This window comes from Streptomyces adelaidensis (assembly GCF_016598475.1).
GTDB classification, from domain to species: domain Bacteria; phylum Actinomycetota; class Actinomycetes; order Streptomycetales; family Streptomycetaceae; genus Streptomyces; species Streptomyces adelaidensis.
In genome coordinates this window covers 56,424-171,286 of the sequence record NZ_JAEMUX010000001.1, presented here as the reverse complement: position 1 = coordinate 171,286, position 114,863 = coordinate 56,424, and the positions used below count along the sequence as shown (strand labels likewise).

Sequence of the window (114,863 nt, the reverse complement as noted above, 5' to 3'; positions counted from 1 at the left end):
TGCTGGGCCCACTCGAACACAGCCCTGACACTCCATCCCGGCCGGGGCCCGCCGGGTCGCATCTGCCGCTGCCAGCGGTCGAAGGAGCCGGCTTCCTGGGCGCCGCGCACGCGCGTGGCGATCGCTTCCCGGGGATCCTCGGCCCACAACCGCCAGGGCCGGGGCTCGAAGGCGTCCCGGACGACGGCGGCCAGCTCGGCCTCGCCCTGCGGATCGGTGGTGAAGCGGGCCAGCACAGGGTCGGCGAGGGCGCGCAGCCCCTCGTCGTCGTCCCTGAGGGCCAGCTCGTCCAGGGCCCAGGCCCAGCTGGTGCCCACGGCGGCGTACCCGCGCAGCAGTTCGAGCGCGTCCCGCCTGCCGTAGGAGGCGAGGTGCCCGAGGACCGCGAGGGCCAGGCCGGTGCGTGACTCGTCGGTATCCAGCACGTCCTCGGCGTCGAAGAGGTGCCGTTCGATCTCGTCGAGCTCGCCGCCCAGGTCGAGGTGGAGGCGGGCGTAGTACAGGGAGCGGTTCTCCACCTGCCAGTCGTGGCGGGGGTCGCTCAGTACACAGTGGTTCAGTGCCGCGAGCGCCTCAGCCCGCGGGGCGGTGAGCGCGTGCAGGGTGCCGTCGCCGCGGCCCCTCTGCAGCAGGCCGAGCAGCGTACCGCTGGGCGCTATGACCGGTTCGAACATGGGAAACAGCCTCACATCAAGCGTCGACGCAACCGGGGATCCTGCACTACCTGGCCGCGTGACAACACGTCGGGGCGCCCGCCGTCTCTTGCTCGCTGTAGACCATCTTCCTCTGCCTCTCGTCGGTGGGCCCATGTGGACCGCGTCACGGCCCACGCGGTGCGGCAACACCTGCCCAGCCATCATGTCCGTGAATCACGACGTCATGATGACCCGGCGGTTCTTCCTGCCGCGACCGAAATATCCGGCGGCCCCGCTCCGCCTCCCCCGTCTTTTGTGTTTTACCTGGTCAGAACCTGTGGTTCAGCGCGCGGCGAACAGTTCGAGCAGCTCGTTCCTGCCGAACATGCGAGCCGTGTCGACCGCGTTGGGAGTGCCGGCGAGCGGGTCGGCCCCGCCCTCCAGCAGGACCCGGACGACCCCCTCCTCGCCCTTGAAAACCGCCCCGGCGAGGGGAGTCTGCCCCCTGTCGTTGACGCGGTCGGCCTCGCCGCCACGGGCCAGCAGGGCCCGTACCGCGTCGGCGTGACCGTGATAGGCGGCGAGCATCACCAGCGAGTCGCCGCGGTCGTTGGTGAGGTCGGCCGGAACACCCGCGTCGACGTACGCCACGAGCTCCTCGGTCTCGCCCCGCCGGGCCAGATCGAAGATCTTGGTCGCCAGCTCCACGACCTGCGGGTCGGGGGCTTCGCTCATCGCCGGGACCACCTCTCACTTGCGCGCTTCGAGCTATGAGCAGTTGTGCATCAGGAGCGTACGACGGCGAAGGGTGCCGCCGTACGAGTGAATCGCCAGGGTACTGGCTCCTCGCGCACATGAGCGGACACAGCCGAGGCAAAGATCACACCGAGTCCCACGCGGCGCAACAGCCCAGCCCGGACGGCCCAACAGCGAATCGGCCACTCAGGTGAAATCAGAAGAATTTCACCCTTTTGCACCTTTTATCGTATGGATACATGCTGTGACCTTGGAAGAACTCATGGTGACTGTCCCCATCTACCAGGAGAGCCCAAATGATCCTGAACATCTCAGGCGTCGTCCTGCTCGGCGTCATCGTCTTCCTCTTCTTCCGCAAGGACGGCCTCAAGGCCTCGCACGCCATCGTCGTCACACTGTTCGGCTTCTACCTCGCGAGCACGGGCATCGCCCCGAGCATCACAGCCGGCGGCGAGAGCCTCGCGAGCCTCCTCGGGGGGATCAAGTTCTGACCCCGTCCCCATCCGCACGCACCCCCAGGAGACAGCCGTGGCCCGGGTCCCCCTCCCTCGCATTCTGAGCAGCGGCAGCGCGCAACTCGCCAGGAGCCGGGAGCTGGCCCGCACGGCGGCCGACGGCGCCACCGACGTCCTCCACCCGTTGATCACGATCACGCGTGGACTGCGCCGGCTGGTCGCCGCCGGGCGGCGCAGATGGGCCGAGACCCCGAAGGACCGGCGCGGTTCGCTGCTCTTTCTGGCGGCCTCGGTCGTCCTGGTCGTGACCCTGGTGCCGTACGGCCCGCTGCTCGCCGTCATCGTGGTGATGGCGGCGGCAGCCTGGGCGGGCCGCGACGGCGGCGCCCGGGAGTCCGCCCGCCCCGACGAGTCCCAGAGCCTGCGTCTGCGGTCCCTGTACGAAGCCCTGGTCCCCTACTTCTCGGCCGCCGAGGACCCGGAGCCGCTCTATTCCCACGGCGGCGCCTGGGACAAGGCCTTCCCCACCTACGCGTTCGACGCCACCGGCCGGGTCTGCCATCTGCTGGTCCGCTACCCGGCGTACTTCACGGACGGCGAGCCCGACGCCCGCGCGCGCATCGAGCAGTTGCTGCACACCAAGGCCGGCCGCGGACGCGAGTACCGCTTCGGCTGGGACGAGGAGGGCAACGAACTCACCGTCACCGTCCTGTCCCCGCTCGCCACCGACATCGCCGCCCAGCGGTTCGTGACGGCGCCGGGCGAGACGGTCCTCGGCTTCACCGACGCCACCCACGTCCAGCGCACGCTCCCCCTCGCCTCCGGAGAGGAGCGACGCGATGTCCCGCCGGTCGTCTGGCGCACCGGCGTCCGTTCCACCGAACCCCATCTGCTGGCCGTGGGCGAACCCGGCAGCGGCACGACCACCCTCCTGCGCTCGATCGCCCTCCAGGCCCTCCAGCACGGCGACGTCGTCATCATCGAGGGCGGTGGCAGCGGGGAGTACGCCTGCCTGAGCGGCCGCGACGGCGTCCTGGCCGTGGAGTGCGGCCTCTCCGGGGCCCTCGCGAGTCTCGAGTGGGCGTCCCAGGAGACGGAACGCCGGCTGATCGCCACGAACCGCGCCCGCCAGGCCGGCCATCCCCCGCCGGACGACATCACCCGCCCCCTCTGGCTCCTCCTCGACCGCCCGAGCGTGCTGACCCACCTCGCCACGACCGACGGCCTGCGCGACCCGCAGTCCCTCCTCCAGGTCCCCCTCCGCCACGGCCGCGCGGCCAATGTCACCGTGGTGGTCACCGAACAGTTCGACCACCTCGACACCCTCACCGACGCCGTACGCCAGCACACCCGCGCCCGCGTGGTCCTGGGCCCCGCCTCCCCCCGGCAAGCGGAATCGGTCCTGGGCGCCCCACCCCCCACCATCCCCACCCCGGACGCCCCGCCGGGCCGCGGCTACGCCCGCCTCGGCCCCGCCGCCGTCCTCCGCCTCCAGGTCCCCGCCACCCCGGACCCCTACGACGACGACACCCCGAACGACCCCCACCGCCAGGCGGTCCTGGCCCTCCTCCCACCCCGCACGACCCCGGCGGACGCGATCACGACGAAGGCGGCGGTGGCCGAAAGCTAGACCGGGCCGCGCCCCGGCCGGACTCGTCAGTGAGAGCGCGCCGGCAAGGGGCACCGGACATCTCGCCACCGCCCGCGACTCCGGCCGCTCCCCGCCGAGGCCCCGCACTCAGCCGAGCCGCCGGGCGCCCGGCAAGCCCCACCGAGCCCTCACGCCACGAACGTCCGCGGCCCCTCGCTCCCGCCCGACGCCCCGCTGCGCACGAGTCGAGCCGCCGCGGCCAACCGGGCGGCCGCCTCGTCGGCGACCGCTCCGCCCACGGTGAACGGCAGCCGCACATACCCCTCGAAAGCGCCGTCGACACCGAACCGCGGGCCCGAGGGCACCCGGACCCCCACCCGCTCTCCCACCTCCGCGAGCCGCGACCCCGACAGCCCCCCGGTCCTGACCCACAGGGTCAGCCCACCCCGGGGCGCCGAGAACTCCCAGTCGGGCAGCTCGCGGCGCACCGCGGCGACGAGCGCGTCGCGGTTCTCGCGGGCCTGGTCGCGCCGGATATCGACGGCGTGCTCCCAACCCCCCGTACTCATCAGCCAGTTCACGGCCAGCTGCTCCAGCACCGGCGTCCCCAGATCGGCGTACGCCCGCGCCGCGACGAGGCTCCGGATCACCTCGGGCGCGGCCCGCACCCACCCGATCCGCATGCCCGCCCAGAACGCCTTGCTCGCCGAACCGACCGTGATCACCGTGGACCCGGCCGGATCGAACGCGCAGACGGGCCGGGGCATCTCCACATCGGCGTCGAGGTGCAGCTCGCTCATGGTCTCGTCGGCGACAAGCACCGTCCCGGCGGCCCGAGCCGCGTCGACGAGCCCCCGCCGCTGGTCGTCGCCGGCGAGCGCGCCGGTCGGATTGTGGAAGTCGGCGACGACGTACGCGAGCCGCGGAGCCGCGTCCCGCAGGACCTGCCGCCAGCGGTCCATGTCCCACCCGGCGAGCCCGTCGGCCATGGCGACCGGCACCAGCCGGGCCCCCGCCTCCCGCATCAGCTGAAGGATGTTGGCGTACGACGGCGACTCCACCGCGATCCGCTCGCCGCGCCCCGCGAAGAGGTGACAGATGGCGTCCATGGCCCCCATCGCCCCCGTCGTCACCATGATCTGCTCGGGCATGGTCGGGATGCCGCGCGCGGTGTAGCGGTCGGCGAGCATGGCGCGGAGCGCGGGCAGCCCGGCCGGATAGTCGCCGTGCGTGTGGGCGTACGGCGGCAGCTCCTCGAGCGCGCCCTGCACGGCCCGGGTGAGCCAGGGCTCGGGCGCCGGCAGGGCCGCGCAGCCCAGGTCGATCATCGAGCCGAGCGCCTCGGGCGGCAGCGGTTCCAGTCCGCGCGCGGGCAGCGGCTTCCCGGCCGGTACGGCGGTCCAGCTGCCCGCACCCCGCCGGGACTCAAGGAAGCCCTCCGTGCGCAGCGCCTCGTACGCCGCCGCGACGGTCGTACGGCTGACGGACAGGGACAGCGCCAATTCGCGCTCGGCGGGCAGCCGGGCGGCCACGGGCACACGGCCCTCCAGGACCAGCAACCGGATCCCGTCGGCGAGCGCGCGGTAGGCGGGCGGGCGGCGGGTGCCGGGCCCGGCGGGGCGCTCCTGCTGCGAGGTGAGCAGCCGCGCGAGCTGCGCCGCGCCGACCGCCGAAGTCCACTGCGCCATGATTCCAGTCCACCTTCTCCGAATTGGCCATGGATGGCTTCACTTCCCAAGCCACAGAGTGTCATGCGTCAGGCCACCAACACCACCGGGGGACCCCGTGCGCACAGAGCGCGAGCCGCATGAGGCACACAAGCCACAGGAGCCGCACAAGACTCGGAAGTCTCATGAGTCACAGCAGCACCAGCCACAGCGCCATCTGAGCCGCCGCCTGATCCAGCTCTACACCGGCCTCGCGCTCTACGGCGCCAGCTGCGCGCTCCTCGTGCAGGCGGGCCTCGGTCTGGAGCCCTGGAACGTGCTGCACCAGGGGCTGGCGGAGCTGACCGGGCTGACCATCGGCATGGTGTCGATCGTCGTGGGCGCCCTCGTGCTGCTCCTGTGGATCCCGCTCCGCCAGCGCCCGGGTCTCGGCACGGTCTCCAACGTCTTCGTGGTCGGCATCGCGATGGACGCCACCCTGGCGGTGGTGCCGCAGGCGCACACCCTGGCCGTACGGATTCCGCTGCTCGTCGCGGGGATCGTGCTCAACGGCGCGGCGACGGGCCTCTACATCGCGGCCCGGTTCGGTCCCGGCCCGCGCGACGGCCTGATGACGGGACTGCACCGGCGTACCGGCCGCTCGGTCCGGCTGATGCGGACGGCCGTGGAGGTGGCGGTGCTGGCGACCGGCTTCGCCCTCGGCGGCACGGTCGGCGTGGGCACCCTGCTCTACGCCGTTTCCATCGGCCCGCTCGCCCAGTTCTTCCTGCGAAGGTTCGCCGCCCCCACGGCATCCGACGGCAGCACGGTCGTTGCCACCGGTCCACCGGAGCGCGTCATACTGCCCGGGTGACCGCGCCCATACGCCACCCGTACCTCGACCATCCGGGCCCGATCGCCTTCGCCCACCGGGGCGGCGCGGCGGACGGCATGGAGAACACCATGGCCCAGTTCCGGCGGGCCGTGGAGTCGGGGTACCGCTACATCGAGACCGATGTGCACGCCACGCTCGACGGCAAGCTCGTCGCCTTCCACGACGCGACCCTGGACCGGATGACCGACGGGGCGGGCCGGATAGCGGACCTGCCGTGGAAGGACGTACGGCACGCGCGCGTGGCGGGTGTCGAACCGGTCCCCCTCTTCGAGGAACTCCTCGAAACCTTCCCCGAGGTCCGCTGGAACATCGACATCAAGGCGGAGCCCGCACTCCACCCCCTCCTCAATCTGATCGCCCGCACCGACTCCTGGGACCGCGTCTGTGTCGGCTCCTTCTCCGAGCCCCGGGTCGCCCGTGCCCAGCGCCTCGCCGGCCCCCGCCTGGCCACCTCGTACGGCACGAGCGGCGTCCTGGGGCTGCGGCTGCGGTCGTGGGCGTCCCGGCGAGGCTGCGTCGTTCGGCGATCGCCGCGCAGGTGCCGGAGTCGCAGTCCGGAGTGCCGGTGGCAGACCATCAGTTCGTGCGCGCCGCCCACGCGCACGGGCTCCATGTCCATGTGTGGACCGTGAACGAACCGCAACGTATGCACCGGCTCCTGGACCTGGGCGTCGATGGCATCATGACCGATCACATCGACACGCTGCGCAAGGTGCTTGAGGACCGGGGGACCTGGGTCTGACGCCTCGTGCGGCCCGTTTCACGGGGAAGCGAGGGGCACGGGTGGGCACCGACACCGTGCGGACGGACGCGGCCGACGAGGCCGCGGACAGGCGCCGCGAACAGCGCGGCTGGTACTTCTACGACTGGGCGTGTTCCGTCTACTCGACCAGCGTTCTGACCGTGTTCCTCGGCCCTTATCTGACCGAGGTCGCCAAGTCCGCCGCCGACCCGGACGGTTACGTACATCCCCTCGGGATCCCGGTCCGCGCCGGCTCGTTCTTCGCGTACTCGGTGTCCCTGTCGGTGATCCTCGCCGTCGTGATCATGCCCCTGGTGGGCGCGGCCGCCGACCGTACGGGCCGCAAGAAGCCCCTCCTCGCCGCGGCCGCCTATGTGGGGGCCGGCGCGACCGCCGGCATGTTCTTCCTGGACGGCGACCGCTATCTGCTCGGCGGCCTGCTCCTGATCGTCGCCAACGCGGCGCAGTCCGTGGCGATGATGCTCTACAACTCCTACCTGCCCCAGATCGCACCCCCCGAGGAACGTGACGCGGTCTCCTCCCGGGGCTGGGCCTTCGGTTACGCGGCGGGCTCCCTGGTCCTCGTCGCCAACCTGATCCTCTTCACCGCCCACGACTCCTTCGGCATGTCCGAAGGCATGGCCGTCCGTATCTGCCTGGCCTCGGCCGGCCTGTGGTGGGGCGCCTTCACCCTCATCCCGCTGCGCCGGCTCCGCGACCGCCGGGCCCCCGTGGGAGAGACCAAGGAGGCGACGACCTCCCCCGGCCTGCGCCAGCTCGCGGCGACCGTCCGCGACATGCGCCGCCACCCGCTCACCCTCGGCTTCCTCCTCGCCTACCTCGTCTACAACGACGGCATCCAGACCGTGATCTCCCAGGCCTCCGTGTACGGCTCCGAAGAACTCGACCTGGAGCAGTCGACGCTGATCGTGGCGGTACTGCTGGTGCAGATCCTGGCGGTGGGCGGCGCCCTCGGCATGGGCCGGCTGTCCCGCCGCTACGGCGCCAAGCGGACGATCCTCGGCTCCCTGGTCGCCTGGACCGTGATCCTCGCCGCCGGCTACTTCCTCCCGGCGGGCGCCCCGCTCTGGTTCTTCGTCCTGGCCTCCGGGATCGGCCTGGTCCTCGGCGGCAGCCAGGCCCTCTCCCGCTCCCTCTTCTCCCACCTCGTACCGCCCGGCAAGGAGGCCGAGTACTTCGCCGCGTACGAGCTGAGCGACCGCGGAATGAGCTGGCTGGGCCCCCTGCTGTTCGGACTGACGTACCAGCTGACCGGAAGTTACCGGGACGCGATCATCTCTCTGGTCGCCTTCTTCATCCTGGGGTTCGCCCTGCTCGCAAGGGTTCCGGTGCGCCGGGCGATCAGCGACGCGGGCAATCCCGTACCGGACAGGATTTAGCGTCCGGAGCGAAAGGGCTGTAGTGTACGCGTTTGGCCTGCCAGGCGTACCGTTACTGCGCGTCAAAGATGCCGAAACGCTGGGTGACATCTGATATTAGATGTGACAAACCGGGCGCGGGTGGGTAAAACAAGGGCGGCTACGACGGCGACGCATGACCCCGGAACGGGACACGCAACGGGAATCTTTACCGCCGACCGGACGTTGACCGGATGACGACGACAGCGACACCTGTCCTGTGGGCGACAAGCCCGGGAGGCACGATTCATGAGTGAGCGAGCTCTTCGCGGCACGCGCCTCGTGGTGACCAGCTACGAGACGGACCGCGGCATCGACTTGGCTCCGCGCCAGGCCGTGGAGTACGCATGCGAGAAGGGGCATCGCTTCGAGATGCCCTTCTCGGTCGAGGCGGAGATTCCGCCGGAGTGGGAGTGCAAGGTCTGCGGGGCCCAAGCACTCCTCGTGGACGGCGACGGCCCTGAGGAAAAGAAGGCCAAGCCCGCGCGTACACATTGGGACATGCTGATGGAGCGGCGCACCCGTGAGGAACTCGAAGAGGTCCTCGAAGAGCGCCTTGCGGTTCTCCGCTCCGGCGCGATGAACATCGCGGTACATCCGCGAGACAGCCGCAAGTCCGCGTAGCCCCTCCGGGGGTGGGCGGAACACCACCAGCTCAACTGATGACCGTGGGCGCCGTACGTTCCTGTACGGCGCCCGCGGTCTTTCGCGTGCCTGAGCCGTGTGGGACGGATGCGGGTCGAGCGTGGCCGGCCGCGCATCTCCTCGCGCCCCCGGCTTTCAAAGGGCGCGGGAGATGCGCGATCAGCCCCCACCGGCCCGCACCCTCCCCACGACCCGCATCACCCGAGCCGCGGCGGGTCCTCACCGGAACCGGCACCGGACCCGGCCCCTGAACCCGCATCGTCCCGGATCACCTCGCCCGGAACGACCTTGCCGTCAGGCCGGTGAATACGCGCCTGCTGAAACGCGTCCCCGAACGCCCCGGCGTCGGCCCCACGGATCTTCCGCTCGAAGGTCCGCTCGGTATAGCGCCCGAGCCCCTTCTGAACCGGCGGAATCAACAGCACCAGCCCCACCACATCCGAGACAAGTCCCGGCAGCATCAGCAGCAGCCCGCCCAGCATCAGGAAGCCGTTGCCCTCGCTCTTGCCTGCGCCACCGGCGGCAGCCACCCCGCTCTGCTGAGCCTGCAGCGTTTCCGTCAGTGCCCGGAAAGCTCGGCGCCCGGCCCGCTTGACCACCGCGGAGCCGAGGAGGAAGCCGGCGAGGAGGAGCAGGAAGACCGTGAAGCCGCCGGCCGCGCTCGCGACCACTGTGAGCAGCCAGATCTCCAGCACCAGCCACGCGGCGACACCCAGCGGCAGAAACGTGCGCAGCCGGGAGCGCCGGGGCCGGGCGGGATACGTCGGGGTCGGAGCGCCAGTCGTCATGCTCCCAGTGTGCCTGGACCCGGCTCAGCACGGGATAAGGGGATGATCAGGCCACCAGGTTGCTCAGCCCTGCTTGTCGCGCCCCAGCACCTTGCCGACCCGCTCCCCCACGCCCCACGCCGTGACCCGCCACAGCGCCTCGACGAGGATGTCGCGGCTCATCTTGGAGTCGCCCAGCTCGCGCTCGACGAAGGTGATGGGCACCTCGACGACGTGGTAGCCCGCCTTGATCGAGCGGCGGGCGAGGTCGACCTGGAAGCAGTAGCCCTGGGAGGCGACCTCGTCGAGGCCGAGGCCTTCGAGGGTCTCGCGGCGGAAGGCGCGGTAGCCACCGGTGACGTCGCGGACCGGGACGTCGAGCAGGACGCGGGAGTAGAGGCTGCCGCCCCGGGAGATGAGCTCACGGGACTTGGGCCAGTTCACCACGCGACCGCCCGGCACCCAGCGGGAACCGAGCACGAGGTCGGCGCCCTTGAGGGCGGTCAGCAGCCGGGGCAGTTCCTCGGGCTGGTGGGAACCGTCGGCGTCCATCTCGATCAGTACGCCGTAGCCGTTCTCCATGCCCCAGCGGAAGCCCGCGAGGTAGGCGGCGCCGAGCCCTTCCTTGCCCTTGCGGTGCAGCACCTGGACCTGGTCGTCGCCGACGGCCAGTTCGTCGGCGAGCTTGCCGGTGCCGTCGGGGCTGTTGTCGTCGGCGACCAGGACGTGCGCTTCGGGAACCGCCTTCCGTACCCGGCCGACGATCGCCTTGACGTTCTCCGCCTCGTTGTAGGTCGGAATGATCACCAAGGCCGTGCCGAGCGGGCCGAACCGCCTCTCCTGGCCTTCCGCCGCGAGGGTCCCGTCGCCGTCGTTCACTGCTGCCCCTTCAAGTCCGTACGCAGGGGACCACCATAGTGGCCACGGCCTGCGATGGAGTGTCGGCTCATGTCCAGAGGAGTGTCGATTCAATCAGGGGTGTGCGGGAGCGCGCTCCGAGTGGCCTGTGCGCTGCCACGGAACGAATACCGCGCGAACGGCGAGAGCGCTGGAATCCGGGCCATCCAGATGTCGCCCGCGCTGCGGATGGGGGCCCGACGCCCTTCGGGCCGACCTGGGACCCGCCGGCTGCGGGTCGACCGAAAGCCGTTGTCTACTGAGCGTCCGGGCCCCACCCGGGTCACACCTACCCGACCGAGCCGGAACGTTCCCTCGCCGTAGCGCGAACGCTGGGCCTGGCTCCCAGTGGCAGCGCGCCGGTGCGGCGCACCACCCCTGACCCAGCGGCGCTTCGACGACCGCGCGGAGGTTCCTCGGTCGGACGTCCGGTGGTGGACCCGGCCGAACCTACCCGTCTCCCGCGGCCACCTGTCAACTGCCCTCTGACCTGCGGAGATTGCCTCAAATGCCTGGTCGGCGGGGAGGACCCGCAGGTCGCGCGGCGCGCCGGCGGGCCCTGACCGGCCCCGGGCCGCCCCAGGAGATCACTCGCCCGGCCGCACGAAAACCGTTCGGCCGCCGACCACCGTCCGCAGGCAGACGGGCAGGTCGGCGCCGGGGCTCAGGTCGGGCAGGCCGGGGGTGCCGGAACGGGGGTCGGTGGACCAGCGGGCGACCCGGTCGTCGGGGGCCTGGACGACGAGTTCCCCGGCGCGCCACACCGCGTAGTCCGCGGGCGCGCCCGGCACGAGGACGCCCGCGTCGTCCCGCCCGATCGCCCGCCAGCCGCCCCGCGTGTGCGCCGTGAACGCGGCGCGCACGGACACCTGGTGCTCCGGCGTGCGATGGAAGGCCGCCGCGCGGACGGTGCCCCACGGGTCGAGCGGTGTGACCGGGCTGTCGGAGCCGAAGGCCAGCGGTACGCCGGCCCGCAGCAGGGCCGCGAACGGGTTGAGGGTGCGGGCGCGGTCGGCGCCCAGCCGCTGGGCGTACATGCCGTCCTCGCCGCCCCACAGCGCGTCGAACGCGGGCTGGACGGAAGCGGTGAGGCCCAACTCGGCGAAGGCGGCGATGGTCTCGGGGGTGAGCATCTCGGCGTGTTCGACTCGATGCCGGGCGGCCCGCACACGGGCCGGGCCGACCTTCTCGGCGGCCACGCGCACCCCCTCGACCACCGAGGCCACCGCGGCGTCCCCGATGGCGTGGAAGCCCGCCTGGAGGCCCGCCTCGGTGCACGCGACCACATGGGCGGCGACGGCCGCCGTGTCCAGGTACGCCGTACCGGTGTGCCCGGCGTCGGCGTACGGGTCGTGGAGGCAGGCCGTGTGCGAGCCGAGGGCGCCGTCGACGAAGAGGTCGCCCGCGGCGCCGACGGCCCCGAGGGCGCGCGCCTTCTCGACGTCGCGCTCGGCCCAGTAGCCGACGACGCGTGGGCCGGGCTCGTCCGCGGCCAGCCGCAGCAGCTCGGTGAAGTCGTCCTCGGAGGAGATCTCCGGGCCCGCGCACTCGTGGACCGAGCCGATGCCGAGCGAGGCGGCGTGGGCGAGGGCGGCCCGCTGGGCCTCGGCGCGCTGGGCGGGAGTGACGGCGCCGAGCGCGGTGGCGCGTACCGCGTGGTGGGCGTCACGGGTGAGGGGGCCGTCCTCGAAGGCGTCGGCACCGGGCACCAGGTCGAGCAGGGCCGTGGTGACGACCGCCGAGTGGACGTCGATACGGCTGAGATAGAGCGGGCGGCCGCCGGTGGCCGCGTCGAGTTCGGATCGGGTCGGCGGGCGGCCGTCGGGCCAGCGGGCGGCGTCCCAGCCATGGCCCAGGAGGACCCGGTCGGCCGGGCGGGCGGCCGCGAATTCCCGTACGCGAACGAGGGCCTCCGTCAAGGACGGGACCGCGGAGAGGTCGAGGCCGGTGAGTGCGAGGCCGGTGGCGGTGGTGTGCACGTGGGCGTCGGTGAACGCGGGGGTGACCAGGGCCCCTTCGAGGTCGATCACTTCGTTGACGCCGCCCGCGAAGGCGTCGGCGGCGCCCTCGGAGCCGACCCAGGCGACCTGGCCGTGTTCCACGACCATCGCGGTGGCGAAGGGGTCGGCGGGGCTGTGGACTTCTCCACCGCGCAGCAGCACGGTGTCCGACGAGGCGGTGCGATCACTCATGGGGACAGTTTCGCGTGTGCCGCCCGCCGCGCCGCACCAGGGCCGCGCTTTCGAGGCACCCGGCACAGCGGCGGTCGGCGGTCGGCGGCCCTCAGATCTTCGGCGGCCGTGCCTCGTACGGCGTGGAGAGCACCACCGTCGTACGCGTCGACACGCCCGCCAGGGAGCGCAGCCGCGCCAGTAGCTCCTCCAGCTCGTGGGGGGTGGCCACGCGGACCTTGAGGATGTAGTTCTCGTCACCGGCGACGCTGTGGCAGGCCTCGATCTCCGGGACGCCGGCGAGGCGTTCGGCGATGTCGTCCGGGGCGCTGGGATCGAAGGGTTTCACCGAGATGAACGCGGTCATCGGCAGCCCGACGGCCTCCGGGTCGACGACCGCGGCATAGCCCCGGATGACACCGCGCTGCTCAAGTCGGCGTACTCGCTGATGCACTGCCGACGTGGACAGGCCCGTGGCCTTGCCCAGGTCGGTGTAGCTCATCCGCCCGTCCGCGACGAGCAGCTGCACGATCTGTCGGTCCAGCTCCTCCATGAGGCAAGAACCTACAGGGCGGTTGATCTCCTCCGATACCTGAGCGGCGCAGGTCATGCCCGGTTCGTGATGTGGCTGAGAGCCGTCTGTGAGCCGTCCGGGTGACAGCCCGGCCGTGTCGCGCATCTGCGAGCGGCATGTGACGAAGACCACAGTGTCCGAACAGGCTTGGTGATGATCTCGTGATTACCGCCGAGACGGGGCGGGAAATGCTTGCTGTGGTCGAGGCCGCAGTGCCTTACGGCCCAGCCCGAGGGGGAGAATCCCATGCAGAGTCTTAAGCGCCCTGGTCGTACCGAACCCAAGCGTCTCCAGGCGGTCATCGAGCCCGAGCCGGAGGGCGTCGAACCCGACGACGAGTTCGACGCGTACGACACCTTCGAGATGTACCGGGTGATCTGCCCGGACTGCGCACAGCCCATCGCCCTGCTGTCCGACGAGGACACCCTGCCCGAGCACGCGCTGGTCGTGTCGCCGTGGAACCCGTTCGGGCTCACGGTCTGCGCCGGTACGGGCCGTTCGGCCGGCGACGCCCGGTCCGCGGACGAGTCCGTCGAGCCGCAGGAGCAGGACACCGCCCTTCTGTTGACGCTCCCTCAGGGCCTCGACTGGCGGACGCAGCCTTTCTCGCACGTCGGCGGCCCGGCCTCGCGCCCGATGCGCCTGCCCGTGATGCGGCGTCAGGCTGCCTGATTCCACGGCCTGTTCGACCCATCGCGTCCGCGGCGTGGCTGGCTGATGGCTCCGTTCCTGGGGACTCGCCTGAGGACTCGTCTCCCGTAGAGGCCTGTTTCCCGTAGTCGCCCCGCACCATGGCGTCGTGTCGGCTGCCATGGTGCGGGTTCGGTGTGTCCGCCGACCGGCGGACACGGACGGCGGGGCCCGTGACGCCCCCGTTCGGGCCCGTCGCGAACTCAGGCGCGATTCACCGGAGCGGTGACCGCTTCACCGGCCCTCACGTTGACTCGGCATGACTCCTACGTACTCGGTGACCGGGCGTCAGCGCCACCTCTTCGCGTCCCGGTCGGCAGAATCGGTTCCGCATCAGGACCCGCCGATCTACCGTGCCCTGATGCGCACTTGGGCCGATCGGGGCCGCACGCTGCCGGGGCGTCCCGACCCGGAGTGGGTCCGGCTGGCCACACCGCCGAGCGGCCTCGCCCAATTCGGCTCCGGCGGCAGCCCCTTCGAGGGCTTCAGCGCGACTCGGGGCCCGCGAGGTGACGGGCGATGACCATGCGCTGGATCTGATTGGTGCCCTCGACGATCTGGAGGACCTTGGCCTCGCGCATGTACCGCTCGGCGGGGAAGTCCGCCGTGTAGCCGTAACCGCCGAGGATCTGGACGGCGTCCGTGGTGACCTTCATCGCGTTGTCGGTGCACAGCAGTTTCGCCATGGCCGCCTGCTTGGCGAACGGCCTGCCCGCGTCGCGCAGCCGGGCGGCGGAGAGGTAGAGCGCCCGGCCCGCCTCTATCCGGGTCGCCATGTCGGCGAGCATGAAGCGCAGCCCCTGGAAGTCGGCGATCGGCCGCCCGAACTGCCGCCGTCCGGTGGCGTATTCCACCGCCTCGTCCAGTGCCGCCTGGGCCACGCCGATGGCGCAGGCCGCGATGCCGAGCCGACCGGAGTCCAGCGCGGACAGGGCGATCGCGAAGCCCTGGCCCTCCTCGCCGATGCGCCGGCCGCCGGAGACCCGCACCCCGTCGAAGTGGAGCTGCGCGGTGGGCGAGCCCTTCATGCCCATCTTCCTCTCGGGTGCCGCGGCACTCAGACCCTCGGCGTCACCGGGCACCAGGAAGGCCGTGATGCCCCGGGAGCCCTCGCCTCCCGTACGGGCCATGACCGTGTAGAAGTCGGCGATCCCCCCGTGGGTGATCCAGGCCTTGGTGCCGGTGATCACCCAGTCGTCGCCGTCCCGCACGGCCCTCGTGCTCAGGGACGCGGCGTCCGAGCCGGATGAGGGCTCGGAGAGGCAGTACGCGCCGAGCAGGCCGCCGCCGAGCATCGCGGGAAGGTGCTCGGCCCGCTGTTCCTTGGTGCCGTAGTGGGCGAGCGCGTGGCAGGCGAGGGTGTGAACGCTCACGCCGAGGCCGACGGTGAGGCGGGCCATGGCGAGCTCTTCCAGGGCCTGCAGATAGACCTCGTAGGGCTGATCGCCGCCGCCGTGTTCCGAGTCGTAGGGCAGGCTGAGCAGTCCCGCCTCCGAGAGCAGGCCGAAGAGTTCGCGCGGGAACCGGCCCGCGTCCTCCTCCTCGGCCGCGTGCGGGGCGATCTCCCGCTGCGCGATCTCACGGACGAGCGAGATCAGATCCCGGGCCTCTTCCGTGGGCAGTTGACGGTCCACCGGCTGCGGGGCGCGGTCGGGCATGGCGACGCTCTCCTCCCTGTCGGGCGCTGCGGCGGACCCGCACCGGGGATGAAGTGCTGCCGCCGGGTATCGCACGCCACTGCCGATGATCCTCCTCCGGATCACGGAAGCCGCTGATCAGCGGCGGTGGCGCTTGGAGTATGCCCGTTCCGGGGCAGCGCCTCACCGGTTAACGGCCGTTCATCAGGACCTGTTCGGCCGACCCGGTGCACCCGGGCGCGAATTGGTCCGAACCATTGACCCCAGTGGTCTAGTCCTCTACGGTCTCCCCCTAACAACGCCTCACCGCGTTCATGCCAATCGGCACAGCAGGTCCCGGCAGCACCCTCCCCGTCACGCTCCCCTCCCCCGGAGTCACGATGCTCAGACCGCACAGCCCCCGCGTCCCCGTCCGGACGCTTGTCGCCACCACCTGTTGCGCCGCCCTCGGCGCCGGGCTCCTCGCTGCGGCGGGCACCGCGACCGCCACCCCCGCGAAGCCCGCCCCCCAGCACCACACGGCCGGCTCCGACAAGGTCGTGGGCTACTTCATCGACTGGGGCATCTACGGCCGCCAGTACTACGTCAAGAACATCGAGACGTCCGGCTCGGCGAAGAAGCTCACGCACATCAACTACGCCTTCGGCAATGTCGTCGACGGCAAGTGCGCGCTCGGCGACGCCTGGGCGGACACCGACAAGCCCTTCACGGCCGAGGAGTCCGTGGACGGCGTCGCCGACACCGCGGACCAGCCGCTGAGCGGCAGCTTCAACCAGCTGCTCAAGCTCAAGAAGCTGCACCCGAAGCTCAAGATCATCTGGTCGTTCGGCGGCTGGACCTGGTCGGGCGGCTTCGGCGAGGCGGCGAAGGATCCGGAGGCCTTCGCGAACTCCTGCTACGACCTCGTCGAGAACTCCAGGTGGAAGGATGTCTTCGACGGCATCGACATCGACTGGGAGTATCCCAACGCCTGCGGCCTCACCTGCGACACCAGCGGCAGCGAAGCCTTCGAAGACGTGATGGCGGCACTGCGCAAACGATTCGGCAAGAAGGAACTGATCACCGCCGCGATCACGGCCGACGCCAAGAGCGGCGGCAAGATCGACGCCGCGGACTACGCGGGCGCCGCGAAGTACGTGGACTGGTACAACCCGATGACGTACGACTACTTCGGCTCATGGGACGCGACCACCGCCCCGCACTCGCCGCTGTTCCCCTACCCCGGCATCGCCGACAAGGCGTTCAACACCGCCGCCACCATCAAGAAGCTGAAGAGCCTCGGCGTCCCGTCGTCGAAGCTGCTGCTCGGCATCGGCTTCTACGGGCGCGGCTGGACCGGTGTCACGCAGTCGGCGCCGGGCGGCACGGCGACCGGCCCGGCGGCCGGGACGTACGAAGCGGGCTACGAGGACTACAAGGTGCTCAAGGCGACGTGCCCCGCCAACGGGATCGTCGGCGGCACCGCGTACGCCAAGTGCGGTGACGACTGGTGGAGTTACGACACCCCGCAGACCATCAAGGGGAAGATGGCCTACAAGGACGCGCAGGGTCTCGGCGGCACCTTCTTCTGGGAGCTGAGCGGCGACACCCCGAACGGTGAGCTGATCAAGGCGATCAAGTAACCACGGGCGTACGGCGCTCGGGGTGGGAGTCGGTCGGCGGACCCCCACCCCGAGCGCGCCGCCCGGATGCCGGCGGGCCGCAGGTGCTCAGCCGTCCCGGCGGGCGGGCGCCGGCGCGAGGTAGGCCGGGGCGAGTTCCTCGATGGCGCGCATCGATCCGCCCAGCATCTTGACCAGCAGTTCGCGCATGGTGTCGCGGGACAGCTCCGGGCGGTCGATCCAGTCGAGGGTGGCGCCCTCGACCGCGCACACCCAGCCGAACAGGCCCATACGGGCCACCGGTTCGATGTCGCTCCTGCCGTACGCGCCCTCGGCGATGGTGGCGACGATCGCGCCGCGGACGCCGTCCCGGATGGCGTGCACCTGGGCGTCGAAGCCGACGCCGCCGCTGACGATCGTGCGGTAGGCGGCCTGGTTGTCCTCCGCGTAGCGCAGATAGCAGTCCATGGTGCGCTGCACCCGCTCCACGGGCGGCAGCTGGAGGCCGCTCGCCGCGAAGGTGATCAGATCGGCCACCGAGTCCTCGACGATGGCGAGGTAGTAGCCGCGCTTGGACTTGAAGTAGTAGTAGATCAGTCCCTTGGCCACGTGCGCCTGCCGCGCGATGTCGTCCATGGACAACGCGTCGTACGACGTGTCGGCGAACAACTTCCGCCCGATGGAGATGAGTTCGGCGCGGCGCGCTGACGAGCGGTCGGTGCCGCGGGCACGCGGCTGTTCGACACCACGCTGTTGACTACTATTCAATTTCGGTCCTGGTCTCCGACTGCCAGCGGGACAACCGCAGTATTGCAGACCCTCACCATCAGCTTGTTCGACTCTGATCGACAGAATCGACCGAGGATCAGGTCACAGCAGACCCAGCTGAGCCACCAGCATCGCGACGACCACGACCAGGGTCCAGCCCATCACGTGTTCGACGATCTTCGGGCCGTCGTCCTTGGGGCCGCCCGTGCGGGTACGTACGCGGGTGGCGGTGGCGGAGGTCGCGGTCATGGCAGCTCGCTGGGTGGTCGGTGCGCGGCGGGTCGCCCCGCCTTTTCCGTCCACCTTGCCACCGCATGAGCGGTTCGCGGCCGAGAGCTTGGTCACACGACAGCGCGGCCCCCGGGCTCCCGGGGGCCGCGTCCGGTCAGCGCACGCCGACCGCCGCGAGCGCCGCGCGCTGGCGGGCCGTGGGCCGTGCCGGGAAGTACAGATAGCAGACGCCGCCGGTGCCGGAGACGACCTTGCCGGCCGCGTTGTACCGCTTGGTACGCAGCCAGATGTTCTCCCACTCACGCCGCCGGTAGACCCGGCGTACCGCCTCGTTGGTCGGCGAGTTCGGGTCGTTGGCGATGACGTCGCCGTCGGCGGTGAAGCCGATCACCGTCATCAGATGGCCGGCCGTGCCGTAGCCGGCCCCCGTCAGCTCCTCGGCGAGGAACGACTGGGAGGTGATCGCCGGGATGCCCGCCGCGATCAGCGTCTCCAGGTCGGTGAGCGAGCCCAGCCGGGTCACCACGCCCTGGAAATCCTTGTACGTGGAGGCGTACGCGGCGTTGAAGGGCCAGTTGCCGCAGCCCTCGTACTGGTAGTCGAAGGTGAACCGGGCCGCGTGGCAGACCTGCGGGTCCGCGTACTCCGGGTTGACCCAGGCCAGGTCCTCGGCGCTGGGCTTCCGGCCCCAGAACTCTATGATCATCTGCGAGGAGGTGGGGCTGCACCAGGCCTCGCCGCCGTTGTCGTACTCCGGGTACTGGCCCTTGTGGGTCTCCTGCGAGTAGCGCGGGACGTCCAGTTCCCTCGCGAGCCCGGGGGTGGACGCCGGGACGGTGAAGCGGTCGGGGACGTCGGAGCCCATCGCGCCGAGCCGCCACACCGTGGGCGTGAGCCGGGTGCCGGGGGTGCGGTGGAGGGTCAGGCGCAGCCGGTAGGAGACGAGGCGCAGACCCGTGGCCGGGTCGTCGACGGCGAAGGTGTCCGTCCAGACGCTGCTCCTGCCGTCCTTCTGGCCGTCGAGGGAGGTGCGCCTGATGTCCTGGTCACCGGCCGCCCACCGGCCCAGCACGTACCAGGGGGTGTCCGTGCCGTCGGAGTACGTGCCCAACAGTTCGATCTGGACCCAGGTGCCGCCGGGGGTGTGCGCGTTCCAGGACGCGATGACCTCCGTGGCGGGGACGGCGAGCCGGTGGACCGGCGAGGTCCAGGTCGCGTACTCCCAGGCGGCCGTCCGCCCGGTGTGCGGGTCGGTGTAGTCGGTGGTGCCGGCCGGCGCGGCGATCACCAGCCCCGGCCGCTTCCCCGCCTTCGCCCGGGTGCCCCGCGCGCTGCCGGCGCGCCAGTCGGTGTACGAGGTCCAGGCGTGGTGGTCCACGAGGCGTTCCGGTGCTTGCGCGGGGCCGGCGGGGGCTCCGCCCCGGCCGTTGGTGGTGTCGGCGGCCGCCTGACTCGCGGAACCTCCGGCCGCCGCGGCGGCGGTGGCGACGGCTGCCGCCAGGACGGTCCGGCGGGACGGCTCGGAAAGTCTCGTCATCTGCGGTTGACCTCCAGGGGTCCGGAAGGAACGGTTCGGACGCGCGGCTGTCCGCCAACTATGGACGCCGGGCAAGGATTTCTGCCAGCACCTCGCGCCTCGCCACGCCCGCCAATATTGGTCGACACCACTGGCACGCTCCGGCACCGTCCGGCACGGTGTTCAATCCAGGTATGCACGCCTCTCCCGCCCCCGCGGACCCCGCCGTGGACGCCCTCGCCGCCCGGCTGCGGCTGCTGCCGCCCTCCTGCGGACCGGTCCGGCTGATCGGGATCGACGGACACGCGGGCTCCGGGAAGAGCACGTTCGCCGGGCGGCTGGCCGACGCCCTCGGAGGCGCGCCGGTGCTGCACCTCGACGACATCGCCACCCACGAGGAACTGTTCGCGTGGACGGGACGGCTGCTGAACCAGGTGATCGAACCACTGGGGCGCGAGGAGAGCGCGCACTACGCCCCGTACGACTGGCGCGGGCGCGGCTTCGGTCCCGCGCGCGTTCTGCCGCCCTCGCCCGTGATCCTCGTCGAGGGGGTGGGCGCGGGCCGGCGCGCGCTGCGTCCTCATCTGGCGCGACTGGTGTGGATGGAGCTGCCGGACGAGGAGGCCTGGGCGCGCGGGCGGTCGCGGGACGGGGCGGAGCAGAGCGAGTTCTGGGCCGGCTGGGTCCGGGCGGAACGGCTCCACTTCGCCGAGGACCCCTCTCGGCCGTTCGCGGATCTCCTGATTCGGCCGGGACATACGGGGTACGAGGTGCACACGGGACCTGCGAGGACCCCCGGATCGGGGCCGCACCTCACTCAGAGTGACGGACCATCCGCAATGTGCTGAACTTGTGAAGGGCGCCCTCCGGGAAGTTCCTTGACTGCCTCAACTCGGCTTGACCGGGGGGCCGTACAGGACTTACGTTCTCAATGTGCGGCCGTTCGATGCCGCCCAGAGACGCGAAGCCCCCGGTTGTTCCCCCGTGATCGGGGGCTTCGTTCTGCCTTCTGCCGCTTTCCCGGCACTCCTGAGGCACGATTCCTTCACCCTCGGTCACCGTCCGCAATGCGCCCCGTCTGCTCCCACCTCGTAAGACGAGGGCTGCGGCACCCTTCGAAGGGCGACCGACCCGCAGGTACGATGCCCAAGGTGCGACCTTCGGACGGCTGCGGCAACGCACCGGTGCAACTCCCGTCCGCGGCACGGCGGTTCGACGAAGGCTGCCGACGGGCACCGGCCCGTTCGGTTTCCAACGGGGGCACGGTTTGTGGGGGACGTGATGGACTTCGGCTCGCGGGGCCCCGAGGCCCCGGCCGACCTCGCCTGGCTACGAGGCGTGGACGCCTACACGATGGGCGCGTATCCGCAGGCGGAGGAGGAGTTCCGCATCGCGGTACGGATGGATCCCGGCATGGCCGACGGCTGGCTCGGGCTGCACGCACTGCGGGTGGACACGACGACCGCGCTGCTACGGATGTTCCGGCACCGGGAGCGCTTCGGGGAGCAGCGCTCGCGACACCGGCGCACCCTCAACTCCTGGTACTGGCTGGGCTGGTGGGTGCAGCCTGTGCTGGAGAGCCCGCGTGATCTGCTCCTCGCGCACGCCTCGCACTGGCTGGACGGGCGCCATGTGCCCGAGCTGGACCGGGCGCTCGCGGGGCTGCCACCGGTCGACGCGGACCACCAGGTGCGCTTTCTGCACGCCTGTCGCGCCTACCTCGTCAAGGACTGGGAGCAGCTGGTCCGGCACACCGATCCGCTGCTCGACGATCCGCTGCTGGGGATCGAGGCGGGCCTGTTCGGTGGCATGGCCAGGGTCCGGCTGGAGACGTACGGGCAGGCCGAGCCGCTGCTCTCCGCCGCGCTGATGCGCTGTCGCAGCGAGCAGCCGCAGCGCAAGGAACTGCGGTACTGGCTGGCCCGGGCCCACGAGGGCACGGGCCGCAGCGCCGCCGCGCTGCCGCTGTACCGGGCCGTGCACCGGGTCGACTCCGCCTTCATGGACACCTCGGCGCGGCTCGCGGCGATCGCCGAGGGGGACGGGTACGACGACGACGCGGCCGACTTCGCGGCGATGGCGCTAGGCGGGATCGGGCAGGACGTGCTCGACGGGGACGGGCTGGAACCGTTCTTCGACTCCGAGGGGCGGGATGTGAAGCTCTCCGATCCCGGGCTGCCGCCGCCGGGCGGCCTGCCGCCCGAGGCCGGCGACACCTTCGTACGGGAGAAGTCCGTGGTGCCGGTGGAGCCGCTGCCGCTGCCCGCCGGGCCGACGGATCCGGAGCTGCTGGAGGAGGCGCTCGCGGAGCTGGAGCGGATGGTGGGCCTTGAGCCGGTGAAGCGGCAGGTCAAGGCGTTGTCCGCGCAGCTGAACATGGCGCGGTTGCGGACGGGGCAGGGGTTGCCGGTCCAGCCGCCCAAGCGGCACTTCGTCTTCTCCGGCCCGTCAGGGACCGGCAAGACGACCGTGGCGCGAATACTGGGCCGGGTCTTCTACGCGCTCGGTCTGCTCGGCGGCGATCACCTCGTGGAGGCGCAGCGGGCGGATCTGGTGGGCGAGTACCTCGGGCAGACCGCTGTGAAGGCCAACGAGCTGATCGACTCGGCGATCGGCGGTGTCCTCTTCGTGGACGAGGCGTACTCGTTGTCCAACTCCGGTTACGGGAAGGGCGACGCGTACGGCGACGAGGCGCTGCAGGTGCTGCTGAAGCGGGCCGAGGACAACCGGGATCATCTGGTGGTGATCCTCGCGGGGTACCCGGAGGGTATGGACCGGCTGCTGGCGGCGAACCCCGGGCTGTCCTCCCGTTTCACGACGCGCGTGGACTTTCCGTCCTACCGGCCTCTTGAGCTGACCTCCATCGGCGAGGTGCTCGCGGCGGACAACGGGGATGTGTGGGACGAGGAGGCCCTTGACGAGCTGCGGTCCATCGCGGGGCATGTCGTCGATCAGGGGTGGATCGACGAACTCGGCAACGGGCGGTTTCTGCGGACGCTGTATGAGAAGAGCTGTGCGTATCGGGATCTGCGGCTGTCGGGGTATCCGTCGATTCCGACGCGGGATGATCTGTCCACCTTGCGGCTGCCGGATCTGATGCAGGCGTATGGGGAGGTGCTTTCGGGGCGGGGGCCGCAGGATCCTTCCGGGATGTGAGTCGCCCCCGCCGCCCCTACCCGTCCCTCCCCCATCCAGGGGCGGTGCCCCTTCGACCCCCGTCAAAGACTCGGGGCTCTGCCCCGGACCCCGTTCGCCCAGCCGCCCCCGCGCCCCTGAAGGGGCGCGGGGGCGGCTGGGCGGAATCAGCCGGCCAAAGCCTCCTCCGGGGTCGTGCTGGCTCGTGGCTCCGTCACACGGGCGGTCGGTGGTTCTCGGTGGGCCGGGTCTCGGACCTCGCCCACCAGGAGTTCCAGGACGTCCTCCAGGGCGGCAAGGCCGAGGACCTTGCCGGAGGCGTCGGCGACCTGGGCGAGGTGGGTGGCGGCGCGGCGCATGACCGTGAGCGCGTCGTCCAGGGGGAGTTCCGCGCGGAGGGTGGTCATGGGGCGCCAGATCTGTTGCGGGACGGCTCGGTCGGAGTCCTCCAGGTCCAGGACGTCCTTGACATGGAGGTAGCGGCCCATGAAGGCACCGTTCTCCGCGACGACGGGGAAGCGGGAGTAGCCCGTGCGGGCGGTGAGGGCCACCACCTGGGCGGGCGTCACCGAGGGCCCCACCGTGACCAGGGAGTCGCGCTTCAGCAGGACGTCCGTCACCGGGCGGGAACCCAGCTCCAGCGCGTCCTCCAGGCGCTCCTGTTCCTCGGGGCCGAGCAGTCCGGCCAGGCCGGAGTCCTCGACCAGCCGGCCCAGCTGGACGCTGGTGAAGACCGCCTCGACCTCGTCCTTGGGCTCGACGCGGAAGAGTTTCAGGACGAGGCGGGCGCAGGCGTCGAGGCCGATGGTGACCGGCTTGCAGAGCCGGGCGAAGGCGACGAGCGCGGGGCTCAGCCACAGCGCGGTCTTCTCGGGCGCGGCCATCGCCAGGTTCTTCGGCAACATCTCGCCCACGACGAGATGCAGGAAGATCACCACGGCCAGCGCGATGACATACCCGAGGGGGTGGATCATGCCGTGCGGCAGATGGATCGCCTCGAAGACCGGCTCCAGCAGCTTCGCCACCGTCGGCTCGGCGACCGCGCCGAGCGTCAGCGAGCAGACGGTGATGCCGAACTGGGCCGCCGCCATCATCTGCGGCAGGTTCTCCAGGCCGTAGAGGACCTGTCGGGCCCTCACGGTGCCCAGGGGTTCGATCTGGCTGCGGCGGACGGAGATCAGGGCGAACTCGGCGCCGACGAAGAAGCCGTTGGCAAGCACGAGGAGCAGGGCGAACAGGAGTTGGAGCACGCTCATCGGGCCGCCTCCACCACGGTGAGGGAGTCCGTGGCGGGAGCGGTGCGTACGAGGCGTACGCGCTCTGCCCGGTAGTGCCCGACCTGGCGTACCGCCAGCCGCCAGCCGGGCAGCTCGGCGCGGTCGCCGGGGGCGGGGATACGGCCGAGCAGGTCGGCGACGAGGCCGGCGACCGTCTCGTACGGCCCCTCCGGGACGTCGAGGCCGATGCGCTGGAGCACGTCGACGCGGCAGCTGCCGTCGACGTCCCAGGCGGGGCGGCCGTCCTCGGGCGGGGCGGCGGCGAGTTCGGGCAGGTCGTGTCCGTCGTGCTCGTCGCGCACCTCGCCGACCAGTTCCTCGACGATGTCCTCCAGGGTCACGACGCCCGCCGTACCGCCGTACTCGTCGACGACCACGGCGATGGGCTGCTCGCTGCGCAGCCGGGCCAGGAGCGGCTGCACGGGCAGTGTCTCCGGGACGAGCAGCGGGGCCTTCGCGATGCGGCCCACCGGGGTGTGCAGCCGGTCGCGGGCCGGGATCGCGAGGGCGTCCTTGAGATGGACCATGCCGACGATCTCGTCGATCCGCTCCCGGTAGACGGGGAAGCGGGACAGACCGGTGGCCCGGGTCAGGTTGACGACGTCCTCGGCGGTGGCCGACGACTGGAGGGCGCTGACCTTCACGCGCGGTGTCATCACGTTCTCCGCGGTGAGCTCGCCCAGGGAGAGGGTCCGGACGAAGAGGTCGGCCGTGTCCTGTTCCAGGGCGCCGGCCTGGGCCGAGTGGCGGGCCAGGGAGACCAGTTCGCCGGGGGTGCGGGCGGAGGCCAGTTCGTCGGTGGGCTCGACGCCGAAGGCGCGGACCAGCCGGTTGGCGACCGCGTTGAGGGCGGCGATCACCGGGCGGAAGAGTCGGGAGAAGACATGCTGGGGTCCCGCGACGAAGCGGGCGACCTGCATGGGCTTCGAGACCGCCCAGTTCTTGGGCACCAGTTCGCCGATCACCATCTGCACGGCGGAGGCCAGCAGCATGCCGACGACCACGGCGACTCCGGACACCGCGCCTTCGGGTATGCCGAGGGCGGTGAAGGGGCCGTGGAGCAGCTCCGCGAGCGCCGGTTCGGCGAGCATGCCGACGACGAGGGAGGTGATGGTGATGCCGAGTTGGGTGCCGGAGAGCTGGAAGGACAGCTCCTTGAGCGCGCTCACCACTTTGTGGGCCCGGCGGTCGCCCTCGGCGGCGGCCTTCTCGGCCTCCGGCCGTTCGACCGTGACGAGGCCGAACTCGGCCGCCACGAAGAAGCCGTTGGCGAGGATCAGCAGGAACGCGGCTCCGAGGAGCAGCAAGGGGATGGTCATGCCGCCGCCTCGATATGCCGGGAGGGGGCGGCGCAGGTACTACAGGACGATCCGTCCATCGCTGGAGGGAGTCACTCCTCGAATAGCAGGGAGCCTCCGCCTTTCCGGGGGTGGAACAGCGGAGGCGGAGGCGCAACGAAAACGCCTCCGCCAACAGATTAATCAAGACATGGGCCGGTGCGGCAGGGGCGGCGGCCCTGAGTCGGCCCTGATCTTGTTCGGGGTCAGCCCTGACGCTGTTCGGGCTCGGCGACCGAGCGGGCCTCCACCAACGCCCGGAGGGCCCGGGCGTCCGCGATGGCGTGCTGCTTGGCGATGCCCGGCTGGATGCCGAGCGCGGGCAGGCTGGTGCCGTCGGTGAGGTCGAGGAAGACCCACGGGTCGCCGACCCGCAGGTTCACCTGGACGATCTCCGGCCAGCCGAGATGCCGCTTCGCGGTGATGTTCACCACGGTCACCCCCGTCTCGTCGGCGATGACCTTGGGCCGGGACAGCAGGCACAGCACCCCGGCGAGCAGGGCGGCCGTGAAGACGAAGCTGAGCCGCTCCGCCGGGCCGAGCGTCGGCAGCAGCAGCGCGACCGCCGTGATGACCACGAAGATCGCGGCCGCCGCGGTCAGCAGCACGGCCCGGGTGCGGCCCGGCCGAAAAGTGACGGGCAGGGAAGGAAGACCATTCGACATGGCGTACGACTCCCGGGCGCTCAGAGGCGGCAGGCGTGGATGGCCGTGGTCAGGATGGCCCGCGCGCCGATGTCGTACAGGTCGTCCATGATCCGCTGGGCCTCCTTGGCCGGGACCATGGCGCGCACGGCGACCCAGCCCTCGTTGTGCAGCGGCGAGACGGTCGGCGACTCCAGGCCCGGCGTGAGCGCGACGGCGTTCTCCAACTGCTCGACGCGGCAGTCGTAGTCCATCATCACGTATGTCCGGGCCACGAGGACGCCCTGGAGGCGGCGCAGGAACTGCTGCACCTTGGGCTCGCTGTCCGCGGACGTGTCGGCGCCGACGCGGCGGATGACGACGGCCTCGGACTTCATGATCGGGTCGCCGAAGACCTCGAGGCCCGCGTTGCGCAGCGAGGTGCCGGTCTCGACGACGTCGGCGATGACCTCGGCCACGCCCAGTTCGATGGCGGTCTCGACGGCGCCGTCGAGGTGGACGACGGAGGCGTCGATGCCCTGGTCGGCGAGGTGCTTGGCCACGATGCCCTCGTACGAGGTGGCGACGGTCTTGCCCTGGAGGTCCTCGACGCCGTCCGCCTCGCCCGGCTTGCAGGCGAAGCGGAACGTGGAGCGGGCGAAGCCGAGCGGCAGGATCTCCTCGGCGCTGGCGCCGGAGTCGATCAGCAGGTCGCGGCCGGTGATGCCGATGTCGAGGCGGCCGGAGGAGACGTAGATCGCGATGTCGCGGGGGCGGAGGTAGAAGAACTCGACCTCGTTGACCGGGTCGACGATCCGCAGCTCCTTGGACTCCCGGCGCTGCTGGTAGCCCGCCTCATGCAGCATCTCCCCCGCAGGTCCGGACAGGGAACCCTTGTTGGGGACGGCGATGCGCAGCATGAGGCAAGCTTCCTTCGTTCGTATGTACGGGATTGGGTGCGGGCACGGCTCAGAGGTGGGCGTACACGTCGTCCAGGGAGATGCCGCGGGCGACCATCATCACCTGGACGTGGTAGAGCAGCTGCGAGATCTCCTCGGCGGCCGCTTCCTTGCCCTCGTACTCCGCGGCCATCCAGACCTCGGCGGCCTCTTCGACGACCTTCTTGCCGATGGCATGGACGCCCTTCCCGACCAGCTCCGCGGTACGGGAAGTGGCGGGGTCGCCGTTGGCGGCCTTCTGCTGGAGCTCGGTGAAGAGCTCCTCGAACGTCTTATTCGACATGATGTGCTCAGCCTAGGCCAAATACTGGATTCGTCAGCGCCAGGGTTCGGATACTGAGCGGAGGGTGGCCGCGGTCGCCACCGCCGCCGTCACCGCCTCGTGCCCCTTGTCCTCGTTGGAGCCCTCGATACCCGCGCGGGCCAGGGCCTGTTCCTCGGTGTCGCAGGTCAGTACGCCGAAGCCGATGGGGACGCCGGTGTCGACGGAGACCTGGGTGAGGCCCTGGGTGACGCCCTGGCACACGTACTCGAAGTGGGGGGTGCCGCCGCGGACGACTACGCCGAGGGCGACGATCGCGTCGTAGCCGCGGCCCGCGAGGACCTTGGCGACGACCGGGAGCTCCCAGCTGCCGGGGACCCTCAGGAGGGTCGGTTCGTCGATGCCCAGGTCGCGCAGGGCGCGCAGGGAACCTTCGACGAGGCCGTCCATCACCTTCTCGTGCCACTGGGCCGCGATGACCGCGACGCGCAGGTCGCCGCAGTTGCGTACGGACAGTTCGGGTGCGCCCTTGCCGCTCACGTTCGTTGCTCCTCGGTTCCTGAGACTCGTTCTCGCTGGATCTTGCCGCTGGTGTTACTGGTTGCCGCAGGTGGACGTGGGTGGAGCGTCCAGCCAGGGCAGGTCGTGGCCCATCCGGTCCCGCTTGGTGCGCAGGTAGCGGAGGTTGTGCTCGCCCGCGCGGACGGGCATCGGCTCGCGGTCGGTGACGTCGAGGCCGTGCCGGACGAGGGCGCCGGTCTTCTCGGGGTTGTTGGTCATCAGCCGGACACTGCGGACGCCGAGGTCCAGCAGGATCTGCGCGCCGGCGCCGTAGTCACGGGAGTCGGCGGGCAGGCCCAGTTCCAGGTTGGCGTCGAGGGTGTCGCGGCCGCGCTCCTGGAGTTCGTACGCGCGCAGCTTGGACAGCAGGCCGATGCCGCGTCCCTCGTGGCCACGCAGGTAGACGACGACGCCCCGGCCCTCGGTCGCGATGCGTTCGAGGGAGGTCTGGAGCTGGGGGCCGCAGTCGCAGCGCAGGGAGTGGAAGATGTCGCCGGTGAGGCATTCGGAGTGGATCCGGACGAGGACGTCCTCGCCGTCGCCGATCTCGCCGTGGACGAGGGCGACGTGCTCGACGCCGTCGACGGTGGAGCGGTAGCCGTATGCCGTGAAGTCGCCGAAGGCGGTGGGTAGTTGGGTCTTGGCCTCGCGCTTGACGGTGGGCTCGCAGGAGCGGCGGTAGGCGATCAGGTCCTCGATGGAGATGATCGTCAGACCGTGCTTGCGGGCGAACGGGATCAGTTCGGGCAGGCGCAGCATGCGGCCGTCCTCGCCGGCGATCTCGACGATCGCGCCGGCCGGGCGCAGGCCCGCGAGGCGGGCGAGGTCGACGGCGGCCTCGGTGTGGCCGTCGCGCACGAGCACCCCGCCGGTCCTCGCGCGCAGCGGGAAGATGTGGCCGGGGCGGACGAAGTCGCCCGGCTCGGCCGTGCCGCCCGCGAGGAGCTGAAGCGTGGTGGCGCGGTCGGAGGCGGAGATGCCGGTGGTGACGCCGTGCCGGGGGGCGGCGTCGACCGTGACGGTGAACGCGGTGCGCATCGACTCCGTGTTCTGCTGCACCATCTGCGGCAGTTGGAGCCGGTCCAGCTCGTCGCCCTCCATCGGGGCGCAGATCATGCCCCGGCATTCGCTCATCATGAAGGCGACGATCTCGGGGGTGGCCTTCTCGGCGGCGATGACGAGGTCGCCCTCGTTCTCACGGTCCTCGTCGTCGACGACCACGACGGGGCGGCCCGCCGCGATGTCGGCGATGGCCTGCTCGATGGGGTCGAGTCCGAAGTTCTCGATGCCGTCGGTGCTGTACAGGATCGGCGCCGTGGTCATGCCGGGGCTCCTTCCAGGGCGGGCTTGCGGGAGCGCAGCCACCAGTCGCGCATGCCCCACAGGACGAGCGCGCCGTAGATGATGTAGACGAAACCGGAGAACGCGTAGCCGTTGGCGAAGTTGAGCGGGACGCCCACGAGGTCGACCAGCAGCCAGGCGAACCAGAACTCGACCATGCCGCGCGCCTGGGCGTACATGGCGACGACGGTGCCGGTGAAGATGTACGCGTCCGGCCAGGGGTCCCACGACAGGGTCGGGAAGGCGGTGAAGAGGCCGCCGACCGCGAGGGTGCCGAGCACGGCGCCGGCGATGAGATAGCCGCGTTCGCGCCAGGTGGCGAATCGCGGGGCGATGGCGCCGTCCGCCGACCGCGCCTTGCTGCGGTTCCACTGCCACCAGCCGTACGCGGCGACGGCCATGACGATGACCTGCTTGCCGGCGCTGCCGGTCAGGTGGCCGGCGAAGGCGCCGAAGAGGATGAGGCCGGAGAGGAACTGGACGGGCCAGTTCCACAGGGAGCGGACCGCGCCGAGGGCGAGGGCGATCAGGCCGAGGATGTTGCCGATCATGTCCGACCAGAGGATCTGCTGGCCGAAGGCCGTGAAGGCGACCGTGTTCAGCGAGTTCACTTCGCCGCCCCCGGAGTGCTTGCTCCCGGCGTGCTTGCTCCCGGCGTGCTCGCATCCGGAGTGCTCGCTCCCGCGGTGCCCGCCGCTGCCTGGGTGCCCAGCAGTCGCTCGACGTACTTGGCGATGACGTCGACCTCGAGGTTGACCGGGTCGCCGGGCTGCTTGCGGCCGAGCGTGGTCAGATCGAGGGTGGTCGGGATGAGGCTGACGGTGAAGTAGTCGGGGCCCGCGTCGACGACGGTGAGGCTGATGCCGTCGACGGTGATGGAGCCCTTCTCGACCACGTACCGGGTGAGGTCGGCCGGGAGCGAGATCTTCACGATCTCCCAGTTCTCGGACGGCTTGCGCTCGACGACCCGGCCCGTGCCGTCGACGTGGCCCTGCACGATGTGTCCGCCGAGGCGCTCGCCGACGGCCATGGGGCGTTCGAGGTTGACTCGGGAGCCGGTGGTGAGGGCGCCGAGGCTGGAGCGTTCGAGGGTCTCCGCCATGACGTCGGCGGTGAACCAGTCGTCCTCGTGCTCCACGACGGTGAGACAGACGCCGTTGACGGCGATGGAGTCGCCGTGGCGCGCGCCCTGCGTGACGACGGGGCCACGCAGACGGAAGCGGGAGGAGTCGCCGAGACTCTCGACGGCGGTGACCTCACCCAGCTCTTCGACGATTCCGGTGAACACTTCCCGGGTCCTCCCTGCCTCGTATGGCACGGACTCCGGGGCTGTCGAAGGCGACAGATATGAGCGGACTACGGCACAGGGGGCGACGCCGCGTCAGAGCCACCCCTGTCGGGGTTGGCCGAAAACAGACGGCGGCGCGCACGAATGCCCGCCCGCCGCGCACTGCCTCCCATCCGGACTTTAACCGTCGGTCCAGGAATTTCACCTGGTCAACCGGCCGCTGGAAGCGACCGGGTCGCGGACTGTAACCGCCGGTTCGGACTTTCACCGACCCCGGAGTGCGCTGCTTCTGGTACATGGCCAGTGTGCCACGCCCGATCGACACCCATGCGGGTGATGACTGTGGGGTGGCTCACAGGCCGCGTCGCTGTACTTCTACCGCGGACGCCGGGGAGTTTCGGCTATCACTGACCATGGGTCAACTTCCGCCGCAGCGGCCCCACTCGGACCGACCCGAGCCATTGACCGGCTTGGTCTAGTCCTTTCAAAGTCTGCGGTCGCGGTACCCGCCTCGAACGGCCCGGCGGCGGTGACGACGGCCCTTGCCCCGTCGCCGGGTCCCACCCCTGTGTGTTCCCGGGCGGCGGCGGCGCCTCCGGCGAATCGTTCCCGCCGGTTGTCACACTTCGAGGAGGCTCCCCGTCGTGACCGCCGTAGGCGTTCCACCGGGGAGCGTCCGGCTTACGAAGGGGACGTACTGCGATGACCACGATCCTGGTGACCGGCGGCACCGGTGTTCTCGGCCGGCTCGTCACCGAGCGGCTGCGGGCGGAGGGACACGAGGTACGGGTGCTGAGCCGCCACGCACAGCCGTACGCCGTCGATCTCGTCGCGGGCGGAGGCGGGCTGGACGCGGCCGTGGCGGGGGTGGACGCGATCGTGCACTGCGCGACCACGCCGCGCGGGGGTGACGAGCGGGCGGCGGCGCATCTGATCGCGGCGGCGCGGCGGGCCGGTGTGGGCCACCTGGTCTACATCTCGATCGTCGGCGTGGACCGGGTGCCGCTCGGCTACTACCGGACCAAGCTGGCCGTCGAGCGGCTGGTCGAGGAGTCGGGACTGGGCTGGACGATCCTGCGCGCGACCCAGTTCCACGACCTCCTGGTACTGCTCTTCCAGGGCCTCGCCAAGCCACCGGTCATGCTGTTGCCCGCCGGGGTGCGCGACCAGCCCGTCGCCGCCACCGAGGTCGCCGACCGTCTGGCGGAGCTGGCCGTGGGCGCCCCCGCCGGTCGCGTCGACGACATGGGCGGCCCCGAGATCCTGACCTTCCCCGAGCTGGCCCACGCCTATCTGGCCGCCACCGGTCGCCGACGACGGCTGCTGAGCGTGCCCCTGTTCGGCAAGGCGTACCGGGGCTTTCGGGCCGGGGGGCACCTCACACCGGGGCGGGCCGTGGGGAAGGGGACGTTCGAGGAGTATCTGGCGGAGCGGTTCGGGAGGCGGAAGGGGCGCTGAGCGTCGGCGGGGGGCGTGAGACGTGCCGGTCACCGTGTGTGGCGGAGCGAACAGCTCGTCCTGGGCCGACTCCCGGGCCATGAGGAGCGCGCCCCGCAGGACAAGCGTGCGGTTCGGGGCCGAAGTCGCGCTGAGAGGCACCGCGTCGGTGGCGGCGCGGGCCTGCCGGTCACCGCACCGACGGCCGAGTGGGCGCCCTGCCGGTCACCGTGCCGGCGGTCGAGTGGGCGCCCTCCCGGTCACCGCGCCGGCGGAGCGAACAGCTCGTCCTGGGCCGACTCCCGGGCCATGAGGAGCGCGCCCCGCAGGACAAGCGTGCGGTTCGGGGCCGAAGTCGCGCTGAGAGGCACCGCGTCGGTGGCGGCGCGGGCCTGCCGGTCACCGCACCGACGGCCGAGTGGGCGCCCTCCCGGTCACCGTGCCGGCGGTCGAGTGGGCGCCCTCCCGGTCACCGCGCCGGCAGAGCGAACAGCTCGTCCTGGGCCGACTCCCGGGCCATGAGGAGCGCGCCCCGCAGTACGGCGGCTCCGCCCAGGCGGCTGGGGCGGACCTCTGTCGGCAGGGGCGACATCGCCGTCAGCCGGGCTTCCACCCGTGCGGCCAGGGCTTCCCCGCCGGCCTGCCCGACCTCACCGCCGAGCACGACGCAGCCGGGGTCCAGGACGGCGACGACGGAGGCGGCGCCCAGGGTGAGGCGGTCGGCGAGGGCGTCGAGGAAGCGGGTGGCGGGCCCGGCTGCCGGAGGGCGGGGGCCGCCGGTCTCCACGTGGGTGGCAGCCTCGGCCAAGGAGGCGGGCGCCGCCGAAGGACTCACGGCCGACACCGACCGGTCGGCCGCATCCGCATCCGCCGCGCGGCCCGTCGCACTCGTCGAGGGGCTCGTCACGCTCGCCGAGCCGCCCGGCCTGTCCGCCGGGGCGCTCGCGCTGTCCGCCGCGAGGCCCGCCACCGCCGCCCGCACCAGGGTCGCCGCATGTGGCTCGTGCCCCGTCGTCTCGGCCTCGATGCCGTGTTCGGCGGCCAGGGCCGCGACCGCCGCCGCGCCGCCCAGGGAGTGGAAGCCGCCCTCGCAGTCGGTGGCCGAGGGGATCGTGGTCGTGCCCGGGACGGGGAGGAAGCCGATCTCGCCGGTGCCGCCGGAGGCACCCCGGCGGAGTCGGCCGTCGAGGACGACGGCGGCGCCGGTGCCGAGGCCGAGCCAGAGGAGGACGAAGGTGTCGCGGTCGCGGGCGGCGCCGTCGCGCTGTTCGGCGACGGCGGCGAGGTTGGTCTCGTTCTCGACGAGGATGCGGGCAGGGAGCCGTTCGCCCAGGGCGGCGACCAGGCGGCGGTGCCATTCGGGGAGGCCGATGGAGTCGCGGAGTTCGCCCGTGGCCGGGTCGATCAGGCCGGGGGCGCCGATCCCCACCGTGTGCAGCCGGTCGGCGCCCGCCTCCTTCGCGGCGCGCTCCACCAAGGTGACCGCCTGCTCCACCGCCGGTCCGGTGCCCGCGTCGTCGGTGATCGGGACGGACGCCCGCGCCAGCTCCGTACCCAGCAGGTCGGCGACGACGACCGTGACGCCCTCGGTGCGTACGTCGAGGGCGGCGAGATGCGCCCGGTCGGCGACGATGCCGTAGAGGCGGGCGTTGGGCCCGCGCCGCTGTACCCCCGACTCCCCCACGACCGCGATCAGCCCGGTGGCGGTGAGGCGCTCGACGAGGTCGGCGACCGTGGGCCGGGACAGACCGGTGAGCTGCTTCAACTGCCCTGCCGTCAGCGGCCCCTCCTGTTGCAGCAGCCGCAGGGCGAGCCGGTCGTTGATGGCTCGGGCGGTGCTGGGTGATGCGGGCATGCCGGGATCCTTCCAGATCGGCGGCTCCGTACGGCTGGTGCCCCTCGGGCCGATATTCCCTATCTATCAGGCAGGGTTCCTGATAGTTTACGCGGCGCGAATGTAGGCAACCTGCGAAGCGGACGGATTCAGGGAGGGCGGACAATGAGCACGGTGGTCTACGAGCAGCGCGAGGTGAGGCGGGCGCGGTACGCCGTGGCGGCCGTGTTCGCGGTGCACGGTGCCGTCACCGGCTCGTTCGCGACCCGCGTGCCGTGGATCCAGGACCATGCGGGGGTCAGCGCGGGCCAGTTGGGGCTCGCGCTCGCCTTCCCGGCGATCGGCGCGTCCCTGGCGATGCCGCTCGCGGGCCGGATCAGCCACCGCTTCGGCGCCCGTACGGCGTTGCGCGGGCTGATCTCACTGTGGACGATCGCGTTGATCCTGCCGGCCCTCGCGCCGAGCCTGTGGACGCTGTGTCTGGCGCTGTTCGTGTACGGCGCGTCGGCGGGCATGGCGGACGTCGCGATGAACGCGCTCGGCGTGGAGATCGAGAACCGCCTCGGCAAGTCGATCATGTCCGGCCTGCACGGCATGTGGAGCGTGGGTGCCCTGGTCGGTTCGGCGGCCGGTACTCTCGCCGCCCATCTGGGCTCGGACGCCCGGCTGCATCACGCGCTGGCAGCGGTCGTGCTCACCGTCCTCGGCCTGGTCGCCTGCCAGGGGGTGCTGGACCTGAGGCCCGCGGAGGACGAGGAGCCGCCGCCCAGGTTCGCGCTGCCGCCGAAGTCGGCGCTGCTGATCGGCGCGGTCGGGTTCTGCGCGGTGTTCGCGGAGGGGGCCGCCCTGGACTGGTCGGCGGTCTATCTGCGGGACCGCTTGGCGGCCTCGGCGGGGCTCGCGGCGGCGTGCACCACCGGGTTCATGCTGACCATGGCGCTGGCCCGGATCGCGGGCGACGCCGTGGTCAACCGATTCGGCTCGGTCCGTACCGTACGGGCGGGCGGTGTCCTCGCCGCGCTCGGCGGACTGATGATCGTCGTCGCGGATCACCCGGCGGTCGCGATGGCCGGCTTCGCGCTGATGGGGCTCGGCATCGCCGTCGTCGTACCGCTCTGTTTCGCCGCCGCCGGCCGCAGCGGGCCGAACCCCAGCCAGGCCATCGCGGGCGTCGCGACCATCACGTACACGTCGGGGCTGGTCGCGCCGAGTGCGATCGGCGGGCTGGCACAGTTGACCAGCCTGGTCGTGTCGTTCGGCCTGGTGACCGTGCTGGCGTGCGGGCTGGTCGTCCTCGCGGGCGTGCTGCGCGCCGCGGACCGGGACCGACCGAAGGTCAGTCGGCCGGACACGGCGGTTCCCGACCGCCCGCTGTCCTGAGGCAGCCGGTCCACTCGGCCAGTCACGAGGTCGGCTGCGGGGTGCCCGCGCGGACCGGTGGCTTCACCGGTGTCGCGCGGCTGCGCCCCGTCGAGCCGGCAGCGGACGCACGGCCGGTTCCGCGGCGGACCGCCGGCCCGGCTCAGCCCCGCGCCAACTCGTACGCGTATCCCGGCGAGAACGCCCCCGCACTCCCCCGGCAGCCGTCGGACTCGCCGGGCAGTTTCACCCACAGGTAGGCGTCGATGCGGGGTTCGCCGGTGGTGAGGGACGGCGGCCGGCCGAGGCCCCGGCCGGCCGGGTCGCACCACTCGCCGTCGGCCGGGGCGCCGTTGCCGTTGCGGCTGGTGTCGATGACGGCGCCGAGGTCCGCGGGGCCGCGGAGGGCGTCGAGGACCTGGCGGGTGTAGGCGACCTCGGACTCGGTGGGGTTGAAGTTCGACACGTTGCTGAAGACGCCGTCGGAGCCGTCGGCCGAGGCGGCGCCCGCCTCGCGGAGCAGTGCGGCCTGTTTGCCGGGCGGGTTCCATTCCGAGTGCCCGGCGTCGTAGTAGACGCGGGCGTCGGGGGTGGCGGCCTTCAGGACGCGGCCGGCGCGGGCGAGAGAGGCGAAGCGGTCGGCGCGGCCACCGGTGGACAGGCAGTCGGACTGGGCGATCGCGTCGGGCTCCAGGACCACGATGACCTCGTCCGAGCCGAGCCCGGCGGCGAAGGCGTCGATCCAGGCGTCGTACGCCTCCAGGGTGGACGCCCCGCCCTGCGAGGCCCCGCCGCAGTCGCGGTCCGGGATCGCGTAGGCCACGAGGACCGGCACCCGGTCCTGCTCGGCGCCGGCGGAGGCGACCGCCGCGACCTGGGAGGTGGTGGTGGCCGGGGTGGGGTCGGTGAACCAGACGGCGGCCGGCCGGTCGGCTATGCCGGACTCGATGACGGCGCTGCGCGGGTCGTCCGGGTTGTCGTGGACCCAGTCGAGGACCTGGGAGTCGGGATGGCGGTAGAGCTCGCCCGGGTCGGACACGGGTTCCGTGCGCGGTTCGGTCCGGTCCGCCGAGGGCCGCACGCCGGCCTTCTTCGACGGGTCGGTCGACTTGGGGGGCGACGGCGTGGGTGAGGCCGGCGAGGGGGAGGGCGAGCCCGGGGTGGGCACGGGCGGATCGGACACGACGCCCGGCGAGCGGTTCATCAGCGGCCGGGCCTCGTCGGAGCCTCTGTCACCGTTCAGCGCGGTCACCATGCCGGTGACGGTGCCGACGACGGCCACGACCGATGCCGCGGCCACCATGGCGCCGCGCCTCGCCGCCCGCCTGCGCTCGGCTCGGCGTGCGGCCAGCCGCTGGGCGCGTAAGCCTGACACGTGGTGCTCCCCCCTGCTCCCCCGGACCCGCTCCCGGACCGCGCTCCGTCGCTTGCCGGTGCTTTCCGCACTTTCCGCCGGGCCCGCGTTACCCCGTTCCGGGGAAGTGCCGGGCACGGCGGCACCGGTGTCACCCTAGGCCTGGGACCCTGCCCCCTATGGCGCAGTTGGAACATTTCACCAATTCCATGGACTCAGTAGACACAGTCGTCTCCCGCATGCGCGCCCTCGACCGGGCCCTGCCCGAGCGGGACGGGCTCGCGGTCTTCAACCGCGTCTATCTCACCGTCACCGAGGCCATCGACCGGCGCCTGGACGCCGGCCACTTCCCGGACGCCGAGGCCGCGATCACCCTCGACGTGCTCTTCGCCGAGCGGTATCTACGGGTCGCCGAGGGAGGCCGTACGCCCGCGTGCTGGCGGCCGTTGCTGCAGTTCCGGCGCCATCCCGGCGTACGACCGCTGCAGTTCGCCCTCTCCGGCATCAATGCGCACATCGGGCACGATCTCGCGCTCGCCCTCGTGGACACCTGTCGTACGCTCGGCTGTGAACCCGCCGATCTGGAGGACGAGTTCGAGCACGTGGGCGACGTCCTCGTGTCGCTGGAGGAGCGCATCCGCGAGGAGTTGATGCCCGGCCCCGACCTCCTCCAGATCGCCGATCCCCTCACCCATCTGCTCGGCTCGTGGAGCCTGGAGCGGGCCCGCGAGGCCACCTGGTCGGCCGCCCGCGCGCTGTGGGCACTGCGCGGACTCCCCGATCTCGCCGAGGAGTTCGGCCATCGCCTCGACGCGGCGGTGGGCCTCCCGGGACGGATGCTGCTTACGCCGCTGCCGGAGTGCGGCTGAGCGGCTGAGCCAGCGGCATTCGGCTACCGGGCCGGCGTTCCGGGCGGGCGTGCGCCCTCGCTGGAATCGGTGACCTCGGGGCTGCCGGGAACGGCGTCGTACGCGGCCTCGGTGGGCCCCCAGCCGCGCTCCGGGGATAGTTCGCGACCCCCTCGTCGGCCACCTCCGGACAGACGCTCACCCGCCCGCCCCACACCCTCGACAAACTGCCTCTGACCTGGTGTTTTCCAGAGATCCGCCTAAGCTGGGGAGCTCTGCTGGGCCAACGGAGGGGGACTTCGTGAGTGACGAGGCCATCGGGTACGACGCTGCCCACATCGAGGTGTTGGAGGGGCTGGAAGCCATTCGGAAGCGGCCGGGGATGTACGTCGGCTCGACCGGCGAACGCGGCCTGCACGAGCTGGTGTTCGGGGTCGTCGGCCGGGCCGTGAACGAGATCCTGGCCGGCTCTGCCGACCCCGCCGGCTCCGTCGATGTCACCCTCGCGTCCGACGGCGGCATGCGTGTCGCCGACGACGGTCCCGGTGTCCCCGTCGAGGCCGACGGGGACGCCCACGGTCCCGGCCTCCAAGCCCTGATGACCAGGACGGGCGCCTGGGCGGAGCCCGGCGACCGCCGCGCCGTCTCCTTCAGCCTCTTCGGCCTCGGACCCTGCGTCGCCAACGCGCTGTCGAGCCGTCTGACGGCCGAGGTGCGGCGCGAAGGGGTCCGCTGGGTCCAGGAGTACGCCCACGGAGTCGCGGTCACCACGCTCACCGACGCGGGACCGGCGACCGGAAGCGGGACCGCCTTCGCCTTCCGGCCCGACGCCGAGATCTTCGGGACGGCGGAGTGCTCATTCACCGTACTGGCGGAGAGCTTCAGGGAACTGGCCTTCCTGAACCGGGGCCTGGGCATCTCGCTGACCGACGAGCGCCACCCGGGCGAATCCCCGTCGATGCGACCGACGTCGATGCGATCCGCGTCGATGCGATTCCGATTCCCGAACGGCGCACGGGACTTCGTCGCCTTCCTGGAGGCACAGGCAGGGGCGCCGCCGCCCGTTCACCCGGACGTCATCGGCTTCGAGCAGGAGAACCCGCGGCTGGCGGGCACGCTGGAGGTCGCCCTCCGCTGGTGCCACGCCCGCGAGGAGCGGGTCCTGAGCTTCGCCAACAGCCGGCCCACCCCCGACGGCGGCACCCACGCGACGGGCTTCCGGGACGGCGTGACAGCCGCGGTGAACACGTACGCACGGAGTCGGCGACTGCTGACGGCGGCCGACCCCGATCTCACCGCCGACCGGATCGGCGAGGGCCTGACAGCGGTCGTGTCGGTGAAGCTGGACCGTCCCGAGTTCCTCGGCGCCACGCGCGGCGTCCTGGGCGGCACCGCGGTGCACGCCTGCGTCGAGGAGGCCGTCCGGGAACACCTCGGCACATGGCTGGCGGGGCACCCGGAGCAGGCCGCCACCGTCGTCGACCGGATCGTCCGGGGCGCTCGGCGGGACTGAGCGCCGGCGCGTTCGGTGCCCCTGCCGGAAGCAGACCCACCCGCGTCCCGTCCGCTCCATGTGAACGTAATACGTTCGACTGGAGAAGAACCCTCCAGAAGATCCCTCACAGAGGAGCACACGGCATGGCGTTACGGCTCGGGCTCGCCCTTCCCCAGATGCGGCAGTACGACATCGGAAAGGACGTGCCCGACGTGGCGCGTATTGCCGAGGACATCGGCTACGACAGCCTGTGGGTCTTCGAACGGGCCCTGTTCCCGGAACCCCCCACGCAGGGCCTCTACGGCCTGGAGGGCCTGCCCTGGCCGGACCACTACCGGCATGTGGCCGAGCCCCTGGTCACACTCACCCTGGCCGCGGCGGCCACCGAGCGGGTCCGGCTGGGCACCAGCCTGATCGCCCCGCTGCACGTGCCGTTCCAGCTCGCCAAGTCGCTCGCCTCGCTGGACGCGGCGAGCGGTGGCCGGGTGGTCGCGGGGCTCGGCACGGGCTGGTCCCTCGACGAGTACGCCGCGGCGGCCGTCCGGCCCTTCGAGGAGCGCGGCCAGGTCCTGGAGGAGCTGATCGGGGTCTGCCGGGCGGTCTGGGGGCCGGACCCGGTGTCGTACGACGGACGGCTCACGAAGATCGCCTCCGCCGTGGTCGGGCCCAAGCCGCGCCGGCCGATACCCATCCTGCTCGCAGCGAGCGACGCCCCGGCCCGGCGCAGACTCGTCGACCACGCCGACGGCTGGCTGCCGGTCGGTCTGGGCGTCGAGGAACTGGCCGCTCAGTGGCGCGAGTTGCGGAACCTGGCCGCCGAGCGCCGCCGCATCAGACCGCTCCGGTCGGTGCTGCGCATCAATGTGCAGTACCAGACCAAGACCTACGACGGCGCCGACCGCCACCCCTTCCAGGGCAACGCCGACCAGCTCGCCGAGGACCTGGCCGCCCACGCCGCGATCGGCCTCGACGAGATCTTCCTCGACCTCCAGTACGGCCTGCGGGACGCCGAGGAGCTGAAGGACGTGGCCGCGGAGGTGTACGCCTCGGCACGGGCGGCCGGGGTCTAGAGACCGCCTCCAGCCCCTGGCCCCGTAGCCCTCTGGTCCTCTGGTCCTCTAGTCCTCCGGGAGTTCCACGGGCGCGATCTCGTCGTAGACGTCCCCGGGCCCGGGGTTGGTCGTGTCGGTCGCTCCGCCGAAGTGGTGCATGACGCCCCAGACCGCGTTCAGGGCGGTCTGGATCGCGCCCTCGGCCCAGCCGGCCGTCCAGGAGATGTCGTCGCCGGCGAGGAAGATGCCCCGCTTGTCCTCGGGCAGCCGGTCCTGCATGAAGTGGGTGAACAGGCGCCGCTGGTAGCGGTAGTGGCCGGGCAGGTTGGCCTTGAACGCGCCCATGAAGTACGGCTCGTTCTCCCAGGAGACCGTCACCGGGTTGCCGATGACGTGCTTGCGGATGTCGACCTTCGGATAGATCTCGCCGAGCGACTTCAGCATGACCTCCATCCGCTCGCTCGCGGACAGCGGCAGCCACTTCAGGCTGTCGTCGCACCAGGTGTAGGAGAGGCAGATGACGGCGGGCTTGTCCGGGCCGTCGTCGAGGAGGTAGGTCCCGCGCGTCATACGGTCGGTGAGGGTCATCGACATGACGTCCCGGCCGGTCGGATTCCCCGTGTCGTCGACGGCCTCGTCCAGCCAGAACGGCCGGTCGACGGGGACGAACAGCTTGCTCGACTCCATGTAGTGCGTCCGCTCGATCGCCGTCCAGTGGTCGATCGGGAAGAGCGAGTCGTCGCAGGCGATCTTCGACAGCAGCATCCAGGACTGGGCGGTGAAGATCGCCGCCCGGTAGGTGCGGATGTCGCCGTTCGCGTCCGTCACGGTGATCCGGTCGCCGGCCGTGCGATGCAGCCGGGTCACGGCGGGGCGGGGCTCGCCGTTCGGGTGCAGGCTTGCGAGGGACGTCCCGTACGGCCAGTGCACGATCTTCTCCGGTTCGCGCTCCCACAGGCGCAGCGGGAGCTGCCGGCTGCCGCCGACGATGCCGCGGTGGTGGTCGTCGGCCTCGGTGTAGACGACCCGCAGGATCTCCAGGATGGAGTTCGGGAAGTCGGTGTCCCAGCCGCCCGTGCCGAAGCCGACCTGGCCGAAGATCTCGCGGTGCCGGAAGGACCTGAAGGCCTCGGAGTCGCAGAGGAAGCCGTAGAAGGTCTGGTTGTCGAGCTTCTCGACGAGCTTCGCCCAGATCTCGCGGATGCGCGGCACGTCCCGCTCGCGCATGGCCTGGTTCATGTCGGAGAAGTCGGCGCCCTCTTCGAGGCACTTGTTCCAGGCGGCGGCGACATCGCGGTAGATCTGCGGGAGGTCCTCGACCGTCTCGGCGTAGTGCGACTCGCCCTTGAGGTCGACGACGGTCGAAGGCGTCACCTCCGCGAGGGGGTTGGGGAAGGGCCGGGTCTCCAGCGCCACCAGGTCGATGTAGTGCTGGAGCGCCGTGGAGGAAGGCGGGAAGCGCATCGCGCCCATCTCGGCGGTGAGGGAGGGGTCGCAGCCCTCGAACCCCACCGTCCGCAGCCGCCCGCCGATCCGGTCGGCCTCGTACACGACCGGCTTCAGGCCCATCTTCATCAGCTCGTACGCCGCCACGACACCGGACAGCCCGCCGCCGATGACCGCGACCTCGGTGCCGTGCTCGGTCGCCGGTATCTGACCCAGGCCCGCCGGGTGGGCCAGGAAGTCGTCGTACGCGTACGGGAAGTCGGGCCCGAACATGGTGATCGGCGGCTGCCGCCGCTCGTCTGCGTGCTCGACGGCGTTGGGCACGGTGGACGTCATGGGGTACGGACTCCTTGCGCGAAAGCTGGTGGGTGGGGCCGGTGGGACGGTCAGATCAGGGACCCGTAGAGACCGGGACGGCGGTCGTTCAGATACGGGTTCGCCTCGCGTGAGGCCGCGAGGCGGGCGGGGTCGACGTCGGCGAGGAGGAGTTCCTCGTCGCGTCCGGCGCGAGCGCGCGCGACCCCGTCGGGCCCGGCCAGCGTGGAGAGCCCGACGAACTCGAACTCGCCTTCCCTGCCGACCCGGTTGACGTAGGCGACGTAGAGCTGGTTCTCGAAGGCCCGCACGGGGATCATCGACTCGGCGACGAACTGGAACGGGTGCATCTGGGCGGTGGGCACCAGGAGCAGGTCGGTGCCGGCGAGGGCGTGGGCGCGGACGTTCTCCGGGAACTCGACGTCGTAACAGATCATGATCCCGACGCGGAGTCCGCCCAGCTCCGCCTGGACGACGGGCTGCTCGCCCGGGGTGAAGTGGTCGCGTTCGAAGCAGCCGAAGAGGTGGGTCTTGCGGCAGTTCGCGAGGCGGCTGCCGTCGGCGGAGACGAGCTGGGCGGAGTTGAAGACCGCCTCGCCGTCGCGTTCCGGGTAGCCGTACGCGATCGCGAGCCCGTGCCGTCCGGCGATGTCGGCGACCGTGTCGGCCGCGTCGCCGTCGGCGGGCTCGGCGAGCCGCGCGATGTCGCCGATCGCGTACCCCGTCAGGAACATCTCCGGCGCCACCAGCAGCCCCGCCCCGGCCCCGGCGGCCCGCCCGGCGGCCTCGTCCAGCACCTCGAGGTTCCCCACGACCGAGCCGGGCCGGCCGGAGCTCTGGAGCAGGGCGGTACGCATGCGTGTTCCTCACCGGGACAAAGGGGATTCGGGGGTCAGACAGACGGTACGGTCGGCCGCCCGCCCCGGACAAGCGGAGGCTGTTGCGCGCCGACGAGCGATTCGTTGCGTACGGCACGGGGTGGACGACGATTCATTGCGCACGTATCGAGGAGGCCCCGCGAAGGGGCGCGGGGCTGTGTCGATATGCGGCTCCGCCGCGTGGACGCGACCAGCCACACGAGCCCGCAGCCGCCAAAGGCCCCCCACGCCCCACCCCCCTAGCGGGCCCTCCTCCCCAACACCACCGCAGTCACCAGATACGGCACCGCGAACACGGCGAACACGACCCCATGCGCATACGACGCCCCGACCACGGCGTACGCGGCGAAGACACCGACCGTGCCCAGCTCGGTCCCCATGCTCGCGACGGACGTCAGCGTCGCCCGGCTGGTCCCCACGATCCGGTTCTGGAGCCGCGCGTCGGCGAGGACGTTGACCAGTTGGAAGCCGCCGAAGGCGACGGCCACGAGCCCGATGCCGGCCGGTGTGCCCAGCAGCGACCCCGTGGCCAGGGCGAACGCCGAGCCCGCGAGCACCGCCCCGAGCCCGGAGGTGCTCAGCCGTTCGCCGACGCCGGTCAGCAGGCTGCCGATCGTGGGCCCCACCCAGATCACCAGCAGCAGATACGGCACCGTCTGCTCGGCCACGCCCGTGTCCCGGGCCAGCAGAGGCGTGTATTCGTCGAGCGCGCCCCAGACCGCGCCGACGGCCGGCACGAGCAGCAGCGCTCCCCGTACGGAACGGTCCCGGCGGGCCTCCGCGAGACCGGCCCGCAGGGTGGCGAGGGTGGAGGGCCGGCCATCTCCGTGGGACGCCGTGTTCCGGTGCTCGGGAAACCGCGTGGCCACCACCGAGGTCAGCACACACACCAGCACGCTCGCCGCGCCCACGGCCGGGTAGCCGCCGAGGTCGAGCACCGGCCCGGCCAGCCCCATCGCCGCCATCACGGCGACCATCCCGACGGCCTGGGCCCGGCCGATGACACGCGCGTACCGGCCGGCCGCGCCGAGCCGGTCCAGCTCGTCGTAGACCAGCGCTTCCAGCGCGCCGGAACCGAGCGCGCCGCGCACGCCCCAGAGCACGAAGCCGAGTGCGAAGGCCCAGTACGACGGGACGATCACCCACAGGGCGAAGCCGGCGGCGGTGAGCAGCGGGCCCAGGCACAGCAGCAGCCGTCGGGAGACCGCGTCGGCCCAGGCGCCGGAGGGGACCTCCAGCAGGATGCCGGTGATCGACCACAGGGCGAACAGTGAGGAGATCTGCCAGAGCGACAGACCGGTGTCGCTGAACAGCAACGCGTACACCGGGTAGAGCAGCACGAAGTCGTCGAGGAACGCATAGCCGTACAGCGTGGCCGTCAGCCGCCGGACACCGGTGCTCGCGGTGTCTGCGGCGCCGGGCGGACGCGCAGGTGAGAGAGTCATGAGGCCTTCCCGCAGGGGCGATTCGGACGTCGGGGGTACGGCGTCCGAGGCGGCCCTCGGGAGGCACGGCTGGTGGATCAATGTCGCCAGGTCATGGCACCGATGCTAGTCGGACGGCACCGTCCGGCCCAGGGGTTATCGGCCCGGCTCCCCCACCCCACCCAGCGCAAACGTCGTGATCACCGCCGCGTGGTCGGACGGCCACTCGTTGTCCTCGACGTCCGGCCAGGGGCGTGGGGTCCCGCTGACGTACGTCCGGGAGTCGAGCACTTTCAGGCCCCGGTGGAGGACGAAGTCGATGCGGTCCTGCGGCTCGGGTCGGCCGCTGCCGTCCTCGTGCTCGGCGTGGACCGGCGACCAGGTGTGGCCGGGGTCCCGTACGGGGTCGGGGTGGGCCTCCCGGTAGGAGTCGCGCAGACCGGCCTCCTCGGCGGCCCTGGTCACCGGCCAGTCGACGTCGGGCCGGTCCAGGTGCGAGGGCGAGTTGAAGTCGCCCACCAGGACGACCGGCACCGTGCCGTCGATCCGGCGCAGGCCGTCCCGCAGCTGGGCGAGCCGCACCTCCTCGTGGGCGATCAGGTCGGCGGCCGCCACCCCGTCGAAGGCGGCCTCGTAGGGCCCGTACGGCGCGCAGTCCAGGTGGACCGTCCAGACGTCCACCTCGCCACCCGTACCGATGCTGATCCGGGCGCCCGCCGCCCCGTAGAAGCCGACGTCCGGGTCGCCGAAGCGGGCGGTGATCGGGTGGCGGCTGATGATGCCGAGGTTGTCGCCGGCCCGGTGGTGGTGCCAGCCGAGGGCGTCGGCGAGTTCCTCGGCGGCGGTGCCGTACGTCTCCTGGAGGCCGACCACGTCCACCTCGGTCTCGGTGATGGCCTTGAGCTGCTTGGCCCGGTGGTCGTGGACCTTGGTGCCGCCGTACCAGAGGTTCCAGGTCATGACGCGGAGCCGGTACGGCAGCAGGGAGCGCAGTGTCCGGGGGGTGACGTCCGTGAGGCTGGGCCGGACGGTCCGGCCGGGTGCGGGCTCGATCGGGGCGAGCGAGGGCACGGCGAGGACGGCGCAGCCGGCCGCCTCCGCCGAGCTGACACCGGTCTGGGTGTCCTCGACGGCCACGCAGGCGGCCGGGTCGACGCCGAGGGCGCGGCAGGCGGCGAGGTAGGGGTCGGGGGCGGGCTTGGTGTGCTCGGTGTCGTCGGCGGTGACGGAGACGGTGAACAGGCCGCGGCCGAGGGCGTCGAGCACGGTGTCGGCGACGGAGCGCGGGGACGCGGTCACCAGCGCGGTGGGCACCCCTTCCCGGGCCAGCGCCCGCAGCAGCGGCAGCGCGCCGGGCCTGGGCACGACCCCGGTGCGGACCCGGTCGGCGAACTCCCGGTGCAGATCGGCGGCGACACCGTCCGCCGGGGCGCCGGTGATCCCGGCGAGCCAGTTCGCGGTGTACTCGACCGGGCGCCCCAGCACGTCCGGCTGATCGGCCACGGTCAATGCCCGGCCGAGGCCGCCGGCCACCTGTTCCACCGCCTCCCACCACAGCCGCTCGGTGTCGACGAGCGTGCCGTCCATGTCGAACAGGGCAGCCTGAAGCGGTAGATGAGACAAGGGTGTCGCCTTCTGTGGGGGGGTGAAGGGGATAGGGATGGGGTCGGGGGATCAGTGGGTGCGTTCGGCCACCAGCACCGGCCGGTCCGGCAGGCTCACCGTCACGGGCGCTCCCGCCCCGAGCGTCGCCGCCTCGTGCGTGGGGAGGTCGGCCTTGACCTCGGTGCCGTCCGCGAGCCGTACGGTGACGCGGATGGCGGCGCCGAGGAACGCGGTGGCGATCACCTGCGCGTCCCCGGTGTCGTCCGCCCGTACGGCGACCGCCTCGGGCCGCACCAGTACGTCCACCTCCGTGGCGGCCGGCGCCGGACCGTCGACCGGCAGCCGCCGGCCCAGCACCTCGACGGTCGTACCGTCCAGCCGCCCCGGTATCCGGCTCATCGTGCCCACGAACTCGGCGACGAAGGCGGTGGCGGGGCGCCCGTACAACTCGGCGGGCGGCGCGCACTGTTCGAGTCGCCCGGCCTGCATCACGGCGACCCGGTCGGCCATGGACAGCGCCTCCTCCTGGTCGTGGGTCACGAAGAGGGTGGTGATGCCGAGTTCCCGCTGGAGCCGGCGGATCTCCTCGCGCAGGGTGAGCCGCACCTTGGCGTCGAGGGCGGACAGCGGCTCGTCGAGCAGCAGGACGCGGGGGCGCAGGGCGAGCGCCCGGGCGAGGGCGACGCGCTGCTGCTGGCCGCCGGAGAGCTGGTGCGGGAATTGGGCGCCCTTGTCGGCGAGGCCCACGAGGTCGAGCAACTCGGCTGCGGCGGCCCGCCGTTCGGCCGTACGGACCTTGCGCATCCGCAGTCCGAAGGCCACGTTGTCGAGGGCGCTGAGGTGCGGGAAGAGGCTGTACGACTGGAAGACCATCCCGGCGTCGCGGCGGTGGGCCGGGACGCGGGTGACGTCGTCCCCGTCGACGAGTACCTCGCCCGAGTCGGGGTGTTCGAACCCGGCGAGCATCCGCAGCGCGGTGGTCTTCCCGCAGCCGGACGGGCCGAGGAGGGCGAGCAGTTCGCCGGGCCGGACGGTCAGGTCGAGTCCGTCGAGGGCGACGGTCGTGCCGAACTCCCGCCTGAGGCCCCGGAACTCGACGGTGGCGGCCTTGTCCAGGGCCATGGCTGTCCGCACCGCTGTCTTCATGCCGGTCTTCGTGCCGGTCTTCGTGCCTGTCTTCATGCCTGTCTCCACGGCGGTCTTCTCAAGCGCGGTCATGGTTCATCCCCGGGCGGCGGAGGCGGTTCGGGGGCGTCCGCCGAAGGAGGCGAGCGCGAGGAGCATGGCCCAGGTGACGAGCAGGCTGAGCACCGAGACGGCGACCGACAACTGGGCCTGGGAGCCGCTGACGTTGACGATCCACACGGCGAACGGCCTGAACCCGAGCAGTTGGGCGACGGTGAACTCGCCGAGCACCAGCGCCAGTGTGAGGAACGAGGAGTTGAGCAGCGCCCCCCGCAGGTTCGGCAGCACGGCCCTCACCAGCGCCTGCGGCCAGTTCGCCCCGCAGCTGCGCGCCGCCTCGACGAGCGTGCGTACGTCCATGGCGCGCAGCCCCGCGTCCAGCGCCCGGTACACGAAGGGCAGGGCCATCACGACGTAGGCGAGGACCAGGACGAACGGGAAGTCGGGGTTCTGGATCGCCACGAAGGTCTGGAACAGCGGCGTCCGGGAGAGGTGTTCGGGCCCCCACTTGAGCACGGTCCCGAGGCCGGCCACGAAGGCGATCGGCGGCACGACCAGCGGCAGCGCGCACACCACCTCGACCACCGGCCGCAGTCCCGGCGCGGCGAGCCGCAGCGCGACCATGGCGGGCACCATCAGCAGCAGCACGATGGCGATGGTGGCGGCGGCCAGTTCCAGCGAGAGCAGCAGACTGGTCACGAAGCCCTCGGTGCCGAGGATCTGCGTGTACGCGTCGAAGGTGTACCCCTGGCCGGGCACGTCGACCGTGAAGAGCACGGACGCGGCGAGCGGCACGAGGAAGTACAGCCCGGCGCAGGCGAGGACACCCCAGCGCCACAGGTTCGAGCGTCCGCGGTTCAGGTGCCCCGCGTTCAGGCCAGCCATCGCGCACTCCGTCGTTGCAGGGGCAGGTAGACGGCCATGACCAGCCCGGCGATCAGGACCATGTCGAGGCTGAGGGCGAGCGCCACGTTCTCCTGGCCGACGAGGACGTTGCCGGAGATGGCGTCGGCGATCTGCAGCGTGACCAGCGGGATCGAGCTGCCCACCATGGCCGCGGCGGTGGCGTACGCGGCGAAGGCGCTGCCGAAGAGCAGCACGAGGCCGCCGAGCAGGGAGGGCGCGAGGACGGGCAGGGCGACGTGGAGCCAGTACTGGAGGCTGGTGGCGCCGTTGTTCCGCGCGGCCTCCCGCCACTGGACGCGGAGTCCGTCGAGGGCGGGGGTGATGGTGAGGACCATCAGCGGGATCAGGAAGTACAGGTAGACGATGACCAGTCCCCAGAAGCTGTAGAGGTCCCAGCCCTTGTCTGCCAGCCCGAACTGCCGGGTCAGCACACCGGAGTTGCCGAGTGTGGCGACGAATGCGAACGCGAGGGGCACACCGCCGAAGTTGGCGAGCACCCCGGACGCGGTGAGTACGGCCTCGCGCAGCGCCGTGAACCGGGAGGTGACGACGGCCTGCGCGAGCGGCAGCCCGAGCAGGGCGGCGAGTCCGGCCGAGACGGCGGACAGCTTCACGCTGCCGAGGATCGCCGTCATATAGGCGCCCTGCACGGAGGCCGTGAGGTTCGCCGTGGTGTACGAAGTGGCGCCCGTGGCCTGGTCCTTGACCGTGAACGCCCCGTTGAGCATGGCCACTGCGGGCAGCCCGAAGGCGATCGCGACGAAGGCGAGCAGGGGAACCACGGCCCACCAGCCGGCGGGGCGGGGCCGCCGCTTCACGGAAGCGGCGGCCACCGGCTCGCTGTCGGCCGCGGTGACGACGACGGTCACCCGGAGACCGCCGCGGCCCAGCCCTGCGCCAGCGTGTCCTTGGCCTCGGTCTGCTGGTCCTCGGTCGGGAACTCGGGCGTCCCGGACACCTTCGGCAGCTTGGCCGCGGCTGTCTCGTCCAGCGTGCCCGCCTTCTCCATGGCGGTCATCAGCGCCGGCCGGGCGTACCCCTTGAGCCACAGGTTCTGGCCCTCGGCGCTGTACAGATATTCCTGCCACAGCCGGGCGGCCGCCGGGTGCGGGGCGTCCTTGTTGATGGCCTGCGAGTAGTACTGCGAGAACTTGCCGTCCTCGGGCACCGCGACCTGCCAGTCCACGCCCTTGGACTTGAACTCGTCGGCGTACCCGGCGTTCAGATAGTCCCAGTCGATGCTGATCGGCGTCTCGCCCTTCTCGACGGTGGCCGGTGTCGACTCGACGGGCGTGTAGTTGCCGTTCTTCTTCAGCTCGGCGAAGAAGTCGAGGCCCGGCTGGATGTCGTCGAAGGACCCGCCGCTGGCGAGCGAGGCGGCCCAGACCCCGCCGAACGCCGAGCCCGACTTGGTGGGATTGCCGTTGAGCGCGACCTGCCCCTTGTACTGCGGCTTCAGCAGGTCGGCGAAGGTCTCGGGGCACTCGGCGACCCGCTTCGCGTCGCACCCGATGGAGATGTAGCCGCCGTAGTCGTTGTACCACTGCCCCTTCGGGTCCTTCTGGCCCTCGGGGATGTCGCCGAAGGCGGCGACCTTGTAGGGCGCGAGCAGGCCCTGCTGGGCGGCGCTCAGGGCGAAGGAACTCCCCAGGTCGAGCACGTCGGGCGCCCTGTCCTGGCCCTTGCGCGAGGTGACGGCGTTGATCTCGTCCTGGCTGGCGCCGTCGGGGTTCTCGACCTCGATCTTGATCCCGTACTTCTTCTCGAAGCCGTCGATCAGCGCCCCGTAGTTGGCCCAGTCGCGGGGCAGGGCTATCGCGTTGAGGGCGCCCTCCTCCTTGGCCGCCTTCACCAGCGCGTCCATGCCGCCGAAGGCCTCGGCCGAGGTCGCGGTGGCCGCGTCCTTGCCGTCGGCGGTGGTGGTCGAGGTCTCGGGGGCCGCGCCACAGGCGCTGAGGGTGAGTGCGGCGGCGACGGCGAGGCCGCCGCTGAGAACGGCGGTTCTCGGCAGATAGCGGGTCACGAGCTCTCCAGGGGTACGCGCGGCGAGGGACACGGCTGGGCACTTGTCTGAACAAGTTGACCTCAGTAGGCCCGCGATTCATGTCCCCCGCGTAAACAATGGCGAAACCGTTACCCGCGATTCCCTGGCCATTCACGGCACGACGCGACTCCGCCCCCGCCCGCCCCGGCCCTCGTCTAGGCTGGTCAAGCTGTGCACAGCGGAACGGTGCGGACGAGCAGAGACGGACGGAGGGGAAGCATGGCGGCGCGACACGAGGAGATCGCCGAGGAGCTCAGGCGCGGGATCGACCGTGAGGAGTACACCGTCGGCAGCCTGCTGCCCCCGGAGACCGAACTCGCGGCCCACTACAACGTCTCCCGCGGCACCGTCCGCCAGGCCGTGGCCGCGCTCACCGCCGAGGGGCTCATCGGCTCCCGTCAGGGCGCCCGCCGCGTGGTCCTCGCCAGCCGCCGCAGCCAGACCCTCGCCGAACTCCGCAGTTTCGCCCAGTGGGCCCGCGCGATGGGCCGCGAGGCGACCGGCCGGGTGATCGCCCAGGAGTACCGCACCGCCACCCCCGAGGACCGGGTACGTCTCCGGCTCCCGACGGACGCCCAGGTCCTGCACGTCCTGCGCGTCCGGGGCCTGGACGGCGAACCGGTCCTCCTGGAACGCACGGTCTACGCCGACTGGATCTCCCCCGCGGTCGAGTCCATCGAGCCCGACTGCCCCTCCGTGACCCAGCGCCTCCTGGACGACACCGGCCTGGTCTTCGCCTACGGCGAGCACGTCATCGACGCGGTGGCCGCCGGCGCCCAGGACGCGGACCTCCTCGGCGTACGCCGTACCAGCCCCCTCCTACGGGTCCGCCGCGTCACGACGACCCGCGAAGGCCGCCCGGTCGAATGGTCCGACGACCGCTACCGCTCGGACGCGGTCAGCTTCAGCGTCCACAACTCGATCGACAACAACGCCCTGGCAAGAAAAACAGCGGAGTGACCTCAGGCTCTCAGGCGAGCGCCCTGGACAAAGAGCAACGCGTAACCCCCGGCCCACTAAGGGGCGCGGGGAACTGCGCGACCAACCCCCACAAACCCGCACCCGCCGACGAACCGAACGCCCCGAGCTCTCAGGCGAGCGCCCTGGACAAAGAACGACACGTAACCCCCGGCCCACTAAGGGGCGCGGGGAACTGCGCGACCAACCCCCACAAACCCGCACCCGCCGACGAACCGAACGCCCCGCCCCCTCAGGCGGGCGACCCGGAAGAGAACCTCCGCAGCAACGGCGACAGCACAAGCACGGACTTCGTCCGCTCCACGAACGGCTCCCCGGCGATCCGCTCCAGCACCCGCTCGAAGTGCCGCATGTCCGAGGCGAACACCTGCACCAGCGCATCGGCCTCCCCGGTGACGGTCGACGCCGCGACGACCTCCTGATACCGCTCCAGCCCCCGCTGGATCGTCTCCGGCGACGTGTTCCGCCGGCAGTAGATCTCGACGAACCCCTCGGTCTCCCACCCGAGCGCGGCCGGGTCCACCCGGACCGTGAACCCGGTGATGGCCCCGCTCGCCCGCAGCCGGTCCACCCGCCGTTTTACCGCGGGAGCGGACAGCCCGATGAGCTGGCCGATGTCGGAGTAGGAGCGGCGGGCGTCCTCGGCGAGGGCGTGCACGATGCGTTCGTCGAGATCGTTCAGCACTGCGGGTGGATCACTTCTCCGGAGTTGCGACAGGGTCGGCGAGACGGGAACGGCGGTAGCCGTAACTGAAGTAGAACACGAGCCCGACGGCCATCCAGACCCCGAAGACCACCCAGGTGACGGCGTCGAGGCTGCCCATCATCCAGACACAGAACCCCAGGCCCAGCACGGGCAGCACCGGCGACCACGGCACCCGGAACGTACGCTCCAAGTCCGGCCGGGTCCGCCGCAGCACCACGACGGCCACATTGACCAGCGCGAACGCGAACAACGTACCGATGCTCGTCGCGTCCGCGAGCTGCCCCAGCGGAATGGCCGCGGCGAGCACACCGCAGAACAGCGAGACGATCACGGTGTTGGCGCGAGGCGTCCCGGTCCTCGGATGCACACGCGAGAACACCTTGGGCACGAGCCCGTCCCGGGACATGGCGAACAGGATGCGGGTCTGCCCGTACAGCACGGTCAGCACCACACTCGCGATGGCGATGACGGCCCCCGCCGCCAGCAGCGTCCCCCAGAACGCGTCCCCGGTGACGTCCTTCATGATCCCGGCGAGCGCGGCCTCGGACTCACCGAACCCCTCCCAGGGCCGCGCCCCGCACCGAGAAGCAGGGGGCCCCGAGCAGGAGGTCCCCGCCACGCCACGTACAGCGCACGACCCTATGAGCCAGAGCTTCGCGAGCGTAATCAGGCAACCTTGCGCACGACCGGAAGATCGTTGCGTTCATCGCGCGACGACGGATGTTCATTGCGCGGCGCCTTTGGAACTTTACGCACGCCAGCCGACCCAGGGGCGCGGGGAACTGCGCGACCAGCCCCCACCGGACCCGCGCCCGCCAACGAACCGAGCGCCCCGAGCCCAAACGCGCCCTAACTCCAGCTGGCGTGAAGGGGCTTCCCCTCCGCATAACCGGCCGCACTCTGTATCCCCACAACAGCCCGCTCGGCGAACTCCTCCAGAGACCCGGCCCCCGCATACGTGCACGAGGACCGAACCCCCGCGATCACCGAGTCGATCAGATCCTCGACCCCCGGCCGAGCCGGATCGAGGAACATCCGCGAGGTGGAAATACCCTCCTCGAACAGCGCCTTCCGCGCCCGGTCGTACGCCGACTCCTCGCTCGTACGGTTACGCACGGCCCGCGCCGACGCCATCCCGAACGACTCCTTGTACAGCCGCCCACTGGCGTCCTGCTGAAGGTCACCCGGCGACTCGTACGTGCCCGCGAACCAGGACCCGATCATCACGTTCGACGCGCCCGCGGCCAGCGCCATGGCGACATCCCGGGGGTGCCGCACACCACCGTCGGCCCAGACGTGCTTCCCGTACTTCTTCGCCTCGGCCGCGCACTCCATGACCGCCGAGAACTGCGGCCGCCCCACCCCGGTCATCATGCGGGTCGTGCACATCGCACCCGGTCCGACACCGACCTTGACGATGTCGGCGCCCGCCTCGATCAGGTCCCGGACGCCGTCGGCGGCGACGATGTTGCCCGCCACTATCGGCACCCGGGGGTCGAGGTCGCGCACCAGCTTGACCGCGTTGATCATCGATTCCTGGTGGCCGTGCGCCGTGTCGATGACGAGCGTGTCGACACCCGCGTCGAGCAGCTGCTCGGCCTTGCCCGCGAAGTCGCCGTTGATGCCGACGGCGGCGGCGATGCGCAGCCTGCCGCTCGCGTCGACGGCGGGGCTGTACAGCGTGGCCCGGAGGGCGCCCTTGCGGGTGAGGATGCCGGCGAGGCGGCCGTCCTTGTCGACGGCGGGCGCGTACCGGCGGTTGGCCGTGTCGAGCCGGTTGAAGGCCTCGCGCGGATCGATGTCGGCGTCCAGGAGCAACAGGTCCCGGGACATGACGACTTCGAGCTGGGTGAAGCGGTCGACGCCGGTGAGGTCCGCGTCGGTGACGACACCGACGGGCCGCAGCTCCGCGTCGACGACGACGCCCGCGTTGTGCGCCCGCTTCGGCAACAGGGCCAGCGCGTCGGCGACGGTCTGGTGCGGGTTCAGCACGATCGGGGTGTCGAGGACGAGGTGGCGGCTCTTCACCCAGGAGATGACCTCGGTGACGACCTCGTTCGGGATGTCCTGCGGGATGACCACCAGGCCACCGCGGCGGGCGACCGTCTCGGCCATGCGGCGGCCGGCGATGGCCGTCATGTTGGCGACGACGAGCGGGATGGTGGTGCCCGTGCCGTCCGGGGAAGCCAGGTCCACGCCCTGCCGCGATCCGACGGAGCTACGGCTCGGGACCATGAAGACGTCGTCGTACGTCAGGTCGTACGGGGGCTGGATGTCATTGAGGAAACGCACGTGCCGCACATCCCGGTCGTTCAGAGGTGACCCCCTGACAGGACCGCCAGGGGGAAGAGCACGTACCTCATTGTCCCATGTCGGCGGGTACGAGCGGCCCCGACGGATCGTCCAGAGGGCGGGTGTGCGGCCTAGGAGGATCCTCCGAGAGCCAGCACGATCCGCAGCTCGGAGTCGGTGCCGCTCCAGTGGTCCGCGGCCTCGGCGAACACCTCCTGCGCCATGCTCCAGTCATTGGGCACGGCCAGGGCGAACTCCCGCCAGCCGCTCAGCACGACCAGCCGTCCGCGCACGGGCGGCGCCCACGAGAGGTCGGTGAGGCAGTCGGCGAGGGCGTCCCAGTTGCGGCCGAAATGGTCGGGCAGGCCGAGGGCGCGGGAGCAGCGGTCCATGAAGGCGGGCTTGTCCATGACACCGCCCAGGTCCAGCTCGATATGGGCCCAGCCGCCGGTGCCCAGCACCTCGGCGAGCGTACTGCCGCTCATCCCGACACCTCCCGCGTCTCCTTCATCCATCCTGATCCATGCGACGCATTCACGCGACGGGTTCATACGACGGCCTTCATGCGACGGGCTTCATGCGAGGTGCTTCATGCGACAGGCGGACCGTGGCAGCACCGTGTCGATGCCGCCGCGGTCCGCCCCGCGCACGCGCTCGCCCTCAGGGCCCGTCCGGGTCCGCCCGGTTGAGCGCCGGGCGCGGTGTCTGACCGGCCGTCAGCAGGTAGTCCGCCGCCGAGGTGTCGGTGACGAGGCTGGTCACCAGCCCCGACCTCAGGACCGCGTCGATCGCGCCCGCCTTGCGCTGCCCGCCCGCGATCGCGACGACCTCGGGGATACGGCGGAGCTGGTCGGCCTTGACCGTGATGCACCGCTCGCCGAGGTCGCGCCCGACCCGGCGGCCGTCGGAGTCGAAGAGGTGCGCGGACATCTCGGCGGCGACACCGAGGGAGGCGTAGTGGCTCCGCTCCTCGTCGCTGAGCATGTCGTGCACCGTGGAGATGCCCGCCTCCCAGGAGCCGATGGAGACGCAGGCGACCGTGACCTTGTCGAAGTACTCGAAGGCCCGGGCGATCCCGGTCTGGTGGCGCAGCGCCGCCGCGGTGGCCTCGTCCGGCAGCAGCATCGGCGCGTAGATGGGGTGGGCGTCGCCGCCCGACACCTGCGCGGCCCGCCGTACCGCCTCGACCGAGCCGCGCTCGGCGGTCCCTGCGTCGTACACACCTGTCAGCTGCACCACCGTGCAGGGCGGCAGCCGGTCCAGGGCGGCCGCCATGTGGATGGTGGAGCGCCCCCAGGCGAGGCCGAGGACATCGCCCTCGTTCACCAGTTCGCCGAGCAGGTCCGCCGCGACCTCGCCGAGGTTCTCGGGATCGGGCGACTCCTCCGCGTCGGCCGGGGACTCGACGACCACCGCGTGCCGCAGGCCGTAGCGGGCACGCAGCGCGTCGGAACGATCCGCGTCCAGCTCCGCGGGAACGCGGATCTCGATCCGTACGAGATCCCGCTCGAGGGCCGTCTCCAGAACACGGGCCACCTTGAAGCGGCTCACGCCGAACTCCTCGGCGATCTGGATCTTGGACTTGCCCTCAAGGTAGAAGCGACGAGCCATGGCCGCCGCCTGAACCAGCTCAGCGGGTCCCATCCGCATGGCTGACCGGCCCGCCGACATACCCGACACGGTCATCTCCTCACTGCTCTTCACACATGGATACGCCGTTCATCCTTGCAGATCCGGCGTTTTCGATCAGCCTGAAGGAACGCCGTTCACGTTCCCTTGGCCGGGTGGTCGCACGACATGCTCCGCTCGCTTCGGCGTTCGCACAGTCGTACCTCCGTGACTCAGTGGCCGCAGGCCCAGCCGACGGTTGCCGTGGTGGCCTCCGCCTGCGCCCGCAGCGCGCGGACCGCATCGGCCGGGTCGTCCGCCCCGTACACCGCGGACCCGGCGACGAAGACGTCGGCGCCGGCCTCGGCGCAGCGCTCGATGGTGGACGCGGCGACGCCGCCGTCGACCTGAAGCCACAGGTCGAGGCCGTGCTTGCTGATCAACTCGCGGGTCCGGCGAATCTTGGGGAGCATGATGTCGAGAAAGGCCTGGCCTCCGAAGCCCGGTTCGACCGTCATGATCAGCACCATGTCGAGCTCGGGCAGCAGGTCCTCGAACGGCTCGATCGGCGTCGCCGGCCTGAGCGCCATGGAGGCCCTGGCTCCCTTGGCCCGGATCTCGCGGGCGAGCCGCACCGGCGCCGCGGCCGCCTCGACATGGAAAGTGACCGAACCGGCACCCGCCTCCACGTACTGGGGCGCCCACCGATCGGGGGCCTCGATCATCAGATGGCAGTCCAGCGGCGTGTCCGTCGCACGGGCCAAGGACTCTACGACCGGCACACCGAGCGTGAGGTTCGGGACGAAATGGTTGTCCATCACGTCTACATGGAGCCAGTCGGCCCCCTCCACCGCCTTCGCCTCGTCGGCGAGACGGGCGAAGTCGGCGGACAAGATGCTTGGGTTGATCTGCGCGGCCATGGACCAAGCCTCCCACGTCCTCGGCCCGTTGTTCGCCCCGGTCCGGATCTGGCCTGTTCAGCCGATGTGGACCTGACCTCTTCCGGCGATGCCGACCCGGCCCCTTCAGCGGCCCGGCGGCTCCACCGACGGCTGTGGGAGTGGCGATGACGGAGACCGAGCGGGAATCGCGACCGGTGGGCGGCCGGGGCATCGCGCACCTGGTGTGCGGTCGCCGTGCCAAGTGGGTCGTCCTGGTCCTGTGGCTTGTGCTGCTCTTCCTGACCGCGCCGTTCGCGTCCAAGCTCACCGACGCCCAGGACAACGACGCGGCCTCCTGGCTGCCGGGCTCGGCCGAGTCCACACAGGTCCTGGAGCTCTCCGAGGACTTCCGGCCGGAACAGATACCCGCGGTGGTCGTCTACGCCCGCGAGAGCGGCCTCACGGCCGGGGACCGGACGCGGATCGAGGAGGACGTACGCGAGCTCAAGCAGCTGCGCGACCACGGCATCATCGGCGCGGAGACCCGAGGCCCGGTCTACGACCGTGGGACGGACCCGCGCGCGGCCCAGGTCCATGTGCCGATCCTGATGGACGAGAAGGGCTGGGAGCGGATCGCGCCCGCGGTCGACTCGATCCGGGACGATGTGGGCGAGGGCGGCGACGGGCTCGCCGTGCACATCACGGGTCCAGGGGGTACGTCCGCCGACTTCTCCGAGGCTTTCGAGGGCATCGACTCCACGCTGCTGCTGTCGGCGATGGGTGTCGTCGTCGTGATGCTCCTGTTCACCTACCGCAGTCCCACCCTGCTCCTGGTCCCGGTGCTCGGGGTGGTCGCCGCCCTGCTCACGGCCCAGGCCCTGATCTACCTGCTGGCGGAACACGCCGGCTTGACCGTGAACGGCCAGAGCGCGGGCATCCTCACCGTCCTCGTCTTCGGCGCGGGCACCGACTACGCCCTGCTGCTGGTCGCCCGCTACCGCGAGGAGCTGCGCCGCCACGAGGACCGCCACGAGGCGATGGCCCTCGCCCTGCACCGGGCGGGCCCCGCGGTGCTGGCGTCCGGCGCGACGGTCGTACTGAGCATGCTGGTGCTGCTGGCCGCCGAGATGAACTCGACGAGCGGGCTGGGCCCGGTGGCCGCCATCGGCGTCGCGGTCGCCCTGCTCGCGATGATGACGCTGTTCCCGGCCCTGCTGGTGATCTTCGGCCGCTGGATCTTCTGGCCGGTGATCCCGCACCTGGGCTCGGCCGACCCGTCCGAGAGCGGCGTGTGGGCCCGTATGGGCCGTCGCTTCAGCCGGCGCCCCCGGACGGTCTGGGTCGCCACGGCGGCCGCCCTCGCGCTGTGTTCGCTGGGCCTGATCCAGCTGCGCGCGGAGGGCATCGCCAACGCGGACGCCTTCACCGGCAAACCGGACTCGATCGTCGGTCAGGAGGTCTCCGCACGCTACTTCCCGGCGGGCAGCGGCGACCCCCTCGTGATCATCAGCAACCAGGCGCAGGCCCAGGAGGTGGGCCGGACGGTCGCCGACACGGACGGCGTCGTACCGGACTCGCTCGGCCTGCCGCCCGGCACGAAACCCGCCCACGACGGCCAGGTCCTCTTCGAGGCCACCATGTCCGACCCCGCCGACAGCGAGGCCGCGAAGCAGACCGTGGAACGGGTCCGGGACGCCGTGCACGCGGTGCCGGACGCCGACGCCCAGGTGGGCGGCGGTACGGCGGCCCTGCTGGACATGGACGAGGCGACGACCCACGACAACATCCTGATCATCCCGCTGGTGCTGCTCGTGGTCCTGCTGATCCTCTGCGCCCTGCTCCGCGCCCTGATCGCACCGCTCCTGCTGATCGGGACGGTGATCCTGTCCTTCGCCGCCGCGCTCGGCATCAGCGCGCTCGCCTTCAGACACCTGTTCGACTACGCGGGCGAGTCGACCGACTTCCCGCTCTTCGTCTTCGTGTTCCTGGTAGCCCTGGGCATCGACTACAACATCTTCCTGACAACCCGCATCCGCGAGGAGGCCGCCCACCAGGGCACGCGCAAGGGCGTGGTGACCGGCCTCGCGGCCACGGGCGCGGTGATCACCTCGGCCGGCCTGGTCCTCGCCGGCACCTTCGCCGCCCTCGGCACCCTGCCCATGGTCGCCTTCGCCGAGATCGGCTTCGCCGTCGCCCTGGGCGTCCTCCTCGACACCTTCGTCGTACGCTCCGTCCTGGTCACCGCCCTGTTCCTGGACGTCGGCCCGAAGGTGTGGTGGCCCAACCGACTGGCCCACGAGGACACCGTCCCGCCACCGAAGGAACCGGCGGGGAGCGCCCCGGGGCCGCGCGGATGAGCACCGCCGCCCGACGGCCGGTCAGGCGGTGCGGCGGATGAGCGCCAGATACATGGCATCGGTCCCGTGCAGATGCGGCCACAGCTGCACGTCGGGCCCCTCGCCCAGCCCCGGTACGCCGTCCAGCAGCGGGCGCGCGTCGATGAGGTCGGCCGCGCCGCCGAACTGCTTGAGCACGTCCTCGACGACCACGCGGGTCTCGGCGAGGTGCGGCGAACAGGTCGCGTAGCCGACGACACCGCCGACCCGTACGGACTCCAGGGCGGTCCGCAGCAGCGCCCGCTGAAGCGGAGCGAACCCGTCCAGGTCCTCGGGCCGCCGGCGCCAACGGGCCTCGGGCCGCCGCCGCAGGGCCCCGAGCCCCGTACAGGGCACATCCATCAGCACCCGGTCGAACGCCCCCGGCCGCCAGGGCGGACGGGTCCCGTCCGCCGCGATGACCTGATAGGGACCGGGGTTGCCGCGGAGCGCCTTCGCGACCAGCCCCGCGCGGTGCGGCTGCTTCTCGGAGGCGAGCAGCACGGCCCCGCGCTCGGCGGCGAGGGCGGCGAGCAGCGCGGCCTTGCCGCCGGGCCCGGCACATCCGTCGAGCCAGGCCTTGTCCGGCCCGTCGAGCGGCGCGTTCGCCAGGGCGAGCGCCACGAGCTGGCTGCCCTCGTCCTGCACACCCGCACGGCCTTCCCGTACGGCGTCGACGGCCCCTGGCTCCCCGCCCTCGGCGAGCCGCACGGCGTACGGCGACCAGCGCCCGGCCACCGCCGACTCCTCGCGGAGCAGTTCCTCGGTGGTGGCCCGCCCGGGCCGGGCGATCAGGGTCACCTCGGGCCGCTCGTTGTCGGCCGCCAGCAGCTCCTCGATCCCGGCGCGCCCGCCGCCCAGCGAGTCCCAGAGCGCGGACACGACCCACCGGGGGTGGGAGTGCACCACGGCGAGATGGTCTTCCGGATCCTCGTCGTACGGCGGCGCGACGCGCTCCAGCCACCCGTCGAGGTCGTGCTGAGCGATCTTCCGCAGCACGGCGTTCACGAACTTGGCCCGCCCGTCCCCGAGCACGACCCGCGCGAGGTCGACGGAGGCGGACACGGCGGCATGGGTGGGAATCCGTGTCCCCAGCAGCTGATGGGCACCGAGGCTCAGCACATCGAGCACCGGCGGGTCGACCTCGCGCAACGGCCGGTCCACACACGCCGCGATGACGGCGTCGTACGTCCCCTGCCGCCGCAGCGTGCCGTACACCAGCTCGGTCGCCAGCGCCGCGTCCCGCGCTTCGAACTTGTCGGGCCCCTCCTTCTCCCGCGCCCTGCGCAGCAGCGGCGGCAGAACGAGGTTCGCGTACGCGTCCCGTTCGTCCACGGCCCGCAACGCCTCGAAGGCGAGCATGCGGACGGGGTCCTTCTGGGGGCGACGGTACGGCTTGCGCGGACGGCGGGACTGCTCACTCACGAAAAAGGTGCTCCGGATACGGGAAGAGATGCCATGACCAGCGTACGCCGCCGGGTGACGGCGCCCGGGACGGGTCCTACGCTCCCAGCGACTCGCCGGAGGAGATGCGGACCCCGCGGGCCCAGTCCGCGGCCCGCATCGGCTTCTTGCCCTGCGCCTGCACCCAGAGCAGCTCCACCGCGTACGACCCGGTCCCGGCGTACACGTTGTTCTTGCCGACGTCGAGCGCGCCCGGCGCCAGTTCGGTCCGTTCGGGCACCGGCACGACGTGGATGAGCTTCAGCCGCTCGCCACGGAACGTCGTCCAGGCACCCGGCGCGGGCGTGCACCCGCGCACCACCCGGTCGACCCGCAGCGCGGGCGTGGCCCAGTCGAGCCGCGCGTCCTCCACGGTGATCTTCGGCGCCAGGGTGATCCCCTCGGCGGGCTGCGGCACCGCCTTCAGCGTCCCGTCCTCGATGCCGTCCATGGTGGCGGCGAGCAGTCCGGACCCGGCGAAGGCGAGGCGGGTCAACAGATCGCCGCTCGTGTCGGTGGGCCGGATCTCCTCGGTGACCGTCCCGTACACGGGCCCGGAGTCGAGCCCCTCCTCGATGAGGAACGTGGACGCCCCGGTGATCGCGTCCCCCGCCATGATCGAGTGCTGCACGGGGGCGGCGCCCCGCCAGGCCGGCAGCAGGGAGAAGTGCAGGTTGACCCAGCCCTGAACGGGCACATCGAGCGCGACCCTCGGCAACAGCGCCCCGTAGGCGACCACCGGGCAGCAGTCGGGCGCGATCTCCCGGAGCCGCGCGAGGAAGTCCTCGTCCCGCGGCCGGTGCGGCTTCAGCACCTCGATGCCCGCCTCCACGGCCCGCTGCGCCACGGGGCTCGCGACCAGCCGCCGCCCCCGCCCCGCCGGCGCGTCCGGCCGCGTCACGACAGCGGCGACCTCATGCCTCCCCGACGCGATCAACGCGTCCAACGCGGGAACAGCGACCTCGGGGGTACCGGCGAAGACAAGCTTCATGGGTGACTGACGGCCTCTCGGACGGAAGTACATACGCCCCGCGCCTACGGCACGGGACAACGCACCAGTCTATGTTCCACAGCCACTTCCACCGCCGGTGGGCCAACGGCCCCGCGGGTGGCGAAGCCCCCGCGGTGCCCAGCGGCAGCGGGGGCGCACCCCAAGCCGCGCGCCCCGCGCATATGCCCCTACGCGCCCACACCGTGACCAGCGGAGCGAATTCGCGTTGGTCAAGAAAGAGTTGACCACTACGGGCCGCACATCGCGGCACATCCTATTTCAACGCCGGTTCGAGAGGCTTGTTCATGGCCGACCACGCAACCCACGACGCCCAGGCTCGGGCCAGCCTGCACTTGCTGGTGCGGGACATCGAGCGGGTCCGCCGGCAGGTGGACGCACTGCGCACCCTCACCGCCCAGTTGGGCAATGTCTACCGCCCGCGCCGCTCCGGCCCCTCCACGGGCTTCGTCGTCTACGGACGCGCCCCAGCCCCGACCGTCCGCCTCGCCCAGGAGCTGCGGGACAGCGTCGAGACCCTGGTCACGGCCGCCGTGGACTTCGACCGCTCACTCGGTTTCTCGTGGGACGCGGTGGGCTCCGCCCTCGGAGTCACCAAACAGGCCGTTCACCGCCGCTACGGCGCCCGCCGCGCCGCCGCACAGGCCGCCGCGGAGGCCGAGCGCACGGGCGACCCCCAGAGCAGCCGCACCGTCAACGTCGGCTCCGGCCTGCCCACGGTCCCCGCGGCCCGGTCGATGCCGCCTCAGATGCCAGGACAGATGCCGGCACAGATGCCGGCCCAACTGCCCGCGCAAATGCCGACTCAGCCGACAGCAGGCAGCCCCACCCTCCGCGACGAGGTGAGACCGACAGCCTTCCCCGGCCCGCGCAACGGCTGACCTCCGCTCCCTGCCTGCCTCCCGGTGTCCAACCGGGAGGCAGTCGCATGCCCGGCCCCAAGCCCTCGCGGACGACCCGAGCCACCCGACATCCGCCAAGGGCTCCGCCGTCAACCACTCACCCGATGTCCAGCGGATCCACCCGAATCCGCACCCGCACGCTCTCGCTCCCCCCACGCGCCATCCGCGCCGCCTGCGCGTTCTTCAACGCACCGGCCAACGCCGCCCCGCTCCCCGGCGGCACCCGAATCAGCGCCCGCTCCCACTGCTCCCCGCGCACCGGCGCCCCCATCCGCCGCGCCCGTCCCGCCTCCGCAGCGGGCCCGGCCCCAGACACAGGCCCTGGCGCAGCCATCGGCACGGGTCCCAACACCTCGGCATCCGAAGGCAGTTCGACCCCGCCCAGAAAATCGGCCACGGCCTCGGCCGTCCCGGACACGGCGGCCATCCGCGACACCGGCGGAAACCCCAGCTCGGCCCGCTCGGCGAGCTCCCGCACCGCATGCCCCACCGGATCCCACCGCACGAGCGCCTGCACAGGTCGCAGGGTCGGCTCGGCGACCACGACGACCGTACCGCCGGCCCCCTGGTCCCGTACGAGCGAGGCGGCGCCGATCCACCGCCGCAGCGCGTCCTCGCCGGCCCGCAGATCGGGCCGTCCGAGCATGGCCCACCCGTCGAGCAGCAGCGCGGCCGCATAGCCTCCCTCGGCGACCGGCTCCGCCCCCGGGGTGCTCACGACCAGCGCGGGCGTCCCCGGCACGGTGTCCAGCACCTGCTCCCGCCCGGAGGTCCGCACCGGCACGGCCGGAAAGGCCCGCCCCAGTTCCTCGGCGGTCCGCCGCGCCCCCACGACCTGCGCCCGCAGCCGGTATCCCCCGCACTCGGGACAGTGCCAGCCCGCCTCCTCACGCCCGCACCACCCGCACGGCAGAGCCCCGGCACCGTCCTGCGCCTCCAACGGCCCCGCACAGTGCCGGCATCGCGCGGGTTCCCGGCACCGCGCACAGGCCATCCGCGGCACATACCCCCGCCGCGGCACCTGCACGAGCACCGGCCCCGCCTTGAGCCCCTCCCGCGCGACCTGCCACGCGAGACTCGGCAGCCGCGCCGCCCGAGCCGCCTCGTCCCGGGCGAGATCCCCGTCCCCCACGGTCCGCACGAGTGGCGCGGCGGCCCGCACCTGCTCCCGCCCGGCGACGATCGGCGCGGCCCACCCACTCTCGACAAGCTGGGCGGCCTCGACCGTACAACTCCAACTCCCCAGCAAAAAGCCGCACTTGTCCCGCGTGGCCCGCAGCTCCAGCACCTCCCGAACATGCGGAAAGGGAGCGTTGTCATCACTGTGACTGGCGTCGCCGTCGTCCCAGATGACGACCAACCCGAGATCCCGCACCGGCGCGAACATCGCGGCCCGGGTCCCGACCACAGCCCGTACTGCCCCCCGCCGCACTGCGAGCCACTCCCGGTACCGCCGCTCCTGGCCGGCGTCGGCGGTCAGCAGCGCATGGCGCCCTTCCCCCAGCAGCCCCTTGAGCGCCTCGTCGACCCGCGCGGCGGGCCGCCCGGCCGGTACGACGACGAGCGCGCCCCGCCCGGACGCCAGCGTCGCCTGCACGGCCCGCCCGATCTCCTCGGCCCAGTCCGGCCCGGGCAACGCGGTCCACACGGCCCGAGGCGCACCCCCGTCGGCCAAGGCCCGCAGAAAATCCTCCCCGCGCCCGTACCGCCGCCAGGGCCCGGCCTCGGGCGCGGCCGGAGCCGGAGGCGGCCCCCCCATCTCCACAGCCTCCGCTCGACCGTGCCGAGGCGGAACGGCCAGTTGCAGCACGTCGGCGAGACTCCCCGCGTACCGATCCGCCACCGCCCGCGCCAGCGCCAACAACTCGGGCCCCAGCACCGGCTCCGGCGACACGACCTGTGCGAGCGCGGCCAACGGCCCCGCATAGTCCGACTCGGCGACCCGCTCGACGAGAAACCCGTCGATCAGCGAGCCCCCCTCCCGCCGCCCCTCCCTGACATTCCGCCCCCCGGCGCCGAACCGCACCCGGACCCGCACCCCGGGCTGGGCGACAGCGTCCAACTCCTCCGGCACCGCGTAGTCGAAGTAGCGGTCGAGGTGCAGCACGCCCTTGTCGACCAGCACCCGAGCGACCGGCAGCTCCTTCGCCACCGCCGCCCCGCGCCAGGTCCGCGGCTTCGCCCGCGGCGCCTTGGCCTTGCGCACAGCCTCCCGGACAAGCGCGAGCTGCTCCGGCGCCGCGTCCCCCGCCGCGCCGCCGCCCCTCTGCCCATCCTCGCTGCTCACCCTTGCATTCTTACCAAATCCCACTGACAACCAACGCCGCCCGAGCGCCCACGGCCTCGCTCACACCCGGCCGGCCAGCCGTTCTCGCGGGAGGCGGCGAACGCGCCGAGGCCCGGCTCCCCCAAGGGGCACCGGGCCTCGCGATGGACCGAGGGAACCGCGGGTCCTACAGACCCGCCGCCGTGCGCAGCGCGTCCACGCGGTCCGTGCGCTCCCAGGTGAAGTCGGGGAGTTCGCGGCCGAAGTGGCCATATGCGGCGGTCTGGCCGTAGATGGGGCGGAGGAGGTCGAGGTCGCGGATGATGGCGGCCGGGCGGAGGTCGAAGACCTCTTCGATGGCCTTCTCGATGCGCTCGGAGTCGACCTTGGCGGTGCCGAAGGTCTCGACGAAGAGACCGACGGGCTCCGCCTTGCCGATGGCGTAGGCGACCTGGACCTCACAGCGGGAGGCGAGGCCCGCGGCGACGATGTTCTTGGCGACCCAGCGCATCGCGTAGGCGGCGGAACGGTCCACCTTGGACGGGTCCTTGCCGGAGAAGGCTCCGCCGCCGTGGCGGGCCATGCCGCCGTACGTGTCGATGATGATCTTGCGGCCGGTCAGGCCGGCGTCGCCCATCGGGCCGCCGATCTCGAAGCGGCCGGTGGGATTGACCAGCAGGCGGTAGCCCTCGGTGTCCAGCTTGATGCCGTCGTCCAGGAGGGCCTTCAGCTCCGGCTCCACCACGAACTCGCGGATGTCGGGAGCGAGGAGGGACTCCAGGTCGATGTCGCTGGCGTGCTGGGAGGAGACGACGACCGTGTCCAGGCGGACCGCCTTGTCGCCGTCGTACTCGATGGTGACCTGGGTCTTTCCGTCGGGACGCAGGTAGGGGATGGTCCCGTTCTTGCGGACGTCGGAGAGGCGCTTCGAGAGGCGGTGGGCCAGGAAGATCGGCAGCGGCATCAGCGTCGGCGTCTCGTCCGTCGCATAGCCGAACATCAGGCCCTGGTCGCCGGCACCCTGCTTGTCGAGCTCGTCCTCATCGCCCTCGACCCGGGACTCGTACGCCGTGTCCACACCCTGCGCGATGTCCGGGGACTGCGCGCCGATCGACACCGACACACCGCAGGAGGCGCCGTCGAAGCCCTTCTTCGACGAGTCGTAGCCGATCTCCAGGATGGTGTCGCGCACCAGCTGGGCGATCGGCGCGTACGCCTTGGTCGTGACCTCTCCGGCCACGTGCACCAGGCCGGTCGTGATGAGCGTCTCCACCGCGACCCGGGACGTGGGGTCCTCACGCAGGAGCGCATCGAGAATGGCATCACTGATCTGGTCAGCGATCTTGTCGGGGTGACCCTCGGTCACTGACTCCGAGGTGAACAGACGACGGGACACAACGCTCCCTGGGGTTGCAGCGGCTGCTGGCTGATCATTGGCGGACGTGCTCGGGAGCTGCGCCCGGCGTCGTCCGAGAACAGTTTATCGGTCGGGCTCGGCCACCGGCCCACCTGTCTCGCCTCTCGGGAGCTCTGTGACCTGCGGCACGTGCATTCTGCCCAAAGGCCGTCGGTGTCCGCCAGGGTCGCCACGCGTCAATGTGCGTGGCGGCAAGGAGTCGTGGCTCGAATGAGGCGTTCAGTCCAGTCGGTTCGCAACCAGGTCCCACACCGTTTCGGCCAGGGCTTCCTTCGGGCCGTGCGGCACCGGGGTCTCACTCCCGTCGGCTCCCAGCACGACGGCCTCGTTCTCCTCCGAGCCGAACGTCTTGCGCTCCCCCACCTCGTTGACCACCAGCAGATCGCACCCCTTGCGTGCCAGTTTCGCGCGGCCGTTGGCGAGGACGTCGTCGGTCTCGGCGGCGAAGCCGACGACCACCTGACCCGGGCGGGGACGGTCCACCGATATCTCCGCGAGGATGTCCGGATTGCGCACCAGGACGATGGGTTCGGGGTCCATGCCGTCCTTTTTCTTGATCTTGCCGGCGGCGTACGTCTCCGGCCGGAAATCCGCCACCGCGGCCGCCATCACCACGACGTCCGCGTCCGGCACCGCCTTGAGCACCGCCTCGCGCAGCTGGACGGCCGTGCCCACCCGTACGAGGTCCACGCCGGCGGGGTCCGGCAGTCCCGTGTTCGCCTCGATCAGCGTGACCCGGGCACCGCGCGCGGCGGCCGTACGGGCCAGGGCGTATCCCTGTTTGCCGGAGGAGCGGTTGCCGAGGAAGCGGACCGGGTCGAGGGGTTCGCGGGTGCCGCCGGCGGTCACGACGACGTGCCGGCCGACGAGGTCCGGCTCGGTGACGCCCCTGGCCAGCACCCGGCGGCAGACCTCGAAGATCTCCGCGGGGTCCGGCAGTCGGCCCTTGCCGGTGTCGACGCCGGTCAGCCGGCCCACGGCGGGGTCGATGACGAGGGCGCCCCGGCGGCGCAGCGTGGCCACGTTCTCCTGGGTGGCCGGGTGCTCCCACATCTCGGTGTGCATGGCGGGGGCGAAGACGACCGGACAGCGGGCGGTGAGGAGGGTGTTGGTGAGGAGGTCGTCGGCCAGGCCGTGGGCGGCCTTGGCCAGCATGTCGGCGGTCGCCGGGGCCACGATCACCAGGTCGGCCTCCTGGCCGATGCGGACGTGCGGCACCTCGTGGACGCTCTCCCACACCTCGGTGGAGACCGGGTGGCCGGAGAGCGCGGACCAGGTGGCGGCGCCTACGAAGTGCAGTGCGGAGTCCGACGGCACGACCCTTACGTCATGTCCGGACTCCGCCAGCCTGCGCAGCAGCTCACAGGCCTTGTACGCGGCGATCCCACCGCTGACCCCCAGAACGACCTTCGGCTTGCCCACCGGGCCTCCCCGCACTCGAACCCGAACCTGACAGACGCACACCGCGCTCGTCGGCGTACGGGTCCATCACACACCACAGGCCCGGCAGTCGCGCTGCCGGGCCTGTGGAAAAACCAACTGCAAGCCGAAAATCCTACTGACGCTTACGCGGGGCCGTCGATGGCCTCGGACGTCAGCAGACCCGCGTTGATCTCGCGCAGGGCGATCGAGAGCGGCTTCTCGTGCACGTGAGTGTCGACGAGAGGACCGACGTACTCAAGAAGACCCTCGCCGAGCTGCGAGTAGTACGCGTTGATCTGGCGGGCACGCTTGGCCGCGTAGATCACGAGGCTGTACTTCGAGTCCGTGGCCTCGAGGAGCTCGTCGATCGGCGGGTTGATGATGCCCTCGGGCGCGGAGATGGAAGAGGACACGCTCTACCTTCCGATGGATGGGAAAGAATCATTCATGATCACAATTCGTGATCACACAACGTCCACCAAGGCTAGCAGCTCGCGCGCCACATCCTCGACGGAGGTATTGACCAGGGTCACGTCGAACTCCGGCTCGGCCGCCAGCTCGATCTTGGCCGCTTCCAGGCGGCGTTCGATCACCTCCGGCGGTTCGGTGCCCCGTCCGGTGAGCCTGCGCACCAACTCCTCCCAGGAGGGCGGAGCCAGGAACACCAGCTGGGCCTCGGGCATGGTCTCGCGGACCTGCCGTGCGCCCTGGAGGTCGATCTCCAGCAGGACCGGCTCGCCGCGCTCCAGGCGTTCGAGCACGGCGGCCCGTGGAGTTCCGTAGCGGTTGCCGGCGAACTCGGCCCACTCCAGCAGCTCACCGTTGGCGATCAGCTTGTCCATCTCCTCGTCGGTGACGAAGAAATAGTGGACTCCGTGCTGCTCACCAGGGCGCGGCTTGCGGGTCGTCGCCGACACCGAGAGCCAGACCTCGGGGTGTGCCTTTCGCATATGAACGACGACCGTGCTCTTGCCGACCCCGGAGGGGCCGGAGAGCACGGTCAGCCGCGGACGTTCATTCATGCAGCGATTATTCCAGCAATCCCGGAGTGCCCGGGACTCCCTGTCCGGAGTACCCGGGATCAGGAACCGGTGCTGCCGAACTCACGCTCCAGAGAAGCGATCTGGTTGGAACCGAGGCCGCGTACACGGCGGCTTTCGGAGATGCCGAGTCGCTCCATGATCTGCTTGGCGCGGACCTTGCCCACGCCGGGCAGAGACTCAAGAAGGGCGGAGACCTTCATCTTGCCAACGACGTCATTCTCCTGACCCTGCTTGATGACCTCATGCAGGGAGGCGCCGGAGTGCTTGAGTCGATTCTTGACCTCGGCCCGCTCCCGGCGAGCCGCGGCGGCCTTTTCGAGCGCGGCTGCGCGCTGTTCAGGGGTAAGGGGCGGAAGAGCCACGCCTACGTCACCTCGGATGTCGAACTGTCGGATACGGACCGGTGAGGAACCTAGTCGCCCCACACCTGGGGAGCCACGAGCAACACGCTTGCCCGTTCTCCCCCACTACCTGGAGGGTGTGGGGGTGGCCCCACTCGTCGGAGACTAGCGGCCAACTCCGCCGGAGTCAGCGAGAACAGCGGAAAAGTCCTGGTCAGCCTCCATGGACTCGGACATAAGCCGCATAATGCCCCGGATTTGAGAATGTATTCAGACTCAGGCCGTCCGGTAACCGCCGCCGAGCACTCATCGGAGGTCTCGGGCGGACGCCACCGCGGCCCGGGTCTCGTCCGCGAAACGATCCGAGGCGTCACGCAGCGCGACGGCGTCGGGTCCGTGACGGAGAACACCCCGGCTGACGTTCGGGACCACACGGCGCACGGCCGCCCCGAAGACCGCCGGAAGATCTGCCGGAGTGGCTCCCTGTGCGCCGATCCCGGGCGCGAGGAGAGGTCCGTTGATGTCCAGGTCATACGACGAGAGATCACCCAGCGTGGCACCGACGACGGCCCCGAAGGAGCCCATGGACTCCTCCCCCGAGTTCTCGGCCGCGAGATGGGCCAGCATCGCCGCGCCGACGTTCCGGCCGAGGGGGTCCTCGGTGCGGACCGCGTGCTGCACCTCGCCGCCCTCCGGGTTGGAGGTCAGCGCCAGCACGAACAGCCCGCCCCCGCTCTCGCGCGCGAGGTCGACGGCCGGCTTCAGCGAGCCGTAGCCCAGGTACGGCGACACCGTCAGGGCGTCCGAGAACAGGGGCGCGTCCGGGTGCAGGAAGGTCTCGGCGTACGCGGCCATGGTGGAGCCGATGTCGCCGCGCTTGGCGTCCATGACGACCAGCGCGCCCGCCGCCCGCGCCTCCCGCACCGAGGTCTCCAGTACGGCGATGCCCCGGGAACCGAAGCGCTCGAAGAACGCGCTCTGCGGCTTGAGGACGGCCACCCGCTCCGCCAGCGCCTCGACGACCGTGCGGCTGAAGCGTTCGAGGCCCGCGACATCGTCGTCCAGGCCCCAGGCGGCGAGCAGGGAGGAGTGCGGGTCGATGCCCACGCACAGCGGGCCGCGCTCGTCCATGGCGCGGCGCAGTCGCGTACCGAAGGGATCGGTCATGCCGTCTTCCTCACGTCGGCGCCGACCGCGTCGGCGAGGGTGGCGTACGGGCTGGTGCGCAGGCGTGCGGCGAGACCCTTGTGGACGGCGCGCGCCCAGAAGGGGCCCTCGTAGACGAAGGCGCTGTAGCCCTGGACCAGCGTGGCGCCGGCCAGGATGCGCTGCCAGGCGTCCTCGGCGTCTTCGACGCCCCCGACGCCCACCAGGGTGATCCGGTCGCCCACGCGCGCGTAGAGGCGCCTCAGGACCGCGAGGGAGCGGCTCTTGACGGGGGCGCCGGAGAGACCGCCGGTCTCCTTCACGAGAGAGGGTTCGGATTTCAAACCGAGACCCTCGCGCGCGATGGTGGTGTTCGTGGCGATGATCCCGTCCAGGCCCAGTTCCACGGCGAGGTCGGCGACGGCGTCGATGTCCTCGTCGGCGAGGTCCGGCGCGATCTTCACCAGCAGCGGCACCCGGCGGGTACGGACCGTGCGGTCGGCGGCCTCACGGACGGCGGTCAGCAGGGGCCGCAGCGCCTCCGTGGCCTGGAGGTTGCGCAGGCCGGGCGTGTTGGGCGAGGAGACGTTGACGACCAGGTAGTCGGCGTACGGCGCGAGGCGCTCGGTGGACTTCACGTAGTCCCCGGCGGCCTCGTCCTCGGGGACTACCTTGGTCTTGCCGATGTTGACGCCCACGACGGTCCTGAAGACGGGCGTACGGGAGGCCAGGCGGGCCGCCACGGCGAGGGAGCCCTCGTTGTTGAAGCCCATGCGGTTGATCAGCGCGCGGTCGGCGACCAGACGGAACAGCCGCTTCTTGGGGTTGCCGGGCTGGGCCTCCCCCGTCACCGTGCCGATCTCGACGTGGTCGAAGCCCAGCATCGACATCCCGTCGATGGCGACGGCGTTCTTGTCGAAGCCGGCGGCCAGCCCGAAGGGGCCGTGCATCCGCAGCCCGAACGCCTCGGTGCGCAGTTCCTCGTGGCGGGGTGCCAGGGCGGCCGCGACGAAGGTGCGCAGCACGGGCACGCGGGCGGCGAGGCGGATCCAGCGGAAGGCCAGATGGTGGGCCTGCTCCGGGTCCATCCGTTTGAAGACCAGACGGAAGAAAAGCTTGTACATGATCATGTCCTCGAAGGGGCGCCTCACGAAGAGGTCTCATGAAGAGGGGGACACCGTTTCCGGTGTCCCCCTCAGGGCTGCTAGTCGCGGGCCGCGGTCAGGTGTTCCGCGTGTTCCTGGAGTGAGCGCACACCCACGTCGCCGTGGTTGAGCGCGTCGATGCCCTGGACGGCGGCGGCGAGCGCCTGGACCGTCGTCAGGCACGGCACGGACCGCGCCACGGCCGCCGTACGGATGTCGTAGCCGTCGAGGCGGCCGCCGGTGCCGTACGGGGTGTTGACGATGAGGTCGACCTCGCCGTCGTGGATGAGCTGGACGATGGTCTTCTCGCCGTTCGGGCCGGTGCCCTCGGACTGTTTGCGGACGACGGTGGCGTTGATGCCGTTGCGCTTGAGCACCTCGGCCGTGCCGGACGTGGCGAGCAGTTCGAAGCCGTGGGCGACCAGCTCACGCGCGGGGAAGATCATCGAACGCTTGTCGCGGTTGGCGACCGAGATGAACGCGCGGCCCTTGGTGGGCAGCGGCCCGTACGCGCCGGCCTGCGACTTGGCGTACGCCGTGCCGAAGACCGAGTCGATGCCCATGACCTCGCCGGTGGAGCGCATCTCCGGGCCGAGGATCGTGTCGACGCCGCGCCCGTGGATGTCGCGGAAGCGCGACCACGGCATGACGGCCTCCTTGACGGAGATCGGCGCGTCGAGCGGAAGCTCACCGCCGTCGCCGTCGGCCGGAAGCAGCCCCTCCGCCCGCAACTCGGCGATGGTCGAGCCGAGCGAGATCCGGGCGGCGGCCTTGGCCAGCGGCACCGCGGTCGCCTTCGAGGTGAAGGGGACCGTGCGGGAGGCGCGCGGGTTGGCTTCGAGGACGTAGAGGATGTCGCCGGCCATCGCGAACTGGATGTTGATCAGACCACGCACGCCGACACCCTTGGCGATGGCCTCGGTGGAGGCCCGCAGCCGCTTGATGTCGAAGCCGCCGAGGGTGATCGGGGGCAGGGCGCAGGCCGAGTCGCCGGAGTGGATGCCGGCCTCCTCGATGTGCTCCATGACGCCGCCGAGGTACAGCTCGTGGCCGTCGTACAGGGCGTCGACGTCGATCTCGATCGCGTCGTCGAGGAACCGGTCGACGAGGACCGGCCTGGAGGGGCTGATCTCGGTCGACTCGGCGATGTACGACTCCAGCCGGGTCTCGTCGTAGACGATCTCCATGCCGCGTCCGCCGAGCACGTAGGACGGGCGGACGAGGACCGGGTAGCCGATCTCGTCGGCGATGGCCTTCGCGCCGACGAAGGTGGTCGCCGTGCCGTGCTTCGGCGCGGGGAGACCCGCCTCGGCGAGCACCCGGCCGAAGGCACCGCGGTCCTCGGCGGCGTGGATGGCCTCCGGCGGGGTGCCCACGACGGGTACGCCGTTGTCCTTGAGCGCCTGCGACAGGCCCAGCGGGGTCTGGCCGCCGAGCTGGACGATGACGCCCGCGATCGGGCCGGCCAGCGACTCCGCGTGGACGATCTCCAGCACGTCTTCCAGCGTCAGCGGCTCGAAGTACAGGCGGTCGGAGGTGTCGTAGTCCGTGGAGACGGTCTCCGGGTTGCAGTTGACCATCACGGTCTCGTAGCCCGCGTCGCTGAGCGCGAAGGAGGCGTGGACGCAGGAGTAGTCGAACTCGATGCCCTGGCCGATGCGGTTCGGGCCGGACCCGAGGATGATCACGGCCGGCTTCTCGCGCGAAGCCACCTCGGTCTCCTCGTCATAGGACGAGTAGAAGTACGGCGTCTTCGCCGCGAACTCGGCGGCGCACGTGTCGACCGTCTTGTACACCGGGCGTACGCCCAGCGCGTGCCGGACCTCGCGCACAACGTCCTCGCGCAGCCCGCGGATCTCGGCGATCTGCTGGTCGGAGAAGCCGTGGCGCTTGGCCTCCGCCAGAAGATCCGGATCGAGCTTGTCGGCGGCAGCCAGTTCGTCCGCGAGCTCCTTGATCAGGAAGAGCTGGTCGACGAACCAGGGGTCGATCTTCGTGGCCTCGAAGACCTCCTCGGGCGTGGCGCCCGCGCGGATGGACTGCATGACGGTGTTGATACGGCCGTCGGTGGGCCGCACGGACTCCGCCAGCAGGAGATCCTTGTCGCCGGGCTCGCCGACGAACGTGAACTGGCTGCCCTTCTTCTCCAGCGAGCGCAGCGCCTTCTGCAGCGCCTCGGTGAAGTTGCGGCCGATCGCCATGGCCTCGCCGACCGACTTCATGGTGGTCGTCAGGGTGGAGTCGGCGGACGGGAACTTCTCGAAGGCGAAGCGCGGGGCCTTCACGACGACGTAGTCGAGGGTCGGCTCGAAGGACGCCGGGGTCTTCTCGGTGATGTCGTTCGGGATCTCGTCGAGCGTGTAGCCGACGGCGAGCTTGGCCGCGATCTTGGCGATCGGGAAGCCGGTCGCCTTGGAGGCGAGCGCCGAGGAACGCGAGACACGCGGGTTCATCTCGATGACGATGACGCGACCGTCGTCCGGGTTGATCGCGAACTGGATGTTGCAGCCGCCGGTGTCGACGCCGACCTCGCGGATGATCGCGATGCCGATGTCGCGCAGCCGCTGGTACTCGCGGTCGGTGAGCGTCATGGCCGGGGCGACGGTGATGGAGTCGCCGGTGTGCACGCCCATCGGGTCGAAGTTCTCGATGGAGCAGACGACCACGACGTTGTCGTTCTTGTCGCGCATCAGCTCCAGTTCGTACTCCTTCCAGCCGAGGATGGACTCCTCCAGGAGCACCTCGGTGGTCGGGGAGAGCGTGAGGCCCTGGCCGGCGATCCGGCGCAGCTCCTCCTCGTCGTGGGCGAAGCCGGAGCCGGCGCCGCCCATGGTGAAGGAGGGCCGCACGACCACCGGGTAGCCGCCGAGCGTCTCGACGCCCGCGAGCACGTCGTCCATGGAGTGGCAGATAACCGACCGGGCGGACTCGCCGTGCCCGATCTTCGCGCGGACGGCCTCGACGACGCCCTTGAAGAGGTCGCGGTCCTCGCCCTTGTTGATCGCCTCGACGTTGGCGCCGATCAGCTCGACGCCGTACTTCGCCAGCACACCCTGCTCGTGCATGGAGATCGCGGTGTTGAGGGCCGTCTGGCCGCCGAGCGTCGGCAGCAGGACGTCCGGGCGCTCCTTGGCGATGATCTTCTCGACGAACTCCGGGGTGATCGGCTCGACGTAGGTCGCGTCGGCGATCTCCGGGTCGGTCATGATCGTCGCCGGGTTGGAGTTGACCAGGATGACGCGCAGGCCTTCGGCGCGCAGGACGCGGCACGCCTGGGTGCCGGAGTAGTCGAACTCGGCGGCCTGGCCGATGACGATCGGGCCGGAGCCGATGACCAGGACGGACTGGATATCGGTGCGCTTAGGCACGCTGGCCCTCCATCAGGGATACGAAGCGGTCGAACAGGTAGGCGGCGTCGTGCGGGCCCGCTGCTGCTTCGGGGTGGTACTGGACGCTGAAAGCCGGCCGGTCAAGGAGCTGGAGCCCCTCCACCACGTTGTCGTTGAGGCACACATGGGAGACCTCGGCGCGGCCGTAGGCGGTGTCGGACACCTGGTCGAGCGGGGCGTCGACGGCGAAGCCGTGGTTGTGCGCGGTGACCTCGACCTTGCCGGTGGAACGGTCCTGCACCGGCTGGTTGATGCCGCGGTGGCCGTACTTCAGCTTGTAGGTGCCGAAGCCCAGGGCACGGCCCAGGATCTGGTTGCCGAAGCAGATGCCGAACAGCGGGGTCCCGCGCTCCAGCACCGCCTTCATCAGCGCGACCGGGTGGTCGGCGGTGGCCGGGTCGCCGGGCCCGTTGGAGAAGAACACGCCGTCCGGGCCGGCCGCGTACACCTCCTCCACGGACGCCGTCGCCGGGAGTACGTGCACCTCGATGCCGCGCTCGGCCATGCGGTGCGGGGTCATGCCCTTGATGCCGAGGTCGACGGCGGCGACGGTGAACCTCTTCGTGCCGATCGCCGGGACGACGTACGTCTCCTTCGTGGCGACCTCCGCGGAGAGGTTCGCACCCTTCATCTCGGGGGCCTGGCGGACCTCGGTGAGCATGGTGCCCTCGTCGGGCAGCGCCTGGCCGGAGAAGATGCCGACGCGCATGGCGCCGCGCTCGCGCAGATGGCGGGTGAGGGCCCGGGTGTCGATGCCGCTGATGCCGACGACGCCCTGCTGCCTCAGCTCGTCGTCCAGCGACCGGCGGGAGCGCCAGTTGGAGGGCACGCGCGCGGGGTCGCGTACGACGTATCCGGAGACCCAGATCTTCTTGGACTCGGGGTCCTCGTCGTTGACGCCGGTGTTGCCGACGTGCGGGGCGGTCATCACGACGACCTGGCGGTGGTACGACGGGTCGGTGAGGGTCTCCTGGTAGCCGGTCATCCCGGTGGAGAACACGGCTTCGCCGAAGGTCACCCCCACGGCCCCGTAGGCACGGCCGCGGAAGATCCGGCCGTCCTCCAGGACGAGTACGGCGGGAACCCTGGTGGCTCCCCGGGTGGAGGTCGTCATCGTGCGCCTTCCGTTTCCGTCTTGTTGATCATGTGGTTCAGGGTCTCGACCCAGTCGTTGTGCTCGGCCGCGCGGTCGGAGCGGAACCCGGAGTCGAGCAGCTTGCCGCCGTGCTCCCAGGTGACGACCAGCAGGCCGCCCTCGCTGAGGACCTTGCCCGCGATGCCCTTGTCCAGCCGGGCCTCGCGCAGCGCCCCGACCGGGACGAAGAAGTCCGTCGCTCCCGGGCGTACCACGTCCAGGCCTGCGTCCGTCAGCGTCAGCTCGACCCGGCTGCGGGTGCCCAGGCCGTGCGCGACGATGCGGTCGAGCCACTGCCCGGCGGTGGTGGAGCCGTGGTAGCGGCCGCTCATGTCCAGTCTCACGGGACCTGGCTCGTCCGGCGCGTCGAGGAGGGCCGGCAGGTCGCTCTGGAGCGTGCCGCGCCATTTCCAGCCCTCGCGCATCAGCCAGTAGACGAGCGCGACGAAGAGGGCGAGTCCGACGACCCAGCCGATCCGCGCGGCCCAGTCGGTGACCTCGGCCGATTCCTTCTCGGCGGCCAGCAGAATTACAGGTGTCACGTGAGCTTCCCGTCGACGAGCGTGGCCTTGCCCCGCAGCCACGTGTGCGTGACACGGCCCGGCAGCTCGCGGCCCTCGTACGGGGTGTTGCGGCTGCGCGAGGCGAAGCCCGCGGGTTCCACCGGCCCACGGTATGCCGTGTCGACAAGCGTGAGGTTGGCGGGCTCACCTGCCGAGACGGGACGGCCGTGCCCCCGGGCCCGGCCGATCCCGGCGGGCTTGACCGACATCCGGTCCGCGACGCCCGCCCAGTCCAGCAGCCCGGTGTCGACCATCGTCTCCTGGACCACCGACAGGGCGGTCTCCAGTCCCACCATGCCCATGGCGGCCGCGGCCCACTCGCAGTCCTTGTCCTCGTGCGGGTGCGGGGCGTGGTCGGTGGCGACGATGTCGATCGTGCCGTCGGCGAGCGCCTCGCGCAGGGCCAGGACGTCGCGCTCGGTGCGCAGCGGCGGGTTGACCTTGTAGACCGGGTTGTACGACCGCACCAGCTCGTCGGTGAGGAGCAGGTGGTGCGGGGTGACCTCGGCGGTGACGTCGATGCCGCGGGACTTGGCCCAGCGCACGATCTCCACCGAGCCGGCGGTCGAGAGGTGGCAGATGTGCACGCGGGAGCCCACGTGCTCGGCGAGCAGGACGTCCCGGGCGATGATCGATTCCTCGGCCACCGCGGGCCAGCCGCCGAGGCCCAGCTCGGCGGAGACGACGCCCTCGTTCATCTGGGCGCCCTCGGTCAGCCGCGGCTCCTGCGCGTGCTGGGCGACGACTCCGCCGAAGGCCTTCACGTACTCCAGGGCCCTGCGCATGATCACGGCGTCGTCGACGCACTTGCCGTCGTCCGAGAAGACCGTGACCCCGGCGGCCGACTCGTACATCGCGCCCAGCTCGGCGAGCTTCCTGCCTTCGAGACCGACGGTGACGGCGCCGATGGGCTGCACGTCGCAGTACCCGTGCTCCCGGCCCAGCCGGTAGACCTGCTCGACCACACCGGCGGTGTCGGCGACGGGGAAGGTGTTGGCCATGGCGAACACGGCCGTGTAGCCGCCACTCGCGGCCGCCCGCGTGCCCGTCAGCACCGTCTCGGAGTCCTCGCGGCCGGGCTCGCGCAGATGCGTGTGCAGGTCGACCAGGCCCGGCAGGAGCACCTTTCCGGCGGCCTCGACGACCTCGGCGCCCTCGTCGGACAGTCCGACGCCGACCTCGGCGATGGTCTGGCCGTCGATCAGAACATCCTGCGGCTCGCCGCCGAGCACCTTCGCACCACGGATCAGGATCTTGCTCATCGTTCTACTTCTCCTCGGTGGTACGGGTGTGGGTGACGGCGGGCTCGTTGCCGCCGAGGAGCAGGTACAGCACGGCCATGCGGATGGAGACTCCGTTGGCGACCTGCTCGATGGCGGTGCAGCGGTCCGAGTCGGCGACCCCGGCGGTGATCTCCATGCCGCGGACCATCGGACCGGGGTGCATCACGATGGCGTGCTCGGGCATCCGTGCCATCCGGTCGCCGTCGAGGCCGTAGCGCCGCGAGTACTCGCGCTCGGTCGGGAAGAACGCCGCGTTCATCCGCTCGCGCTGCACCCGCAGCAGCATCACCGCGTCGGACTTGGCGAGCGTGCTGTCGAGGTCGTACGAGACCTCGCAGGGCCAGGTCTCGACGCCGACGGGCACCAGGGTCGGCGGGGCGACGAGGGTGACCTCGGCGCCGAGGGTGTGCAGCAGGTCGACATTGGAGCGGGCGACGCGGCTGTGCAGAATGTCGCCGACGAGCGTGATGCGCCGGCCGGCGAGGTCCTGGCCGAGGCCCGCGTCCCGGCCGACGAGCCGGCGGCGCATGGTGAAGGCGTCGAGCAGGGCCTGGGTGGGGTGCTGGTGGGTGCCGTCTCCGGCGTTGATGACGGCCGCGTCGATCCAGCCCGAGTTGGCGAGCCGGTACGGGGCTCCGGAGGCGCCGTGCCGGATGACGACGGCGTCGACACCCATGGCTTCGAGGGTCTGGGCGGTGTCCTTGAGCGACTCGCCCTTCGACACCGAGGAACCCTTGGCGGTGAAGTTGATGACGTCCGCGGAGAGGCGCTTCTCGGCTGCCTCGAAGGAGATCCGGGTCCGCGTGGAGTCCTCGAAGAAGAGGTTGACGACGGTACGACCGCGCAGGGTGGGCAGTTTCTTGATCGGCCGGTCGGCGACCCGGGCCATCTCCTCGGCGGTGTCGAGGATCAGGACGGCGTCGTCGCGGGTGAGGTCGGCGGCCGAGATGAGATGACGCTGCATCTTTCAGGCTCCGTAAGGCAGTTCAGTGTGGGGAGGCGAGGGCCGGGCCGGCCGGGCACAGCCGGGCGGGCGCGCTCAGGCACGATCGTGGGGCGCACGGCATCGCCGTACGCCGTGCGATCGCTACTGTCGCGCGCCCCGGGCGGTCTGCTTCGCGCCGAGCAGCACGGTGTCCCGACCGTCCTCCTCGGCGAGCTGGACCTTGACCGTCTCCCGCAGCGACGTGGGGAGGTTCTTGCCGACGTAGTCGGCGCGGATGGGCAGTTCGCGGTGGCCTCGGTCGACGAGGACCGCCAGCTGGACGGCGCGCGGGCGGCCGATGTCGTTCAGCGCGTCGAGCGCCGCGCGGATCGTACGGCCGGAGAAGAGCACGTCGTCGACGAGGACGACCAGGCGGCCGTCGATGCCGTCACCGGGGATCTCCGTGCGGGCCAGCGCACGCGGCGGGTGCATGCGCAGGTCGTCGCGGTACATGGTGATGTCGAGCGAGCCGACCGGGATCTTGCGGTCGGTGATCTCCGCGAGCTTGGCGGCGAGCCGCTGGGCGAGGAAGACGCCTCGGGTCGGAATGCCGAGGAGCACCACATCGTCGGCGCCCTTGGCGCGTTCGACGATCTCGTGGGCGATGCGGGTCAGCACGCGTGCGATGTCGGGGCCTTCGAGCACGGGCCGGGCATCGGACGCCTGCGGTTCGTCTTGCGGATTCTGCTGGGTGTCCATAAGAAACGGACCTCCTTCTCCGCCTCACGGGACGGATATTAAAGGACGTCGGATTTGCGCCATCAACGGTAGCAGGCTCCGGCAACGTCCCTGATCACCCCCTTGGCGCAATGGACAACGGTTACCACGGAAGAGTCGGTCCGGACCATTCGGCTTGACGGGGCAGAGTCACGCTGCGTAACCTCACAGTGAGTCACCAGCCTTCGTCCGGGGAGCCATATGTCCAGCGAATACGCCAAACAGCTCGGGGCCAAGCTCCGGGCCATCCGCACCCAGCAGGGCCTATCCCTCCACGGTGTCGAGGAGAAGTCCCAGGGACGCTGGAAGGCGGTCGTGGTCGGTTCGTACGAGCGCGGCGACCGCGCCGTCACCGTGCAGCGCCTCGCGGAGCTGGCGGATTTCTACGGGGTTCCGGTACAGGAGCTGCTTCCTGGTACGACCCCGGGTGGCGCCGCCGAGCCGCCGCCGAAGCTCGTCCTCGACCTTGAGCGCCTGGCCCACGTGCCGGCCGAGAAGGCGGGCCCGCTGCAGCGTTACGCGGCGACGATCCAGTCCCAGCGCGGTGACTACAACGGCAAGGTGCTGTCGATCCGCCAGGACGACCTGCGCACACTCGCCGTCATCTACGACCAGTCCCCCTCGGTCCTCACCGAGCAGCTGATCAGCTGGGGCGTCCTCGACTCGGACGCGCGCCGCGCGGTCTCCCACGAGGAGGGCTGACCCCCCGACGGGGTCCAGCAGAAACGTGCCGCCGGGGTGACCCGAACCAGTTGGTTCGGTCACCCCGGCGTTTTTTGCTTACGGGCGCTCCCGCTCGGCTCCCTACTCGGCTTCGGCTTCCCTGCGGAGCGACGGCTTGAGGTCCTTCAGCCGCCCGAGCAGACCGTTCACGAACGATGGCGAGTCCTCCGTGGAGAACTCCTTCGCCAGCTGCACCATCTCGTCCAGCACCACCGCGTCCGGAGTCTCGTCGACCCAGATCAGCTCGTACGCCCCGAGGCGCAGAATGTTCCGGTCGACCACCGGCATCCGGTCCAGCGTCCATCCCACCGAGTACTGCGCGATCAGGTCGTCGATCCGCCGGGCGTAGGCCGCGTAGCCCTCGACCAGCTGCATCGTGTACTCGCTGACCGGCGGCTGTCGGGTGTCGGACCGGGAGTGCCGGACCCAGTCCGCGAGCACGGTCAGGACGTCGGCCCCGCGCTGGTCGCCCTCGAAGAGGATCTGGAAGGCACGCTTGCGGGCCGTGTTACGAGCAGCCACGGTTAGCTGTTCACCCGGCCGAGGTAGTCGCTCGTGCGGGTGTCGACCTTGATCTTCTCGCCGGTGGTGATGAAGAGCGGCACCTGGATCTGGTGGCCGGTCTCCAGAGTGGCGGGCTTGGTGCCACCGGTGGAGCGGTCGCCCTGGACGCCCGGCTCGGTCTCCTCGATCACAAGCTCGACGGCGGCCGGAAGCTCGACGAAGAGCACCTCGCCCTCGTGCTGCGCGACGGTGGCCGTGAAGCCCTCGATGAGGAAGTTGGCGGCGTCGCCGACAGCCTTGCGGTCGACCATCAGCTGGTCGTAGGTCTCCATGTCCATGAAGACGAAGTACTCGCCGTCCATGTAGGAGAACTGCATGTCGCGCTTGTCGACAGTGGCCGTCTCGACCTTGACGCCGGCGTTGAACGTCTTGTCGACGACCTTGCCGGAGAGCACGTTCTTGAGCTTGGTGCGCACGAAGGCCGGGCCCTTGCCGGGCTTGACGTGCTGGAACTCGACGACGGACCAGAGCTGGCCGCCTTCGAGCTTGAGCACCAGGCCGTTCTTGAGGTCGTTCGTGGAAGCCACGGTTGCGGAATCTCCTGGACTGACGTGGACGACCCCGGGGCACGCACCTGCCTAGAGGGCGAGCAGCTCCTTGGTCGTGATGGTGAGTAGCTCGGGTCCGCCGTCCGCCTCAGGGCGTACGACGAGCGTGTCATCGATCCGGACACCACCCCGGCCCGGGAGGTGAACCCCCGGTTCGACGGTGACCGGCACGCAAGCGTCCAGTTTACCCATGGCCGCGGGGGCCAACTGCGGCTCCTCGTCGATTTCGAGTCCGACCCCGTGCCCCATCAGTGCCGGGAGGCCGTCACCGTACCCCGCGGAGTCCAGTACCTGACGGGCCGCGCGGTCCACGGCACGGTACGCCGCACCGGGTGCCAGCGTCTCCCGTCCAGCCCGCTGGGCTGCGAAGACCAGGTCGTACAGCTCGATCTGCCAGTCGGCCGGAGACGTGCCGATCACGAACGTCCGGCCGATCTCGCAGCGGTAGCCGCGGTAGGTCGCGCCGAGGCATACCGAGAGGAAGTCGCCCTCCTCCACGCGCCGGTCGGTCGGGAGGTGGCCCCGACGGCCTGAGTTCGGGCCCGTGGCGACGGAGGTGGTGAAGGCCGGGCCGTCGGCGCCGTGGTCGACGAGGCGGCGCTCCAGTTCCAGGGCCAGGTGGCGCTCGGTGCGTCCGACCAGGATCGATTCGAGCAGTTCACCGAGTGCCTGGTCGGCGATCTCCGCGCCGATCCGCAGACAGGAGATCTCTTCCTCGTCCTTGATCACTCTCTGCTGCTCGACCGCGCCGCCGAGATCGGCGAGGCGCAGCCGGGGCGCGACCGAGCGGATCGCACGGTGCCGGGCCATGGTGAGGTGGTGTTCCTCGACGGCGAGGGACTCCGTGCCCAGGGCGGTGGCCAGGTCGGCTGCCGCGACCGCCGGGTCGCCGGCGGGCCCCGGCAGCACGTGGACGCGTACGGCGTCGTCGGGCCGGCCCTCGCCGGTGTCGCCGCTCGGCGGCTCGCCGCAGACGAGGACGTCCTCGCGCTTGCCCAGCAGCAGGACGGCACCGTGGGGGGCCGCGCCAGCGAGATATCTCACGTTGGCGGGGCGGGTCACGAGTGCGGTCGCGCTGCCGCTCGTGTTGCAGCAATTCCTCAGCCGCTCGCGGCGGGCCGCGTACACCTCTGACATGGTTTGAGCGTATGAGCTGCGCTGGTCAGGCGCCGGTTGAGCGAGGCCGAGTGGGGGTGCGCGCGCCCCTGCGGGGTATGGGGTGCCGCTTGGGGTTGGGTGCCGTCCGCGAGTCGGTGGGGGTTGTTCGCGCAGTTCCCCGCGCCCCTTTGGGTTGGCCCAGTGTGCCGCGTCTACCGCCGGCGCCCTTCTCCCGCGATTACCACTTGGGCGGGCTTGCGATCGACCTTGCCAGGAGTTCGTCCAGGACCCTGGCCGTGGCCGGTACGTCGAGCTGGGAGTTGTCGATGATCGGGAGGCCGGAGCCGTACCAGCCGGCCATCCGGCCGTGGATGCGGGCGACTTCCTCGTCGGTGAGGCGGCGGTTGCCCGAGCGCTCCGCGTTGCGTTCGAGGACGATCTCCAGGCCCGGCAGGAGGACGACGGGCAGCAGGCCGGGGCCGACGTGCCGCTTCCAGCCGCCGAGGCCCACGACCGGGCGATCGGGGAAGACGGCGTCGTCGAGGATGCAGGAGATGCCGTTGGCCAGGAAATTGCGGGCCGCGAAGCCGCAGGTGCGGCGGGCGAGACGATACTGCGCCTCGGAGTTGTCGTTCCATCCGGCCTGCGGGTCCGCGAAGCCGGAGCGCACCCATTCCCGTACGTCGTCCAGGCTGATGTGCGCGGTGGGCACCCGGCGGTGGGCCGCCCAGTACTTGGCGACGCTGGTCTTGCCTGCTCCGGCGGGCCCGATGAGCAGGACCGCGAGCGTGGTGGCCGTGACGTCGGGCGCGCCCGTGGCGGGCGGCGGGGGCGGCATGGTGACGGGACCGCCGGGCGGCAGCTGTACATGCCCGGTCGTGTCCCTGGGGACGCCGGTGTGCTGGGAGGCGGAGGCGTGCGGATGCCCGGGGGCTCCGGCGAAGCCCGGTGCGGGCGGAGGGACCGATCCGGGTGGGGCGGCCGGTGCGGGCGGGGGAACCGACGTGGGCGGGGCCACGGGCGCCGGCGGGTGTCCCTGGTGGTTCGCGGCCGGCGACCACGGGGCCGCAGGGTCCTGCCCCGGCCGATGGGGCGGCGGCAGCGGAGCTCCCACTGCGTGCTGCATCCGGTGCCACTCCGTCTCGTACAGTCACATCGACACTGGCAGGCGGGGCCTTTCGACCCCGCCCTTACCGAACGGTACCGCCCCCGGCCACCGTTTGGTGAACGGCCGGGGGCAGCCCGAAGTGCCCAAGTGGCCAGGGACACAAGGCGAATCGGGCAGGAGCGGCCCGAGTGGGCGTTACTGGCCCACTTCGCCGTAGGCGGCGAGGAGGACGGCCGGGTCGGGCCCCTCCAGGACGGTGGGCTTGGCCAGGCCGTCCAGGACGATGAAGCGCAGCAGGTCGCCCCGGGACTTCTTGTCGACCTTCATGGTCTCCAGCAGCTTGGGCCACTGGTCGTAGCGGTAGTGCAGGGGCAGCCCGACCGCTTCCAGGACCGCGCGGTGGCGGTCGGCGGTCGCGTCGTCCAACCGGCCCGCGAGACGGCCGAGTTCGGCGGCGAAGTGCATGCCCACCGAGACGGCCGCGCCGTGGCGCCACTTGTAGCGCTCGTTCTTCTCGATCGCGTGGGCCAGGGTGTGCCCGTAGTTGAGGATCTCCCGGCGCCCGGACTCCTTCAGGTCGCCGGAGACGACCTCTGCCTTGACCCGGATGGACCGCTCGATCAGCTCGGAGGTGTGCGGTCCGGCGGGGGTGCGGGCGGCCTGCGGGTCGGCCTCGATCAGGTCCAGGATCGCCGGGTCCGCGATGAACCCGGCCTTGATGATCTCGGCGAGTCCGGAGACGTAGTCGTTGACCGGCAGCGAGTCCAGCGCGGCCAGGTCGCACAGCACCCCGGCCGGCGGGTGGAAGGAGCCCACCAGGTTCTTGCCCTCGGCGGTGTTGATGCCGGTCTTGCCGCCGACGGCCGCGTCGACCATGGCGAGCACGGTGGTGGGGATGGCGATCCAGCGGACCCCGCGCAGCCAGGTCGCCGCCACGAACCCCGCGAGGTCCGTCGTGGCGCCGCCGCCGACGCCGACGATGACGTCGGTGCGGGTGAACCCCGACTGGCCCAGCGCCTTCCAGCAGTAGGCGGCGACCTCGGCGGTCTTGGCCTCCTCCGCGTTGGGCACCTGGATGGCGACGGCCTCGAAGCCCTGCTCGGCCAGATCGGCGCGCATCGCCTCAGCGGTGCCCTCCAGCGCCTCGGGGTGGATCACGGCGACCCGCCGAACCCTGTTGCCGATCAAGCCGCCCAGTTCCCCGAGGAGTTGACGTCCCACCAGGACCTCGTAGGGCTCGGTACCCGCCGTGCCGCCGACCTGGATACGGGTCACTGTCTCGCTCATGCTTCCTTCAACTCCAGTGCGTCCAGGGCCGCTTGGGTGACTTCCTCGGGCGTACGGCCGTCGGTGGGCACCACGGCCGTGGCGACCTCCTCGTACAGGCTCCGCCGGGCCTCCATCAGCTCCCGCCACTGCTTGCGCGGGTTGACGGCCAGCAGCGGGCGGGCGGCGTTGAGGCCGGTGCGCTTGACCGCCTCCTCGACGTCCATCGAGAGATAGACGACCCGCTGCCCGGCGAGCAGCCCGCGCGTGTCGGCGTCGAGGATCGCGCCCCCGCCGAGGGAGAGGACGCCGTCGTGGCCGGCCAGCGCCGCGTGCACGGCCTGCTTCTCGATGGCGCGGAAAGCGGGCTCGCCCTCTTCGACGAAGATCTCCGCGATCTCGCGGCCCTGCTCGGCCACGATGTCGTCGTCGGTGTCCCGGTACGCGACACCGAGCCGCTCGGCGAGCAGCTGTCCGACGGTGGACTTGCCGACGCCCATGGGTCCGACGAGAACGACCAGAGGTACGGGGTTCACCGGATCGCGAGGTTGTCGAGGTAGGAGCGGACGTTGCGAGCCGTCTCGGTGACGTTGTCGCCGCCGAACTTCTCCGCCACCGCGTCGGCCAGGACCAGAGCCACCATCGCCTCGGCGACGATGCCGGCCGCGGGCACCGCGGAGACGTCGGAGCGCTGGTGGTGGGCCTGCGTGGCCTCGCCGGTGGTCACATCGACGGTCTGCAGCGCGCGCGGCACGGTCGCGATCGGCTTCATCGCCGCCCGCACCCGCAGCAGCTCGCCCGTCGTCAGGCCACCCTCGGTGCCACCGGAGCGGCCGGAGACCCGCCGGATGCCTTCGGGGGTGTTCACGATCTCGTCGTGGGCCTTGGAGCCGGGCACGCGCGCCAGCTCGAAGCCGTCACCGACCTCGACACCCTTGATCGCCTGGATACCCATCAGCGCACCGGCGAGGCGGGCGTCCAGCTTGCGGTCCCAGTGCACATGCGAGCCCAGGCCCACCGGCACGCCGTACGCCAGGATCTCGACGACCCCACCGAGGGTGTCGCCGTCCTTGTGGGCCTGGTCGATCTCCGCGACCATCGCCTTCGACGCGTCCGCGTCCAGGCAGCGCACGGGGTCGGCGTCCAGCTTCTCGACGTCGGCCGGCGTGGGGTACACACCCTGCGGGGCCTTCGCGCCCGCCAACTCCACCACGTGGGAGACGATCTCGATCCCGGCCGTCTCCTTCAGGTACGACCGGGCGACGGCACCCAGGGCGACCCGGGCAGCGGTCTCCCGGGCGGAGGCGCGCTCCAGGATCGGCCGGGCCTCGTCGAAGCCGTACTTCTGCATACCCGCCAGGTCGGCGTGGCCGGGGCGCGGACGGGTCAGCGGCGCGTTACGGGCCAGCCCGGCGAGGATCTCCGGGTCGACCGGGTCGGCCGCCATGACCTGTTCCCACTTCGGCCACTCGGTGTTGCCCACCATGACCGCGACCGGGGAGCCCATCGTCAGCCCGTGCCGGACACCGCCGATGAACGTGACCTCGTCCCGCTCGAACTTCATCCGCGCACCGCGTCCATAGCCCAGGCGCCGCCGGGCCAGGTGGTCCGCCACCATCTCCGTGGTGATCGGCACGCCGGCGGGAAGACCCTCCAGCGTCGCGACAAGTGCGGGACCGTGGGACTCCCCGGCGGTCAGCCAGCGCAACCTGCTCAACGATGCTCCTCAGTGCTCGCGCCCTCGTACTGCCTGCCGCCTTGGTGTACGCGCGTCCTCGCGTACGGCGACGGCGACCGGGTGCGCGGCCCCGGCCCGCCACCTCTGATCCTCCCACGTCCGGGGTGGGAGCCCGGCCCCAGGTCCATCAGGCGGACGAGACGGAACCGGGGGCGGGCTCCGCGGGCTCACGCCATCTTCGCCGCCGCGCTCTTGATCGCCTCACGGATGCGGAAGTACGTGCCGCAGCGGCAGACGTTCGCTATCTCGTCGATGTCGGCATCGGTGGGGTTCCTGGTGCGCTTGAGCAGGGCGACGGCGGCCATGATCTGTCCGGGCTGGCAGTAGCCGCACTGGGCGACGTCCTGCTCCAGCCAGGCCTCCTGGACGGGGTGCAGCTCGTCGCCGTCGGCCAGCCCCTCGACGGTGGTGACCTCGCGTCCGGCGGCCTCGGCGACCGGGACCACACAGGGCCGGACGGCCTCGCCGTCGAGATGGCTGGTGCAGGCCTTGCAGACGTCGATGCCACAGCCGTACTTGGGGCCGCGGATGCCGAGCAGGTCGCGCAGTGCCCACAGCAGGGGCAGGTCGTCGGGGGCGTCGACGGTGACGGTCTCGCCGTTGACGGTGAAGGTGTGGGAGGGCATGGATGGTGCTCCTGGAGCCTGGCGCGGGTCGGCGCGCGGATCGTACGAGTGGGCTCGGCGGGAAGGACGAGTGGGCTCGGCGGGAAGGACGAGCGGGCTCAGCGGGGGAACGGCGTGAAATCCACGTCGAAGTTGACGGGGAAACTGCGCGGCTTGGTGCCGGTGGCCCGCGCGTAGGCGTTGGCGACGGCCCCGACGGCCGCCGGGACGCCGAGTTCGCCCGCGCCGCCGGGTTCGTCGGCGCCCTCGATGACGAAGATATTGACGTCCCTCGGAGAGTCCTTCTGGCGGGCGTAGTGGAACTGCGAGTAGCTGCCCTCCAGCGGCAGCCCCTCGTCGATGTGGAGCCCGGCCCGCAGGGTGGTGGAGATGGCGTCCGTGAGCCCGCCGAGGAGCTGGGCCTCCAGACCGCGCGGGTTGATCACCCGGCCCACGTCGGCCGCGATGACGGCCTTCGTCACCCGGGGCTTCTTCGGATCTGTCGCGTCGATCTCGACCAGACAGGCCGTGCAGGCCTTGTACTCGTCGTGGAAGGCGACGCCCTGAGCCCATCCGGCCGGGAGATCGCGCCCCCAGTCCCCTTCCGCCGTGACCTTGTCGAGCACGGCCCGCTGCCGAGCCGTCTTGAGGAACTCGCGCCGGAAGAGCACGGGGTCCTTGCCCAGCTTGGCCGCCAGCTCGTCGACGATGATCTCCTCCGCCCCGCGCGTGTTGGCCGAGTACACCGAACGCCATGACCCGGTGTGCATCTTGATCGGCACCTCGGTGAGCGTCTGTGTGGTGACGCCGAAGTTGTACGGGGACTTCACCGTGGTCAGGAACAGGGTCTGCGCGAGGATCGCGTTGCCGATGCCGGAGGGCAGACCGGCCGCGGCCGCGGTGATCGCGTCGCCGAGCCCGTGCCGGAAGTCGGTCTCCACGGCCGCCACCTGGTGCTGGAAGGTGAGCACCTGCCCCGCCTCGTACGTGGCCCGGACCCGGTGGTGCGTGGCGGGCCGCATCCGCCCGTGCCGCATGTCGTCGAAACGCGACCACATCAGCCGTACCGGCCGACCGCTCTTCTTCGACACGACGGCGGCCTCCAGAGCCGCGTCGTAGAACAGCCGCCGCCCGAAGGACCCACCCGACTGCACGACGTGCACCTTCACCTTGGACACCGGCAGCCCGACGGCCTTGGCTATGGCCGCCTGCGCGACGATCGGGGACTTCAGCCCCGACCAGACCTCGGCCCGGTCCTCCCGCACATCCGCCACGGCCGAGTTGGTCTCCAGCGGCGCATGACTGGCGAACGCGAAGTCGAACTCGCCCTCCACCTTCTTCACCAGCAGCCCGAGCACGTCCAGCGAGGGCGTGGCCGCCTTCAGCTTCGTCTTGATGCCGCCGTCCGAGAGCGCGTCGACGGTGCCGGCACCCCAGGTGACGTCCAGCGCCTCCTTGCCGTCCAAGGCCTGCCCAAACGTTTCGGCGACGACGGCGACGCCGGTGTCGATGGTGATGACGTCGAGCACACCCGGCATGGCCCGCACGGCGGCCCCGTTGTTCACCGACTTCACTGTGCCGTTGATCGTCGGCGGCCGACGCACCATGCACGGCTTGGCCCCGGGCACGTCGAGGTCGAGGGTGAAGACCTGCCTGCCGGTGACCAGGGCACGTGCGTCGATACGCGAGGTGGGCTTGCCGACGAGGGTGTGCTCGGACTCCTTCTTGGGGGTGACGACGAGCGAGCCGAGGTCGAGGGCAGCGGCGGCCGCCGACAGCGAGCCGTAGGAGGCGGTACGGCCGTCCGGCGCGACCACGGCTCCCTGACGCACCGTCAAGTTGCTTGCTCCGAGACCCCATTGCTTCGCGGCGGCTCGGACGATACGGGCCCGGGCCGCAGCCGCCGTGTGGCGCACCGGGTCATAGAGCGAACGGACGGAGTTGGAGCTGCCGGTGAGCTGGTTGAAAAGCAACTCGGGTCGCGCGTCGTCCAGTTGGACACGGACTCGGTCGAGCGGAGTGTCCAGCTCCTCGGCGACCAGCATCGCCACCGCCGTGGGTGAGCCCCTGCCCGACCTCCTCCCTCGGCAGCCGGAAATGTGCGACGCCCTCCTCGTCGACGCTCAGCACCAGCATGCCGGCGGTGGGCGCCCCGGCGAGGATCAGCAGGTCACCGAGGTCCACCAGATCGGCCGGCGCCGGCAGCGTGGGTATCGCCGCGTCCGCTGCCGGGGGCATAGGCGTCCACACCTATCTTGGTCGCGACGGCGAGAGTGGGCGCGGCCACCAGATAGGTGAGAAACCTGCGCCGGGAGTGACGTGACATGGCGGCTCCGTTCGACGACCCGCCTGCGTCGCCGGGCCGCCCGGAGATGATCGCCGCTGGTTACCCCCTGGTACAGGGGGCTTCATAGGATCGACACACGTCACCTGCTCAGTCACGGGCTGTCGTGCGGCTGGGACGGTTCGCGGTGGGCGAGTGGCACGCTGCGAGCACCGGCAAGCGTCCCGCCCCCGGGCACTACCCCCGCTCGGCCAGTGCCCGCTCCCCCGCCCGCCGCATCGCTCCCACCGGAGCCGTCTTGCAGCCGGTCATCTGCTCGACCTGCAACACCGCCTGGTGCACCAGCAGATCGAGTCCGCCGACCACGGCACCGCCGTACGCGGACCAGCGCGCCGCGAGCTCCGTCGGCCACGGCTCGTACAGCACGTCGAACAGGGTCGTCGGCCGCTCCGGCACCGCGCCGGACAGCGCGTCGGTCGCCCCGGCCGGTGTCGTGGCGATGACCAGCGGAGCGTTCAGCCCTCGCTCGGCCTCCGCCCAGTCCGCCGTGCGCACCTCGATGCCCAGCCGCTCGCCCCACTGTCGCATCTCGGCGGCGCGAGCCTCGCTCCGTACGTACGCCACGATCTCACCGGTGCAGATCCGGGCGAGCGCGGCCAGCGCGGACGACGCGGTGGCGCCGGCGCCGAGGATCGCGGCGGACTCCACCTGCTCGATCCCCCGCTCGCGCAGGGCGGCGACCATCCCGGGGATGTCGGTGTTGTCGCCGACGCGGCGCCCGTCCTCGGTGAACACCAGGGTGTTGACGGCCTCGACGGAGGTCGCCGTCTCGCTGATCTCGTCCAGCAGCGGAATGACCGCCCGCTTGAGCGGCATCGTCAACGACAGCCCCGCCCACTCCGGTCCGAGCTTCTCGACGAACCCGGGCAAGGCCTCCTCATCGACCTCGAAACGGTCGTACGACCAGTCGACGAGCCCCAGTTCGGCGTACGCGGCCCGGTGCAGCACCGGCGAGAGCGAGTGGGCGATCGGCGAACCGAGCACGGCGGCCCGGTGCTTGCTGTCGGTGCGGCTCATCTATCCGTTCTGCTCTTCCTGGTACTTCTCGCGGTTCCTGTTGTGCTCTTCGTTGGTCACAGCGAAGAGCGTCTCGTCCTTGATCGACACGAAGTAGTACCAGTCGCCCTTGGCGGGGTTGAGGGCCCCCTCGATCGCTTCGTGACCGGGATTGTCGATCGGTCCGGGCGGCAGACCCTTGATCTTGTACGTGTTGTACGGGTCGTCGATCTGCCGCAGAGAGTCGACCGAACCTGTCGCCAACTTGGACTCGCCGCGCAGATAATTCACCGTCGAGTCGAAGTCGAGCAGGCCGAATGTTTCCAGGTTGTTAGTCGTGTCGAGCCGGTTGTAGACGACCCGCGCGATTTTCTTGTAGTCCTTCTTGTTGTCTCCCTCGGCCTGGACGAGGCTCGCCACGGTGAGCACCTGGAGCGGACTTTCCAGCTTCAGATCCTCGGCCTTGTCCTCGAGATCGAGTTCCTCGTACTTCGCCTTGGCGAGGTCGACCATTTCCTTCAGGACGTCCTTGGGCTTCATGCCCTTGGCGACCGGATAGGTGGACGGGAAGAGGAATCCTTCCAGCGGATCCTTGATGTCGTCGTTGTCGTTCGCCCAGTCGGGAAGGCCGAGGGTCGACCAATCCTTCTCGGCGACATCCTCGGTCGTACCCTTCTTGAGGCCGAGCTCTTTGTCGATCTTGGTATAGACGACGTTATTGCGTTCGCCCTCGATGACGGTGAAGTTGTTCTGGCTCGTCGGATCGAGCATCAGGGCGAGAGCGCTTTCAGCGGACATCTGCTTCTTGAGCAGATAGACGCCCGCTTGAATCGACCCATTGGGCTCGTTCGCTTGGGCAGTGGTAAAAGCGTCGACGCTCTTGACGACACCGGCCTCTTTCAGCTTCTGCCCGATCGTGGAACCGAAAGCGCCCTTGGGAATGGTGACCGTGACGGTCTCGTTCGTGCCGTCTCCCGTATAGTCGGGAGCCTCGGCAAAACGGTCCTGGTAGAACTGGTAACCGTAATAGCTGACGCCAGCGAAGCCACCGCCGAATACCATGACGACCACAAGGCAGGCGCAGCCGCTGCGGCGTTTCTTGCCGCCCTTGCCCGGCTTTCCGGATTTACCGCCGCGGCCTTTCCGCTCGCCCCGTCCGCCGCGTTCCTCGGCCTCGTCGGCCTCGTCGGCCTCGTCGTCATCGCCGCCGCCCGCGAAGAACGCGTGCTCACCCTGGTCGGGACCGGGATCCCAGTCGGCCCGTTCGGCGGCCGGCTGCGGCGTGGGTGCGGGCTCCGGTGCGGGTGGAGGCGCGGGTTCCGCGCTGCGGCGCGACGGCTCTTCCGCGGGCGGATACGCGTCGGGTGTGCTGTAGAAGTCGGGCTGCCCGGCGCCGTACGCCATGGGCTGACCGCCGTAGGGGTCGGCCGGGTCGGCCACGTACGGGCCCTGCGCGTGCTGGTGACTGCCGTTGCCCCAGCCGCCGTTGACCTGGTCGTACTGCTGCTGGTCATGACCGGTGTACTGCTGTTGTTGCTGATTGTGGCCGGGGTACTGCTGCTGCCCGAGGTCCCCGTACTCCTGCTGGTACTGCTGCTGCGCCTGGCCGTAGGCGTCCTGATGGCCGTTGCCCCAGCCGCCGTTGCCGTGCTGCTGCTGGTACTGCTGCTGCTCGGGGTAGTGCTGCTGCGGCCGGCCGCCGTAAGGGGACTGCTGGCCCGCCTGGGCCTGCTGTCCGTCCCATCCGCCGTCCCCGTACAACGGGTCGTCCGGATGCCACGGTTCGGAGCCTGGGCCCCGGCCATACTCAGTCATCGATCCCCTAGAGCCGCGAGGCGGCGGTTACGCGGGGCCGGTGGCTCGGCTTTCGTCCCCGCCTCTTTCTGTGCGATGGCTGTTCGAAGGCCACCGCATCGCGCGGAACGTTACCGTATCGCGATCAGATGACCACTTCGACGCCCTCGCCCGGAGCTTTACCTGACGCCCGTTCGGATTCCAGGGCCTGTTGCAGGATGATCACGGCTGCTACCTGGTCAATGACCGACCTGCCCTTTTTCGACTTCACCCCTGAGGCGCGCAGTCCTTGGCCGGCTGTCACTGTGGTCATCCTCTCGTCGAGGAGTCTCACCGGAACGGGGGCGACCATGCGGGCCAGTTGTTGGGCGAAGCCGCGGACCTTGACGGCCGCCGGACCCTCACCGCCCTTGAGGGAGCGGGGGAGGCCGACGACGATCTCGATCGGTTCGTACTCCTCGACCAGTTGCTTCAACCGGCGTTGAGCTGCCGGGACATCGCGTCCGGGAACCGTTTCGACCGGGGTGGCGAGGATCCCGTCGGGGTCGCAGGAGGCGACCCCGATGCGGACGTCCCCGACGTCGATCGCGAGCCGACGGCCGCGGCGCATGACCGGGCCGTCGTCTCCGCTCGGGTGATCCGCTGTGCTCACTTGGCCGTCTCGGTGACCAGGCGCTCGACCGCGTCCACGGCCTCGCCGATGGCGGCCGGGTTCTGGCCACCGCCCTGGGCGACGTCCGGCTTGCCGCCACCGCCACCGCCGAGGGTCTTGGCAGCCGTGCGGACCAGGTCGCCGGCCTTCAGACCGCGCTCGCGGGCGGCCTCGTTGGTGGCGATGACCGTCAGCGGCTTGCCGTTCGCCGTGGTGAACAGGGCCACCACGGCGGCCCGTCCGCCCTGGATGCGTCCGCGCACGTCGAGCACCAGCTTGCGCAGGTCGTCGGCGGTCGTGCCGTCCGGGACCTGACCGGTCACGAGAGCAACGCCGCGTACGTCCTTGGCGGACTCGGCGAGACCGGCGGCGGCCTGGAGCACCTTCTCGGCGCGGAACTTCTCGATCTCCTTCTCGGCGTCCTTCAGCTTGCCGAGCATGGCGGAGACCTTCTCCGGAAGCTCTTCCGGACGGCCCTTGATCAGCTCCTGGAGCTGGGCGACGACCGTGTGCTCACGGGCGAGGAAGTTGTAGGCGTCGACACCGACCAGGGCCTCGATACGGCGCACACCGGAGCCGATGGACGACTCACCGAGCAGCTTGACCAGTCCGAGCTGTGAGGTGTTGTGCACATGCGTGCCGCCGCACAGCTCCTTGGAGAAGTCGCCGATGGTGACCACACGGACGCGCTCGCCGTACTTCTCGCCGAACTCCGCGATGGCGCCCTGCTTCTTGGCCTCGTCGATGCCCATGACATCGGCGCGGACGTCGAGGTCGCGGGCGAGTACCTCGTTGATCTTCTGCTCGACGTCGGTCATCACGGCCGTCGGAACAGCGGACGGGGAACCGAAGTCGAAGCGGAAGCGGCCGGGCTGGTTCTCGGAACCGGCCTGGGCGGCCGTCGGACCGAGGGCGTCACGCAGGGCCTGGTGGGTGAGGTGCGTGGCCGAGTGGGCGCGGGCGATGGCCGTACGACGACGCCCGTCGATCGAGGCCTGGGCCTTGGCTCCGACGGTCACCTCGCCGAACTGGACGACGCCCTTGTGGACGTACACGCCCGGAACCGGCTTCTGGCAGTCGCGGATCTCGACCACGGCACCCGAGTCCACCCTGATACGGCCGGTGTCGCCGATCTGGCCGCCGCCCTCCGCGTAGAAGGGGGTGCGGTCGAGGACGATCTCGACCTCGTCGCCCTCGGTGGCGGCCGGGGAGGAGGCGCCGTCGACGAGGATGCCGACGATCGTGGACTCGGTCTCGGTGTCCGTGTAGCCGGTGAAGTCGGTCTCGCCGGCCTTGTCGGCGATCTCGCGGTAGGCACCGAGATCGGCGTGGCCGGTCTTCTTGGCGCGGGCGTCGGCCTTGGCCTTGTCCCGCTGCTCCTTCATCAGACGGCGGAAGCCGTCCTCGTCCACGGAGAGGCCCTGTTCGGCGGCCATCTCCAGGGTGAGGTCGATCGGGAAGCCCCAGGTGTCGTGGAGCAGGAAGGCCTTGTCGCCGGGCAGTTGCCCGCCGCCGGTGGTCTTGGTCTCGGTGATGGCCGTGTCGAGGATGTTCGTGCCGGCCTTCAGCGTCTTGAGGAAGGCGTTCTCCTCGGCGAGGGCCACCTTCTCGATGCGCTCACGGTCGGTGATCAGCTCGGGGTACTGCTGGCCCATCATGGAGATGACGACGTCGATGAGGTCCTGGACGACCGGGCCGGTGGCGCCGAGGAGCCGCATGTTGCGGATGGCGCGGCGCATGATGCGGCGCAGTACGTAGCCACGGCCCTCGTTGCCGGGGGTGACGCCGTCGCCGATGAGCATCACGGCGGTGCGGATGTGGTCGGTGACCACGCGCAGGGAGACGTCGGAGCCCTTGGCCTCGCCGTACGCGACGCCGGTCAGCTCGGTGGCCTTGTCGATGACGGCCATGGAGGTGTCGATCTCGTACATGTTCTGCACGCCCTGCAGAATCATGGCGAGGCGCTCGAAGCCGAGGCCCGTGTCGATGTTCTTGCTGGGCAGCTCGCCGAGGATCTCGAAGTCGTCCTTGGAGGTGCCCTCGCCTCGCTCGTACTGCATGAAGACCAGGTTCCAGATCTCCACGTACCGCTCGTCGTTGACGGCGGGGCCGCCCTCGACACCGAACTCGGGGCCGCGGTCGTAGTTGATCTCGGAACAGGGGCCGCAGGGGCCGGGGACGCCCATGGACCAGTAGTTGTCCTTCATACCGAGGCGCTGGATGCGCTCCTTGGGCACGCCGATCTGCTCGTGCCAGATGCGCTCGGCCTCGTCGTCGTCCTTGTAGACGGTGATCCAGAGCTTCTCCGGCTCCAGGCCGTAACCACCCTTGTCCTGGGGGCTGGTGAGCAGCTCCCAGGCGTGCTTGATGGCGCCTTCCTTGAAGTAGTCGCCGAAGGAGAAGTTGCCGCACATCTGGAAGAAGGTGCCGTGCCGGGTGGTCTTGCCGACCTCTTCGATGTCCGGCGTACGGACGCACTTCTGCACGCTGGTGGCGCGGGCGAAGGAGGGCTTGACCTCACCGAGGAAGTACGGCTTGAAGGGGACCATGCCCGCGTTGACCAGGAGCAGAGTCGGGTCGTCCGCGATGAGCGACGCCGAAGGGACGACGGTGTGACCGCGCTCCTCGAAGAAGCTCAACCAGCGGCGACGAATCTCAGCCGACTCCATCAGTGGTCCTCATTCCGGTTGTTCGGGTACGTCGTGGTCTCGATGTACCTCGTGTGCGTGCGGTTCTCGATGGCGGCGTACCGCCGGGGCGCGGGGAGTTCGGGGTCCTCTTGGATGCCGAGCGCGTCCTCGAGTTCCGCCTCCCGCCGCGCCATGTTGTCGCGGACGTCGAGCGCGAAGCCGACCGCGCGGTCCTTGAAGCGCGTTCCCGTCTCGAGTGCCTTGTTGGCCGCTGTCGCGGCGAGGCTCTCGGGGGTCAGTTGCTTCAGCTTGCGGTTGACCTTGGTGGTGGCCCAGACACCGGCGGCGACGCCGGTGCCGAACCAGAAGGTTCGGCGGAACATGGCTGGCTCTCAGTCCCTCTTTCCACGGGCGCTGCGCTTCTCCCGCCGGGAGAGGGTCCGGCCCACGATCACGGTACGCCGGGGCTCCCTGGCGGGCGCTTCGTCCTTGCGGCCGAGGGCACGGCGGACGCCGTACCCGAAGGCGGCGACCTTCACCAGGGGGCCACCGAAGGTGGAGGCGACGGTCGTCGAGAGCGCGGAGGCGTTCGACGTGACCTCCTGGACGTCGGAGGCGATGGCGTCGACCCGGTCGATCTGGGTCTGCGCGGAACGCACCGCCGCGGAGGCGTCGGCGAGCAGGGGAACGGTCTGTTCGGTCACGTCCGCGACCAGCTTGGTGGTCGCCCGGAGCGTCTGGGCCAGCCTCGCCAGCGCGACGGCGAGGAAGGAGACCAGGATCGCCCAGAAGACGGCCACGAGGATCCCGGCCACTTCTCCACCGGACACCTGGCACCCGCTCTCATAAACACCTGTTGATGGCTCGCTTGAGCCTATCGCGCCGGACGCGGCGGTCCGTACCGCATTACGCGCATGCGAAAGCCCGCCGCCCCGCCCGCCCGGAAGGGCGAGGGGACGACGGGCCGTGCTCGCTGATCAGCGGGCGTAGTACTCGACGACGAGCTGCTCGTCGCAGATGACCGGGACTTCCTTGCGGTTCGGCTCGCGGTCCAGGCGGAACGCCAGAGCCTTGAGGTTCACCTGCAGGTAGCGGGGGGTCTCACCGTCCGCGGCGAAGCCACCCTCGCGGGCGACCTCGAACAGCGGCTTCTGGCGGCTGCGCTCACGGACCATGACGACGTCGTCCGGCTTGACGCGGAAGGACGGCTTGTCGACCTTCTGGCCGTTGACCTCGATGTGGCCGTGGACGACCATCTGGCGGGCCTGGTAGATCGTGCGGGCGATGCCCGAACGCAGGACCAGCGCGTCGAGACGACGCTCCAGCTCGATGATCAGGGCCTCACCGGTCTTGCCCTGGACCTTGGAGGCACGCTCGTAGGCGCGGACGAGCTGGCGCTCGGACACGTCGTACTGCGCGCGCAGACGCTGCTTCTCGAGCAGACGGACCTTGTAGTCCGAGTTCTGCTTGCGGCCGCGGCCGTGCTCGCCCGGCGGGTAGGGGCGGGCCTCGAAGTACTTGACGGCCTTCGGGGTCAGCGCGATGCCGAGGGCACGCGACTTCTTGACCTTGGGGCGGGGCTGGTTCGCCACTTCTTTTCCTTTTCCTTCATTCGGCTGCCTCAGGGTTACGGGAGGTCGCATCCGCAGCCGGGGAATCCCGTCAGGTCCACGAGGACTTGTCGGGTAGCCGCTCCCCTGGTCTGGGCACATAGTGCAGCACACGAACTGCCCACCGACCGGTCCCGGAAATCCGAGTGGTGGCGGGCTGCCCGCGACACCTACAACGGTGCGCGACGCTCCTGGATCCGAGGATCCGGCTGGTCGTCCCGCCTGAGGCGCCGACCGGAGCCGGACACGGGACGCAGCACTGGGGAGGATTCTACAGGGGGTTCAGGACTGCTTGCGCCCCAGGTGCTTTCTGGTCCACTCCACGGCGTCGGCATAGCGGGCCTCGGCTCCGTGCCTGGTCGGTGCGTAGTACTCCCGCTCCTTGATCGCGTCCGGTGCGTACTGCTGGGCGGCGATCCCTTCGGGCAGGTCGTGCGGGTACACATACCCCTGGGCGTGCCCGAGCTTGGCCGCGCCCTTGTAGTGCCCGTCCCGCAGGTGCGGCGGCACCGACCCGGCCAGCCCTTTCCGTACGTCCTCCATGGCGGCGCCGATGGCCATCGTCGCGGAATTCGACTTCGGGGCCAGGGCGAGGGCGATGGTGGCGTGGCTGAGGGTGAGGGCGGCCTCCGGGAAGCCGATCATGGCGACGGCCTGGGCGGCCGCGACGGCTGTCGGCAGCGCGTTGGGATCGGCGAGGCCGATGTCCTCGCTGGCGGAGATCATGAGACGCCGGGCGATGAACCGCGGGTCCTCACCGGCCTCGATCATCCGGGCCAGGTAGTGCAGCGCGGCATCGACATCGGAGCCCCGGATGGACTTGATGAGGGCGCTGGCCACGTCGTAGTGCTGGTCGCCGTCGCGGTCGTACTTCACGGCGGCGCGGTCGACGGTCTCCTCAAGGGTCTGGAGCCCGATCTCCTGCTCCCCCTTGTCGAGGGCGGCGCCTGCCGCAGCCTCCAGGGCGGTCAGCCCACGCCGCGCGTCGCCGCCGGCGATCCGCAGGAGGTGGGCCTCGGTGTTCTCCGGGAGGGTGACGGCGCCCTTGAGGCCGCGCTCGTCGGTGAGGGCCCGGCGCAGCAGGCCGCGCAGGTCGTCGTCGGTGAGCGGTTCGAGGGTGAGGAGCAGGGAGCGGGACAGCAGGGGGGAGATCACCGAGAAGTACGGGTTCTCCGTCGTCGCCGCGATGAGGGTGACCCAGCGGTTCTCGACGGCCGGGAGCAGGGAGTCCTGCTGGGCCTTGCTGAAGCGGTGGATCTCGTCCAGGAAGAGGACGGTCTCCTTGCCGAAGCCGCCGGTGGCGCGGCGGGCCCCGTCGATGACCGCGCGGACCTCCTTGACGCCCGCGGTGATCGCGGAGAGCTCCACGAAACGCTTGTCGGTGGCCTTGGAGACGACGTACGCGAGGGTCGTCTTGCCGGTGCCGGGCGGGCCCCAGAGGATCACCGAGGAGGGGCCGGCCGGACCGCCGTCGGACTCGCCGACCAGTCTGCGCAGGGGTGAGCCCGGCTTCAGCAGGTGCTGCTGGCCCACGACCTCGTCAAGGGTGCGCGGGCGCATCCGTACGGCCAGGGGGCTGGCGGCCGGGTCCTTCTCCTGGCGTGCTTCCGCGGCGGCGGTGAACAGATCGGGCTCCACACGCAAAACCCTATGTCACCCCACTGACAATCCACTCGGGGCTGTCAGCTGGTCCAGAAGTCCCACCAGCGGGTCAGGATCAGCATGCCGATGATGCCGATGTGCATCACGGGCAGGACCCAGGTGAACTCGCCGAAGAAGCCCTTCAGCCAGCCGGGCGCGGGCAGGAAGCCGCCCCGGATGTTGAACGACGTCACGTACCAGAACATCAGGATGGTGGCGACCCAGGCCAGGCTGCACCAGAGGCAGAGCGAGTTGATGTTGTACAGCGACTGGTACTGCAGCCAGGTCACGAAGCCGACGCCGAACAGGGTGCCCGCGTTGAAGGTCAGCCAGTACCAGCGGGGGAACGTCGCCCGGGCGAGCAGGCTCATGCCGACGCAGATGACGATGCCGTACGCGACGAGGCCGAGCATGGGGTTCGGGAAGCCGAATGCCGACGCCTGGTCGCTCTTCATGATGTTGCCGCAGGAGACCACCGGGTTGAGGCTGCACCCCGGGGTGAAGTTCGGGTCCTCCAGCAGCTTGAACTTGTCAAGCGTGATGACCCAGGAGGCGAGCAGGCCGGCCGCGCCGGTGATCAGCAGCAGGATCGCGAAGGCGCGGCTGCCGCCCATCGTGCGGGGGGTCTCGGTGTGTTCCCGCTCCGTGGAGGAGACGTCCTTGACTGTCGTCTTGCTCATCACGTCGTTTCCATGGTTCGAAGGGGCCTCTGGGGCACGGTCATTGTGCCGTACACACTCGCGCGTGCACCGTTCGCTGGACATAAAAGTCGCCCCTACCGCCCGTAAGGGGCGGTAGGGGCGACAACGGCTTGACTCAGCCCAGCCGGGCCTCCAGCTCGGCCACGATCTCGTTCACGCCGATGGCGACCTGCTCGCCGGACTGCATGTCCTTGAGCTGGACGACGCCCTCGGCGAGATCGCGTTCCCCGGCGACGATCGTGTACCGCGCCCCGCTCCGGTTGGCGTTCTTCATCGAGCCCTTCAGTCCCTTCCCGCCGTACGAGAAGTCAGCCGCGATGCCCACCTTGCGCAGCTCGGTGACCTTGGCGAAGAGGAGGCGGCGGGCCTCCTCGCCGAGCGGGACGGCGAACACGCTGGTGGCGGCGGGGAGTTCGAGCTCGATGCCCTCCGCCTCCAGGGCCAGGACGGTGCGGTCGACTCCGAGGGCCCAGCCGACCGACGGCAGCGCGGGGCCGCCGATCATCTCGGAGAGGCCGTCGTAGCGGCCGCCGCCGCCCACCGCGGACTGGGAGCCGAGACCGTCGTGGACGAACTCGAAGGTCGTACGCGTGTAGTAGTCCAGGCCGCGCACCAGCTTCGGGTCGTCCTCGAAGGAGACGCCCGCAGCCGTGATCAGCTCGCGCACCTCCTCGTGGTACGCCTTACAGGCGTCGCACAGGTAGTCGCGCAGGAGTGGGGCGTTCCCGAGCTGCTTCTGGACCGACTCGCGCTTGTCGTCGAGGACTCGGAGCGGGTTGATCTCCGCGCGGCGGAGCGTGTCCTCGTCCAGCTCCAGGCCGCGCAGGAACTCCTGCAGGGCAGCCCGGTAGACGGGACGGCACTCCTTGTCACCCAGGCTGTTCAGCAGGATGCGGAAGTTCCTGAGGCCCAGCGAGCGGTACGCCTGGTCCGCCAGGATGATCAACTCGGCGTCCAGGGCCGGGTCCTCGGCACCGATGGCCTCGGCGCCCACCTGGGAGAAGTGGCGGTAGCGGCCCGCCTGCGGCTGCTCGTAGCGGTAGTACGAGCCCGAATACCAGAGCTTGACCGGAAGGTTGCCCTGCCGGTGCAGGTTCGCCTCCAGCGCGGCACGCAGCACGGACGCGGTGCCTTCGGGGCGCAGGGCCAGCCTGTCGCCGCCCTTCGTCTCGAAGGCGTACATCTCCTTGGTCACGATGTCGGTCGATTCACCGACACCGCGCGCGAACAGCTCGACGTTCTCGAAGCCAGGCGTCTCGACGTAGCCGTACCCGGAGTTGCGCAGCGGGACCGCAATCGCCTCACGGACCGCGAGGAACGTCGCAGAACGGGGCGGGATCAGGTCGTACGTGCCCTTGGGGGCCTGAAAGGTGCTCACGGAAGGTCTCTCGTCACATTCCTCGTCGGGGAGCCCCGGGGGCTCCCTGGCCGCCGGCGGCCACCTGCCGCAGATACGGGTTGGTGGCGCGCTCCTGGCCGATGGTCGTCTGGTGGCCGTGGCCGGACAGCACCACGGTCGAGTCGTCGAGCGGCAGGCACACGCGGGCCAGCGAGTCGAGCATCTCGGCCATGTCACCGCCGGGCAGGTCGGTGCGTCCGATGGAGCCGGCGAACAGCAGGTCCCCGGAGAAGAACACGGAGGGGATCTCCGTGTTCTCGGGCATCCGGAAGGTCACCGACCCCTTGGTATGGCCGGGCGCGTGCGCGACGGACAGCTCCAGGCCGGCCAGCGCCAGCGCGGCGCCGTCGGTCAGCTCCTTGACGTCGTCGGGCTCCCCGATGGTCAGTTCGCCCATGAGCGGCATGCCGATGGAACGGCCGAGCGCCTTCTCCGGGTCGCTCATCATGAACCGGTCGTCGGGGTGGATCCACGCCGGTACGTCGTGCGCGCCGCACACCGGGACGACCGAGGCCACGTGGTCGAGGTGGCCGTGGGTGAGGACGACGGCGACGGGCTTGAGCCGATGCTTCTTCAGCGTCTCCTCGACTCCCTGGGTGGCCTGGTGGCCCGGGTCGATGATCACGCACTCCTCACCCGCGGCGGGGGCGACCAGGTAACAGTTGGTCCCCCAGGCCCCGGCGGGGAACCCGGCAATGAGCACGATCGTCCTTCTTGTGTCGTACGAGGGTGGGTTGCTTTGACATCCTCCCCCTCTTGGATGGAGGGGGATTCCAACTCAGGTGGGTTGAGGTTCACGGACGCTCGAACGGCCAGTGGCCATTGTCGTCCCTCCGGCACAGGCTGAGCGCCTGGGGCGGGGAATCCCGCCCTGTCCTGCCGCGACGTTGGTTGCTGCGTTGGTGTCCGCGTTGCAGCTGAAGCCGCAGGATACGCACTCGAAGTCAGCTTGGCTCTTGCGTGACCTCTTGTCGATCCATCCACAGGCACTGCACCGCAGGGAGGTGTACGGGGCGGGGACGTCCTCGACCCGGCCGGGGGCCTTGTGTCCGGTGCACCGGCGCAGCAGGCCCCAGCCCTGGGCGAGGATCACCCGGTTCAGTCCGGACTTCTGCGCCACCCGCTTGCCCGGCTCCTCGATCGTTCCTTTCGCGGAGCGGGTCATGTTCTTGATGTCCAGCTTTTCGAACCGCACCAGATCGCAGGTACGGGCGAGCATCGTCGAGGTCTTCTCGCACCAGTCCTTGCGCCGGTCCGCCTCACGCGCCTTGAGCCTGGCCACCTTCGCGTACTCGGCGGTCTTCTGGGGGCTGCCCTTCGTCGCCCGCGCCGCCCGGCGCTGGTGCTTGCGGATCTGCGCCCGCTCCCTGACGGTGAGCTGGGGGCAGTTCAGCGTGCGGCCGTCGGACAGGGCAGCGGTGATCGTCACACCCCGGTCGATGCCGATGACCTCACCGGTTCCAGGCGCGCCGACCGGGGCGGGGATGACGGCGAAGGCGATGTGCCACCGGCCGTTCCTCAGTGTGACCCGGAAGGTCTTCGCGTCGGGCAGCTCACCGCGGGTGAGGCGGAAGCGGACCCAGCCGCAGCCGGGCACCTTGACCCGCGCCCAGCGCCGATTGAGCCTGTGCACCACCACCGAGCGGCCCATGACCTGCTTGCCGGTCTTCGCGTTCAGCTTCGGCGTGCCATCGTGTCCGTACTCCGGTACGCGGTCGGTCCCGATGACGCGGAAGCCCTCGTGCACGTACTTCTTGCGCCAGGTCGGCTCACCGAACCCGGATGCGAACCGTGCGGTCTTGGCCTTCGTGAAGTCCTTGAGCGCCTGCTGCTGGACATCGGCGTTCCCGGCGCCCAGCCACTCGTTCTCACGCCGCGCCTCGGTGAGCTGCCCGCACTGCTCGGCGAAACCGGGCGCGGACTTCCTGCCCGGCTTCCAGTGCGAGTGCTGCTCGACGGCCAGGTTCCACACATACCGCGCGTGCGCGCAGTGCAGCAGCATCTGCTGCTCCTGCTCACGCATGGGGTACATCCGGAACCTCGACATGGGACCATCATAGTCCCAGAATGACCCCATGAAACACGTGAACCTGAGACTCCCCGACGATCTGCACGAACAGGCCAGGGCCGCCGCCGCTACCGATGACCGCTCCCTGAACTCATGGCTGGTCGCCATCGTGCGACGAGCTGTCGCCCCGGACGAGACCCCGGATAGCCCTGCCGGCGATCCGGCTACCCCTGCCCCGCTACGCGGGAACGGGAATTCACCCCGGCCCTGAAGGACCGGGCACCCCGCCCAGAAGAAAGGTGGATCAGAGCCTACCGGCGCTGCCGTTTCCTCAGCGAACCCATATACGGTACGGGTCACACGCAAACAGTCGACTCACGAGACGTGCGACGCACCCGTGGGCGTACGAGACGCTTGAGGAGAGAACCCGGTGGTCAGCCAGGAACAGCGGCGGCGTCAGCTCGCCCGGGAGAAGTTCTTGCGGCAGCAGCAGCGGCGCACGTCCGCGCGGCGCAAGGCACATGTCCGCAACGCCGTGATCGCTTCGGTGCTCGGCGTGATCCTGGTGGGCAGTGTGGCGCTGTACACGACGGACGTCCTCAAGGGCGACGACAAGAAGGACACCGCCAGCGCGGAGGTCTCGCCGAGCGCCTCGCCCAGCAAGGCGCCTGATCCGTGCGAGAAGGCGGCCGCGGGCAAGGTGAAGGAGCTCACCTACAAGAAGGAACCCGCGGTCACGGTCGACAAGACCGCGAAGTACACGATGGATCTGCAGACGACCTGCGGTGACATCGGCATAACGATGGACGCGGCGAAGACCCCGCGCACCGTGAACTCGTTCAATTTCCTCGTGAACAAGGGCTACTTGGACCACACCAAGTGCCACCGGCTCACCACACAGGGCATCTACGTGCTCCAGTGCGGTGACCCGCAGGGCACCGGCATGGGCGGTCCGGGCTACACGATCCCGGACGAGAACCTCAAGGACACGCGTCTGAAGGGCGATGTGTACCCGGCGGGCACGGTCGCGATGGCGAACCAGTACAACGGGCAGACGGGCGAGGGCAAGAACAGCGGCGGCAGCCAGTTCTTCCTCGTCTTCCAGGACAGCCCGCTGCCGGCCAACTACACGCCGTTCGGCACGATCTCCGAGGCCGGCATGAAGGTTCTGACGAAGATCGCCGAAGCCGGTGAGAACACGGGCGCGGGTGATGGGACGCCCAATGCGACCGTTGTGATCAACAAGGCGACTGTCAAGAAGTCCTGACCACTGGCAGTGAAATTTCGGTCGCGCGGGATGCGGACAGGCAACCCGCCGGTCGCCTATGTTGGCCGTGACGAAACTGTGGACGATGCCCGGGGGAGCTGACGCCCCCCGCAGGCATCATGTGGAGGAGGCGCTGTGAGCAGCGACCCGTGGGGCCGCGTCGACGAGACGGGGACCGTGTACGTGCGTACGGCCGACGGCGAGCAGGTCGTCGGTTCCTGGCAGGCCGGCTCCCCTGAGGAGGCGCTGGCCTACTTCGAGCGCAAGTACGAAGGCCTGGTTGTCGAGATCGGCCTCCTCGAAAAGCGTGTGAAGACCACCGACCTGTCGGCGAAGGACGCCCAGGCCGCGATCGACCACATTCGCGAGCAGGTGGACGCGCATCACGCGGTCGGTGACCTGAGCGCGCTGAAGGTACGGCTGGACAAGCTCGTCGAGACCGTCGCGTCGCGCCGCGAGGAGCGCAAGCAGCAGCGGGCGAAGCAGTCGGACGAGGCACGGCACGCCAAGGAGGCCCTGGTCACCGAGGCGGAGGAGCTGGCCCAGTCCGACCAGTGGCGGGCCGCCGGTGAGCGGCTGCGGGCCCTGGTGGACACCTGGAAGGGTCTGCCGCGGCTCGACCGCAAGTCCGACGACGAGCTCTGGCACCGCTTCTCGCATGCCCGCTCGGCGTTCTCCAAGCGTCGCAAGGCCCACTTCGCGCAGCTCGACTCGCAGCGCGAGGACGCCCGCAAGACCAAGGAGAAGCTGGTCGCGGAGGCCGAGGCGCTGTCGAGCTCGACGGACTGGGGTCCCACGGCCGCGCGCTACCGCGAGCTGATGGCCGACTGGAAGGCGGCGGGCCGCGCCCAGCGCGAGCACGAGGACGACCTGTGGAACCGCTTCCGCGGCGCCCAGGACGTCTTCTTCGCCGGCCGCAGTTCTGTGTTCGCGGAGCGCGACGCGGAGCAGTCGGAGAACCTCAAGCTCAAGGAGGAGCTGGCCGAGGAGGCGGAGAAGATCCTGCCGGTGACGGACCTCAAGGCCGCCCGCGCCGCGTTCCGCTCCGTCAACGAGCGCTGGGAGGCCATCGGCCATGTGCCGCGTGACTCCCGCCCGAAGGTCGAGGGCCGGATGCACGCGGTGGAGCGGGCCATCCAGGAGGCCGAGGAGGGCGAGTGGCGCCGGACCAACCCGGAGGCCCGCGCCCGCGCGGCCGGCCTCACGGGCCAGCTCCAGGCTGCCGTGGACAAGCTCGGGAGCCAGATCGAGGCCGCCCGCGCCCAGGGCAACAACGCCAAGGCCGACAAGCTCCAGCGGGAGCTCGACGGCCGTCAGGCGCTGCTGGACCAGGCCCTGAAGGGTCTGCAGGAGTTCGGCGGCTGACGCTTCCGGCATACAAGAGAGGGGCTCCCGTACGGTGCGTACGGGAGCCCCTCTCTTGTATGCCGGTGCCGGTGCCTACGGCCTGCGCGCCGACGTCACCCGGTACACGTCGTACACGCCCTCCACGCCCCGTACGGCCTTCAGGACGTGGCCGAGGTGTTTCGGGTCGCCCATCTCGAAGGTGAATCGGGAGGTGGCGACGCGGTCGCGGGAAGTCTGTACGGCGGCGGAGAGGATGTTGACGTGCTGGTCGGACAGGACGCGTGTGACGTCCGACAGCAGCCGTGAGCGGTCCAGGGCCTCGACCTGTATGGCGACGAGGAAGACCGACGACTGGGTGGGCGCCCACTCGACTTCGAGGATGCGCTCGGGCTCCCGGGACAGCGACTCGATGTTGACGCAGTCGTTGCGGTGAACCGATACGCCACTGCCGCGGGTGACGAAGCCGATGATGGGGTCGCCGGGGACGGGCGTACAGCAGCGGGCGAGCTTGACCCAGACGTCGTCGACGCCCTTGACCACGACACCGGGGTCGTTGCTGCCGCGCCTCTTGCGGCTACGGCCGTGGGCGGGCGGTACCGTCTCGTCGATCTCCTCGGTGGCCGCCTCCTCGCCGCCGAGGGCCTGGACGAGTTTCTGCACCACGCTCTGTGCGGAGACATGGCCCTCGCCTATGGCGGCGTACAGCGCGGAGATGTCCGGGTAGCGCATCTCGTGCGCGAGGGTGACGAGCGAGTCGCCGGTGAGGATGCGCTGGATCGGCAGGTTCTGCTTGCGCATCGCACGGACGATGGCGTCCTTGCCCTGCTCGATGGCCTCGTCGCGGCGCTCCTTGGAGAACCAGGCGCGGATCTTGTTGCGGGCCCTCGGTGACTTGACGAAGCCGAGCCAGTCGCGGGAGGGGCCCGCGCCGGCCGCCTTGGAGGTGAAGACCTCGACCAGGTCGCCGTTGTCGAGGGTGGATTCGAGGGGGACCAGGCGGCCGTTGACCCGGGCGCCTATGGTGCGGTGGCCGACCTCGGTGTGGACCGCGTACGCGAAGTCGACGGGGGTCGCGCTGGCCGGCAGCGCTATCACGTCGCCCTTGGGTGTGAAGACGAAGACCTCGTTGCGGGACAGGTCGAAGCGCAGGGACTCCAGGAACTCGCCGGGGTCCTCCGTCTCCTTCTGCCAGTCCAGCAGCTGCCGCAGCCAGGCCATGTCGTTGAGGTGGTCGTCCTTGCCGGTGGTCCGGGGCTGGTCCGAGCGGACCTTGGAGGCGCCGGCGACGGCCTCCTGCTTGTACTTCCAGTGCGCGGCGATGCCGTACTCGGCGCGGCGGTGCATGTCGAACGTACGGATCTGGAGTTCGACCGGCTTGCCGTTGGGCCCGATGACCGTCGTGTGCAGCGACTGGTACATGTTGAACTTGGGCATCGCGATGTAGTCCTTGAACCGCCCCGGAACCGGGTTCCAGCGGGCGTGGACCGTGCCCAGGGCCGCGTAGCAGTCGCGGACGGTGTCCACCAGGACGCGGATGCCCACCAGGTCGTAGATCTCCGCGAAGTCACGGCCGCGGACGATCATCTTCTGGTAGACGCTGTAGTAATGCTTGGGTCGGCCGGTGACGGTCGCCTTGATGCGGGCCGCGCGCAGGTCCTGCTGGACCTCGTCGGTCACTATGGCCAGGTACTCGTCACGCTTCGGTGCCCGCTCGGCCACCAGCCGGACGATCTCGTCGTACATCTTGGGGTAGAGGATCGCGAAGGCGAGGTCCTCCAGCTCCCACTTGATGGTGTTCATGCCCAGGCGGTGGGCGAGCGGCGCGTAGATCTCGAGGGTCTCGCGCGCCTTCTTCTCCTGCTTCTCGCGCTTGAGGTAGCGCATCGTGCGCATGTTGTGCAGCCGGTCGGCGAGCTTGATGACCAGGACGCGGGGGTCCTTGGCCATGGCGACGACCATCTTGCGTACGGTCTCGGCCTGCGCGGCCTCGCCGAACTTGACCTTGTCGAGCTTGGTGACACCGTCGACGAGGAGGCCGACGGAGTCGCCGAAGTCGCGGCGGAGCTGGTCGAGGCCGTACTCGGTGTCCTCGACCGTGTCGTGCAGCAGGCCCGCCATCAGCGTGGCCGGATCCATGCCCAGCTCGGCGAGGATGGTGGTGACGGCGAGCGGGTGCGTGATGTACGGGTCGCCGCTCTTGCGCTTCTGGCCGCGGTGCCAGCGCTCGGCGACCTGGTAGGCCTTCTCGATCTGGCGGAGCGTCGCCGTCTCTATCTTCGGGTCGTTGCTGCGCACGATCCGCAGCAGCGGCTCCAGGACCGGGTTGTACGGGTTGGAGCGCTGCACGCCGAGGCGGGCGAGGCGGGCGCGTACGCGGTTGGAGGAGCCGGAGCGCGCGGGCTGGCCCGTGGCGGGGCGGGCCGGGGGCGCCGGGGCGGGCGCGGGCGTGGGCGCGGGGCGCTCGGGCGAGGCGGGCTTGGGGCGCGACGGACCGGCGGTCTTGCCGGCGGGCGCGGACTGGGCGTGCTCGACGGAGCCCTGCGCGGACGTCGCGGGGTTCGCGGGGTTCGCCTTCGCGGCGTTCTGCGCGGGCTTGGCCGCGGGGCCCGAGGGGGACTCGGGCTTGGCGGCGGTCAGGTGCTGGGCCTCGTCTGCCAAGAGGACTCCTCGTGCGCGATCCGGGTCCCCCGGTCAGGCTCCGGAGACCCCATGGTAGCGATCCTGCGCCCCGGGATCGCCTTCAGGCCACTGTGAGGGCCGTCTACCGGTGAAAACACGAGAGGCGAGCACCGGATTCCTCCGGGCTCGCCTCCACGAGGTGTCACAGTCGTCACGGATACCGGAGACACCCGACACAGCATGTGCCGAGGACCGTGTCACCCTTCAGGAACCGCGCCGGTCAGGCGACGGTGTCGCCCTCCTTGCAGTTCCGCGGCGTGTATCCGGCCTTCGTGTTGCAGGCCTTGAGGGTCACCCTGGTCTGCTCCGTGAGGTTGCCCGTCTTCCACGGACTGCAGTAGTCCGCGAGGTGGCCGCTGGTCGTGGCGGTGCGGTCCCAGGTTCCGTTGCGGTTGACGTCCAGCCAGACCGTCACCCCCCACCCGTCCAACGTGAAGTCACAGGCCCTGATGGCGTCCCCGGGCACGTCCTGGCCGCTGCCCGGGTGATCCACCGGGTCCTGGTTGAAGTTGCCCCAGTCCTGGAAGTCGTTGATCTGCACCGCGAGGAGCAGGCCCGTGCCCGCCTGCGCGGGGCTCGCCGCGGCACCGAGGAAGGTGGCGGCGGCCATCGCCGTGACAACCGGCAAAGCTCGCATACGCATATGAAAATCCCCCTTGAATTCACTTGCCACAAGCCCATCGGGGGATGATGAATGGCACGCCTCATGGAGGCGACATACGCCAGTTTGCTCATTCCCCCTGCGCCCGGACCAGTGATCCAATCGGGCTGACTCGCGCATGTCAATCAGGTTCCGGAGTCGCCGCAGAAGATCACGGAGGAGACGGAAAGAACGGTGCTTCCGCGACGCACCGAGATCAGCGCACCGCGGAAGCACCGTTCATGTGCCGTCGGAGCCCGTTCAGACCACGATCAGCGATTCCAGCGGAGCGCCGTCCAGCACGGACTCCAGCCGTTCCCGGCCTGCCAGGAAACCCAGCTCCATGAGGACGACCACGCCCGCCACCTCGGCTCCCGCCCGCCGGATGAGCTGCAGCGACGCCTCGGCCGTGCCGCCGGTCGCGAGGACGTCGTCGATGACCATGACGCGGTCGCCCGCGGCCAGGTCCTCGGCGTGCACCTCGATCTCGGCGGAGCCGTACTCCAGGTCGTACGCCTGGCTGAGCGTGGCTCCGGGGAGCTTGCCCGCCTTGCGTACGGGGATGAAGCCGACGCCCGCCCGGACGGCGGCAGGGGCGCCCAGGATGAAGCCGCGGGCCTCCAGGCCGACGATCTTCGTGGCGCCGTGCCGCACGGTCAGCTCCGCCAGCGCGTCCGTCAGCGCGGTGAACGCCGCCGGGTCGGCCAGCAGCGGGGTGATGTCCTTGAACATCACGCCCGGCGCGGGGTAGTCCGCGACGTCGCGGATACGGCTGAGCAGCAACTCCTTGATGTCGGTCATCGCCGCTTCCCGCCACGGCCGCGGCTGCGGCTCCCGGACTGGGCACGCGGGCCGACCACCGCGGGGGTGGCGTCCGCGGGCTCGTCGTCGTACGGACCGTCGGCCGCCCCGTCCGCGTCGTGCTCGGCCTGGGCCCGCTTGGCGAGGATGCGCTTCTTGAGGGCCTTCAGCTGCGGCTCGCGCTCCTTGAGATCGGCGACGAGCGGCGTGGCGATGAAGATCGACGAGTACGCACCGGCCGCGAGGCCGACGAACAGCGACAGCGAGATGTCGTTGAGCATGCCCGCGCCGAGGACGCCGCCACCGATGAACAGCAGGCCGGCGACCGGCAGCAGCGCGACCACCGTGGTGTTGATCGACCGCACCAGGGTGCTGTTGATCGAGCGGTTGGCGATCTCGCTGTACGTCCAGCGGGTCTGCTTGGTGATGTCCTTCGTCTGCTCCTTGAGGCTGTCGAAGACGACGACCGTGTCGTAGAGCGAGTAACCGAGGATCGTGAGCAGACCGATCACCGTACCGGGCGTCACTTCGAAGCCGACGAGGGCGTAGATGCCGATCGTGATGGTGATGTCGTGGATCAGGGCGACGAACGCGGCGATGGCCATACGCCACTCGAACGCGATCGCGAGGTAGATCACCACGAGGACCAGGAAGATGACGAGGCCCTGCCAGGCCTTGCTGGCGATCTGGTCACCCCAGCTGGGGCCGACCAGTTCACCGGCGACGTCCTGCTGCCGCATGTCCAGGTCCTCGGCCAGCGCCGCCGAGACCTTGTCGGCCTGGGCGGTGTCGATGCCCGCGACCTGGATACGCAGGCTGCCGTTGCCGAGCTTCTGGACGATCGCGTCGTGGCCGGCCGCCTCCTCCGCGTACGACTCTGCCTGAGCTACCGAGACGCTCGTCTTCGGAGTGGTGAAGACGGCGCCACCCTGGAACTCGATACCCATGGTCAGGCCGCGCACCGCCAGGCCGACGATGGCCGTGATGGTGATCAGGATCGAGACACCGTACCAGATCTTGCGGTTGCCGACGAAGTCGTAACCGACCTCGCCGCGGTGGAGTCGGGCTCCGAGGTCACCGAGCTTCGACATCTCAGGCCTCCTTCGGGTCGGCGGGGGCGGGACGGCGGGTACGGCGCAGCGGCGGCCGGGCACCGAGTCGCTTGGGGTCGAGGCCGGACCAGCTGTGGCCGTTCCCGAAGAACTTCGTGCGGGCCAGCAGCGTCAGTAGCGGCTTGGTGAAGAAGAAGACCACGACGACGTCGAGCACGGTGGTCAGACCGAGCGTGAACGCGAAGCCCTGGACCTTGCCGACGGTGACGATGAAGAGCACCGCGGCGGAGAGGAAGGACACGAAGTCGGAGACCAGGATGGTGCGCCGGGCGCGGGGCCAGGCCCGCTCCACGGCAGGGCGCAGCGTGCGGCCTTCGCGGATCTCGTCCCGGACGCGTTCGAAGTACACGATGAACGAGTCCGCCGTGATACCGATCGCGACGATCGCACCGCAGACCGCCGGGAGGTTCAGCGCGAAGTTGATGGTCGGGCCGAGCAACGCCATGATCACGTAGGTCAGGACCGCCGAGGCCAGCAGCGAGGCGATGGCGATCAGTGCCAGGCCGCGGTAGTAGGCGACCAGGTAGATCACGACCAGGATCAGGCCGATCGCACCGGCGATCAGACCGGCCTGCAGCTGGTCACCGCCGAGCGCGGGGCTGACGGTGGTGACGCTCGCCTCCTTGAAGGTCAGCGGGAGCGCGCCGTACGACAGCATGTTGGCGAGGTTCTGGGCCTCCTCCTGGGTGAAGCTGCCGGAGATCTCGGCCTTGCCACCGGTGACCGCCGCACGGACGTACGGGTGGGAGACGACCTCGTCGTCGAGGACGATCGCGAACTCGTTCTGCGGGGTGGTCTGGGTCGCCAGCTGGCCGGTGATGTCGGCGAACTTGTCGGCGCCGCTGGAGTCGAAGTCCATGACGACCTGCCAGCCGGTGCCGTTCTGGGTGTCCAGAAGCGCCTCGGCCTTCTCGACCTCGGTGCCGTCGACACCGACCGGGCCGAGCACGAACTTGCTCCAGCTGCCGCTGTCCTGACCACAGGCGATGACGATGTCGGTGGTCTTGCCCTTGCCCGCCGCGGCGCGCTGCTTGGGGTCGTTGCAGTCGAGGGCGGTGAACTTGGCCTGGAGCGCCTGGGTCTCCGCGTCGACGCTCGGGCTCGCCGACGGCGAGGCCGTGTCGGCGGCGGTGTCGGACGCGGAGCTGCTGCCCGACGGTGTGGGGTCGGCCTTCAGCGCGTCGGTGACCGCACGGCCCTGGGATGTGGCGGAGGACGACGGGCTTGCGGAGTCACCGGACTCGGGCGAGGTCGCCTCGTCCTTGCCGTCGGAGCTCGACGGGCTGGGCGAGCCGCTGCCACTGGGGCTCGTGCTCGGCGAGGCGCTCGGGGTCTCGGTCGCGCCGGAGCCGACCTGGCTCTGCAGAACCGGACGGAAGTACAGCTTCGCGGTGGTGCCGACCTGGTCCCGGGCATCCTCGGAGTTCGTGCCCCTGGGAATGTTGACGATGATGTTGCGATCGCCCTGGGTCTGGACCTCGGCCTCGGAGACGCCAAGACCGTTGACACGGCGGTTCATGATCTCGACCGCGGTATCCATGTTGGCCTTGTTGATCGCTGATTCCTGGCCGCTCCTCGCCTCGAGCGTGATGCTCGTACCACCGGCGAGGTCGATGCCGAGACGCGGAGTGGTGTGTCCGGAGACGAACATTCCCCCGGTGAGCGCCACCATGGCGATCAGGATGAGGGCCAGCGCGCGCCCAGGCTTGCTCTGGGCGCTCGCGCTCCGGCCCTTCTTCGGTGCTGCCACCTTCTCGTACTCCCTCTCGGGCCGCCGTGCGCGGGGTCAGCGCGGGGGCGGCCATGACTGGTGTCGGGAATCCGTGCGAAAAAGGCACGTGCCCGGGGCGCGGGCGGTTCTCGCTCGCACTCCCGGGACGTGGCTACTTCGCGTCGGACTCGCCGTCGGTCTTCTTCGGCTCTGCTTCGTCGGACTTGGCCTCGGCGGTGTCGGCCTTCACCTCGGCGGCCTCGTCGGCCGCGTCGTCGGACACGTCCTTCTTGCCGAGGTCGATGGGCTTGTCGTCGGAAGCGGCGGAAGCGTCGTCGGAGGGCTCGTCGGTCTCGGTGAGGGAGGAGGCGTCGTCCGGGACGACGTCGGACTTCAGGTCGTGCTCGATGCCGTGGACGATGCGGTTGTACTCGTCGTCGGTGAGGACGGAACCGATGGCGTTCTTGGCGAACAGCAGCTCGACGCCCGGCCCGGCGTCGAGGAGGAGCGTGTCCTCGTTGACCTCCTTGACCGTCGCGTACATGCCCCCGATCGTGCGGACGCCGGAACCGGGCTGTAGCTGGTTCCGCATGTCGGCCGCCTGCTGCTGCTTCTTCTTGGCCGATCGGGTCATCAGGATCATGGCCCCGATGAGCACGATGAACGGGAGGAGGGTCACGAGACTCACGGGTCGGAACTTCCTTCACACGACCGCGATGGCGAGCGGCCTGATGGATGGGGGTATGTGTGCTGCCGACAGGAGCGGCATCGGCGGAGTCTAAGCGAGTCCACCCTGATGGAACAACGCACAGCATGTCACCGGGGTTCCATGCCGGGCGAGTACCCCGCCGTCACGAGACGGTCACGCCCCGAACAGGTCCTGTTGTCCGTTTCCACCGGTTCCGCGGGGCGGCGTGAGGCCGAGATGTGCCCAGGCCGCGGGGGTCGCCACGCGCCCGCGCGGGGTCCGGGCGAGCAGGCCCTCCCGGACGAGGAAGGGCTCGGCGACCTCCTCGACGGTCTCGCGCTCCTCCCCCACGGCGACGGCGAGGGTGGAGAGTCCGACCGGGCCGCCGCCGAAGAGCTTGAGCAGGGCTTCGAGGACACCGCGGTCGAGGCGATCGAGGCCGCGGGCGTCGACCTCGTAGACGGCGAGGGCCGCCGCGGCGATGTCGCGTGTGATGATCCCGTCGGCCTTGACCTGCGCGTAGTCCCGTACGCGGCGCAGCAGACGGTTGGCGATACGGGGCGTGCCGCGCGAGCGGCCCGCGATCTCGGCGGCGCCGGCCGTGTCGATCTCGACGTCGAGGAGGTGCGCCGAGCGGTGGATGACGCGCTCCAGTTCGGCGGGCTCGTAGAACTCCATGTGCGCGGTGAAGCCGAAGCGGTCGCGCAGCGGCGGCGGCAGCAGTCCCGCGCGCGTGGTGGCGCCGACCAGGGTGAACGGCGGCAGTTCGAGGGGGATCGCGGTGGCTCCGGGGCCCTTGCCGACGATGACGTCGACCCGGAAGTCCTCCATCGCCATGTAGAGCATCTCCTCGGCGGGCCGGGACATGCGGTGGATCTCGTCGAGGAAGAGGACCTCGCCCTCCTGGAGGGAGGAGAGGATCGCGGCCAGGTCGCCGGCGTGCTGGATGGCGGGGCCTGAGGTGATGCGGATGGGGGCGCCCATCTCGGCCGCGATGATCATCGAGAGGGTGGTCTTGCCGAGCCCCGGGGCACCGGAGAGCAGGACGTGGTCGGCGGTGGCCCCACGCGCGCGTGCCGCCCGCAGGACCAGGTCGAGTTGCTCGCGGACCTTCTCCTGGCCGATGAACTCGTCCAGGTCCTTGGGACGCAGGGCGGCCTCGACGGCCTGGTCCTCACCGTCGGCGACAGAACCCACCAGCCGCTCCGCGGCGGGGCCGACGAGCCCCTCGGGGGCGGTCTCGTCGGTCGTGTCGTCCCAGTTCATCAGGTGTGCCTCGCGGGTCGCGGTCGGGTGGATCGTACGGGAGGGAGTCCGCTGGTCGTACGGGAGCCGAGTCGTACGTACGGAGTTCTTCGGGGGTGGGTCAGCGGGTTCTGTTGAGGGTCTGCAGGGCGGCCTTCAGCAACTGGCCGACCTGGGGCGTGCCTTGGGCGGCCTCGGCCTGGGGGGTCACGGCGGACACGGCCTCGTCGGCCTCACGGGTCGCGTAGCCGAGGCCGATCAGGGCGGCGTGCAGTTGGTCGCGCCAGCCCGAGGTGACGGCGGTGCCGATCGCGGGGGTGCCGATGGGTTCGCCGAGGCGGTCCCGCAGGTCGAGCAGCAGCTTCTGGGCGCCCTTCTTGCCGATGCCGGGGACGGCGATCAGCGCCTTCTCGTCGCTGGTCGACACCGCGCGGCGCAACGCGTCCGGGGTGTGCACGGCCAGCATCGCCTGGGCCAGGCGCGGGCCGACCCCGCTCGCGGTCTGGAGCAGCTCGAAGACCTGGCGCTCGTCGTCGTCCACGAAGCCGTACAGGGTCAGCGAGTCCTCGCGTACGACGAGGGAGGTGGCGAGCTTGGCCGGCTGGCCGAGCCGCAGCGTGGACAGGGTGTTCGGCGTGCACTGCACGGCCATGCCGACCCCGCCCACCTCGACCACCGCGGTGTCGGGGGCGAGTGCGGCGATCCTGCCGCTGACGAAGGCGATCATGCCGTACGGCCTTTCGGTGTCATCGGTGTCGTCGATGTCGCGGGTGTCTTCGAGGCTTTGGCCGCGTGCAGGGCGACGGCCTGCTGGAGGCGGTTCTGGGCGGGGGCCCGCCAGATGTGGCAGATGGCGAGGGCGAGGGCGTCGGCGGCGTCCGCCGGCTTCGGGGGCGCGTCGAGCCGGAGCAGGCGGGTGACCATGGCGCCGACCTGTGCCTTGTCGGCGCGGCCACTGCCGGTGACGGCGGCCTTGACCTCGCTGGGGGTGTGCAGGGCGACGGGGATGCCGCGGCGGGCTGCGCAGAGCATGGCGACGGCGCTGGCCTGGGCGGTGCCCATGACCGTCCGTACGTTGTGCTGGCTGAACACCCGCTCCACGGCGACGAATTCGGGGCGGAACTCGTCCAGCCACTGCTCGATGCCCTGCTCCACGGCGACTAGACGGTGCCCCAACTCGGCGTCCGCGGGCGTACGGACGACACCGACGCCGACCATGGTGAGCGGCCGTCCGGCCACGCCCTCCACGACACCGACACCGCACCGCGTCATTCCGGGGTCCACCCCGAGTACACGCACCGC

Annotated in this window: 103 protein-coding genes, 2 pseudogenes and 1 riboswitch (1 of these 106 only partly in view); of the genes and pseudogenes, 23 read left to right on the top strand and 82 right to left on the bottom strand. The window is 70.7% G+C overall.

All coding sequences use genetic code 11. From position 1 onward, the window contains the following. On the bottom strand, positions 1-674 hold the 5' portion of the coding sequence (locus tag I8N67_RS00800) for a HEAT repeat domain-containing protein (protein ID WP_200300579.1). 745 nt of this gene lie to the left of the window's left edge; the window shows 674 of its 1,419 coding nt (coding positions 1-674); its start codon is at positions 672-674; the stop codon falls past the left edge of the window. Between the two features lie 303 nt (positions 675-977). After that, positions 978-1,370, bottom strand: a complete 393-nt coding sequence (locus I8N67_RS00795) for an ankyrin repeat domain-containing protein (RefSeq protein WP_200300578.1) — start codon at positions 1,368-1,370, stop codon at positions 978-980. Positions 1,371-1,687: 317 nt separating this feature from the next. On the opposite strand from I8N67_RS00795, the gene I8N67_RS00790 reads away from it, so the two are divergent. Together I8N67_RS00790 and I8N67_RS00785 are read left to right on the top strand one after the other, a co-directional pair. Next, a complete protein-coding gene (locus I8N67_RS00790; RefSeq protein ID WP_055540730.1) occupies positions 1,688-1,882 on the top strand; it encodes a hypothetical protein in 195 nt (64 codons plus the stop codon). A 37-nt stretch (positions 1,883-1,919) separates the two neighbouring features. Continuing rightward, a complete protein-coding gene (locus I8N67_RS00785; protein ID WP_200300577.1) occupies positions 1,920-3,476 on the top strand; it encodes an ATP-binding protein in 1,557 nt (518 codons plus the stop codon). A 149-nt stretch (positions 3,477-3,625) separates the two neighbouring features. Here I8N67_RS00785 and I8N67_RS00780 read toward each other — a convergent pair whose 3' ends face one another. Next, on the bottom strand, positions 3,626-5,125 hold the full coding sequence (locus I8N67_RS00780) for an SCO1417 family PLP biosynthesis transcription factor (RefSeq protein WP_200300576.1): 1,500 nt from the start codon (positions 5,123-5,125) through the stop codon (positions 3,626-3,628). Between the two features lie 196 nt (positions 5,126-5,321). Between I8N67_RS00780 and yczE the strand changes: the two genes are divergently transcribed. From yczE to I8N67_RS00760, 4 genes and pseudogenes are all read left to right on the top strand, one after another. Further along, positions 5,322-5,957: a membrane protein YczE gene (yczE, locus tag I8N67_RS00775; protein WP_234044716.1), complete on the top strand. Its 636-nt coding sequence runs from the start codon at positions 5,322-5,324 to the stop codon at positions 5,955-5,957. Continuing rightward, positions 5,954-6,720, top strand: a pseudogene (locus I8N67_RS00770) (glycerophosphodiester phosphodiesterase family protein). The gene yczE and the pseudogene I8N67_RS00770 overlap by 4 nt, the downstream one beginning before the upstream one ends. A gap of 41 nt (positions 6,721-6,761) precedes the next feature. Then, complete coding sequence (locus tag I8N67_RS00765; protein WP_200300575.1) at positions 6,762-8,120, top strand: MFS transporter; 1,359 nt, start codon at positions 6,762-6,764, stop codon at positions 8,118-8,120. A gap of 267 nt (positions 8,121-8,387) precedes the next feature. Next, positions 8,388-8,762: an RNA polymerase-binding protein RbpA gene (locus tag I8N67_RS00760; protein WP_003977404.1), complete on the top strand. Its 375-nt coding sequence runs from the start codon at positions 8,388-8,390 to the stop codon at positions 8,760-8,762. A 218-nt stretch (positions 8,763-8,980) separates the two neighbouring features. On the opposite strand, the gene fxsA is transcribed toward I8N67_RS00760, so the two are convergent. The 4 genes from fxsA to I8N67_RS00740 form a co-directional block, all read right to left on the bottom strand. Next, positions 8,981-9,571 carry an FxsA family membrane protein gene (gene fxsA / locus I8N67_RS00755; protein WP_200300574.1) on the bottom strand — a complete coding sequence of 197 codons (591 nt, stop codon included), beginning with the start codon at positions 9,569-9,571 and terminating at the stop codon, positions 8,981-8,983. 63 nt (positions 9,572-9,634) lie between these two features. Further along, positions 9,635-10,429 carry a polyprenol monophosphomannose synthase gene (locus I8N67_RS00750; protein WP_200300573.1) on the bottom strand — a complete coding sequence of 265 codons (795 nt, stop codon included), beginning with the start codon at positions 10,427-10,429 and terminating at the stop codon, positions 9,635-9,637. 605 nt (positions 10,430-11,034) lie between these two features. After that, complete coding sequence (locus I8N67_RS00745; protein ID WP_200300572.1) at positions 11,035-12,639, bottom strand: amidohydrolase; 1,605 nt, start codon at positions 12,637-12,639, stop codon at positions 11,035-11,037. A gap of 91 nt (positions 12,640-12,730) precedes the next feature. Then, positions 12,731-13,171: an Lrp/AsnC family transcriptional regulator gene (locus I8N67_RS00740; protein ID WP_200300571.1), complete on the bottom strand. Its 441-nt coding sequence runs from the start codon at positions 13,169-13,171 to the stop codon at positions 12,731-12,733. Between the two features lie 267 nt (positions 13,172-13,438). Here I8N67_RS00740 and I8N67_RS00735 point away from each other — a divergent pair, with 267 nt between their 5' ends. Together I8N67_RS00735 and I8N67_RS44465 are read left to right on the top strand one after the other, a co-directional pair. Further along, positions 13,439-13,864 carry a hypothetical protein gene (locus I8N67_RS00735; RefSeq protein WP_200300570.1) on the top strand — a complete coding sequence of 142 codons (426 nt, stop codon included), beginning with the start codon at positions 13,439-13,441 and terminating at the stop codon, positions 13,862-13,864. Positions 13,865-14,141: 277 nt separating this feature from the next. Beyond that, positions 14,142-14,405, top strand: coding sequence for a hypothetical protein (locus tag I8N67_RS44465; RefSeq protein ID WP_372443599.1), 264 nt, complete (start codon positions 14,142-14,144; stop codon positions 14,403-14,405). Here I8N67_RS44465 and I8N67_RS00730 read toward each other — a convergent pair. Next, complete coding sequence (locus tag I8N67_RS00730; protein ID WP_200300569.1) at positions 14,368-15,540, bottom strand: acyl-CoA dehydrogenase; 1,173 nt, start codon at positions 15,538-15,540, stop codon at positions 14,368-14,370. The genes I8N67_RS44465 and I8N67_RS00730 overlap by 38 nt on opposite strands. Before the next feature lie 359 nt (positions 15,541-15,899). Between I8N67_RS00730 and I8N67_RS00725 the strand changes: the two genes are divergently transcribed. Continuing rightward, a complete protein-coding gene (locus I8N67_RS00725) occupies positions 15,900-17,141 on the top strand; it encodes a glycoside hydrolase family 18 protein (RefSeq protein WP_200300568.1) in 1,242 nt (413 codons plus the stop codon). An 87-nt stretch (positions 17,142-17,228) separates the two neighbouring features. On the opposite strand, the gene I8N67_RS00720 is transcribed toward I8N67_RS00725, so the two are convergent. The 3 genes from I8N67_RS00720 to I8N67_RS00710 all read right to left on the bottom strand — a co-directional run bounded on the left by I8N67_RS00720 (position 17,229) and on the right by I8N67_RS00710 (position 19,656). Further along, positions 17,229-17,888, bottom strand: a complete 660-nt coding sequence (locus tag I8N67_RS00720; protein WP_200300567.1) for a TetR/AcrR family transcriptional regulator — start codon at positions 17,886-17,888, stop codon at positions 17,229-17,231. A gap of 102 nt (positions 17,889-17,990) precedes the next feature. Then, a complete protein-coding gene (locus I8N67_RS00715) occupies positions 17,991-18,137 on the bottom strand; it encodes an SCO1431 family membrane protein (RefSeq protein WP_200300566.1) in 147 nt (48 codons plus the stop codon). Between the two features lie 136 nt (positions 18,138-18,273). Continuing rightward, positions 18,274-19,656, bottom strand: a complete 1,383-nt coding sequence (locus I8N67_RS00710) for a C39 family peptidase (RefSeq protein ID WP_200300565.1) — start codon at positions 19,654-19,656, stop codon at positions 18,274-18,276. A gap of 173 nt (positions 19,657-19,829) precedes the next feature. Here I8N67_RS00710 and I8N67_RS00705 point away from each other — a divergent pair, with 173 nt between their 5' ends. Beyond that, a complete protein-coding gene (locus tag I8N67_RS00705; protein ID WP_200300564.1) occupies positions 19,830-20,483 on the top strand; it encodes a uridine kinase family protein in 654 nt (217 codons plus the stop codon). A 433-nt stretch (positions 20,484-20,916) separates the two neighbouring features. Further along, the gene (locus I8N67_RS00700) at positions 20,917-22,791 is read left to right on the top strand and encodes an AAA family ATPase (RefSeq protein ID WP_200300563.1); all 1,875 of its coding nucleotides are present in this window, start codon (positions 20,917-20,919) and stop codon (positions 22,789-22,791) included. Positions 22,792-22,937: 146 nt separating this feature from the next. Here I8N67_RS00700 and I8N67_RS00695 read toward each other — a convergent pair whose 3' ends face one another. The 9 genes from I8N67_RS00695 to I8N67_RS00655 all read right to left on the bottom strand — a co-directional run bounded on the left by I8N67_RS00695 (position 22,938) and on the right by I8N67_RS00655 (position 30,418). Next, positions 22,938-24,026, bottom strand: a complete 1,089-nt coding sequence (locus I8N67_RS00695) for a hemolysin family protein (RefSeq protein ID WP_200300562.1) — start codon at positions 24,024-24,026, stop codon at positions 22,938-22,940. Continuing rightward, a complete protein-coding gene (locus I8N67_RS00690; protein WP_200300561.1) occupies positions 24,023-25,366 on the bottom strand; it encodes a hemolysin family protein in 1,344 nt (447 codons plus the stop codon). The genes I8N67_RS00695 and I8N67_RS00690 overlap by 4 nt, the downstream gene beginning before the upstream one ends. Before the next feature lie 224 nt (positions 25,367-25,590). Continuing rightward, entirely contained in the window at positions 25,591-26,049 is a 459-nt protein-coding gene (locus I8N67_RS00685; RefSeq protein ID WP_200300560.1) for a PH domain-containing protein, read from the bottom strand. A gap of 20 nt (positions 26,050-26,069) precedes the next feature. After that, a complete protein-coding gene (hisG, locus tag I8N67_RS00680; RefSeq protein WP_200300559.1) occupies positions 26,070-26,927 on the bottom strand; it encodes an ATP phosphoribosyltransferase in 858 nt (285 codons plus the stop codon). A 49-nt stretch (positions 26,928-26,976) separates the two neighbouring features. Further along, entirely contained in the window at positions 26,977-27,249 is a 273-nt protein-coding gene (locus tag I8N67_RS00675) for a phosphoribosyl-ATP diphosphatase (protein WP_200300558.1), read from the bottom strand. Positions 27,250-27,282: 33 nt separating this feature from the next. Then, complete coding sequence (ribH, locus tag I8N67_RS00670) at positions 27,283-27,768, bottom strand: 6,7-dimethyl-8-ribityllumazine synthase (protein WP_200300557.1); 486 nt, start codon at positions 27,766-27,768, stop codon at positions 27,283-27,285. Between the two features lie 54 nt (positions 27,769-27,822). Beyond that, the gene (locus I8N67_RS00665) at positions 27,823-29,112 is read right to left on the bottom strand and encodes a bifunctional 3,4-dihydroxy-2-butanone-4-phosphate synthase/GTP cyclohydrolase II (protein WP_200300556.1); all 1,290 of its coding nucleotides are present in this window, start codon (positions 29,110-29,112) and stop codon (positions 27,823-27,825) included. Beyond that, positions 29,109-29,741 carry a nicotinamide mononucleotide transporter family protein gene (locus tag I8N67_RS00660; protein WP_200300555.1) on the bottom strand — a complete coding sequence of 211 codons (633 nt, stop codon included), beginning with the start codon at positions 29,739-29,741 and terminating at the stop codon, positions 29,109-29,111. The genes I8N67_RS00665 and I8N67_RS00660 overlap by 4 nt, the downstream gene beginning before the upstream one ends. After that, positions 29,738-30,418 (bottom strand): riboflavin synthase, encoded by a 681-nt coding sequence (locus I8N67_RS00655; protein WP_200300554.1) that lies wholly within the window; start codon positions 30,416-30,418, stop codon positions 29,738-29,740. The genes I8N67_RS00660 and I8N67_RS00655 overlap by 4 nt, the downstream gene beginning before the upstream one ends. Before the next feature lie 155 nt (positions 30,419-30,573). After that, a riboswitch (FMN riboswitch) is annotated at positions 30,574-30,704 on the bottom strand. Positions 30,705-31,120: 416 nt separating this feature from the next. Between I8N67_RS00655 and I8N67_RS00650 the strand changes: the two genes are divergently transcribed. Then, positions 31,121-31,876: an SDR family oxidoreductase gene (locus I8N67_RS00650; protein ID WP_200300553.1), complete on the top strand. Its 756-nt coding sequence runs from the start codon at positions 31,121-31,123 to the stop codon at positions 31,874-31,876. Positions 31,877-32,324: 448 nt separating this feature from the next. On the opposite strand, the gene I8N67_RS00645 is transcribed toward I8N67_RS00650, so the two are convergent. Continuing rightward, the gene (locus I8N67_RS00645; RefSeq protein WP_200300552.1) at positions 32,325-33,710 is read right to left on the bottom strand and encodes an ROK family transcriptional regulator; all 1,386 of its coding nucleotides are present in this window, start codon (positions 33,708-33,710) and stop codon (positions 32,325-32,327) included. Between the two features lie 144 nt (positions 33,711-33,854). On the opposite strand from I8N67_RS00645, the gene I8N67_RS00640 reads away from it, so the two are divergent. Next, on the top strand, positions 33,855-35,069 hold the full coding sequence (locus I8N67_RS00640; protein WP_200300551.1) for an MFS transporter: 1,215 nt from the start codon (positions 33,855-33,857) through the stop codon (positions 35,067-35,069). A 142-nt stretch (positions 35,070-35,211) separates the two neighbouring features. On the opposite strand, the gene I8N67_RS00635 is transcribed toward I8N67_RS00640, so the two are convergent. Then, positions 35,212-36,351 carry a glycoside hydrolase family 6 protein gene (locus I8N67_RS00635; RefSeq protein ID WP_200300614.1) on the bottom strand — a complete coding sequence of 380 codons (1,140 nt, stop codon included), beginning with the start codon at positions 36,349-36,351 and terminating at the stop codon, positions 35,212-35,214. A 230-nt stretch (positions 36,352-36,581) separates the two neighbouring features. On the opposite strand from I8N67_RS00635, the gene I8N67_RS00630 reads away from it, so the two are divergent. The 3 genes from I8N67_RS00630 (at position 36,582) to I8N67_RS00620 (ending at position 39,815) form a co-directional block, all read left to right on the top strand. Next, positions 36,582-37,271: a DUF5995 family protein gene (locus tag I8N67_RS00630; RefSeq protein ID WP_200300550.1), complete on the top strand. Its 690-nt coding sequence runs from the start codon at positions 36,582-36,584 to the stop codon at positions 37,269-37,271. A 280-nt stretch (positions 37,272-37,551) separates the two neighbouring features. Then, a complete protein-coding gene (locus I8N67_RS00625) occupies positions 37,552-38,763 on the top strand; it encodes an ATP-binding protein (protein ID WP_307835112.1) in 1,212 nt (403 codons plus the stop codon). Positions 38,764-38,888: 125 nt separating this feature from the next. After that, entirely contained in the window at positions 38,889-39,815 is a 927-nt protein-coding gene (locus I8N67_RS00620; RefSeq protein WP_200300549.1) for an LLM class F420-dependent oxidoreductase, read from the top strand. A gap of 48 nt (positions 39,816-39,863) precedes the next feature. On the opposite strand, the gene I8N67_RS00615 is transcribed toward I8N67_RS00620, so the two are convergent. The 8 genes from I8N67_RS00615 to I8N67_RS00580 form a co-directional block, all read right to left on the bottom strand. Next, positions 39,864-41,579 (bottom strand): flavin monoamine oxidase family protein, encoded by a 1,716-nt coding sequence (locus tag I8N67_RS00615; RefSeq protein ID WP_200300548.1) that lies wholly within the window; start codon positions 41,577-41,579, stop codon positions 39,864-39,866. A gap of 50 nt (positions 41,580-41,629) precedes the next feature. After that, positions 41,630-42,415: a carbon-nitrogen hydrolase family protein gene (locus tag I8N67_RS00610; protein ID WP_200300547.1), complete on the bottom strand. Its 786-nt coding sequence runs from the start codon at positions 42,413-42,415 to the stop codon at positions 41,630-41,632. Positions 42,416-42,675: 260 nt separating this feature from the next. After that, a complete protein-coding gene (locus I8N67_RS00605; protein ID WP_200300546.1) occupies positions 42,676-43,881 on the bottom strand; it encodes an MFS transporter in 1,206 nt (401 codons plus the stop codon). A gap of 135 nt (positions 43,882-44,016) precedes the next feature. Next, the gene (locus tag I8N67_RS00600) at positions 44,017-45,483 is read right to left on the bottom strand and encodes an HAD-IA family hydrolase (RefSeq protein ID WP_200300545.1); all 1,467 of its coding nucleotides are present in this window, start codon (positions 45,481-45,483) and stop codon (positions 44,017-44,019) included. 51 nt (positions 45,484-45,534) lie between these two features. Then, complete coding sequence (locus I8N67_RS00595; RefSeq protein ID WP_200300612.1) at positions 45,535-46,587, bottom strand: ABC transporter ATP-binding protein; 1,053 nt, start codon at positions 46,585-46,587, stop codon at positions 45,535-45,537. Between the two features lie 99 nt (positions 46,588-46,686). Continuing rightward, complete coding sequence (locus I8N67_RS00590) at positions 46,687-47,535, bottom strand: ABC transporter permease (RefSeq protein WP_200300544.1); 849 nt, start codon at positions 47,533-47,535, stop codon at positions 46,687-46,689. Further along, the gene (locus I8N67_RS00585) at positions 47,523-48,425 is read right to left on the bottom strand and encodes an ABC transporter permease (protein ID WP_200300543.1); all 903 of its coding nucleotides are present in this window, start codon (positions 48,423-48,425) and stop codon (positions 47,523-47,525) included. Before I8N67_RS00585 ends, I8N67_RS00590 begins: the two co-directional genes overlap by 13 nt. Further along, positions 48,422-49,579 carry an ABC transporter substrate-binding protein gene (locus I8N67_RS00580; RefSeq protein ID WP_200300542.1) on the bottom strand — a complete coding sequence of 386 codons (1,158 nt, stop codon included), beginning with the start codon at positions 49,577-49,579 and terminating at the stop codon, positions 48,422-48,424. The genes I8N67_RS00585 and I8N67_RS00580 overlap by 4 nt, the downstream gene beginning before the upstream one ends. Before the next feature lie 240 nt (positions 49,580-49,819). Here I8N67_RS00580 and I8N67_RS00575 point away from each other — a divergent pair, with 240 nt between their 5' ends. Next, on the top strand, positions 49,820-50,560 hold the full coding sequence (locus tag I8N67_RS00575) for a GntR family transcriptional regulator (protein WP_200300541.1): 741 nt from the start codon (positions 49,820-49,822) through the stop codon (positions 50,558-50,560). 250 nt (positions 50,561-50,810) lie between these two features. On the opposite strand, the gene I8N67_RS00570 is transcribed toward I8N67_RS00575, so the two are convergent. The 6 genes and pseudogenes from I8N67_RS00570 to rpe all read right to left on the bottom strand — a co-directional run bounded on the left by I8N67_RS00570 (position 50,811) and on the right by rpe (position 56,104). After that, positions 50,811-51,263: an Lrp/AsnC family transcriptional regulator gene (locus tag I8N67_RS00570; protein WP_200300540.1), complete on the bottom strand. Its 453-nt coding sequence runs from the start codon at positions 51,261-51,263 to the stop codon at positions 50,811-50,813. A 10-nt stretch (positions 51,264-51,273) separates the two neighbouring features. Further along, positions 51,274-51,861: pseudogene (locus tag I8N67_RS00565) on the bottom strand (amino acid permease); the annotation flags it as partial. Positions 51,862-52,133: 272 nt separating this feature from the next. Beyond that, entirely contained in the window at positions 52,134-53,576 is a 1,443-nt protein-coding gene (locus tag I8N67_RS00560; protein WP_200300539.1) for a GuaB1 family IMP dehydrogenase-related protein, read from the bottom strand. A 131-nt stretch (positions 53,577-53,707) separates the two neighbouring features. Next, complete coding sequence (locus tag I8N67_RS00555; RefSeq protein WP_200300538.1) at positions 53,708-54,061, bottom strand: barstar family protein; 354 nt, start codon at positions 54,059-54,061, stop codon at positions 53,708-53,710. Between the two features lie 175 nt (positions 54,062-54,236). After that, entirely contained in the window at positions 54,237-55,280 is a 1,044-nt protein-coding gene (locus tag I8N67_RS00550; protein ID WP_200300537.1) for a sugar-binding transcriptional regulator, read from the bottom strand. A gap of 137 nt (positions 55,281-55,417) precedes the next feature. Continuing rightward, a complete protein-coding gene (gene rpe / locus I8N67_RS00545; RefSeq protein WP_200300536.1) occupies positions 55,418-56,104 on the bottom strand; it encodes a ribulose-phosphate 3-epimerase in 687 nt (228 codons plus the stop codon). 146 nt (positions 56,105-56,250) lie between these two features. Here rpe and I8N67_RS00540 point away from each other — a divergent pair, with 146 nt between their 5' ends. After that, positions 56,251-58,422 (top strand): MMPL family transporter, encoded by a 2,172-nt coding sequence (locus tag I8N67_RS00540; protein WP_200300535.1) that lies wholly within the window; start codon positions 56,251-56,253, stop codon positions 58,420-58,422. A 21-nt stretch (positions 58,423-58,443) separates the two neighbouring features. On the opposite strand, the gene I8N67_RS00535 is transcribed toward I8N67_RS00540, so the two are convergent. Continuing rightward, complete coding sequence (locus tag I8N67_RS00535; protein WP_200300534.1) at positions 58,444-59,865, bottom strand: RsmB/NOP family class I SAM-dependent RNA methyltransferase; 1,422 nt, start codon at positions 59,863-59,865, stop codon at positions 58,444-58,446. A 76-nt stretch (positions 59,866-59,941) separates the two neighbouring features. Further along, a complete protein-coding gene (gene fmt, locus I8N67_RS00530) occupies positions 59,942-60,874 on the bottom strand; it encodes a methionyl-tRNA formyltransferase (RefSeq protein WP_200300533.1) in 933 nt (310 codons plus the stop codon). Between the two features lie 305 nt (positions 60,875-61,179). On the opposite strand from fmt, the gene I8N67_RS00525 reads away from it, so the two are divergent. Further along, the gene (locus tag I8N67_RS00525) at positions 61,180-61,773 is read left to right on the top strand and encodes a hypothetical protein (protein ID WP_200300532.1); all 594 of its coding nucleotides are present in this window, start codon (positions 61,180-61,182) and stop codon (positions 61,771-61,773) included. A 118-nt stretch (positions 61,774-61,891) separates the two neighbouring features. On the opposite strand, the gene I8N67_RS00520 is transcribed toward I8N67_RS00525, so the two are convergent. From I8N67_RS00520 to pyrR, 14 genes are all read right to left on the bottom strand, one after another. After that, on the bottom strand, positions 61,892-64,081 hold the full coding sequence (locus tag I8N67_RS00520) for a primosomal protein N' (RefSeq protein ID WP_200300531.1): 2,190 nt from the start codon (positions 64,079-64,081) through the stop codon (positions 61,892-61,894). 166 nt (positions 64,082-64,247) lie between these two features. Next, a complete protein-coding gene (metK, locus tag I8N67_RS00515) occupies positions 64,248-65,456 on the bottom strand; it encodes a methionine adenosyltransferase (protein ID WP_200300530.1) in 1,209 nt (402 codons plus the stop codon). Between the two features lie 240 nt (positions 65,457-65,696). After that, positions 65,697-66,899, bottom strand: coding sequence for a bifunctional phosphopantothenoylcysteine decarboxylase/phosphopantothenate--cysteine ligase CoaBC (coaBC, locus tag I8N67_RS00510; protein WP_200300529.1), 1,203 nt, complete (start codon positions 66,897-66,899; stop codon positions 65,697-65,699). Between the two features lie 143 nt (positions 66,900-67,042). After that, complete coding sequence (gene rpoZ / locus I8N67_RS00505) at positions 67,043-67,312, bottom strand: DNA-directed RNA polymerase subunit omega (protein WP_055521902.1); 270 nt, start codon at positions 67,310-67,312, stop codon at positions 67,043-67,045. A 51-nt stretch (positions 67,313-67,363) separates the two neighbouring features. After that, entirely contained in the window at positions 67,364-67,921 is a 558-nt protein-coding gene (gene gmk, locus I8N67_RS00500; protein ID WP_200300528.1) for a guanylate kinase, read from the bottom strand. A gap of 59 nt (positions 67,922-67,980) precedes the next feature. Then, on the bottom strand, positions 67,981-68,304 hold the full coding sequence (locus tag I8N67_RS00495) for an integration host factor, actinobacterial type (protein ID WP_200300527.1): 324 nt from the start codon (positions 68,302-68,304) through the stop codon (positions 67,981-67,983). A 285-nt stretch (positions 68,305-68,589) separates the two neighbouring features. Beyond that, positions 68,590-69,450 (bottom strand): orotidine-5'-phosphate decarboxylase, encoded by an 861-nt coding sequence (gene pyrF / locus I8N67_RS00490; RefSeq protein ID WP_200300526.1) that lies wholly within the window; start codon positions 69,448-69,450, stop codon positions 68,590-68,592. After that, a complete protein-coding gene (locus I8N67_RS00485) occupies positions 69,447-70,553 on the bottom strand; it encodes a quinone-dependent dihydroorotate dehydrogenase (protein WP_200300525.1) in 1,107 nt (368 codons plus the stop codon). The genes pyrF and I8N67_RS00485 overlap by 4 nt, the downstream gene beginning before the upstream one ends. An 80-nt stretch (positions 70,554-70,633) precedes the next feature. Then, positions 70,634-73,942 (bottom strand): carbamoyl-phosphate synthase large subunit, encoded by a 3,309-nt coding sequence (gene carB, locus I8N67_RS00480; RefSeq protein ID WP_200300524.1) that lies wholly within the window; start codon positions 73,940-73,942, stop codon positions 70,634-70,636. Then, on the bottom strand, positions 73,935-75,077 hold the full coding sequence (gene carA, locus I8N67_RS00475) for a glutamine-hydrolyzing carbamoyl-phosphate synthase small subunit (protein WP_200300523.1): 1,143 nt from the start codon (positions 75,075-75,077) through the stop codon (positions 73,935-73,937). The genes carB and carA overlap by 8 nt, the downstream gene beginning before the upstream one ends. After that, complete coding sequence (locus tag I8N67_RS00470; RefSeq protein WP_200300522.1) at positions 75,074-75,640, bottom strand: PH-like domain-containing protein; 567 nt, start codon at positions 75,638-75,640, stop codon at positions 75,074-75,076. The genes carA and I8N67_RS00470 overlap by 4 nt, the downstream gene beginning before the upstream one ends. After that, complete coding sequence (locus I8N67_RS00465; protein ID WP_200300521.1) at positions 75,637-76,923, bottom strand: dihydroorotase; 1,287 nt, start codon at positions 76,921-76,923, stop codon at positions 75,637-75,639. The genes I8N67_RS00470 and I8N67_RS00465 overlap by 4 nt, the downstream gene beginning before the upstream one ends. 4 nt (positions 76,924-76,927) lie before the next feature. Continuing rightward, positions 76,928-77,908 carry an aspartate carbamoyltransferase catalytic subunit gene (locus tag I8N67_RS00460; protein WP_200300520.1) on the bottom strand — a complete coding sequence of 327 codons (981 nt, stop codon included), beginning with the start codon at positions 77,906-77,908 and terminating at the stop codon, positions 76,928-76,930. 123 nt (positions 77,909-78,031) lie between these two features. Further along, on the bottom strand, positions 78,032-78,628 hold the full coding sequence (gene pyrR / locus I8N67_RS00455) for a bifunctional pyr operon transcriptional regulator/uracil phosphoribosyltransferase PyrR (protein ID WP_200300519.1): 597 nt from the start codon (positions 78,626-78,628) through the stop codon (positions 78,032-78,034). 219 nt (positions 78,629-78,847) lie between these two features. Between pyrR and bldD the strand changes: the two genes are divergently transcribed. Next, on the top strand, positions 78,848-79,348 hold the full coding sequence (bldD, locus tag I8N67_RS00450) for a transcriptional regulator BldD (RefSeq protein ID WP_200300518.1): 501 nt from the start codon (positions 78,848-78,850) through the stop codon (positions 79,346-79,348). A gap of 102 nt (positions 79,349-79,450) precedes the next feature. Here the strand turns inward: bldD and nusB are convergent, their stop codons facing one another. From nusB to I8N67_RS00345, 21 genes are all read right to left on the bottom strand, one after another. Then, positions 79,451-79,891, bottom strand: coding sequence for a transcription antitermination factor NusB (gene nusB / locus I8N67_RS00445; RefSeq protein ID WP_200300517.1), 441 nt, complete (start codon positions 79,889-79,891; stop codon positions 79,451-79,453). Positions 79,892-79,893: 2 nt separating this feature from the next. Then, positions 79,894-80,460 carry an elongation factor P gene (efp, locus tag I8N67_RS00440; protein WP_200300516.1) on the bottom strand — a complete coding sequence of 189 codons (567 nt, stop codon included), beginning with the start codon at positions 80,458-80,460 and terminating at the stop codon, positions 79,894-79,896. Positions 80,461-80,511: 51 nt separating this feature from the next. Continuing rightward, complete coding sequence (locus tag I8N67_RS00435; protein ID WP_200300515.1) at positions 80,512-81,618, bottom strand: aminopeptidase P family protein; 1,107 nt, start codon at positions 81,616-81,618, stop codon at positions 80,512-80,514. 199 nt (positions 81,619-81,817) lie between these two features. Beyond that, the gene (locus I8N67_RS00430) at positions 81,818-82,705 is read right to left on the bottom strand and encodes a Pro-rich N-terminal domain-containing protein (protein ID WP_200300514.1); all 888 of its coding nucleotides are present in this window, start codon (positions 82,703-82,705) and stop codon (positions 81,818-81,820) included. Between the two features lie 177 nt (positions 82,706-82,882). Further along, a complete protein-coding gene (gene aroB, locus I8N67_RS00425) occupies positions 82,883-83,974 on the bottom strand; it encodes a 3-dehydroquinate synthase (RefSeq protein ID WP_200300513.1) in 1,092 nt (363 codons plus the stop codon). Next, entirely contained in the window at positions 83,971-84,453 is a 483-nt protein-coding gene (locus I8N67_RS00420; RefSeq protein WP_200300611.1) for a shikimate kinase, read from the bottom strand. The genes aroB and I8N67_RS00420 overlap by 4 nt, the downstream gene beginning before the upstream one ends. Before the next feature lie 32 nt (positions 84,454-84,485). After that, a complete protein-coding gene (gene aroC, locus I8N67_RS00415) occupies positions 84,486-85,670 on the bottom strand; it encodes a chorismate synthase (protein ID WP_200300512.1) in 1,185 nt (394 codons plus the stop codon). Between the two features lie 188 nt (positions 85,671-85,858). Then, entirely contained in the window at positions 85,859-86,317 is a 459-nt protein-coding gene (locus I8N67_RS00410; protein ID WP_200300511.1) for a (2Fe-2S)-binding protein, read from the bottom strand. Positions 86,318-86,415: 98 nt separating this feature from the next. Then, positions 86,416-88,341 carry a xanthine dehydrogenase family protein molybdopterin-binding subunit gene (locus I8N67_RS00405; RefSeq protein WP_234044642.1) on the bottom strand — a complete coding sequence of 642 codons (1,926 nt, stop codon included), beginning with the start codon at positions 88,339-88,341 and terminating at the stop codon, positions 86,416-86,418. A 476-nt stretch (positions 88,342-88,817) separates the two neighbouring features. Further along, positions 88,818-89,657, bottom strand: coding sequence for a shikimate dehydrogenase (locus I8N67_RS00400; protein ID WP_200300510.1), 840 nt, complete (start codon positions 89,655-89,657; stop codon positions 88,818-88,820). Beyond that, positions 89,658-91,451, bottom strand: a complete 1,794-nt coding sequence (mltG, locus tag I8N67_RS00395; RefSeq protein ID WP_200300509.1) for an endolytic transglycosylase MltG — start codon at positions 91,449-91,451, stop codon at positions 89,658-89,660. A gap of 124 nt (positions 91,452-91,575) precedes the next feature. Continuing rightward, positions 91,576-92,040 carry a Holliday junction resolvase RuvX gene (gene ruvX, locus I8N67_RS00390; RefSeq protein WP_234044639.1) on the bottom strand — a complete coding sequence of 155 codons (465 nt, stop codon included), beginning with the start codon at positions 92,038-92,040 and terminating at the stop codon, positions 91,576-91,578. A gap of 38 nt (positions 92,041-92,078) precedes the next feature. Continuing rightward, positions 92,079-94,751, bottom strand: a complete 2,673-nt coding sequence (gene alaS / locus I8N67_RS00385) for an alanine--tRNA ligase (protein ID WP_200300507.1) — start codon at positions 94,749-94,751, stop codon at positions 92,079-92,081. Beyond that, positions 94,751-95,095, bottom strand: a complete 345-nt coding sequence (locus tag I8N67_RS00380; protein WP_200300506.1) for a hypothetical protein — start codon at positions 95,093-95,095, stop codon at positions 94,751-94,753. Before I8N67_RS00380 ends, alaS begins: the two co-directional genes overlap by 1 nt. A 9-nt stretch (positions 95,096-95,104) precedes the next feature. Then, entirely contained in the window at positions 95,105-95,542 is a 438-nt protein-coding gene (locus tag I8N67_RS00375) for a DUF948 domain-containing protein (protein WP_200300505.1), read from the bottom strand. A gap of 147 nt (positions 95,543-95,689) precedes the next feature. Then, positions 95,690-96,304: a 30S ribosomal protein S4 gene (gene rpsD, locus I8N67_RS00370; protein ID WP_200300504.1), complete on the bottom strand. Its 615-nt coding sequence runs from the start codon at positions 96,302-96,304 to the stop codon at positions 95,690-95,692. A 300-nt stretch (positions 96,305-96,604) separates the two neighbouring features. Next, complete coding sequence (locus tag I8N67_RS00365) at positions 96,605-97,960, bottom strand: replication-associated recombination protein A (protein WP_200300503.1); 1,356 nt, start codon at positions 97,958-97,960, stop codon at positions 96,605-96,607. A gap of 44 nt (positions 97,961-98,004) precedes the next feature. Next, a complete protein-coding gene (locus I8N67_RS00360; protein WP_200300502.1) occupies positions 98,005-98,646 on the bottom strand; it encodes a vitamin K epoxide reductase family protein in 642 nt (213 codons plus the stop codon). 133 nt (positions 98,647-98,779) lie between these two features. Next, positions 98,780-100,042: a histidine--tRNA ligase gene (hisS, locus tag I8N67_RS00355; RefSeq protein WP_200300501.1), complete on the bottom strand. Its 1,263-nt coding sequence runs from the start codon at positions 100,040-100,042 to the stop codon at positions 98,780-98,782. Between the two features lie 13 nt (positions 100,043-100,055). Further along, positions 100,056-100,766: an MBL fold metallo-hydrolase gene (locus I8N67_RS00350; protein WP_200300500.1), complete on the bottom strand. Its 711-nt coding sequence runs from the start codon at positions 100,764-100,766 to the stop codon at positions 100,056-100,058. Positions 100,767-100,841: 75 nt separating this feature from the next. Beyond that, entirely contained in the window at positions 100,842-102,110 is a 1,269-nt protein-coding gene (locus tag I8N67_RS00345) for an RNA-guided endonuclease InsQ/TnpB family protein (RefSeq protein WP_200300499.1), read from the bottom strand. A 28-nt stretch (positions 102,111-102,138) separates the two neighbouring features. Here I8N67_RS00345 and I8N67_RS00340 point away from each other — a divergent pair, with 28 nt between their 5' ends. From I8N67_RS00340 to I8N67_RS00330, 3 genes are all read left to right on the top strand, one after another. Further along, positions 102,139-102,342 (top strand): Arc family DNA-binding protein, encoded by a 204-nt coding sequence (locus I8N67_RS00340; RefSeq protein WP_200300498.1) that lies wholly within the window; start codon positions 102,139-102,141, stop codon positions 102,340-102,342. Between the two features lie 159 nt (positions 102,343-102,501). Next, the gene (locus I8N67_RS00335; protein WP_200300497.1) at positions 102,502-103,338 is read left to right on the top strand and encodes a peptidylprolyl isomerase; all 837 of its coding nucleotides are present in this window, start codon (positions 102,502-102,504) and stop codon (positions 103,336-103,338) included. 135 nt (positions 103,339-103,473) lie between these two features. Next, positions 103,474-104,703: a DUF349 domain-containing protein gene (locus tag I8N67_RS00330; protein ID WP_200300496.1), complete on the top strand. Its 1,230-nt coding sequence runs from the start codon at positions 103,474-103,476 to the stop codon at positions 104,701-104,703. Between the two features lie 75 nt (positions 104,704-104,778). Here the strand turns inward: I8N67_RS00330 and I8N67_RS00325 are convergent, their stop codons facing one another. The 9 genes from I8N67_RS00325 to ruvC all read right to left on the bottom strand — a co-directional run bounded on the left by I8N67_RS00325 (position 104,779) and on the right by ruvC (position 114,860). Continuing rightward, the gene (locus I8N67_RS00325; protein WP_200300495.1) at positions 104,779-107,343 is read right to left on the bottom strand and encodes a RelA/SpoT family protein; all 2,565 of its coding nucleotides are present in this window, start codon (positions 107,341-107,343) and stop codon (positions 104,779-104,781) included. Positions 107,344-107,584: 241 nt separating this feature from the next. Then, positions 107,585-108,007: a hypothetical protein gene (locus tag I8N67_RS00320; protein ID WP_200300494.1), complete on the bottom strand. Its 423-nt coding sequence runs from the start codon at positions 108,005-108,007 to the stop codon at positions 107,585-107,587. 258 nt (positions 108,008-108,265) lie between these two features. Then, a complete protein-coding gene (locus I8N67_RS00315; protein ID WP_200300493.1) occupies positions 108,266-108,805 on the bottom strand; it encodes an adenine phosphoribosyltransferase in 540 nt (179 codons plus the stop codon). Then, positions 108,802-109,896 carry a protein translocase subunit SecF gene (gene secF / locus I8N67_RS00310; protein ID WP_200300492.1) on the bottom strand — a complete coding sequence of 365 codons (1,095 nt, stop codon included), beginning with the start codon at positions 109,894-109,896 and terminating at the stop codon, positions 108,802-108,804. The genes I8N67_RS00315 and secF overlap by 4 nt, the downstream gene beginning before the upstream one ends. A gap of 1 nt (position 109,897) precedes the next feature. After that, positions 109,898-111,667, bottom strand: a complete 1,770-nt coding sequence (gene secD, locus I8N67_RS00305; protein WP_200300491.1) for a protein translocase subunit SecD — start codon at positions 111,665-111,667, stop codon at positions 109,898-109,900. A 133-nt stretch (positions 111,668-111,800) separates the two neighbouring features. Then, entirely contained in the window at positions 111,801-112,316 is a 516-nt protein-coding gene (gene yajC / locus I8N67_RS00300; protein WP_200300490.1) for a preprotein translocase subunit YajC, read from the bottom strand. A gap of 174 nt (positions 112,317-112,490) precedes the next feature. Beyond that, the gene (gene ruvB / locus I8N67_RS00295) at positions 112,491-113,582 is read right to left on the bottom strand and encodes a Holliday junction branch migration DNA helicase RuvB (RefSeq protein ID WP_200300489.1); all 1,092 of its coding nucleotides are present in this window, start codon (positions 113,580-113,582) and stop codon (positions 112,491-112,493) included. A gap of 100 nt (positions 113,583-113,682) precedes the next feature. After that, positions 113,683-114,288, bottom strand: a complete 606-nt coding sequence (gene ruvA, locus I8N67_RS00290) for a Holliday junction branch migration protein RuvA (RefSeq protein ID WP_200300488.1) — start codon at positions 114,286-114,288, stop codon at positions 113,683-113,685. Continuing rightward, positions 114,285-114,860, bottom strand: coding sequence for a crossover junction endodeoxyribonuclease RuvC (ruvC, locus tag I8N67_RS00285; RefSeq protein WP_200300487.1), 576 nt, complete (start codon positions 114,858-114,860; stop codon positions 114,285-114,287). Before ruvC ends, ruvA begins: the two co-directional genes overlap by 4 nt. Positions 114,861-114,863 lie beyond the last annotated feature (3 nt).

What these genes read in the sequence shown, in the direction of transcription:
- I8N67_RS00795 (WP_200300578.1), bottom strand. Translation starts at nt 1,370, where the DNA reads ATGAGCGAAGCCCCCGACCCGCAGGTCGTGGAGCTGGCGACCAAGATC.
- I8N67_RS00790 (WP_055540730.1), top strand. Translation starts at nt 1,688, where the DNA reads ATGATCCTGAACATCTCAGGCGTCGTCCTGCTCGGCGTCATCGTCTTC.
- I8N67_RS00780 (WP_200300576.1), bottom strand. Translation starts at nt 5,125, where the DNA reads ATGGCGCAGTGGACTTCGGCGGTCGGCGCGGCGCAGCTCGCGCGGCTG.
- I8N67_RS00760 (WP_003977404.1), top strand. Translation starts at nt 8,388, where the DNA reads ATGAGTGAGCGAGCTCTTCGCGGCACGCGCCTCGTGGTGACCAGCTAC.
- fxsA (WP_200300574.1), bottom strand. Translation starts at nt 9,571, where the DNA reads ATGACGACTGGCGCTCCGACCCCGACGTATCCCGCCCGGCCCCGGCGC.
- I8N67_RS00745 (WP_200300572.1), bottom strand. Translation starts at nt 12,639, where the DNA reads ATGAGTGATCGCACCGCCTCGTCGGACACCGTGCTGCTGCGCGGTGGA.
- I8N67_RS00740 (WP_200300571.1), bottom strand. Translation starts at nt 13,171, where the DNA reads ATGGAGGAGCTGGACCGACAGATCGTGCAGCTGCTCGTCGCGGACGGG.
- I8N67_RS00735 (WP_200300570.1), top strand. Translation starts at nt 13,439, where the DNA reads ATGCAGAGTCTTAAGCGCCCTGGTCGTACCGAACCCAAGCGTCTCCAG.
- I8N67_RS44465 (WP_372443599.1), top strand. Translation starts at nt 14,142, where the DNA reads ATGACTCCTACGTACTCGGTGACCGGGCGTCAGCGCCACCTCTTCGCG.
- I8N67_RS00730 (WP_200300569.1), bottom strand. Translation starts at nt 15,540, where the DNA reads ATGCCCGACCGCGCCCCGCAGCCGGTGGACCGTCAACTGCCCACGGAA.
- I8N67_RS00725 (WP_200300568.1), top strand. Translation starts at nt 15,900, where the DNA reads ATGCTCAGACCGCACAGCCCCCGCGTCCCCGTCCGGACGCTTGTCGCC.
- I8N67_RS00715 (WP_200300566.1), bottom strand. Translation starts at nt 18,137, where the DNA reads ATGACCGCGACCTCCGCCACCGCCACCCGCGTACGTACCCGCACGGGC.
- I8N67_RS00710 (WP_200300565.1), bottom strand. Translation starts at nt 19,656, where the DNA reads ATGACGAGACTTTCCGAGCCGTCCCGCCGGACCGTCCTGGCGGCAGCC.
- I8N67_RS00705 (WP_200300564.1), top strand. Translation starts at nt 19,830, where the DNA reads ATGCACGCCTCTCCCGCCCCCGCGGACCCCGCCGTGGACGCCCTCGCC.
- I8N67_RS00700 (WP_200300563.1), top strand. Translation starts at nt 20,917, where the DNA reads ATGGACTTCGGCTCGCGGGGCCCCGAGGCCCCGGCCGACCTCGCCTGG.
- I8N67_RS00695 (WP_200300562.1), bottom strand. Translation starts at nt 24,026, where the DNA reads ATGAGCGTGCTCCAACTCCTGTTCGCCCTGCTCCTCGTGCTTGCCAAC.
- I8N67_RS00690 (WP_200300561.1), bottom strand. Translation starts at nt 25,366, where the DNA reads ATGACCATCCCCTTGCTGCTCCTCGGAGCCGCGTTCCTGCTGATCCTC.
- I8N67_RS00685 (WP_200300560.1), bottom strand. Translation starts at nt 26,049, where the DNA reads ATGTCGAATGGTCTTCCTTCCCTGCCCGTCACTTTTCGGCCGGGCCGC.
- hisG (WP_200300559.1), bottom strand. Translation starts at nt 26,927, where the DNA reads ATGCTGCGCATCGCCGTCCCCAACAAGGGTTCCCTGTCCGGACCTGCG.
- I8N67_RS00675 (WP_200300558.1), bottom strand. Translation starts at nt 27,249, where the DNA reads ATGTCGAATAAGACGTTCGAGGAGCTCTTCACCGAGCTCCAGCAGAAG.
- I8N67_RS00665 (WP_200300556.1), bottom strand. Translation starts at nt 29,112, where the DNA reads ATGACCACGGCGCCGATCCTGTACAGCACCGACGGCATCGAGAACTTC.
- I8N67_RS00650 (WP_200300553.1), top strand. Translation starts at nt 31,121, where the DNA reads ATGACCACGATCCTGGTGACCGGCGGCACCGGTGTTCTCGGCCGGCTC.
- I8N67_RS00645 (WP_200300552.1), bottom strand. Translation starts at nt 33,710, where the DNA reads ATGCCCGCATCACCCAGCACCGCCCGAGCCATCAACGACCGGCTCGCC.
- I8N67_RS00640 (WP_200300551.1), top strand. Translation starts at nt 33,855, where the DNA reads ATGAGCACGGTGGTCTACGAGCAGCGCGAGGTGAGGCGGGCGCGGTAC.
- I8N67_RS00635 (WP_200300614.1), bottom strand. Translation starts at nt 36,351, where the DNA reads ATGGTGGCCGCGGCATCGGTCGTGGCCGTCGTCGGCACCGTCACCGGC.
- I8N67_RS00630 (WP_200300550.1), top strand. Translation starts at nt 36,582, where the DNA reads ATGGCGCAGTTGGAACATTTCACCAATTCCATGGACTCAGTAGACACA.
- I8N67_RS00620 (WP_200300549.1), top strand. Translation starts at nt 38,889, where the DNA reads ATGGCGTTACGGCTCGGGCTCGCCCTTCCCCAGATGCGGCAGTACGAC.
- I8N67_RS00615 (WP_200300548.1), bottom strand. Translation starts at nt 41,579, where the DNA reads ATGACGTCCACCGTGCCCAACGCCGTCGAGCACGCAGACGAGCGGCGG.
- I8N67_RS00610 (WP_200300547.1), bottom strand. Translation starts at nt 42,415, where the DNA reads ATGCGTACCGCCCTGCTCCAGAGCTCCGGCCGGCCCGGCTCGGTCGTG.
- I8N67_RS00605 (WP_200300546.1), bottom strand. Translation starts at nt 43,881, where the DNA reads ATGACTCTCTCACCTGCGCGTCCGCCCGGCGCCGCAGACACCGCGAGC.
- I8N67_RS00595 (WP_200300612.1), bottom strand. Translation starts at nt 46,587, where the DNA reads ATGGCCCTGGACAAGGCCGCCACCGTCGAGTTCCGGGGCCTCAGGCGG.
- I8N67_RS00590 (WP_200300544.1), bottom strand. Translation starts at nt 47,535, where the DNA reads ATGGCTGGCCTGAACGCGGGGCACCTGAACCGCGGACGCTCGAACCTG.
- I8N67_RS00575 (WP_200300541.1), top strand. Translation starts at nt 49,820, where the DNA reads ATGGCGGCGCGACACGAGGAGATCGCCGAGGAGCTCAGGCGCGGGATC.
- I8N67_RS00555 (WP_200300538.1), bottom strand. Translation starts at nt 54,061, where the DNA reads ATGAGCGGCAGTACGCTCGCCGAGGTGCTGGGCACCGGCGGCTGGGCC.
- rpe (WP_200300536.1), bottom strand. Translation starts at nt 56,104, where the DNA reads ATGGCCGCGCAGATCAACCCAAGCATCTTGTCCGCCGACTTCGCCCGT.
- I8N67_RS00540 (WP_200300535.1), top strand. Translation starts at nt 56,251, where the DNA reads ATGACGGAGACCGAGCGGGAATCGCGACCGGTGGGCGGCCGGGGCATC.
- fmt (WP_200300533.1), bottom strand. Translation starts at nt 60,874, where the DNA reads ATGAAGCTTGTCTTCGCCGGTACCCCCGAGGTCGCTGTTCCCGCGTTG.
- I8N67_RS00525 (WP_200300532.1), top strand. Translation starts at nt 61,180, where the DNA reads ATGGCCGACCACGCAACCCACGACGCCCAGGCTCGGGCCAGCCTGCAC.
- gmk (WP_200300528.1), bottom strand. Translation starts at nt 67,921, where the DNA reads ATGAATGAACGTCCGCGGCTGACCGTGCTCTCCGGCCCCTCCGGGGTC.
- pyrF (WP_200300526.1), bottom strand. Translation starts at nt 69,450, where the DNA reads ATGACCGATCCCTTCGGTACGCGACTGCGCCGCGCCATGGACGAGCGC.
- I8N67_RS00485 (WP_200300525.1), bottom strand. Translation starts at nt 70,553, where the DNA reads ATGTACAAGCTTTTCTTCCGTCTGGTCTTCAAACGGATGGACCCGGAG.
- carA (WP_200300523.1), bottom strand. Translation starts at nt 75,077, where the DNA reads ATGACGACCTCCACCCGGGGAGCCACCAGGGTTCCCGCCGTACTCGTC.
- I8N67_RS00465 (WP_200300521.1), bottom strand. Translation starts at nt 76,923, where the DNA reads ATGAGCAAGATCCTGATCCGTGGTGCGAAGGTGCTCGGCGGCGAGCCG.
- I8N67_RS00460 (WP_200300520.1), bottom strand. Translation starts at nt 77,908, where the DNA reads ATGCAGCGTCATCTCATCTCGGCCGCCGACCTCACCCGCGACGACGCC.
- pyrR (WP_200300519.1), bottom strand. Translation starts at nt 78,628, where the DNA reads ATGGACACCCAGCAGAATCCGCAAGACGAACCGCAGGCGTCCGATGCC.
- bldD (WP_200300518.1), top strand. Translation starts at nt 78,848, where the DNA reads ATGTCCAGCGAATACGCCAAACAGCTCGGGGCCAAGCTCCGGGCCATC.
- I8N67_RS00435 (WP_200300515.1), bottom strand. Translation starts at nt 81,618, where the DNA reads ATGTCAGAGGTGTACGCGGCCCGCCGCGAGCGGCTGAGGAATTGCTGC.
- I8N67_RS00430 (WP_200300514.1), bottom strand. Translation starts at nt 82,705, where the DNA reads ATGCAGCACGCAGTGGGAGCTCCGCTGCCGCCGCCCCATCGGCCGGGG.
- aroB (WP_200300513.1), bottom strand. Translation starts at nt 83,974, where the DNA reads ATGAGCGAGACAGTGACCCGTATCCAGGTCGGCGGCACGGCGGGTACC.
- I8N67_RS00420 (WP_200300611.1), bottom strand. Translation starts at nt 84,453, where the DNA reads ATGGGCGTCGGCAAGTCCACCGTCGGACAGCTGCTCGCCGAGCGGCTC.
- I8N67_RS00410 (WP_200300511.1), bottom strand. Translation starts at nt 86,317, where the DNA reads ATGCCCTCCCACACCTTCACCGTCAACGGCGAGACCGTCACCGTCGAC.
- I8N67_RS00405 (WP_234044642.1), bottom strand. Translation starts at nt 88,341, where the DNA reads ATGCTGGTCGCCGAGGAGCTGGACACTCCGCTCGACCGAGTCCGTGTC.
- I8N67_RS00400 (WP_200300510.1), bottom strand. Translation starts at nt 89,657, where the DNA reads ATGAGCCGCACCGACAGCAAGCACCGGGCCGCCGTGCTCGGTTCGCCG.
- mltG (WP_200300509.1), bottom strand. Translation starts at nt 91,451, where the DNA reads ATGACTGAGTATGGCCGGGGCCCAGGCTCCGAACCGTGGCATCCGGAC.
- ruvX (WP_234044639.1), bottom strand. Translation starts at nt 92,040, where the DNA reads ATGCGCCGCGGCCGTCGGCTCGCGATCGACGTCGGGGACGTCCGCATC.
- alaS (WP_200300507.1), bottom strand. Translation starts at nt 94,751, where the DNA reads ATGGAGTCGGCTGAGATTCGTCGCCGCTGGTTGAGCTTCTTCGAGGAG.
- I8N67_RS00380 (WP_200300506.1), bottom strand. Translation starts at nt 95,095, where the DNA reads ATGTTCCGCCGAACCTTCTGGTTCGGCACCGGCGTCGCCGCCGGTGTC.
- I8N67_RS00345 (WP_200300499.1), bottom strand. Translation starts at nt 102,110, where the DNA reads ATGTCGAGGTTCCGGATGTACCCCATGCGTGAGCAGGAGCAGCAGATG.
- I8N67_RS00340 (WP_200300498.1), top strand. Translation starts at nt 102,139, where the DNA reads ATGAAACACGTGAACCTGAGACTCCCCGACGATCTGCACGAACAGGCC.
- I8N67_RS00320 (WP_200300494.1), bottom strand. Translation starts at nt 108,007, where the DNA reads ATGCGTATGCGAGCTTTGCCGGTTGTCACGGCGATGGCCGCCGCCACC.
- I8N67_RS00315 (WP_200300493.1), bottom strand. Translation starts at nt 108,805, where the DNA reads ATGACCGACATCAAGGAGTTGCTGCTCAGCCGTATCCGCGACGTCGCG.
- secF (WP_200300492.1), bottom strand. Translation starts at nt 109,896, where the DNA reads ATGTCGAAGCTCGGTGACCTCGGAGCCCGACTCCACCGCGGCGAGGTC.
- ruvB (WP_200300489.1), bottom strand. Translation starts at nt 113,582, where the DNA reads ATGAACTGGGACGACACGACCGACGAGACCGCCCCCGAGGGGCTCGTC.
- ruvA (WP_200300488.1), bottom strand. Translation starts at nt 114,288, where the DNA reads ATGATCGCCTTCGTCAGCGGCAGGATCGCCGCACTCGCCCCCGACACC.